General features: G+C 56.4%; 103 protein-coding genes and 5 tRNA genes (2 of these 108 only partly in view). 65 read left to right on the top strand and 43 right to left on the bottom strand.

All coding sequences use genetic code 11. From position 1 onward, the window contains the following. Positions 1–119: the 3' end of an MFS transporter gene (locus C1N56_RS12575; protein ID WP_058769542.1), read on the top strand. The gene continues 1,033 nt to the left of window position 1, outside the view; the window shows 119 of its 1,152 coding nt (coding positions 1,034–1,152); its start codon lies off the left edge, out of view; its stop codon occupies positions 117–119. A 99-nt stretch (positions 120–218) separates the two neighbouring features. On the opposite strand, the gene pflA is transcribed toward C1N56_RS12575, so the two are convergent. From pflA to ycaO, 4 genes are all read right to left on the bottom strand, one after another. After that, a complete protein-coding gene (gene pflA / locus C1N56_RS12570) occupies positions 219–959 on the bottom strand; it encodes a pyruvate formate lyase 1-activating protein (RefSeq protein ID WP_058769543.1) in 741 nt (246 codons plus the stop codon). Between the two features lie 163 nt (positions 960–1,122). Next, a complete protein-coding gene (pflB, locus tag C1N56_RS12565) occupies positions 1,123–3,405 on the bottom strand; it encodes a formate C-acetyltransferase (protein ID WP_394516726.1) in 2,283 nt (760 codons plus the stop codon). Positions 3,406–3,474: 69 nt separating this feature from the next. Further along, positions 3,475–4,335: a formate transporter FocA gene (focA, locus tag C1N56_RS12560; RefSeq protein WP_394516725.1), complete on the bottom strand. Its 861-nt coding sequence runs from the start codon at positions 4,333–4,335 to the stop codon at positions 3,475–3,477. Between the two features lie 352 nt (positions 4,336–4,687). Then, positions 4,688–6,451 carry a 30S ribosomal protein S12 methylthiotransferase accessory factor YcaO gene (ycaO, locus tag C1N56_RS12555; RefSeq protein ID WP_394516724.1) on the bottom strand — a complete coding sequence of 588 codons (1,764 nt, stop codon included), beginning with the start codon at positions 6,449–6,451 and terminating at the stop codon, positions 4,688–4,690. Between the two features lie 311 nt (positions 6,452–6,762). Between ycaO and serC the strand changes: the two genes are divergently transcribed. The 12 genes from serC (at position 6,763) to C1N56_RS12495 (ending at position 20,756) form a co-directional block, all read left to right on the top strand. Beyond that, positions 6,763–7,848: a 3-phosphoserine/phosphohydroxythreonine transaminase gene (serC, locus tag C1N56_RS12550; protein ID WP_021508348.1), complete on the top strand. Its 1,086-nt coding sequence runs from the start codon at positions 6,763–6,765 to the stop codon at positions 7,846–7,848. An 85-nt stretch (positions 7,849–7,933) separates the two neighbouring features. Continuing rightward, positions 7,934–9,220, top strand: a complete 1,287-nt coding sequence (aroA, locus tag C1N56_RS12545) for a 3-phosphoshikimate 1-carboxyvinyltransferase (protein ID WP_136546391.1) — start codon at positions 7,934–7,936, stop codon at positions 9,218–9,220. A 198-nt stretch (positions 9,221–9,418) separates the two neighbouring features. After that, entirely contained in the window at positions 9,419–10,099 is a 681-nt protein-coding gene (cmk, locus tag C1N56_RS12540; protein ID WP_021508346.1) for a (d)CMP kinase, read from the top strand. Between the two features lie 122 nt (positions 10,100–10,221). After that, complete coding sequence (gene rpsA / locus C1N56_RS12535) at positions 10,222–11,895, top strand: 30S ribosomal protein S1 (protein WP_021508345.1); 1,674 nt, start codon at positions 10,222–10,224, stop codon at positions 11,893–11,895. An 86-nt stretch (positions 11,896–11,981) separates the two neighbouring features. Beyond that, on the top strand, positions 11,982–12,266 hold the full coding sequence (gene ihfB, locus C1N56_RS12530; protein ID WP_010618275.1) for an integration host factor subunit beta: 285 nt from the start codon (positions 11,982–11,984) through the stop codon (positions 12,264–12,266). A gap of 232 nt (positions 12,267–12,498) precedes the next feature. Continuing rightward, positions 12,499–14,727 carry a DNA internalization-related competence protein ComEC/Rec2 gene (locus C1N56_RS12525; protein ID WP_394516723.1) on the top strand — a complete coding sequence of 743 codons (2,229 nt, stop codon included), beginning with the start codon at positions 12,499–12,501 and terminating at the stop codon, positions 14,725–14,727. Between the two features lie 34 nt (positions 14,728–14,761). After that, a complete protein-coding gene (msbA, locus tag C1N56_RS12520; RefSeq protein ID WP_021508343.1) occupies positions 14,762–16,510 on the top strand; it encodes a lipid A ABC transporter ATP-binding protein/permease MsbA in 1,749 nt (582 codons plus the stop codon). Continuing rightward, complete coding sequence (gene lpxK / locus C1N56_RS12515; RefSeq protein ID WP_058757761.1) at positions 16,507–17,508, top strand: tetraacyldisaccharide 4'-kinase; 1,002 nt, start codon at positions 16,507–16,509, stop codon at positions 17,506–17,508. Before msbA ends, lpxK begins: the two co-directional genes overlap by 4 nt. A gap of 20 nt (positions 17,509–17,528) precedes the next feature. After that, the gene (locus tag C1N56_RS12510) at positions 17,529–18,746 is read left to right on the top strand and encodes a winged helix-turn-helix domain-containing protein (RefSeq protein ID WP_021508341.1); all 1,218 of its coding nucleotides are present in this window, start codon (positions 17,529–17,531) and stop codon (positions 18,744–18,746) included. Positions 18,747–18,824: 78 nt separating this feature from the next. Further along, positions 18,825–19,007 (top strand): Trm112 family protein, encoded by a 183-nt coding sequence (locus C1N56_RS12505; RefSeq protein WP_010618270.1) that lies wholly within the window; start codon positions 18,825–18,827, stop codon positions 19,005–19,007. After that, complete coding sequence (gene kdsB, locus C1N56_RS12500) at positions 19,004–19,753, top strand: 3-deoxy-manno-octulosonate cytidylyltransferase (protein ID WP_021508340.1); 750 nt, start codon at positions 19,004–19,006, stop codon at positions 19,751–19,753. Before C1N56_RS12505 ends, kdsB begins: the two co-directional genes overlap by 4 nt. Before the next feature lie 109 nt (positions 19,754–19,862). Beyond that, a complete protein-coding gene (locus C1N56_RS12495) occupies positions 19,863–20,756 on the top strand; it encodes a YcbJ family phosphotransferase (RefSeq protein ID WP_394516722.1) in 894 nt (297 codons plus the stop codon). Here C1N56_RS12495 and elyC read toward each other — a convergent pair. Continuing rightward, complete coding sequence (gene elyC, locus C1N56_RS12490) at positions 20,736–21,521, bottom strand: envelope biogenesis factor ElyC (RefSeq protein ID WP_021508338.1); 786 nt, start codon at positions 21,519–21,521, stop codon at positions 20,736–20,738. The genes C1N56_RS12495 and elyC overlap by 21 nt on opposite strands. A 124-nt stretch (positions 21,522–21,645) precedes the next feature. Between elyC and cmoM the strand changes: the two genes are divergently transcribed. The 7 genes from cmoM to C1N56_RS12455 all read left to right on the top strand — a co-directional run bounded on the left by cmoM (position 21,646) and on the right by C1N56_RS12455 (position 32,287). Further along, positions 21,646–22,416, top strand: a complete 771-nt coding sequence (cmoM, locus tag C1N56_RS12485) for a tRNA uridine 5-oxyacetic acid(34) methyltransferase CmoM (protein ID WP_021508337.1) — start codon at positions 21,646–21,648, stop codon at positions 22,414–22,416. Between the two features lie 11 nt (positions 22,417–22,427). Next, positions 22,428–23,750, top strand: coding sequence for a chromosome partition protein MukF (gene mukF, locus C1N56_RS12480; protein WP_021508336.1), 1,323 nt, complete (start codon positions 22,428–22,430; stop codon positions 23,748–23,750). Continuing rightward, positions 23,731–24,459 (top strand): chromosome partition protein MukE, encoded by a 729-nt coding sequence (gene mukE, locus C1N56_RS12475; RefSeq protein WP_031279857.1) that lies wholly within the window; start codon positions 23,731–23,733, stop codon positions 24,457–24,459. Before mukF ends, mukE begins: the two co-directional genes overlap by 20 nt. Continuing rightward, positions 24,456–28,922, top strand: a complete 4,467-nt coding sequence (gene mukB, locus C1N56_RS12470; protein WP_394516721.1) for a chromosome partition protein MukB — start codon at positions 24,456–24,458, stop codon at positions 28,920–28,922. The genes mukE and mukB overlap by 4 nt, the downstream gene beginning before the upstream one ends. A gap of 156 nt (positions 28,923–29,078) precedes the next feature. Then, entirely contained in the window at positions 29,079–30,881 is a 1,803-nt protein-coding gene (gene ldtD / locus C1N56_RS12465; protein WP_394516720.1) for a L,D-transpeptidase, read from the top strand. Positions 30,882–31,069: 188 nt separating this feature from the next. Further along, positions 31,070–31,621, top strand: coding sequence for a DUF882 domain-containing protein (locus C1N56_RS12460; RefSeq protein WP_394516719.1), 552 nt, complete (start codon positions 31,070–31,072; stop codon positions 31,619–31,621). 36 nt (positions 31,622–31,657) lie between these two features. Then, entirely contained in the window at positions 31,658–32,287 is a 630-nt protein-coding gene (locus C1N56_RS12455; protein ID WP_058775376.1) for an MBL fold metallo-hydrolase, read from the top strand. Between the two features lie 32 nt (positions 32,288–32,319). Here the strand turns inward: C1N56_RS12455 and C1N56_RS12450 are convergent, their stop codons facing one another. The 4 genes from C1N56_RS12450 to pncB all read right to left on the bottom strand — a co-directional run bounded on the left by C1N56_RS12450 (position 32,320) and on the right by pncB (position 37,903). Beyond that, positions 32,320–33,510: an amino acid aminotransferase gene (locus C1N56_RS12450; protein WP_394516718.1), complete on the bottom strand. Its 1,191-nt coding sequence runs from the start codon at positions 33,508–33,510 to the stop codon at positions 32,320–32,322. A gap of 200 nt (positions 33,511–33,710) precedes the next feature. Beyond that, positions 33,711–34,841 carry a porin OmpC gene (gene ompC / locus C1N56_RS12445; RefSeq protein WP_104186977.1) on the bottom strand — a complete coding sequence of 377 codons (1,131 nt, stop codon included), beginning with the start codon at positions 34,839–34,841 and terminating at the stop codon, positions 33,711–33,713. Positions 34,842–35,141: 300 nt separating this feature from the next. Further along, on the bottom strand, positions 35,142–36,542 hold the full coding sequence (gene asnS, locus C1N56_RS12440; protein ID WP_031279853.1) for an asparagine--tRNA ligase: 1,401 nt from the start codon (positions 36,540–36,542) through the stop codon (positions 35,142–35,144). A gap of 155 nt (positions 36,543–36,697) precedes the next feature. Further along, positions 36,698–37,903, bottom strand: a complete 1,206-nt coding sequence (gene pncB / locus C1N56_RS12435; protein WP_058780857.1) for a nicotinate phosphoribosyltransferase — start codon at positions 37,901–37,903, stop codon at positions 36,698–36,700. Between the two features lie 245 nt (positions 37,904–38,148). Between pncB and pepN the strand changes: the two genes are divergently transcribed. Further along, complete coding sequence (pepN, locus tag C1N56_RS12430) at positions 38,149–40,764, top strand: aminopeptidase N (RefSeq protein ID WP_127833881.1); 2,616 nt, start codon at positions 38,149–38,151, stop codon at positions 40,762–40,764. Positions 40,765–40,843: 79 nt separating this feature from the next. Here the strand turns inward: pepN and ssuB are convergent, their stop codons facing one another. From ssuB to ssuE, 5 genes are read right to left on the bottom strand one after another with little or no spacing between them, the layout of a single operon-like run. Then, on the bottom strand, positions 40,844–41,635 hold the full coding sequence (ssuB, locus tag C1N56_RS12425) for an aliphatic sulfonates ABC transporter ATP-binding protein (RefSeq protein ID WP_021508325.1): 792 nt from the start codon (positions 41,633–41,635) through the stop codon (positions 40,844–40,846). Then, the gene (gene ssuC, locus C1N56_RS12420) at positions 41,632–42,423 is read right to left on the bottom strand and encodes an aliphatic sulfonate ABC transporter permease SsuC (protein WP_058769561.1); all 792 of its coding nucleotides are present in this window, start codon (positions 42,421–42,423) and stop codon (positions 41,632–41,634) included. The genes ssuB and ssuC overlap by 4 nt, the downstream gene beginning before the upstream one ends. Before the next feature lie 10 nt (positions 42,424–42,433). Then, positions 42,434–43,579: an FMNH2-dependent alkanesulfonate monooxygenase gene (gene ssuD / locus C1N56_RS12415; protein ID WP_058775379.1), complete on the bottom strand. Its 1,146-nt coding sequence runs from the start codon at positions 43,577–43,579 to the stop codon at positions 42,434–42,436. An 11-nt stretch (positions 43,580–43,590) separates the two neighbouring features. Next, positions 43,591–44,550 (bottom strand): sulfonate ABC transporter substrate-binding protein, encoded by a 960-nt coding sequence (locus tag C1N56_RS12410; protein ID WP_394516717.1) that lies wholly within the window; start codon positions 44,548–44,550, stop codon positions 43,591–43,593. 10 nt (positions 44,551–44,560) lie between these two features. After that, positions 44,561–45,112 carry an NADPH-dependent FMN reductase gene (gene ssuE / locus C1N56_RS12405; RefSeq protein WP_021508321.1) on the bottom strand — a complete coding sequence of 184 codons (552 nt, stop codon included), beginning with the start codon at positions 45,110–45,112 and terminating at the stop codon, positions 44,561–44,563. 731 nt (positions 45,113–45,843) lie between these two features. Between ssuE and C1N56_RS12400 the strand changes: the two genes are divergently transcribed. The 5 genes from C1N56_RS12400 to C1N56_RS12380 all read left to right on the top strand — a co-directional run bounded on the left by C1N56_RS12400 (position 45,844) and on the right by C1N56_RS12380 (position 51,083). Then, positions 45,844–46,638, top strand: a complete 795-nt coding sequence (locus C1N56_RS12400) for a hypothetical protein (protein ID WP_031279850.1) — start codon at positions 45,844–45,846, stop codon at positions 46,636–46,638. 102 nt (positions 46,639–46,740) lie between these two features. Further along, positions 46,741–48,258, top strand: a complete 1,518-nt coding sequence (locus C1N56_RS12395; protein WP_021508319.1) for a lipopolysaccharide biosynthesis protein — start codon at positions 46,741–46,743, stop codon at positions 48,256–48,258. After that, positions 48,255–49,259, top strand: a complete 1,005-nt coding sequence (locus C1N56_RS12390; RefSeq protein WP_394516716.1) for a glycosyltransferase family 2 protein — start codon at positions 48,255–48,257, stop codon at positions 49,257–49,259. The genes C1N56_RS12395 and C1N56_RS12390 overlap by 4 nt, the downstream gene beginning before the upstream one ends. A gap of 120 nt (positions 49,260–49,379) precedes the next feature. Continuing rightward, complete coding sequence (gene pyrD, locus C1N56_RS12385) at positions 49,380–50,390, top strand: quinone-dependent dihydroorotate dehydrogenase (protein ID WP_394516715.1); 1,011 nt, start codon at positions 49,380–49,382, stop codon at positions 50,388–50,390. 150 nt (positions 50,391–50,540) lie between these two features. Continuing rightward, positions 50,541–51,083, top strand: a complete 543-nt coding sequence (locus tag C1N56_RS12380) for a cell division protein ZapC (RefSeq protein WP_058759732.1) — start codon at positions 50,541–50,543, stop codon at positions 51,081–51,083. A gap of 3 nt (positions 51,084–51,086) precedes the next feature. On the opposite strand, the gene C1N56_RS12375 is transcribed toward C1N56_RS12380, so the two are convergent. After that, positions 51,087–52,196 (bottom strand): YcbX family protein, encoded by a 1,110-nt coding sequence (locus tag C1N56_RS12375; protein ID WP_394516714.1) that lies wholly within the window; start codon positions 52,194–52,196, stop codon positions 51,087–51,089. Between the two features lie 96 nt (positions 52,197–52,292). Here C1N56_RS12375 and rlmKL point away from each other — a divergent pair, with 96 nt between their 5' ends. From rlmKL to rmf, 6 genes are all read left to right on the top strand, one after another. Beyond that, positions 52,293–54,410 carry a bifunctional 23S rRNA (guanine(2069)-N(7))-methyltransferase RlmK/23S rRNA (guanine(2445)-N(2))-methyltransferase RlmL gene (gene rlmKL, locus C1N56_RS12370; RefSeq protein ID WP_394516713.1) on the top strand — a complete coding sequence of 706 codons (2,118 nt, stop codon included), beginning with the start codon at positions 52,293–52,295 and terminating at the stop codon, positions 54,408–54,410. Positions 54,411–54,415: 5 nt separating this feature from the next. Beyond that, positions 54,416–56,323, top strand: a complete 1,908-nt coding sequence (locus C1N56_RS12365; protein WP_394516712.1) for an ABC transporter ATP-binding protein — start codon at positions 54,416–54,418, stop codon at positions 56,321–56,323. A 16-nt stretch (positions 56,324–56,339) separates the two neighbouring features. Beyond that, a complete protein-coding gene (gene pqiA / locus C1N56_RS12360) occupies positions 56,340–57,623 on the top strand; it encodes a membrane integrity-associated transporter subunit PqiA (RefSeq protein ID WP_058775387.1) in 1,284 nt (427 codons plus the stop codon). Continuing rightward, positions 57,595–59,238, top strand: a complete 1,644-nt coding sequence (pqiB, locus tag C1N56_RS12355; RefSeq protein WP_021508311.1) for an intermembrane transport protein PqiB — start codon at positions 57,595–57,597, stop codon at positions 59,236–59,238. The genes pqiA and pqiB overlap by 29 nt, the downstream gene beginning before the upstream one ends. Further along, the gene (gene pqiC, locus C1N56_RS12350) at positions 59,235–59,801 is read left to right on the top strand and encodes a membrane integrity-associated transporter subunit PqiC (protein ID WP_021508310.1); all 567 of its coding nucleotides are present in this window, start codon (positions 59,235–59,237) and stop codon (positions 59,799–59,801) included. The genes pqiB and pqiC overlap by 4 nt, the downstream gene beginning before the upstream one ends. A gap of 267 nt (positions 59,802–60,068) precedes the next feature. Then, positions 60,069–60,236: a ribosome modulation factor gene (gene rmf / locus C1N56_RS12345; RefSeq protein WP_013508548.1), complete on the top strand. Its 168-nt coding sequence runs from the start codon at positions 60,069–60,071 to the stop codon at positions 60,234–60,236. A 65-nt stretch (positions 60,237–60,301) separates the two neighbouring features. On the opposite strand, the gene fabA is transcribed toward rmf, so the two are convergent. Together fabA and C1N56_RS12335 are read right to left on the bottom strand one after the other, a co-directional pair. Continuing rightward, positions 60,302–60,820: a bifunctional 3-hydroxydecanoyl-ACP dehydratase/trans-2-decenoyl-ACP isomerase gene (gene fabA, locus C1N56_RS12340; protein WP_010616565.1), complete on the bottom strand. Its 519-nt coding sequence runs from the start codon at positions 60,818–60,820 to the stop codon at positions 60,302–60,304. A gap of 67 nt (positions 60,821–60,887) precedes the next feature. Continuing rightward, on the bottom strand, positions 60,888–62,750 hold the full coding sequence (locus tag C1N56_RS12335; protein ID WP_088516437.1) for an AAA family ATPase: 1,863 nt from the start codon (positions 62,748–62,750) through the stop codon (positions 60,888–60,890). Positions 62,751–62,803: 53 nt separating this feature from the next. Between C1N56_RS12335 and matP the strand changes: the two genes are divergently transcribed. After that, a complete protein-coding gene (matP, locus tag C1N56_RS12330; RefSeq protein WP_021508308.1) occupies positions 62,804–63,271 on the top strand; it encodes a macrodomain Ter protein MatP in 468 nt (155 codons plus the stop codon). A 68-nt stretch (positions 63,272–63,339) separates the two neighbouring features. Here the strand turns inward: matP and ompA are convergent, their stop codons facing one another. Together ompA and sulA are read right to left on the bottom strand one after the other, a co-directional pair. After that, complete coding sequence (gene ompA, locus C1N56_RS12325) at positions 63,340–64,410, bottom strand: porin OmpA (RefSeq protein WP_058759727.1); 1,071 nt, start codon at positions 64,408–64,410, stop codon at positions 63,340–63,342. Positions 64,411–64,758: 348 nt separating this feature from the next. Then, positions 64,759–65,250 carry an SOS-induced cell division inhibitor SulA gene (sulA, locus tag C1N56_RS12320; protein ID WP_031279848.1) on the bottom strand — a complete coding sequence of 164 codons (492 nt, stop codon included), beginning with the start codon at positions 65,248–65,250 and terminating at the stop codon, positions 64,759–64,761. A 224-nt stretch (positions 65,251–65,474) separates the two neighbouring features. Between sulA and C1N56_RS12315 the strand changes: the two genes are divergently transcribed. After that, the gene (locus C1N56_RS12315) at positions 65,475–66,104 is read left to right on the top strand and encodes a TfoX/Sxy family DNA transformation protein (RefSeq protein ID WP_394516711.1); all 630 of its coding nucleotides are present in this window, start codon (positions 65,475–65,477) and stop codon (positions 66,102–66,104) included. Here the strand turns inward: C1N56_RS12315 and yccS are convergent. Both yccS and C1N56_RS12305 read right to left on the bottom strand, forming a co-directional pair. Continuing rightward, the gene (yccS, locus tag C1N56_RS12310; protein ID WP_394516710.1) at positions 66,101–68,239 is read right to left on the bottom strand and encodes a YccS family putative transporter; all 2,139 of its coding nucleotides are present in this window, start codon (positions 68,237–68,239) and stop codon (positions 66,101–66,103) included. The two genes, C1N56_RS12315 and yccS, sit on opposite strands and share 4 nt — an antisense overlap. A gap of 8 nt (positions 68,240–68,247) precedes the next feature. After that, positions 68,248–68,691, bottom strand: a complete 444-nt coding sequence (locus C1N56_RS12305; protein ID WP_021508303.1) for a YccF domain-containing protein — start codon at positions 68,689–68,691, stop codon at positions 68,248–68,250. Positions 68,692–68,814: 123 nt separating this feature from the next. Between C1N56_RS12305 and helD the strand changes: the two genes are divergently transcribed. Next, the gene (gene helD / locus C1N56_RS12300) at positions 68,815–70,869 is read left to right on the top strand and encodes a DNA helicase IV (protein ID WP_150360648.1); all 2,055 of its coding nucleotides are present in this window, start codon (positions 68,815–68,817) and stop codon (positions 70,867–70,869) included. Positions 70,870–70,873: 4 nt separating this feature from the next. Here the strand turns inward: helD and C1N56_RS12295 are convergent, their stop codons facing one another. Together C1N56_RS12295 and C1N56_RS12290 are read right to left on the bottom strand one after the other, a co-directional pair. Continuing rightward, positions 70,874–71,335 (bottom strand): methylglyoxal synthase, encoded by a 462-nt coding sequence (locus C1N56_RS12295; RefSeq protein ID WP_021508301.1) that lies wholly within the window; start codon positions 71,333–71,335, stop codon positions 70,874–70,876. Between the two features lie 68 nt (positions 71,336–71,403). After that, positions 71,404–72,030 (bottom strand): YccT family protein, encoded by a 627-nt coding sequence (locus C1N56_RS12290; RefSeq protein ID WP_058775392.1) that lies wholly within the window; start codon positions 72,028–72,030, stop codon positions 71,404–71,406. A 173-nt stretch (positions 72,031–72,203) separates the two neighbouring features. Here C1N56_RS12290 and C1N56_RS12285 point away from each other — a divergent pair, with 173 nt between their 5' ends. After that, entirely contained in the window at positions 72,204–72,617 is a 414-nt protein-coding gene (locus tag C1N56_RS12285; protein WP_394516709.1) for a CoA-binding protein, read from the top strand. Positions 72,618–72,648: 31 nt separating this feature from the next. Here C1N56_RS12285 and hspQ read toward each other — a convergent pair whose 3' ends face one another. Both hspQ and rlmI read right to left on the bottom strand, forming a co-directional pair. After that, positions 72,649–72,966: a heat shock protein HspQ gene (hspQ, locus tag C1N56_RS12280; protein ID WP_021508298.1), complete on the bottom strand. Its 318-nt coding sequence runs from the start codon at positions 72,964–72,966 to the stop codon at positions 72,649–72,651. Between the two features lie 59 nt (positions 72,967–73,025). Next, positions 73,026–74,216 (bottom strand): 23S rRNA (cytosine(1962)-C(5))-methyltransferase RlmI, encoded by a 1,191-nt coding sequence (gene rlmI, locus C1N56_RS12275; protein ID WP_278707041.1) that lies wholly within the window; start codon positions 74,214–74,216, stop codon positions 73,026–73,028. A gap of 82 nt (positions 74,217–74,298) precedes the next feature. Here rlmI and yccX point away from each other — a divergent pair, with 82 nt between their 5' ends. Next, a complete protein-coding gene (gene yccX / locus C1N56_RS12270; protein WP_394516708.1) occupies positions 74,299–74,577 on the top strand; it encodes an acylphosphatase in 279 nt (92 codons plus the stop codon). Here yccX and tusE read toward each other — a convergent pair whose 3' ends face one another. Together tusE and yccA are read right to left on the bottom strand one after the other, a co-directional pair. Next, the gene (gene tusE / locus C1N56_RS12265; protein WP_010616552.1) at positions 74,578–74,904 is read right to left on the bottom strand and encodes a sulfurtransferase TusE; all 327 of its coding nucleotides are present in this window, start codon (positions 74,902–74,904) and stop codon (positions 74,578–74,580) included. A gap of 100 nt (positions 74,905–75,004) precedes the next feature. Next, positions 75,005–75,661: an FtsH protease modulator YccA gene (yccA, locus tag C1N56_RS12260; RefSeq protein WP_021508295.1), complete on the bottom strand. Its 657-nt coding sequence runs from the start codon at positions 75,659–75,661 to the stop codon at positions 75,005–75,007. A 223-nt stretch (positions 75,662–75,884) separates the two neighbouring features. Here yccA and C1N56_RS12255 point away from each other — a divergent pair. The 3 genes from C1N56_RS12255 (at position 75,885) to agp (ending at position 77,978) form a co-directional block, all read left to right on the top strand. After that, positions 75,885–75,972 (top strand) — tRNA-Ser (locus tag C1N56_RS12255). 39 nt (positions 75,973–76,011) lie between these two features. Continuing rightward, positions 76,012–76,099: transfer RNA gene (locus tag C1N56_RS12250), tRNA-Ser, on the top strand. Between the two features lie 256 nt (positions 76,100–76,355). Next, entirely contained in the window at positions 76,356–77,978 is a 1,623-nt protein-coding gene (gene agp / locus C1N56_RS12245) for a bifunctional glucose-1-phosphatase/inositol phosphatase (RefSeq protein WP_394516707.1), read from the top strand. A gap of 118 nt (positions 77,979–78,096) precedes the next feature. On the opposite strand, the gene C1N56_RS12240 is transcribed toward agp, so the two are convergent. From C1N56_RS12240 to wrbA, 3 genes are read right to left on the bottom strand one after another with little or no spacing between them, the layout of a single operon-like run. Beyond that, positions 78,097–79,470, bottom strand: a complete 1,374-nt coding sequence (locus C1N56_RS12240; RefSeq protein ID WP_394516706.1) for an NAD-dependent succinate-semialdehyde dehydrogenase — start codon at positions 79,468–79,470, stop codon at positions 78,097–78,099. A gap of 52 nt (positions 79,471–79,522) precedes the next feature. After that, a complete protein-coding gene (locus C1N56_RS12235; RefSeq protein ID WP_021508292.1) occupies positions 79,523–79,753 on the bottom strand; it encodes a YccJ family protein in 231 nt (76 codons plus the stop codon). A gap of 20 nt (positions 79,754–79,773) precedes the next feature. Further along, a complete protein-coding gene (gene wrbA / locus C1N56_RS12230) occupies positions 79,774–80,394 on the bottom strand; it encodes an NAD(P)H:quinone oxidoreductase (RefSeq protein ID WP_394516705.1) in 621 nt (206 codons plus the stop codon). A 43-nt stretch (positions 80,395–80,437) separates the two neighbouring features. Here wrbA and C1N56_RS12225 point away from each other — a divergent pair, with 43 nt between their 5' ends. The 12 genes from C1N56_RS12225 to C1N56_RS12170 all read left to right on the top strand — a co-directional run bounded on the left by C1N56_RS12225 (position 80,438) and on the right by C1N56_RS12170 (position 93,715). Further along, entirely contained in the window at positions 80,438–82,138 is a 1,701-nt protein-coding gene (locus C1N56_RS12225; RefSeq protein WP_394516704.1) for a recombinase family protein, read from the top strand. Between the two features lie 1,787 nt (positions 82,139–83,925). Further along, entirely contained in the window at positions 83,926–84,690 is a 765-nt protein-coding gene (locus C1N56_RS12220) for a helix-turn-helix domain-containing protein (RefSeq protein WP_394516703.1), read from the top strand. 515 nt (positions 84,691–85,205) lie between these two features. Further along, positions 85,206–85,712: a hypothetical protein gene (locus tag C1N56_RS12215; protein ID WP_394516702.1), complete on the top strand. Its 507-nt coding sequence runs from the start codon at positions 85,206–85,208 to the stop codon at positions 85,710–85,712. A gap of 136 nt (positions 85,713–85,848) precedes the next feature. After that, the gene (locus C1N56_RS12210; protein ID WP_394516701.1) at positions 85,849–86,412 is read left to right on the top strand and encodes a recombinase family protein; all 564 of its coding nucleotides are present in this window, start codon (positions 85,849–85,851) and stop codon (positions 86,410–86,412) included. 886 nt (positions 86,413–87,298) lie between these two features. Next, positions 87,299–87,646 carry a hypothetical protein gene (locus C1N56_RS12205; protein ID WP_394516700.1) on the top strand — a complete coding sequence of 116 codons (348 nt, stop codon included), beginning with the start codon at positions 87,299–87,301 and terminating at the stop codon, positions 87,644–87,646. Beyond that, positions 87,646–87,936, top strand: a complete 291-nt coding sequence (locus tag C1N56_RS12200) for a hypothetical protein (RefSeq protein WP_394516699.1) — start codon at positions 87,646–87,648, stop codon at positions 87,934–87,936. Before C1N56_RS12205 ends, C1N56_RS12200 begins: the two co-directional genes overlap by 1 nt. Beyond that, on the top strand, positions 87,936–88,682 hold the full coding sequence (locus C1N56_RS12195; protein ID WP_394516698.1) for a hypothetical protein: 747 nt from the start codon (positions 87,936–87,938) through the stop codon (positions 88,680–88,682). The genes C1N56_RS12200 and C1N56_RS12195 overlap by 1 nt, the downstream gene beginning before the upstream one ends. 73 nt (positions 88,683–88,755) lie before the next feature. Continuing rightward, a complete protein-coding gene (locus tag C1N56_RS12190; RefSeq protein ID WP_394516697.1) occupies positions 88,756–90,999 on the top strand; it encodes a tape measure protein in 2,244 nt (747 codons plus the stop codon). 242 nt (positions 91,000–91,241) lie between these two features. Then, a complete protein-coding gene (locus C1N56_RS12185; RefSeq protein ID WP_394516696.1) occupies positions 91,242–91,409 on the top strand; it encodes a hypothetical protein in 168 nt (55 codons plus the stop codon). Continuing rightward, complete coding sequence (locus C1N56_RS12180) at positions 91,378–91,887, top strand: hypothetical protein (RefSeq protein WP_394516695.1); 510 nt, start codon at positions 91,378–91,380, stop codon at positions 91,885–91,887. The genes C1N56_RS12185 and C1N56_RS12180 overlap by 32 nt, the downstream gene beginning before the upstream one ends. Before the next feature lie 638 nt (positions 91,888–92,525). Then, a complete protein-coding gene (locus tag C1N56_RS12175; protein WP_010616548.1) occupies positions 92,526–92,690 on the top strand; it encodes a con-10 family general stress protein in 165 nt (54 codons plus the stop codon). Between the two features lie 110 nt (positions 92,691–92,800). Then, positions 92,801–93,715 carry a DMT family transporter gene (locus tag C1N56_RS12170; RefSeq protein WP_021508290.1) on the top strand — a complete coding sequence of 305 codons (915 nt, stop codon included), beginning with the start codon at positions 92,801–92,803 and terminating at the stop codon, positions 93,713–93,715. On the opposite strand, the gene rutG is transcribed toward C1N56_RS12170, so the two are convergent. From rutG to rutA, 6 genes are read right to left on the bottom strand one after another with little or no spacing between them, the layout of a single operon-like run. Beyond that, positions 93,712–95,037, bottom strand: coding sequence for a pyrimidine utilization transport protein G (gene rutG, locus C1N56_RS12165; RefSeq protein ID WP_058769582.1), 1,326 nt, complete (start codon positions 95,035–95,037; stop codon positions 93,712–93,714). The two genes, C1N56_RS12170 and rutG, sit on opposite strands and share 4 nt — an antisense overlap. Before the next feature lie 45 nt (positions 95,038–95,082). Beyond that, positions 95,083–95,604 carry an NADH-dependent FMN reductase RutF gene (rutF, locus tag C1N56_RS12160; protein ID WP_058769583.1) on the bottom strand — a complete coding sequence of 174 codons (522 nt, stop codon included), beginning with the start codon at positions 95,602–95,604 and terminating at the stop codon, positions 95,083–95,085. 14 nt (positions 95,605–95,618) lie between these two features. Next, positions 95,619–96,419: a pyrimidine utilization protein D gene (gene rutD, locus C1N56_RS12155; protein WP_021508287.1), complete on the bottom strand. Its 801-nt coding sequence runs from the start codon at positions 96,417–96,419 to the stop codon at positions 95,619–95,621. Next, a complete protein-coding gene (gene rutC, locus C1N56_RS12150) occupies positions 96,419–96,814 on the bottom strand; it encodes a pyrimidine utilization protein C (protein ID WP_021508286.1) in 396 nt (131 codons plus the stop codon). The genes rutD and rutC overlap by 1 nt, the downstream gene beginning before the upstream one ends. A gap of 42 nt (positions 96,815–96,856) precedes the next feature. Then, positions 96,857–97,567, bottom strand: coding sequence for a pyrimidine utilization protein B (gene rutB, locus C1N56_RS12145; protein WP_336698564.1), 711 nt, complete (start codon positions 97,565–97,567; stop codon positions 96,857–96,859). Beyond that, a complete protein-coding gene (rutA, locus tag C1N56_RS12140; protein WP_394516694.1) occupies positions 97,567–98,658 on the bottom strand; it encodes a pyrimidine utilization protein A in 1,092 nt (363 codons plus the stop codon). The genes rutB and rutA overlap by 1 nt, the downstream gene beginning before the upstream one ends. Positions 98,659–98,966: 308 nt before the next feature. On the opposite strand from rutA, the gene rutR reads away from it, so the two are divergent. Further along, positions 98,967–99,602: an HTH-type transcriptional regulator RutR gene (gene rutR / locus C1N56_RS12135; RefSeq protein WP_058780786.1), complete on the top strand. Its 636-nt coding sequence runs from the start codon at positions 98,967–98,969 to the stop codon at positions 99,600–99,602. A 25-nt stretch (positions 99,603–99,627) separates the two neighbouring features. After that, the gene (locus tag C1N56_RS12130) at positions 99,628–100,602 is read left to right on the top strand and encodes a metal-dependent hydrolase (protein ID WP_021508282.1); all 975 of its coding nucleotides are present in this window, start codon (positions 99,628–99,630) and stop codon (positions 100,600–100,602) included. A 41-nt stretch (positions 100,603–100,643) separates the two neighbouring features. Here the strand turns inward: C1N56_RS12130 and cycA are convergent, their stop codons facing one another. Beyond that, positions 100,644–102,035: a D-serine/D-alanine/glycine transporter gene (gene cycA, locus C1N56_RS12125; protein WP_021508281.1), complete on the bottom strand. Its 1,392-nt coding sequence runs from the start codon at positions 102,033–102,035 to the stop codon at positions 100,644–100,646. Positions 102,036–102,321: 286 nt separating this feature from the next. Between cycA and C1N56_RS12120 the strand changes: the two genes are divergently transcribed. Further along, positions 102,322–103,020 (top strand): extensin-like domain-containing protein, encoded by a 699-nt coding sequence (locus C1N56_RS12120; RefSeq protein WP_058769587.1) that lies wholly within the window; start codon positions 102,322–102,324, stop codon positions 103,018–103,020. Position 103,021: 1 nt separating this feature from the next. On the opposite strand, the gene C1N56_RS12115 is transcribed toward C1N56_RS12120, so the two are convergent. Continuing rightward, entirely contained in the window at positions 103,022–103,696 is a 675-nt protein-coding gene (locus tag C1N56_RS12115; RefSeq protein WP_059008910.1) for a DUF4396 domain-containing protein, read from the bottom strand. A 539-nt stretch (positions 103,697–104,235) separates the two neighbouring features. On the opposite strand from C1N56_RS12115, the gene sdiA reads away from it, so the two are divergent. Both sdiA and C1N56_RS12105 read left to right on the top strand, forming a co-directional pair. Continuing rightward, positions 104,236–104,958, top strand: a complete 723-nt coding sequence (gene sdiA / locus C1N56_RS12110) for a transcriptional regulator SdiA (RefSeq protein WP_021508278.1) — start codon at positions 104,236–104,238, stop codon at positions 104,956–104,958. 124 nt (positions 104,959–105,082) lie between these two features. Next, on the top strand, positions 105,083–105,694 hold the full coding sequence (locus tag C1N56_RS12105) for an acyl-homoserine-lactone synthase (protein WP_031279842.1): 612 nt from the start codon (positions 105,083–105,085) through the stop codon (positions 105,692–105,694). Positions 105,695–105,725: 31 nt separating this feature from the next. Here the strand turns inward: C1N56_RS12105 and C1N56_RS12100 are convergent, their stop codons facing one another. Continuing rightward, on the bottom strand, positions 105,726–105,953 hold the full coding sequence (locus C1N56_RS12100) for a DUF2594 family protein (protein ID WP_010616664.1): 228 nt from the start codon (positions 105,951–105,953) through the stop codon (positions 105,726–105,728). Positions 105,954–106,386: 433 nt separating this feature from the next. Here C1N56_RS12100 and uvrY point away from each other — a divergent pair, with 433 nt between their 5' ends. The 6 genes from uvrY to C1N56_RS12070 all read left to right on the top strand — a co-directional run bounded on the left by uvrY (position 106,387) and on the right by C1N56_RS12070 (position 109,929). Next, positions 106,387–107,046, top strand: coding sequence for a UvrY/SirA/GacA family response regulator transcription factor (gene uvrY, locus C1N56_RS12095; protein WP_021508277.1), 660 nt, complete (start codon positions 106,387–106,389; stop codon positions 107,044–107,046). After that, on the top strand, positions 107,039–108,871 hold the full coding sequence (gene uvrC, locus C1N56_RS12090) for an excinuclease ABC subunit UvrC (RefSeq protein WP_058769589.1): 1,833 nt from the start codon (positions 107,039–107,041) through the stop codon (positions 108,869–108,871). The genes uvrY and uvrC overlap by 8 nt, the downstream gene beginning before the upstream one ends. Positions 108,872–108,939: 68 nt before the next feature. Further along, complete coding sequence (gene pgsA / locus C1N56_RS12085) at positions 108,940–109,488, top strand: CDP-diacylglycerol--glycerol-3-phosphate 3-phosphatidyltransferase (protein WP_021508275.1); 549 nt, start codon at positions 108,940–108,942, stop codon at positions 109,486–109,488. Between the two features lie 151 nt (positions 109,489–109,639). Further along, positions 109,640–109,715: transfer RNA gene (locus tag C1N56_RS12080), tRNA-Gly, on the top strand. Between the two features lie 43 nt (positions 109,716–109,758). Next, a tRNA-Cys gene (locus C1N56_RS12075) sits at positions 109,759–109,832 on the top strand. Between the two features lie 11 nt (positions 109,833–109,843). Next, positions 109,844–109,929: transfer RNA gene (locus tag C1N56_RS12070), tRNA-Leu, on the top strand. 112 nt (positions 109,930–110,041) lie between these two features. Here C1N56_RS12070 and C1N56_RS12065 read toward each other — a convergent pair. After that, the gene (locus C1N56_RS12065) at positions 110,042–110,212 is read right to left on the bottom strand and encodes a hypothetical protein (protein WP_058769590.1); all 171 of its coding nucleotides are present in this window, start codon (positions 110,210–110,212) and stop codon (positions 110,042–110,044) included. Positions 110,213–110,322: 110 nt separating this feature from the next. After that, positions 110,323–111,186, bottom strand: a complete 864-nt coding sequence (locus tag C1N56_RS12060) for a helix-turn-helix domain-containing protein (RefSeq protein ID WP_394516693.1) — start codon at positions 111,184–111,186, stop codon at positions 110,323–110,325. 138 nt (positions 111,187–111,324) lie between these two features. Between C1N56_RS12060 and rclA the strand changes: the two genes are divergently transcribed. Beyond that, entirely contained in the window at positions 111,325–112,650 is a 1,326-nt protein-coding gene (rclA, locus tag C1N56_RS12055; protein WP_394516692.1) for a reactive chlorine resistance oxidoreductase RclA, read from the top strand. Positions 112,651–112,691: 41 nt separating this feature from the next. On the opposite strand, the gene C1N56_RS12050 is transcribed toward rclA, so the two are convergent. Together C1N56_RS12050 and C1N56_RS12045 are read right to left on the bottom strand one after the other, a co-directional pair. After that, positions 112,692–114,191, bottom strand: coding sequence for a SulP family inorganic anion transporter (locus tag C1N56_RS12050; RefSeq protein ID WP_394516691.1), 1,500 nt, complete (start codon positions 114,189–114,191; stop codon positions 112,692–112,694). 151 nt (positions 114,192–114,342) lie between these two features. Next, on the bottom strand, positions 114,343–114,600 hold the full coding sequence (locus C1N56_RS12045; RefSeq protein WP_021508271.1) for a biofilm/acid-resistance regulator YmgB/AriR: 258 nt from the start codon (positions 114,598–114,600) through the stop codon (positions 114,343–114,345). Between the two features lie 478 nt (positions 114,601–115,078). On the opposite strand from C1N56_RS12045, the gene C1N56_RS12040 reads away from it, so the two are divergent. Further along, positions 115,079–115,343 carry the 5' portion of a MarR family winged helix-turn-helix transcriptional regulator gene (locus C1N56_RS12040; protein ID WP_058769594.1) on the top strand. It continues 167 nt past the right edge of the window, so 265 of the gene's 432 nt are visible here — the first part of the coding sequence; the start codon lies at positions 115,079–115,081; its stop codon lies off the right edge, out of view.

The raw sequence follows: 115,343 nt of genomic DNA, 5'->3' as shown, positions 1-115,343 counted from the left end.
TGATGCAGAACTATTCCGATCGCCTGCTGTTTGTGATGATTGCGGTGGTGGCGCTGGTCTATCTGGTGATGCTGTTGCGTAAAGCCGATCAGCATGCAACACCGGTGGCGCATGCCTGATGGCAGTGCTTAAACGGGACATTCGCAACCTGTCGCAAATGTCCCGGCGGTAACGCCTCTGTTTCTTGCCGGCGAGGCTTTAGCTACAGTCCAACCGTCTTAATACATGACGTTATGGCCGTAACCGGTAAGAATATTCTTCACCCGCTCCATAGTCTCTTTCGTTGGCGGCTTCACGCCTTCCAGCTTGTACTCTTCACCCATCGCAATCCATTTATGCTTGCCGAGTTCGTGATAAGGCAGCAGCTCAATCTTCTCAATGTTACTCATGTCTTTAGTAAATTCACCGAGGCGATGCACCGAATCGTCATCGTCCGAATAACCCGGCACTACCACATAGCGAATCCAGGTCCTTTTACCGCGCTTTTGCAGATAGCGGGCGAAGTCCAGCGTGCGGTGGTTTGACACGCCGACCAGAATTTCATGGATATCATCATTGATTTGCTTGAGGTCGAGCATCACCAGATCGGTTGCATCGAGCAGTTCATCGATCACCGGATCGTAACGGCGCACAAAGCCGTTGGTGTCGAGGCAGGTATGGATGCCCTCGGCCTGGCAGGCGCGAAACCAGTCGCGCACAAATTCAGCCTGCAGAATGGCTTCACCGCCGGATGCTGTCACGCCGCCACCAGACGCATTCATAAAGTGGCGATACGACAGCACATCCCTCATCAGCTCATCGACGGTGATCTCCTTACCGCCGTGAGTGTCCCAGGTATCGCGGTTGTGGCAGTACAGGCAGCGCATCAGGCAGCCCTGGAAGAAGGTGATAAAACGGATGCCGGGACCGTCAACGGTGCCGCAGGATTCAAACGAGTGGATACGACCGATGGTTGACATTGCGATGTATTCTCCGGTTCAGCCTGGCGCGCAGGCGGCACAATCTGTGTTGTGCTCTGAGGATGTAAGTCGGTTTTGCCAGACTGCCTGCAAAAGCAGACTGGCAAAACTGGCTTGTGGAGAAAAGGCTCCCGCAGGAGCCTTTCGATTACAATGAGGAGGATTACAGCGACTGAGTAAAGGTACGGGTAATCACATCCTGCTGCTGCTCTTTCGTCAGCGAGTTGAAACGTACGGCATAACCGGAAACGCGGATGGTCAGCTGTGGATATTTCTCAGGGTGCTCCATGGCATCCAGCAGCATTTCACGGTTCATGACGTTAACGTTCAGGTGCTGGCCGCCCTCGATACTGGCTTCGTGGTGGAAGTAACCATCCATCAGGCCAGCAAGGTTGGTTTTACGCACGTTATCATCTTTGCCCAGCGCATTCGGTACGATAGAGAAGGTATAAGAGATACCGTCTTTGGCGTAGGCAAATGGCAGTTTGGCCACGGAAGTCAGTGAAGCGACAGCACCTTTCTGGTCACGGCCATGCATTGGGTTGGCACCTGGTCCAAATGGCGCACCGGAGCGGCGACCATCCGGGGTGTTACCGGTTTTCTTACCGTATACCACGTTGGAGGTGATGGTCAGTACCGACTGCGTTGGCACCGCATTACGGTAGGTCTGCAGTTTCTGAATTTTCTTCATGAAACGTTCGACCAGGTCACAGGCCAGGTCATCCACGCGCGGGTCGTTGTTACCGAACTGCGGATATTCACCTTCAATTTCGAAGTCAACTGCCAGACCATCGGCGTCACGGACCGGTTTCACTTTGGCATATTTAATCGCTGAAAGTGAGTCCGCGGCGACAGACAGGCCTGCGATACCACACGCCATGGTACGATAAACGTCACGGTCGTGCAGTGCCATCAGCGCGGCTTCATAACTGTACTTATCATGCATGTAGTGGATGATGTTGAGTGACGTGACGTACTGTTTTGCCAGCCAGTCCATGAAGTGGTCCAGACGCGCCATCACGGTGTCATAATCCAGCACATCATCAGTGATTGGCGCTTCTTTCGGGCCGACCTGCATTTTCAGCTTCTCGTCCACACCGCCGTTGATTGCGTACAGCAGTGTTTTAGCCAGGTTGGCACGTGCGCCGAAGAACTGCATTTGTTTACCGACAATCATCGGGCTCACGCAGCAGGCGATGGCGTAGTCATCATTGTCAAAGTCCGGACGCATCAGGTCATCGTTCTCATACTGCAGCGATGAGGTGTCGATGGAGACTTTTGCCGCATACTTTTTGAAGTTAACCGGCAGTTTCTCAGACCACAGGATGGTCATGTTTGGTTCCGGTGATGGACCCATGGTGTACAGCGTGTTCAGGAAGCGGAAGGTGCTTTTCGTCACCAGCGTACGACCGTCAACGCCCATACCAGCCAGTGATTCAGTGGCCCAGATTGGGTCGCCAGAGAACAGCTCATCGTATTCCGGCGTACGCAGGAAGCGCACCATACGCAGTTTCATCACCAGATGGTCAATCAGTTCCTGTGCCTGCTCTTCGCTCAGTTTACCGGCTTTGATATCGCGCTCGATGTAAACGTCGAGGAAGGTGGACACGCGACCAAACGACATCGCGGCACCGTTCTGTGATTTCACTGCTGCGAGGTAACCGAAGTAGGTCCACTGTATTGCTTCCTGCGCGGTGGTGGCTGGCAGGGAGATATCAAAGCCATATTTGGCGGCCATCTCTTTGATCTGGCCCAGTGCGCGGTGCTGTTCAGAAATCTCTTCACGCAGGCGAATGGTGGCTTCGAGATCAACACCATTTTCCATGTCACTCTGCAGTGAGTTGAACTGAGCCACTTTGTCTTTCATCAGGAAGTCGATGCCGTACAGCGCGACGCGACGGTAGTCACCAATAATACGACCGCGGCCGTATGCATCTGGCAGACCGGTCAGCACGCCGGATTTACGGCAGCGCAGGATATCCGGGGTGTAAACGTCAAACACGCCCTGGTTGTGGGTTTTGCGGTAATCGGTGAAAACTTTCTTCAGCGCCGGGTCCAGCTCTCGGCCGTAAACTTTACAGGAGCCTTCCACCATTTTAATGCCGCCAAACGGGATAATGGCGCGTTTCAGCGGGGCTTCAGTCTGCAGACCAACGATGGTTTCCAGCGATTTGTTAATATAGCCCGCATCGTGTGAGGTGATGGTAGACGCTAAATCAGTGTCGAAATCAACCGGTGCATGGGTACGGTTTTCAATTTTGATGCCTTCCAGCACGCTGTCCCACAGTTTGGTGGTGGCTGGCGTCGCGCCGGCGAGGAATGCTTCGTCACCTTCATACGGCGTGTAGTTTTTTTGGATGAAGTCACGGACGTTGACGCTGTTCTGCCATTCACCGGCGCTAAATCCTTCCCAGGCTGACGCCATTTTTTCATTCAGTTCGGACATGATATACCTGCCTTATTTAGGGAGACTGTAACGTATGGCGCGCTGCTCAGCACGCCCGTACTTAATGACTCAGTGCGCGGACTCACCGTCGCGCAGATAGATAACCCAATAGGTCAACCCGACTAACAGACCGCCGCCAATGATGTTGCCGATGGTCACGGGAATCAGGTTATTAACAATAAAATCGCCAATGCCCAGTGCAGGAAATTGCGCCGCGCTGGCACCGGTCATCTGCCAGAATTCCGGGCTGGCAAAATCGCGAATCATAATGGCCATCGGGATCAGGAACATATTGGCGATGCTGTGCTCAAAGCCGCTGGCTACAAACATCGCAACCGGTAAAATCATCGCTACCATTTTGTCGAGCAGGCTACGGCCGGAGTAGCTCATCCACACCGCCAGACACACCATCAGGTTAGCCAGTGTACCGAGGCTTATCGCTTCGATAAACGTATGATGCATTTTGTGGTCGGCGGTCTGTAAGACATTCAATCCCCATGCGCCATTAGCAACCATATGCTCACCGGCCAGCCAAATCAGCGCCACAAAAAACAGCGCGCCGCACAGGTTGCCAACGTAGACATTGAGCCAGTGACGACCCAGTTGCAGCCAGGTAATGCGTCCGCTGGCTTTTGCCACCACGATCAGCACCGTTGAAGTAAACAAATCAGCGCCGCAGACCACAACCAGCATCAAACCCAGTGAGAAGCAGATGCCACCGATCAATTTGGCCATGCCGTACGGCATAGTGCCGCTGCCGGTGGTGGCGGTGATATAAAACACAAAGGCAATGGAAATAAAGACGCCAGCAGTGATAGCCAGAAAGAAGGTGGTTAAGGGATGTTTCGTCGCTTTATAGACACCGGCATCTTCTGCGACTTTTGCCATCGCCGCCGGTAATAATGAATTAAAAGGGTTGTCAGCTTTCACACTAACGCTCTCCAGAAATTGTCTGTAAAGATACTAACAAAGGAGTATAGGTCAGGAGTTGATGTGGATCATATTTGCCGAAACGGCAGGGTTAAGCAAAGCGGCAAAACGAGCAAAAAATCAATTAAGGCATTGAAAGTTAATAAATAAATAATTTTTAATTTATGCAAAATAAGTTGAAGGTGCGGCTGGCTTAAGAGCTATTTTGTTAAATGCTGTTTATCAATGATAGTGAATTGTTATTTATTATTTTCTGCGCCCGATGAATTTTCAGCGGCATAAAAAAAGGCACTGGATACTGCCAGTGCCCGTTAATTTTCAGTCTAATTCGACACAGACAAAATGCGCCGATTTATTTCGCAGACCAGTAACGACGTTTTGCCGCCTGTAATTTTTCATACGCGGCCAGCAGTGCCTGATGCGCCGGGAACGCGTGCAGATCGCGGTCAACCACCTGCAGACCGTAGAACGGTGCCTCACCGCTGATGGCAGCCGAAGCGGCGTCGACGGCGGCTTCGCCATACATGCGCACAAACGCGCGATGATACTGCAGCGGATCGCGATCTTCTTCCATCGCCAGCAGCAGCAGAGTCTGCAGGCAGCGGTAGTAATTGGCACGCTCAGGGCTGAAGATCGACTGGTTGAACTCCATGGTCCATTCCGTCCAGATCAGCGCCTGATCCAGATCGCCACCGGCCAGCGCCAGCATCGCTTTCAGCTCGCCAATACGCAGCGTGAACCAGCCGTTGTCTTTGCCGGTCGCCAGCCCCAGCAGTTCACGCACGCGGGTGAAGTCATCATGACCTTCTTCATCCAGCTGTTCGATCAGAGCCAGATACTCCTCGGGTTGCCACTGGGTTGCCGGCAGGGACAACAGCGTTTCACGCAGTGATGCACCCATGTTGTTATTCGCCAGCAGCAGGTCTTCGGCTGGGTAAATATCAGACATGCCCGGTACGATAATGCGGCAGGCGTAAACGCCCAGATGTTCGTAGTCGGCGATATACACTTCTTTATCTTCCGCACGGAAGATCGCCATAAGCGTATCGAACTCTTCATGGGTGGTGCCGGCGAAGCTCCAGTCGACAAAGGGATAGTCGGCATCGTCTTTGAACATATCCCAGGAGATCAGACCGCTGGAATCAATGAAGTGGGTTTCAAGGTTAGCGTGTTCAGCCACTTCTTCATCATCGAAGGTGGGCGGGGTAAACACGTCGAGATCTTTCAGGCCGCGACCCTGCAGCAGTTCGGTGACGGTACGTTCCAGCGCGACACCAAAGTCCGGATGGGCGCCAAAAGAGGCAAAACAGGTGCCGTTAGCCGGGTTGAACAGCACCACACAGATCACCGGATAGTTGCCGCCCAGCGAAGCGTCGTAGGAGAAAATCGGGAAACCTTCTGCTTCAAGACGATTGATAGCCTCCACCACGCCAGGATAGCGCTGCATCACCGCTTCAGGAATTTCCGGCAGGCTGATGGATTCCGCAATAATGCGGTTTTTAATATGGCGCTCAAACACTTCGGATAAGCCCTGTACGCGCGCTTCATTGGCGGTGTTGCCAGCGGACATGCCGTTAGACACATACAGGTTGCCGATGATGTTCATCGGAATATAAACAGTTTGCTGATCGGACTGGCGGGTAAATGGCAGGCCGCAGATACCGCGATCGGCATTACCAGACTGCAGATCCACCAGATCGGACGCGCTCAGGCTCTGTTCCGGATCGTAAAACTTACGCAGGCGCGCATCCAGAATGCCTTCCGGCAGGCTGTCATCGTCGGTTAGCGAGAACCATTTCTCGTTCGGGTAGTGCACGAAGTCGCCGTTAGCGATGGTTTCGCCCAGCCAGAAATCGGCAAAGAAGTAGTTGGTTGAGAGGCGCTCAAAATATTCGCCCAGCGCTGAGGCCAGCGCCGCTTTTTTACTGGCGCCTTTACCGTTAGTAAAACAGAGCGGGCAGTCGCGGTCGCGAATGTGCACAGACCAGACGTGCGGCACCGGGTTCAGCCAGGAAGCTTCTTCAATGTTGAAACCCAGATCCTGCAGTTTCTGCTGGAAGCGTGCGATGGAGTCTTCCAGTGCGGCGTCTTTACCTGGAATAAACGTTTGCGTCATGGTGGCGCTCTCTCAAGTCGATGGTTGGGCGTAAAGCGCGCAATAATACGGGTTTTGCGCCTGCTTCGCTATTGCTCCGCCAAATTTCTCAACGCATTGTTACGGCTTTTTCGCGCTCTGGCAGCTGTCTGATTTTACTTCACCGCGCTGCCTCACAAAATTCCGTGGCTTATTACATTTGTGACATAAGCTGCGGTGGAGCGGGATCTGGAAATGTGATCGCTGCCGGATAAATGATTGCAGCCATCCGGAGGCAATGATAAAACCGATGGGGTATTCATAACCGTTCGATATGACAATGGTGAGGGGAAATGGCGCAGGTTTATAATTTTAGCTCCGGACCGGCAATGCTGCCGGTGGAAGTGCTTCGTCGTGCAGAACAAGAACTGACAAACTGGCATGGCTTAGGCACCTCGGTGATGGAAATCAGTCACCGCAGCAAAGAGTTTATTGAAGTCGCGGAAGCGGCGGAGCAGGATTTTCGCGATCTGCTGAAAATCCCGGCCAACTACAAAGTATTATTCTGCCATGGCGGCGCGCGTGCGCAGTTCGCGGCAATCCCGGGCAACCTGCTGGGCGATGCCAGCCGCGCGGATTACATCGACGGCGGCTACTGGGCGCACAGTGCTATTAAAGAAGCAGAAAAATTCTGCTCGCCGAACGCCATTGACATCAAAACCACCCGTGAGGGTAAACGCGCACTGTTACCGATGCGTGAATGGCAGCTCAGCGATGATGCTGCTTATGTGCATTTCTGCCCGAATGAAACCATCGACGGTATTGCCATCGATGAAGAGCCAGACTTCGGCGATAAAGTGGTGGTGGCCGATCTCTCTTCGACCATCCTGTCCCGCCCACTCGACATCAGCCGCTACGGCGTGATTTATGCCGGCGCGCAGAAAAACATCGGTCCCGCTGGCCTGACGCTGGTGGTGGTGCGTGATGACCTGCTGGGCAAAGCGCAGCGCTGGGTGCCCTCCATTCTCGACTACAAAGTGCTGGCCGAAAACGATTCGATGTTTAACACGCCGCCGACGTTTGCCTGGTATCTCTCCGGCCTGGTGTTCAAATGGCTGAAAGAGAAGGGCGGTGTAGCAGAGATGGACAAGGTTAATCAGGCGAAAGCCGATCTGCTGTACGGCGTGATTGATAGCAGCAGCTTCTACCGTAACGACGTCGCCAGTGAAAACCGTTCCCGGATGAACGTGCCTTTCCAGCTGGCCGATGCTGCGCTGGATAAGGTGTTCCTTGAAGAATCACTGAAGGCGGGCCTGCATGCGCTGAAGGGGCACCGTGTGGTTGGCGGTATGCGTGCCTCGATCTACAATGCGATGCCGCTGGAAGGCGTTAAAGCGCTGACCGAATTCATGGTCGACTTCGAACGTCGTCACGGTTAATTATCTACTTTAGTGCCAGCCTGCCCGGCTGGCATCAGACCCTGTCACTGGACAGGGTCTCGTATTTCTGGAGATTTGGTTTCACATGCAGGACTCCCTGACTTTACAGCCGATTGCCCGCGTTGACGGCACGGTAAACTTACCGGGCTCAAAAAGCGTATCAAACCGCGCCCTGTTACTGGCCGCGCTGGCGAACGGCACCACGCGCCTGACCAACCTGCTCGACAGCGATGATGTTAAACACATGCTTAATGCGCTGCAGGCGCTGGGCGTCAGCTATACCCTGTCAGCCGATCGCACCGTGTGTGAAGTGGTCGGCAATGGTGGACCGCTGCGTGCCGAACAGCCGCTGGAATTGTTCCTGGGCAATGCCGGAACCGCGATGCGTCCGCTGGCGGCAGCACTGTGCCTCGGCGAGCAGTCGGTGGTGCTGACCGGCGAACCGCGCATGAAAGAGCGTCCGATCGGCCATCTGGTCGATGCGTTACGGCAGGGCGGCGCGCGCATTGATTACCTCGAACAGACCGATTATCCGCCGCTGCGTTTGAACGGCGGATTTACCGGCGGCGAAGTCAGTGTCGATGGCAGCGTTTCCAGCCAGTTCCTGACGGCGCTGCTGATGACCGCGCCGCTGGCACAGAACGACACCACGATCACCATTAAAGGCGAGCTGGTTTCCAAACCCTACATTGATATCACTCTGCACCTGATGCGTTGCTTTGGCGTGGACGTTGATAATCAGCACTATCAGCGCTTTGTGGTGAAAGGTCAGCAGCAGTATCAGTCGCCGGGTGATTATCTGGTGGAAGGCGATGCGTCGTCAGCGTCCTATTTCCTTGCCGCTGCGGCAATTCGCGGCGGTACGGTCCGGGTTACCGGCATTGGCCGCAACAGTGTGCAGGGCGACATCCGTTTTGCCGACGTGCTGGAGAAGATGGGAGCGGTGATTGAGTGGGGCGACGATTATATTGCCTGCACGCGCGGTGCGCTGAACGCCATTGATATGGACATGAACCATATTCCGGATGCGGCAATGACAATCGCTACCACCGCGCTGTTTGCCGAAGGCACCACGCTGATGCGCAACATCTATAACTGGCGCGTAAAGGAGACCGATCGCCTGGCGGCCATGGCGACCGAGTTGCGTAAAGTCGGGGCGGAAGTGGAAGAGGGGCACGATTTTATTCGGGTCACACCGCCTGCGCAGCTACAGCACGCCGATATCGGCACGTACAACGATCATCGTATGGCGATGTGTTTCTCGCTGGTTGCGCTGTCTGACACGCCGGTAACCATTCTCGATCCCGGCTGCACGGCAAAAACCTTCCCGGATTACTTCCAGCAGCTGGCAAAAATCAGCCACACATCCTAATCCACCCGCCCGGCACCGCTGTGCCGGGCTTCTGAACCCTCTGCTGGCCTCACTGGCGGGAAATTGTTCTGAAACTGTCGAAATTTCTGGCGCTGTCTACGCTAAAGGGTAACCAAGCGGACGCGGGCAGCGTATAATGCCGCGCAATCCAGACAGCCAAGAAGGCTGATCATCAGCACGCAGCAACAGGAGAGAACAATGACGGCAATCGCCCCGGTAATTACCATTGATGGCCCAAGCGGCGCGGGTAAAGGGACTTTATGTAAAGCGATGGCGGAGTCGTTGCAGTGGCACCTGCTGGATTCAGGGGCTATTTATCGCGTACTGGCTCTGGCCGCGCTGCATCATCAGGTGGATATCGAGTCGGAAGAAGCGCTGGTGCCCATGGCGGCGCACCTTGACGTGCGTTTTCTGTCGGTAGACGGTGAAATGCAGGTAGTGCTGGAAGGTGAGGATGTCACCGGCGAAATCCGCACCCAGGAAGTGAGCAATACGGCGTCGCGCGTGGCGGCATTTCCGCGCGTGCGTGAAGCCTTGCTGCGCCGACAGCGTGCTTTCCGCGAGGAGCCGGGTTTAATCGCCGATGGACGTGATATGGGCACCGTGGTTTTCCCGGACGCGCCCGTTAAAATTTTCCTCGATGCCAGCTCCGAAGAGCGTGCGCATCGCCGTATGCTACAGTTGCAGGAAAAGGGCTTTAGTGTTAACTTTGATCGCCTTTTATCCGAGATAAAGGAACGCGACGACCGCGATCGTAACCGCGCCATCGCGCCTTTAGTGCCAGCCGCTGATGCTCTGGTGCTGGATTCAACCAGCATGACCATTGAACAAGTGATTGAAAAGGCACTAGATTATGCCCGCCAGAAGCTGGGCATTTAATCTTTTCGGCGACCGAATTGTAGTAACCCTGTGCCAGGGAAGCGGTGCAGGGCATGTGAAACAACCCCATCCGACAATGACGTCAGGTGGACGTTAAATTGAAGAATCCTAAGATTATCAATATGACTGAATCTTTTGCTCAACTCTTTGAAGAGTCCCTGAAAGAAATCGAAACCCGTCCGGGTTCCATCGTTCGTGGCGTCGTTGTTGCTATCGACAAAGACGTCGTGCTGGTTGATGCGGGTCTGAAATCTGAATCTGCTATCCCTGCAGAACAGTTCAAGAACGCAGCCGGCGAACTGGAAATCCAGGTGGGCGACGAAGTTGACGTTGCTCTGGATGCAGTAGAAGACGGCTTCGGTGAAACCCTGCTGTCCCGTGAGAAAGCTAAACGTCACGAAGCTTGGATCACGCTGGAAAAAGCTTACGAAGACGCTGAAACTGTTACCGGTGTTATCAACGGCAAAGTTAAAGGTGGCTTCACAGTTGAGCTGAACGGTATTCGTGCGTTCCTGCCAGGTTCACTGGTTGACGTTCGTCCGGTCCGCGACACTCTGCACCTGGAAGGCAAAGAGCTTGAATTCAAAGTAATCAAGCTTGATCAGAAGCGTAACAACGTCGTGGTTTCTCGCCGCGCGGTTATCGAATCTGAAAACAGCGCTGAGCGCGATCAGCTGCTGGAAAACCTGCAGGAAGGCATGGAAGTCAAAGGTATCGTTAAGAACCTCACTGACTACGGCGCATTCGTTGACCTGGGTGGCGTTGACGGTCTGCTGCACATCACCGATATGGCGTGGAAGCGCGTTAAGCATCCAAGCGAAATCGTCAACGTGGGCGACGAAATCACTGTTAAAGTGCTGAAGTTCGACCGCGAGCGTACTCGTGTATCTCTGGGCCTGAAACAGCTGGGCGAAGATCCATGGGTTGCTATCGCTAAGCGTTATCCGGAAGGTACCAAACTGACCGGTCGCGTGACCAACCTGACTGACTACGGCTGCTTCGTTGAAATCGAAGAAGGCGTTGAAGGCCTGGTACACGTGTCTGAAATGGACTGGACCAACAAAAACATCCACCCATCTAAAGTTGTCAACGTAGGTGATGTGGTTGAAGTTATGGTTCTGGACATCGACGAAGAGCGTCGTCGTATCTCCCTGGGTCTGAAGCAGTGCAAATCTAACCCATGGCAGCAGTTCGCAGAGACCCACAACAAAGGCGATCGCGTTGAAGGTAAAATCAAGTCAATCACTGACTTCGGTATCTTCATCGGCCTGGACGGTGGCATCGACGGTCTGGTTCACCTGTCTGACATCTCCTGGAACGCGACTGGCGAAGAAGCCGTTCGTGAGTACAAGAAAGGCGACGAAATCGCTGCCGTTGTACTGCAGGTTGACGCAGAGCGTGAGCGTATTTCTCTGGGCGTGAAGCAGCTGGCTGAAGATCCATTCAACAACTACATCACCCTGAACAAGAAAGGCGCAATCGTGACGGGTAAAGTCACTGCAGTTGACGCTAAAGGTGCTACAGTAGAATTAGCTGACGGCGTAGAAGGTTACCTGCGCGCTTCTGAAGCTTCTCTGGACCGCATCGAAGACGCCACTCAGGTTCTGAGCGTAGGCGACGACGTTGAAGCGAAATTCACCGGCGTTGACCGTAAGAACCGCGTTGTGAGCCTGTCTGTTCGTGCTAAAGACCAGGCTGACGAGAAAGAAGCTATCAACACTGTTAACACCAAACAGGAAGATGGCAACTTCTCTAACGCAATGGCTGAAGCGTTCAAAGCGGCTAAAGGCGAGTAATCGACCCGAAGCACCGGACGATGAAAATCGTCCGGTTTCGGTAAAAGCTGTCATACCTTTCCAAACAGGGATTAACCGGAGGTTACATGACCAAGTCAGAACTGATTGAAAGACTTGCTGGCCAGCATACTCATATCCCGGCGAAAGTCGTTGAGGATGCGGTCAAAGAGATGCTCGAGCACATGGCCACTACGCTGGCCCAGGGCGAGCGCATTGAAATCCGGGGATTCGGCAGCTTTTCTTTGCACTACCGCGCACCGCGCACTGGTCGTAACCCGAAAACGGGTGACAAAGTGGAACTGGAAGGTAAATACGTTCCCCACTTCAAGCCAGGCAAAGAATTGCGTGACCGTGCAAATATCTACGGCTAAGCCGTTACCGAACGATAAAAACGACACCTGCAGGTGTCGTTTTTTTTTGGCTCGCATTCAGGTTTGCGATCCTGCTTCCATGTTGCTGTTCATCCCCTGCAACCACCATAAATTGCGCGTAATCCCTCTCTGAAATCGACATTTAGCCGCATGCTTTTGCCTCTGCCAGCGCGCACAATCCGCGGCAATGACAGAAGAGGGCGTGCGCGTGACAATAACAGTGGTAGCCAGAATGATGCTCCTCGCGGCGCTGCCGCTGGGTATGCTGCCGCACATCCCTGCTTACAGCACCATTGTGCTGCTGTTAGTAAGCGCACTTTTGCTGGCGTGTACATCAGTAATGCTTTTGCGCTACGCCGGACTGGGCTTGCTGCTGTTGAGCTGGGCACTGATCGAGGCGCGTCAGACGGTCGATACCCTCGAGCAACTGACCGTGGCACCGGTGGCGGCCACGCTTCAGATAACTGCAGTGAATCCCGCGAAGAACCAGCTCACGGCGCAGATAATCCGGACAGGTGACCGCTACGTCTTTCCACCGTTGTTTGTCACGCTGCGTAATGTCAGCGATGAGGTCGCCTGGTGTGCGGGACAGCGCTGGCAGATGCAGCTGCGGCTACGCGCGGTGCACGCCCGGCTCAACGAGGGCGAATTTGATCTGCAGCGTTTTGCCATTGCTAACCACAGCGCGCTGCAGGGGCGTATTGTCAGCCAGCAGGCTGAGTCTCTGCGCTGCAGCTGGCGGACGCGGTTTATCGATCATCATCTGGCGCGTTTCACCGGGTTAACGCAGCCCGCAATAATACAGGCACTGGCCTTTGGAGTGCGTGACGCGATGACCCCGGCCCAGCGAGCCTTGCTGCGCGAAACCGGTACCGCGCACCTGATGGCCATCTCCGGCATGCATATCGCGCTGGCGGCCAGCGTAGGCTGGCTACTGGCGCGCGTCATCCAGTTAGTGTTACCTGCCAGGCAAATCGGCTATCTGATGCCGCTGCTGATCAGCGGGTTAACAGCGGCAGCCTATTGCTGGATCTCCGGCAGTCATCCTCCGGCACAGCGCGCGATGCTGGCGTTAACGCTGTGGCTGGCGACGCGTATAGCTGGCTGGCAGCTGAGCAACTGGCAGGTGTGGACGCTCTGCGTGGGGAGTTTGTTATGGCTTGATCCGCTGACGGTGCTGTCAGAGAGCTTCTGGCTGTCGGCGCTGGCCGTGGCGATGCTGATACTGTGGTTTCAGTGGTTTCATCTGTCGCCACGTTTCCGCCAGCCGCGCCGCTGGCTCATGCTTCGACTGCTGCACCTGCAATTGGGCATGATGATTCTGATGGCGCCGCTGCAGATCTTTCTGTTCCACGGGCTCAGCCTGAGCGCGCTAGTGGCCAACCTGCTGGCGGTGCCGGTGGTGTCGCTGATTACCGTACCGCTGATTCTGCTGGCGATGCTGTTGCCGCTGCCTGCAATCGCCGTTCCGCTATGGCAGCTGGCCGATCTGTCGGTCAGCCTGGTGATGCAGGGGCTGGCGTGGCTGCCCGCCGGCTGGTGGCGCTGGAGCGATACGCTGTCGGCGGTGCTGCTGCTCTGGGCCGGGTTGGCGCTGTGGCGCAGCGGCTTGCTCGCGAAGGCGCTGATGCCCTGCTGCGCGCTGTTGCTCTCGCTGTGGTTCTGGCGCAGCAATGCCCAGCAGGACGACTGGCAGATTGACATGATCGATGTCGGACATGGTCTGGCGGTGGCGATCAGCCAGGGAAATGAGGTGATGCTGTATGACAGCGGACCCGGCTGGGCAGAGGACAATGCAGGCGGGCGGGTTTTGTTACCCTGGCTGCACTACACCGGGCGCCAACTGCAAGGGGTGATCCTGAGCCACAAGCATCTCGATCACCGTGGTGGATTAGCCGCGCTGCAACAGGCGCAGCCTGGTCTGCGGGTACGCAGCGCGCTCGGCGAGCCCGGGCATCTGCCGTGCTATCGCGGCCAGCAGTGGCAGTGGGGGCGTTTGCACTTTCACGCGCTATGGCCGCCGCGCGCGCAGACTGCCGGGCAAAATAACGACTCCTGCGTAGTGCGTGTGGATGATGGTCAGTTCAGCCTGTTACTGACCGGGGACATCGAGCTTGAGGCGGAGCGCAAGCTGGTCGCCCTGGAAAAGGGCGGCTTACAATCTACGGTTATCCAGGTGCCCCATCATGGCAGCCGGAGCTCCTCTGGCCCTTTACTGTTACGGAGTGTTGCCGGGCAGGCGGCGCTGGCTTCGCTGGCGCGCTATAACGCCTGGCGTATGCCCGCCATCGCCGTGGTCCAGCGTTACCGCGAGCAGGGCTATCGCTGGTATGACACTGCGCAATCAGGCCAGATTCACATCGCGATACGGCAGGGTCGCTGGCAGATTAAGGGGTTAAGAGAGCAAATAATCCCCCGCTGGTATCATCAGTGGTTTGGCGTCAAACGCGATTCCAGGTAGAATGAGCGGCTATTTCAAACAGCGTGAATAAATAATGCATCAAGACAAAGACCTCTCAACGTGGCAGACATTTCGCCGACTCTGGCCGATGATTGCACCGCACAAGGCTGGCCTGATTGTGTCCGCCGTTGCGCTGATACTCAATGCGGCAGGCGACACCCTAATGCTCTCCCTGTTGAAACCTTTACTGGATGATGGTTTCGGCAAAGCCGACAAATCCGTTCTGCTGTGGATGCCGCTGGCGGTCATCGGCCTGATGCTGATCCGCGGCGTAACCAGTTATATCTCCAGTTACTGTATCTCATGGGTCTCCGGCAATGTGGTGATGAATATGCGTCGTCGCCTGTTCGGCCACATGATGGGCATGCCGGTTGCGTTCTTCGATCAGCAGTCAACCGGTACGCTGCTGTCGCGGATTACCTACGATTCTGAACAGGTGGCCTCTTCCTCCTCCAGCGCGCTGGTGACGGTGGTACGCGAAGGCGCATCGATCATTGGCCTGTTCATCATGATGTTCTACTACAGCTGGCAGCTTTCACTGATTCTGATCCTGCTGGCGCCGCTGGTCTCTTTTGCCATCCGCACCGTATCCAAGCGTTTCCGCAGCATCAGTAAAAATATGCAGAACACCATGGGGCAGGTAACCACCAGTGCTGAGCAGATGCTGAAAGGGCACAAAGAAGTACTGATTTTTGGCGGACAGGAAGTAGAAGCTGAGCGTTTCTCGCAGGTGAGCAATAAAATGCGCCAGCAGGGCATGAAACTGGTTTCGGCCTCTTCGATTTCCGATCCGGTAATCCAGCTGATCGCGTCGCTGGCGCTGGCTTTTGTGCTGTATGCGGCCAGCTTCCCGAGCGTGATGGATACCCTCACTGCCGGTACCATCACCGTGGTGTTCTCGTCGATGATCGCCCTGATGCGCCCGCTGAAATCGCTGACCAACGTCAATGCCCAGTTCCAGCGCGGCATGGCGGCCTGTCAGACGCTATTCACTATTCTGGATAGCGAGCAGGAGATCGACAACGGCAAGCGCGAAATCACGCGTGCAAAAGGGGATGTTGAATTCCGCAACGTGACCTTTACCTATCCGGGCCGCGACATTCCGGCGCTGCGTGATATTAATCTCACGCTGCCCGCGGGTAAAACCGTGGCGCTGGTGGGCCGTTCCGGCTCGGGTAAATCCACCATGGCCAGCCTGCTGACGCGTTTTTACGATATCAACGAGGGCGAGATTCTGCTGGATGGTCACGACCTGCGGGAATATACCCTGCGCTCGCTGCGTAATCAGGTGGCGCTGGTCTCGCAAAATGTCCATCTGTTCAACGACACCATCGCCAATAACATCGCTTATGCGCGCAACGGTGAATATACCCGCGAGCAAATCGAGCAGGCGGCGACCATGGCGCACGCTATGGACTTCATCAACAAGATGGATAACGGTCTTGACACGGTCATTGGTGAAAATGGCGTGCTGCTGTCTGGCGGCCAGCGTCAGCGTATCGCCATTGCTCGTGCGCTGCTGCGTGACTGCCCGATTTTGATTCTCGACGAAGCCACTTCGGCGCTGGATACCGAATCCGAGCGTGCCATCCAGTCGGCGCTGGACGAGCTGCAGAAGAACCGCACGTCGCTGGTGATTGCGCACCGTCTCTCCACCATTGAAAAGGCCGACGAAATCGTGGTGGTCGAGGATGGGCGAATCGTGGAACGCGGTACCCATGAGGTGCTGCTGGCGCAGAAAGGCGCTTACGCGCAGCTGCACAAACTGCAGTTCGGTCAATGATTGAACGTATCTGGAGCGGACGCTCGCCGCTGTGGCTGCTGTTGTGGCCGCTGAGTCTGCTGTATGGCGCTATCACCTGGCTGATTCGCCTAAGCTATCAGCGCGGCTGGCGTACCCGCTGGCGCGCGCCCTGTCCGGTCATTGTCGTTGGCAACCTGACCGCGGGCGGCAACGGTAAAACACCGCTGGTGATTTGGCTGGTGCAGGCGCTGCAACAGCAGGGGCTGCGTCCGGGTGTGGTGTCGCGCGGTTACGGTGGTAAAGCGGAACGCTATCCGCTGCTGGTCAATCAGGATAGCGCGACGGAACAGGCTGGTGATGAACCGGTGCTGATCGCCCAGCGCACTCAGGTGCCGGTGGCAGTGGCACCGCAACGCCGGCTGGCAATCGAGGCCCTGCTGGCGGCGCATCCGCTGGATGTGATTGTGACGGATGATGGCCTGCAGCACTATGCGTTAGAGCGCGATCGCGAAATCGTGGTGGTGGATGGCGTGCGCCGCTTTGGCAACGGCTGGTGGTTACCGGCCGGACCGATGCGTGAACGCGCATCGCGGCTGGAGCAGGTTGATGCCGTGGTGGTCAACGGGGGCAGCGCGCAGGCTGGCGAGATCGCCATGACGCTGCAGCCGGGTCTGGCGGTCAATTTGCTGACCGGTGAACAGGCTGCGCTGATGCAGCTGCCGCCAGTTGTCGCGATGGCCGGCATCGGTCATCCGCCGCGTTTCTTCACTACGCTGCAGCAGCAGGGCGTGCAGCCGGTGGCAGAGATCGCCTTTGCCGATCACCACGCTTACAGCGAAGAAGAGTTACGCAGCCTGACTCAGGATGCACAGTGCCTGCTGATGACGGAAAAAGACGCGGTCAAGTGCCGCCATTTTGCCCGCGCTAACTGGTGGTATCTGCCGGTGGATGCGCATCTGGCGGGCGCGCCGCTGGCCGCATTACTGGCCGATCTGACGCAACTCTGTACAGCTGCGCGCGACGCCCGGTCGCGCTAACCATCCAAAGGGACGACGTAATGACCAGCACGCATTCCCTCTCTCTGCAAACCGCCCGCAACCTGCACCTCTCTGCCCAGGGCCTGCTACGCCCGCCGCGCCGTCAGGCGCGTTTTGCCGATATTCACGCCTGTGTGCGGCAGATGTCGCTGCTGCAAATCGATACGATTAATGTGGTCGCGCGCAGTCCGTATCTGGTGCTGTTCAGCCGGCTGGGCGCTTTTCCTGCTGAGTGGCTGGAGCAAACGCTGGCGGCGGGCGCACTGTTTGAATACTGGGCGCATGAAGCCTGTTTTATCCCTTTTGAAGATTATCCGCTGCTGCGTCACCGCATGCTGGCACCGCAGCGCCTGGGCTGGAAATACAATCAGCAATGGGTGGATCAGCATCAGCAGGAGATCGCCGATCTGCTGCAACATATCGCCGCCACCGGTCCGGTTCGCGCCGCTGATTTTGCCAGCGACAAGCACACCAAACCCGGCTGGTGGGCGTGGAAGCCGCACAAGCGACATCTGGAGAACCTGTTTAGCGCCGGTGAACTGATGGTTGTCGGGCGCCGTAACTTCCAGCGCGTCTACGATCTGCGTAGCCGGGTGATGCCGCACTGGCGCGACGAGCAGCATGCGCTGAGCGAGAACGAGGCGGTGATGCAGATGCTGGAGCACAGCGCGCGCAGCCTCGGCATTTTCCGCGCCAGCTGGCTGGCCGATTACTACCGGCTGAAACGTGCGCCCATCGCACTCTGGCTGGCGCAGGCCGCTGAGCAGGGAGTGATTCAGCGCGTCGAGGTTGAGCAACTGGGTGAGATGTGGCTGCACCATACACTGCTGCCGCAACTTGCGCAGCCGCAGGCCGCCACGCACAGCGCGCTACTGTCACCGTTTGATCCGGTGGTATGGGATCGCCGCCGCGCGCTTGAGTTGTTTAATTTTGATTACCGCATCGAGTGCTATACGCCGGAGCACAAACGTAAATACGGCTACTTTGTCCTGCCGCTGCTGCACCGCGGCGTACTGAAAGGGCGCGTCGATGCCAAAATGGATCGCCAGGCGCAGCGCCTGATTCTGCGAGCCTTCTGGCTGGAGCCCGGCGTGCGGATGAGCCAGCAGTTTCTCGCCGATGTGCATAAAGCCATTAACCGCTTCGCCGCCTGGCAGGGCGCCAGCGAAGTGGTGCTGGAAAACGCGCCTGATGCGCTGCGGGCCGCCTGGTCCACGCGCTGGCACGTCAGCATATAAGCCGATGGCGGCGCGCCGTCCCTGATTGCGCTATGGTATGCTAATCCTCTGACGTATCGGTCCTGAAAGGAGAAAAGTATGGATCACCGTTTACTTGAGATTGTGGCCTGTCCGGTCTGCAACGGAAAACTGTATTACAACAAAGAGCAGCAGGAGTTGATCTGCAAACCCGACGGCCTGGCGTTTCCGGTGCGAGACGGTATTCCGGTATTGCTGGAAGTAGAAGCGCGCACCCTGTCCGTTGAAGAGATTCATCCATGAGTTTCGTGGCGATTATTCCGGCACGCTACGCCTCCACGCGCCTGCCGGGCAAACCGCTGCTGGATATTCACGGTAAACCGATGGTGGTGCACGTGATGGAGCGTGCACGCGAGTCCGGTGCTGAGCGGGTGATTGTGGCCACCGATCATCCTGACGTGGCGGCGGCGGTGACCGCTGCCGGCGGGGAAGTCTGCATTACGCGTGCCGACCACCAATCTGGTACCGAGCGTCTGGCCGAGGTGATTGAAAAGTATCAGTTTGCTGACGATACCATCATCGTGAACGTGCAGGGCGACGAGCCGATGATTCCGGCCGAGATTGTGCGTCAGGTCGCGGACAATCTGGCCCAGGCGGATGCCGGCATGGCCACGCTGGCGGTACCGATTCACGAGGCAGAAGAGGCGTTCAATCCCAACGCGGTAAAAGTGGTCACCGATGCCAGCGGTTATGCGCTCTATTTTTCACGTGCGACCATTCCGTGGGATCGCGAACGTTACGCGCAGTCGCGTGAGCAGATTGGCGATACGCTGCTGCGCCACATCGGTATCTACGCCTATCGCGCCGGTTTCATCCGTCGCTATGTGGCATGGCAACCCTGTGCGCTGGAGCAGATCGAGTTGCTGGAGCAGCTGCGCGTGCTGTGGTACGGCGAAAAGATTCACGTGGCGGTAGCGGCCACCGTGCCGAGCGTCGGTGTGGATACGCCGGACGATCTGCTGCGCGTGCGTGAAGCGATGCAGGCATAATCGTCAGCGGCCAGCGACCCGGCTGGCCGCAAAGTTTGATCTGGCGCTAAGTTTCGCGCCGTCATGACCTCCAGGATGGTGCAATGAGTTAACTCCGGAGGACTCTTCCATGGAACAACTCCGTGCAGAACTGGCGCTGGTGCTGGGCGAAGGCGTCAGCCGGCTGGAAACCATCAGCGAACAGGCACAATCGCGTCTTTACGCCCTCTATGATGACCACGGCAAGCCGATGCCGCTGGTGGCCAAATATTTTCGTCATCAGGGACGCGCCGCGCTCGAAGCGAAAAAACTCACCATGCTGGCGCATGAAGGGCTGATTACGCTGCCCACGGTGTACGGCCTGGTTTTGAGTCAGCAACCACCGGCGCATGAAATGCTGCTGCTGGCGCGCTTAAATGGCGTATCGGCCGAAGCGCCGGCGCGCACGGCAGCGCGCTGGGAGCAGCTGTGTGAACAGATTGTCGAAGGGCTGCTGGCATGGCATCGCATTGACAGCCATGGCCTGGTCGGCAGCGTTGACAGCGTGCAGGAAAATCGCTGGCCGGCATGGTATCGCCAGCGGGTGGAAGTGCTGTGGTCCACGCTGGGCTATCTGTCGCCCCCCGGATTTACCCACGCCGATCGTCAGATTCTGTTTCGCAGCCGCGAACAGCTGGCGCAGTTGTTTGCCGGCTTTGACGACCCGTGCGTGCTAATGCACGGCAATCTGCGTCTCGCCAGTATGCTGAAAGACCCGCACAGCGATCAGCTGGTGGCGATGACCCAGCCGGGCACCATTTTGTGGGCACCGCGTGAGTATGAGCTGATGCGCCTGGCGGAAAACGGTGCTGAAGCATCGCTGCTGCAGCACTATTTACAGCGTGCGCCGCTGGATGACGGTTTCGTCTGGCGCCGCTGGCTCTATCAGCTGTGGGATTGCGTTGACACGCTGGTCAGCAGCGGCCAGTTTGACCGGCCGCGCTTTGACCATGCCCGCGCGCAGCTACTCCCCTGGCTCGGCTGAAGGTTCGCCACTGCCGCGCAGCCGCTGCCAGATCAGCCCCAGCGTTTCGTACACCGCGCGCTGGCTATGGCTGAGCCACAGCGGCGAGGGCAGCGTGCGATCCCAGACGCTGATTGGTGAGGTGATCGCCAGCTGGTTAGCCGGTGCCGGTAGCGGATTCAGGCCGGCGCTCTGGAAAAAGTGCATGGCGCGTGGCAGATGGTTAGCAGACGTCACCAGCAGAAACGGATGCTGCCCGATGGTCTGCTTCACCGCCAGCGCTTCTTCGCCGGTGTCATGCGGCTGATCCAGCACGATGATGGCATCGTCGGGCACGCCAAGGCTGCGCGCCACGTCGGCGGCAACGCTGGCGTTACTGCGCGGATTGTAGCCCGCAGCGGCACCGGTGAAGATCATTTTGGCCTGAGGATAGCGTCGCCACTGGCGAACGCCTTCGGTCACGCGCGGCAGGCTGTTGTTCAGCAGGTTGGAGCTTGGTGCCCACTGCCGGTTATAGGTGTAACCCCCGCCCAGCACCACGATATAGTCCACCGGCTCGCTGCCATTCCACGTGGCATACTGGTTTTCCAGCGGGGCCAGCAGCCGATCGGCCACCGGTTGCAGACTCAGCAGTAACAGCATCAGCCAGCTCAATGAGATAAGGATTTTGCCGCTTTTTTGCCAGCGGCTGAACCAGAGCAGTAAAAGTCCTGCCGCCATAAGCGTTAACAGCAATGGCAAAGGCAGTAGCATCGCGCCAATCCATTTTTTTAAGGCAAAAAACATCGAAAACGTCTCCTTTTGTCCGAAAAAACAGCAGCCAGACAGTTACTGCGGCATGAAAGGTTCATTCTTGTCGAGCCTGTGACAAAATAGCACAAGTTGAATGCAGCAAAGCGGAGCCATCACCATGCAGGATCGTAACTTTGACGATCTGGCGGATAAATTCTCGCAAAATATTTATGGCACCCGTAAAGGCCAGGTGCGTCAGGCGATCATCTGGGATGAGCTGAACGCCATTCTGCCGACGCTGCCCGCCGGCCCGCTGAGGGTGCTGGATGCCGGTGGTGGCGTCGGTCAGATCTCCAGCGGTCTTGCCGCGCAGGGGCACCAGGTACTGCTGTGCGACCTGTCGGGCGAGATGCTTAAGCTGGCCGCCGCCCATGCGCACAGCGCAGGTGTGAGCCACAACATGCAATTCAAACAAATTAGCGCGCAGCAGGTTGGCGAACATTTGGATAAGCCGGTGGATCTGGTATTGTTTCACGCTGTGCTTGAGTGGGTGGCGGATCCGCTGGCGGTGCTGCAGGCGCTGTGGCATACGCTGAAACCCGGTGGTGTGCTGTCGCTGATGTTTTATAACGCGCACGGCCTGACGTTCCGCACTCTGACGCTCGGCAATTTCGGCTATCTGCGCGCCAACATGAACAAGCGCAAAAAACGCACGCTGTCGCCGGATTTCCCCCGCGATCCTGACGATGTACAGCGCTGGCTGACGCAGTGCGGATTTATCACCGAGCAGCGTGCCGGTATCCGCGTGTTCAGTGACTACATGAAGCCGCAGCCCGGCGCCGGGAAGAGCGTTGAGGAAATTATTGAGATGGAACGGCGCTACTGTCGTCAGGAGCCCTTTTTGAGTTTAGGGCGCTATATCCACGTGACTGCGCGCAAACCCAGGTAGAAGGATCAACTATGAGCGAATTTTCCCAGACGGTCCCCGAACTGGTGGCATGGGCGCGCAAGAATGACTTTTCCCTTGCGCTGCCGGTAGAACGTCTGGCGTTTTTGCTGGCCATCGCCACCCTCAATGGGGAGCGCATGGACGGCGAGATGAGTGAAGGTGAGCTGATTGACGCCTTTCGTCACGTCAGCAAAGCATTTGAACAAACCCACGAAACCATTCAGGTCCGTGCCAACAACGCCATCAACGACATGGTGCGTCAGCGCCTGCTTAACCGCTTTACCAGCGAGCTGACCGAAGGTCACGCCATCTATCGTCTGACGCCACTGGCGATCGGCATCACCGACTATTACATCCGCCAGCGCGAATTTTCCACGCTGCGCCTGTCGATGCAGCTGTCGATTGTTGCGCAGGAGCTGAAGCGCGCCGCCGACGCCGCCGAGGAAGATGGCGACGAATTTCACTGGCATCGCAACGTCTTTGCGCCGCTGAAATATTCGGTCGCGGAAATCTTCGACAGCATCGACATGACGCAGCGCCTGATGGACGAACAGCAGCAGGCGGTAAAAAGCGATATCGCCGATCTGCTGAATAAAGACTGGCGCGCGGCCATCTCCAGCTGTGAGCTGCTGCTGTCGGAGACCTCCGGCACGCTGCGTGAACTGCAGGATACGCTGGAAGCGGCAGGCGACAAGCTGCAGGCTAATCTGCTGCGGATTCAGGACGCCACGCTGAGCAGCCCGGATCTGGGCTTCGTCGACAAGCTGGTGTTTGACCTGCAAAACAAGCTCGATCGCATCATCAGCTGGGGCCAGCAGGCCATCGACCTGTGGATCGGTTACGACCGCCACGTGCACAAATTTATACGTACCGCCATCGACATGGATAAAAACCGCGTGTTCGCGCAGCGTTTACGCCAGTCGGTGCAGAACTATTTCGATCAGCCGTGGGCGCTGACTTACGCCAATGCCGACCGTCTGTATGACATGCGCGATGAAGAGATGACGCTGCGTAACGACGAGGTGATGGGCGAGCTGCCGCCGGAGATGGAGTACGAAGAGTTTAACGAAATCCGCGAGCAGCTGGCGGCGATGATTGAAGAAGCGCTGCAGATTTATAAGCAGCAGCAGAAGCCGCTGCATCTCGCCACGGTGATGCGTGACTATCTGGCGCAGTATCCCCGCGCGCGCCACTTCGACCTCGCACGCATCGTCATCGATCAGGCGGTGCGACTCGGCGTGGCCGAAGCCGATTTAGCCGGTCTGCCTGCGGAATGGCAGACCATCAATGATTACGGAGCCAAGGTGCAGGCACATGTCATCGACAAATATTGAACAAGTGATGCCGGTCAAACTGGCGCTGGCACTGGCAAACCCGATTTTTCCCGCGCTCGATAGCCAGTTACGCGCCGGCCGCCACATTGGTATTGAAGAGCTGGATAATCACGCTTTTCTGATGGATTACCAGCCGTTTCTGGAAGAGTTTTATGCGCGCTACAACGTCGAGCTGATCCGCGCGCCGGAAGGTTTTTTCTATCTGCGTCCGCGCTCAACCACGCTGATCCCGCGCTCGGTGCTGTCCGAGCTCGACATGATGGTGGGTAAAATTCTCTGTTATCTCTACCTGAGCCCGGAGCGGCTGGCCAATGAGGGCATTTTCACCCAGCAGGAGCTGTACGACGAGCTGCTGTCGCTGGCGGATGAAAGCAGGCTGCTGAAGCTGGTTAACCAGCGCTCCACCGGGTCGGACCTGGATCGCGCCAAACTGCAGGAGAAGATGCGTGCGTCGCTCAGCCGTCTGCGCCGTCTCGGCATGGTGTGGTTTATGGGCAACGACAGCAGCAAGTTCCGCATCATGGAGTCCGTTTTCCGCTTTGGTGCGGATGTGCGCAGCGGTGACGATGCACGTGAAGCGCAGCTGCGCCTGATTCGTGATGGTGAAGCGATGACGCTGGAGAACGCACCGGTCGCCAGTGAGAGCGACGAGGCAGAAAATGACAGCGAACACGACGCGAGCGAGCGCGCGGAGGATGAACAGGCATGATTGAACGCGGTAAATTTCGATCGCTCACGCTGATCAACTGGAACGGTTTCTTTGCCCGCACCTTTGATCTGGATGAGCTGGTCACCACGCTGTCCGGCGGTAACGGTGCCGGTAAATCGACCACCATGGCGGCGTTTGTTACGGCACTGATTCCGGACTTAACCCTGCTGCATTTTCGTAACACTACTGAAGCCGGTGCCACGTCCGGCTCGCGCGACAAGGGCCTGCACGGCAAACTGCGCGCGGGCGTCTGCTATGCGGTGCTGGACGTGGTCAACTCGCGCCATCAGCGCGTGGTGGCTGGCGTGCGCCTGCAGCAGGTGGCCGGACGCGATAAGAAAGTCGACATTAAGCCTTTCAGTATTCACGGCCTGCCGACCGATACGCTGCCAACCGATATGCTGACCGAAATTCTCGGCAGCCGTCAGGCGCGCGTGCTGCCGCTGGCAGAAGTGAAGGAGCGGGTGGAAGCGCAGGAGGGCGTGCAGTTCCGCCAGTTCAGCTCGGTCACGGACTACCACGCCATGATGTTTGAGCTCGGCGTGGTACCGCGTCGCCTGCGCACCGCCGGCGATCGCAGCAAATTCTATCGTCTGATCGAAGCCTCGCTGTATGGCGGTATCTCCAGCGCCATTACCCGCTCGCTGCGCGATTACCTGCTGCCGGAAAACGGCGGCGTGCGTAAAGCGTTCCAGGATATGGAAGCGGCGCTGCGCGAAAACCGCATGACGCTGGAAGCGATTCGCGTCACGCAGTCGGACCGCGATCTGTTTAAGCATCTGATCTCTGAAGCCACCAGCTACGTTTCTGCCGACTATATGCGCCACGCCAACGAGCGTCGCATCCATCTCGACGGTGCGCTGCAGCTGCGTAACGAGCTGTTCACCAGCCGCAATCAGCTGGCATCAGAACAGTATCGTCACATCGAAATGGCGCGCGAACTCTCTGAGCACAACGGTGCAGAGAGCGATCTGGAAACCGATTATCAGGCGGCGAGCGATCACCTTAATCTGGTCCAGACAGCGATGCGTCAGCAGGAGAAGATCGCGCGTTACGACGCCGATCTGGAAGAGCTGACTTATCGCCTCGAAGAGCAGAATGAAGTGGTGGCCGAAGCGCGTGAGGTGCAGGAAGAGAACGAAGCGCGCGCTGAAGCGGCGGAAATTGAAGTCGACGAGCTGAAAAGCCAGCTGGCCGATTTTCAGCAGGCGCTTGATGTGCAGCAAACCCGTGCCATTCAGTATCAGCAGGCGCTGCAGGCGCTGGAAAAAGCGCGGGCGCAGTGTCAGCTGCCGGACCTCACCATCGACAACGCCGCAGAGTGGCAGGAAACCTTCCAGGCGCGCGAAGAAGAGGCCACCGAACGGCTGCTGCGCCTGGAGCAGAAACTCAGCGTGGCGGAAGCGGCGCACAGCCAGTTTGAACAGGCGCTGGCGCTGGTCACCAGCATTGCCGGTGAGGTCAGCCGGCAGGATGCGTGGCAGGTCGGGCGCGAATTGCTGCGCGATGCCGCTAACCAGCGCCATCATGCCGAGCAGCTCTCTTCGCTGCGTCTGCGTCTCAACGAACTGGAAACCCGCCTGCGCGAGCAGCATGACGCCGAACGTCTGCTGGCCGACTTCTGTAAACGTCAGGGCCAGCAGTATGACGCTGACGCGCTGGAAGGCCTGCAGCGTGAACTGGAAGCGCAGATAGAGCAGCTGAACGAAAGCGTGGCCGACGCGGGTGAACGCCGCATGCTGATGCGCCAGGAGCTGGAGCAGCTGCGCGAGCGCATCACTGCGCTGACCGCGCGGGCACCGCACTGGCTGGCGGCGCAGGAGATTCTCACCCAGCTGAGCGAACAGACCGGCCAGACGCTGAGCAGCAGCCAGCAGATCACCGAATATATGCAGCAGCTGCTGGAGCGCGAGCGTGAAACCACCGTTGAGCGTGATGAAGTGGCGGCGCGCAAGCGTGAAGTCGAGCAGCAGATTGCGCGACTCAGCCAGCCGGGCGGCGCGGAAGATGCGCGCCTGACTCAGCTGGCGGAGCGGTTTGGCGGCGTGCTGCTGTCAGAAATTTACGATGACGTGACGCTGGATGATGCGCCGTACTTCTCCGCGCTGTATGGCCCGTCGCGTCACGCCATTGTGGTACCGGACCTGTCGCTGGTGCGCGAGATGCTCGACGGCCTTGAAGAGTGTCCGGAAGATCTCTATCTGATCGAAGGCGATCCGCAGTCGTTTGATGACAGCGTCTTTAGCGTCGACGAGCTGGAAAATGCGGTCGTCGTCAAAGTGGCGGAGCGCCAGTGGCGTTATTCGCGCTTCCCGAAAGTGCCGCTGTTTGGTCGCGCGGCGCGGGAAAATCAGCTGGAGCTGTTGAGCAATGAGCGCGATCAGCTGGCCGAACGTTTTGCCACGCTGTCATTTGACGTGCAGAAAACCCAGCGTCTGCATCAGTCGTTTAGCCGCTTTATCGGCAGCCACCTGGCCGTGGCCTTCGACGAAGATCCGGAAGCGCAGATGCGCCAGCTCAACAGTCGTCGTGGCGAGCTGGAGCGTGCGCTGGCGCAGCACGAGAATGACAACCAGCAGCAGCGTGCCCAGTTCGAGCAGGCAAAAGAGGGCGTGGCGCAGCTCAACCGCCTGCTGCCGCGCGTTAACCTGTTGCTTGACGACTCGCTGGCCGACCGCTGCGAAGAGATTCGTGAGCGGGTGGAAGAAGCCCAGGAAGCCGCGCGCTTCCTGCATCAGCACGGCGCGAAACTCAGCAAACTGGAGCCGCTGGTGGCGGTGCTGCAGAGCGATCCGCAGCAGCACGAACAGCTGACGCGTGACTATCAGCAGGCGCAGCAGCAGCAGCGCGAAGCGCGTCAGCAGGCATTTGCCCTGACCGAAGTGGTGCAGCGCCGCGCGCACTTCAGCTATGAAGATTCGGCTGGCATGCTGACCGGTAACAGCGATCTCAACGAAAAACTGCGCCAGCGTCTGGAGCAGGCGGAAGGCGAACGCAGCCGCGCGCGCGAACGCCTGCGCGAACATCAGGCGCAGCTGACGCAGTATTCCCAGGTGCTGGCATCGCTGAAGAGTTCGTACGACGCCAAGCGCGACATGCTGAAAGAGTTGCAGCAGGAGATGCAGGACATTGGCGTGCACGCCGATGCCAGCGCCGAGGAGCGCGCGCGCAGCCGGCGTGACGAACTCTACACGGCGCTCAGCCACAACCGTGCGCGTCGCAATCAGCTGGAGAAACAGCTCACCTTCTGCGAAGCCGAGATGGATAGCCTGCAGAAGAAACTGCGCAAGCTGGAGCGCGATTATCACCTGATGCGTGAGCAGGTTGTCAGCGCCAAAGCGGGCTGGTGCACCGTGCTGCGCCTGGTGAAAGAGAACGGCGTCGAGCGCCGTCTGCATCGCCGCGAACTGGCTTACCTGAGCGGCGACGAGCTGCGCTCAATGTCGGATAAGGCCCTCGGTGCGCTGCGCCTGGCGGTCGCGGATAATGAACACCTGCGCGATGTGCTGCGCATGTCGGAAGATCCAAAACGGCCGGAGCGCAAGATTCAGTTCTTTATCGCCGTCTATCAGCATCTGCGTGAACGTATCCGTCAGGACATTATTCGTACCGACGATCCGGTTGAAGCCATCGAGCAGATGGAGATTGAGCTGAACCGTCTGACCGAAGAGCTGACGGCGCGTGAACAGACGCTGGCGATCAGTTCGCGCAGTGCGGCCAATATCATCCGCAAAACCATTCAGCGCGAGCAGAACCGCATCCGCCAGCTGAACCAGGGCTTGCAGGCGGTGAGCTTTGGTCAGGTGCGCAGCGTGCGGCTGAACGTCAACGTACGCGAAACGCACGCCATGCTGCTGGATACGCTGTCGGAAGAGCATGAACAGCATCAGGATCTGTTTACCAGCAATCGCCTCACGTTCTCGGAAGCGCTGGCGAAGCTGTATCAGCGTCTCAATCCGCAGATTGATATGGGCCAGCGCACGGCGCAGACCATCGGTGAAGAGCTGCTCGACTACCGCAACTACCTTGAGATGGAAGTGGAAGTGAACCGCGGCTCAGACGGCTGGCTGCGCGCCGAAAGCGGGGCGCTGTCGACCGGTGAAGCGATCGGTACCGGCATGTCGATTCTGGTGATGGTGGTGCAGAGCTGGGAAGAGGAGTCACGGCGTCTGCGCGGTAAAGATATTTCACCGTGCCGCCTGCTGTTCCTCGATGAAGCCGCGCGTCTTGATGCGCGCTCCATCGCCACGCTGTTCGAACTGTGCGAGCGTCTGGAAATGCAGCTGGTGATTGCCGCGCCGGAGAATATCAGTCCGGAAAAAGGCACCACTTATAAGCTGGTACGTAAAGTCTTTAACAATACGGAGCATGTGCACGTGGTCGGACTGCGCGGTTTTTCCGCCGATCCGACGCCGGTGAAACAGGAAAATCCCGGCGCAGGCGTGGCCACTGAAAATAGCTAGCAGCAAATCTGGTTAAAAATTCAGGCTGCGGTTAATCTGTAAACGGCATCGGCCCTGCGAGGCGGATGCCGTTTTTTATTTTATACTCAACCATAAGAGTACAGGCGGTACACGGCGTTTTCAGGATGCTGTGTCTTTGGTAAGAAGGGGGCAGGGATGTTGCTGAACAAGAAGAGCAGAGTTAATCGTGCTGCAATAGCACTCAGTTTGTCACTGATGGCGGCACCGCTGGCTATCAGCCAGGCGGCAGACGTCGGCGCGCTGCCGCACAGCACGCTGTCAGTGGCTGCCAGCCAGCAGCAAATTCAGCAGGCATTTAGCCCCAGCGAACGACCCTTTTATCTGCCCGGCCTCGCCGGCATCTATGCGGCACGCAACATGGCGCCGCTGTGGCAGGATCGCGACGCCGTGCAGGCTTTCCAGCAGCAGCTGGCAGAAGTGGCGCTCTCCGGCGTACAGCCGCAGTTTACCCGCTGGGTAGAGTTGCTCACCAATCCGGATATTAAAGGCTTCGCGCGGGACGTGGTGCTGAGCGACGCTATGCTTGGCTATCTGCAGTTTGTCGCTAACGTACCGACCCAGGGCGAAACCTGGCTGTACAGCAATGTGCCGTACAAGCTGACCATGCCGTCACTCTCCGCCATTAATCAGTGGCAGAACGCGGTGAACGGCGGCGGCAGCCGCGCCTTTGTGGTGTCGCTGCAGCCGCAGCATCCGCAGTACGCACCGATGCACAGCGCGCTGAAAGCGCTGCTGACCGATAACCGGCCGTGGCCGCAGTTGCGTGACAAGGCCACGCTGCGTCCGGGGCAAATCAGCGATGATGTGCCGGCGCTGCGTGAGATTCTGCAGCGCACCGGCATGCTGACCGGCACGCACAGCACTACGCCTACGCCAGCCGAGGATGCCGTCCCGACCGCCCCGCAGCCGGTAAGCCAGAGCGATCAGCCGGTGGCCGTCAGCCCGTCGGCCACCAGCGTCAGCGATCTGCCGGCGCAGGCACCGCAGGCCAGCGGCAACATCAGTGCCGTCACACCGCCAGCCAGCGATAACGTGTACGACAGCGCGCTGGTGGAAGGGGTTAAACGCTTCCAGCACTGGCAGGGACTGGCGGACGATGGCGCCATTGGCCCGCGCACCCGCGAGTGGCTGAATGTTTCCCCGCAGATGCGTGCGGCGCTGCTGGCGCTGAATATCCAGCGTCTGCGTCTGCTGCCGGATGATATGCATAACGGCATCATGGTGAATATCCCCAACTATTCACTCACATATTACAACAACGGCAACACCATTCTGTCATCGCGGGTGATTGTCGGTCGTCCGGACCGCAAAACGCCGCTGATGCGCAGCGCGCTCAATAATGTGGTGCTCAATCCACCGTGGAACGTGCCCACCACGCTGGTGCGCCAGGATATCGTGCCGAAGGTGAAGCAGGATCCGAGCTATCTGTATAAGCACGGCTACACGCTGCTGTCGGGCTGGAGCGCTGATGCGGAAGTGATCGACCCGTCGATGATTGACTGGCACATGGTGTCCGCCGCCAGTTTCCCGTATCGCATTCGTCAGGCGCCGGGAGCCAGCAACTCGCTGGGCCGCTATAAATTCAACATGCCGAGTTCAGACGCGATTTATCTGCATGACACGCCGAATCATGGCCTGTTCCAGCGTGATATCCGCGCGCTCAGCTCCGGCTGCGTGCGCGTTAACAAAGCTTCTGAACTGGCCGATCTGCTATTGCAGGATGCGGGCTGGAACGACAGCCGTATCTCTGACACGCTGAAGCAGGGCGATACGCGCTACGTGCCGATTCGCCATCGCATTCCGGTCAATCTCTACTACCTTACGGCCTGGGTGGCGGACGACGGCCAGCCGCAGTATCGTACAGATATTTACAATTATGATAACCCGGCGCGCTCCGGCAGCCAGGTGCTGACCAAAGCGGGGCAGCTGCTGCTCTAAGCGTTGATTTCCCTGTTATCCTTCCTTTAAAGAAAATGGCAAGACCGGTCTGGAAAATTGATTTCAGACCGGTTTTGCGCATTCTGTGACAGATTGCGGGTTGACTGCTCACCAGGCTGCGGTTACTGTTCGGCCTTGTGTACTTTTTGCACATATTTTTATCGTTTTAGATTAGGTAACCCCGCTTCATGGCTAATTTTGATTCTCAACGTCGTCGTTTATTGCTGCTGGGTGGCGCAGCGGCTGGATTGTCACTGCTGCCGGGTGCAGCGCTGGCGTCAGTTTCCACCTCCCGCGCCCGGGTATTAACGCTCAGTAACATGCATACCGGTGAAACCCTCAAAACTGAGTTTTTTAACGGTAAGAGTTATGACAAGGATGAGTTAGCTCGCTTAAACCACTTCTTCCGCGATTACCGCGCCAATCAGGTTAAACACATCGATCCGCATCTGTTTGACCAGCTGTATCGTTTGCAGACGCTGCTCAACACGCGCAAACCGGTGCAGCTGATCTCCGGCTACCGTACGCTGGCGACCAATAATATGCTGCGTGAATCGGGCCCTGGCGTGGCTAAACACAGCTATCACACCAAAGGGCAGGCGATGGATTTCCACATTGAGGGCATTTCTCTGAGCAATGTTCGCAAAGCGGCGTTATCTATGCGCGCCGGTGGTGTAGGATATTACCCGCGCAGCAACTTCGTACACATTGATACCGGGCCTGCAAGGCACTGGTCCTGATACCGGCAGCGCTGCGTGTGTCGGTCATGGAGCGCTATGAATTACCTGATTATTCCGGTCACCGCCTTTTCACAGAACTGTTCCGTTATCTGGGATGACGAGACGCAACAGGCTGCGCTGGTTGATCCCGGCGGCGATGCCGAAACCATTATTGCCGTGCTGGCGGAGCGAGGCTTAACGCCGTCGCAAATCCTGCTGACCCACGGCCATCTCGATCACGTCGGTGCTGCTGCCGAACTGGCGCAGCACTATCAGGTGCCGATCGTCGGGCCGCAGCCAGCCGATGCCTTCTGGCTGGACAACCTGCCCACTCAAAGCCGGATGTTTGGTTTGCCGGAGTGCGCGCCGCTGACGCCAGATCGCTGGCTGGAAGAGGGCGAGACGGTCCAGCTGGGCAACGTGACGCTGGAAGTGCTGCACTGTCCAGGGCATACGCCTGGTCATATCGTGTTCTTTGATCGTGCTGGCCGTCTGTTGCTCTCAGGTGATGTGATTTTTAACGGTGGCGTCGGACGCACCGATTTCCCGCAGGGCAGCCACAGCGATCTAATCGCGGCAATCCGGGATAAACTTCTGCCGCTGGGTGATGATGTGACGTTTGTCCCCGGCCATGGCCCGATTTCCACCCTCGGCCACGAGCGCGTCAGTAATCCTTTCCTGCAATAAAAAAATGGGCCATCAGGCCCATTTTTCGTTGGTCACAGCACGGCGACTATCGCTTCGCACAGTGCCGACATATTATCCGGCGTCATGCCTGCCACGTTAACGCGACCAGAATTCACCGCATACACGCCAAACTCTTCACGCAGACGCACCACCTGATCTTTGGTCAGCCCGCTGAACGAGAACATGCCGTTCTGTTTGATGATGAAGCTGAAATCGCGCTGTGCGCCTTTCTCCGCCAGGGTATTCACAAACAGCTGGCGCATGCGCTGAATGCGCTGGCGCATGTCGGTCAGCTCCTGCACCCAGATGGTACGCAGCGCGTCGTTACCGAGAATGGTGGCGACCACGGCAGCACCGTGCGACGGCGGGTTAGAGTAGTTGGCGCGGATGCTGTATTTCACCTGGCTGAATGCTGTCTTCGCCACGTCGGCCGTTGCCGCCACCAGCGTCAGCGCACCGACACGCTCGTTGTACAGACCAAAGTTTTTCGAGTAGGAGCTGGCGACGATCAGTTCCTGATGGGATGCAGCGAAAATGCGCAGGCCTTCAGCATCCTCATCCAGACCGCGTGCGAAGCCCTGATAGGCGAAATCGAACAGTGGCAGCCAGCCTTTCTCCAGCGACAGCTGCGCCAGCTGTTGCCACTGGTCAGCGGTAGGATCGATACCGGTCGGGTTATGGCAGCAGCCGTGGAACAGCACCACGTCGCCCGCCTGCGCTTCCTGCAGCGAGGCCAGCATGCCGTCGAAGTCGAGGCTGTGGGTCGCCGCATCGTAATACTGGTAATCACACACTTCCAGACCGGCGGCGTTGAACACGTTTTTGTGGTTCGGCCAGCTGGGATTGCTCACCCAGACGCGTTTGACGTTGGTTTGCGTAGCGAGGAAATCCGCGGCGACGCGCAGCGCACCGGTGCCGCCCGGCGTCTGCGCAGTGCAGGCGCGGCCAGCGCTATTCAGCGCATTCTCTTTGCCAAACAGCAGTTCCTGCGTGCAGCGCGCGAAATCAGCCAGACCATCAATACTGAGGTAGTTTTTGGTGGTCTCGTTCTCCAGCAGATACTGCTCAGCTTTTTTCACACTGGTCAGCACCGGCGTTTTGCCGGTTTCATCTTTATAAACACCAATGCCAAGATTGATTTTATTCGGGCGGTCGTCGGCGCGAAACAGGTCAGCCAGTCCCAGAATAGGATCGGCTGGTGCGGCAGAGATTGATTCAAACATGAGTCAGTTCCGTTAGGGTGAACTTTAGCAAAATGAGCTATCAGGTTAACGTCAGACGCAACGCTTGCCAACCGCTGACATAAAAAAGAAATAACTGTGGCGTATAAAGTAATGGCGCTAATCGGGAGCCCGATCACTGAAATGCAAAACGGAGCCCGAAGGCTCCGTTTCTGAGGTGTTACGCAGTTCGAATCGGCAGATTAGAACTGGTAAACCAGGCCAACGCCAACCACGTCGTCGGTAGAAGTACCGGTAGCGCGGGTGAAGTCGTTGTCGTCCAGCAGGTTGATTTTGTAGTCAACGTAGGTGGACATGTTTTTGTTGAAGTAGTAGTAGGTACCGATTTCGATATATTTAACCAGGTCAGCATCGCCGCCAGCGAAGGTTGAACCGTGGCCAGTCGCGCCGTTCAGGTCCTTGCCTTTAGACTGCAGGTAAGCGATGGATGGACGCAGACCGAAGTCGAACTGGTACTGAGCAACCACTTCGAAAGCCTGCGCTTTGTTGGCAGCGAAGTTGAAGTCAGGGCCGGTAGCGCCAGTGCCGTCGTTGTTATTGCCATATTGAGTCAGGTTACGAGACTCACCATAGAAGGCAGCCAGGTAGACGTTGTTGGCGTCGTATTTCAGACCGAAACCGTATGCATCTGCTTTCTCACCGTTGCCATCCAGCTGCTGCTGATTGGTACGATCTGAAGAGAAGTATGCACCCACTGCGCTGATGCCCATACCAGTGTCATAGGACAGAGAGGTACCCCAGCCGTCACCGTTGTCATAACGTGGACCGCGACCTTCGTTTTTGCCCTGATACTGAACAGCGAATGCCAGACCGTCAACCAGACCGAAGAAGTTGCTGTTACGGTAAGTCGCCAGGCCGTTAGAACGACCGGCCATGAAGTTGTCGTTGTCCTGATACAGGGTATCGTCACCGAATACTGGCAGCTGGTCAGTGTAGGACATTGCGTCGTACAGAACGCCGTAGTTACGGCCGTAGTCGAAGGAGCCTGCATCAGCAAATTTCAGACCGGCGAAGCCAACACGAGTTTTAGAACCAGAAGTGCCCTGTGATTCAGCAACGTTAGCCTGTACGTTGTATTCCCACTGGCCGTAACCGGTCAGCTGGTCGGTAATCTGAGTTTCACCCTTGAAGCCGAAACGAACGTAAGATTTGTCGCCGTCTGAGCTTGAGTCATCAGAGAACTGATGGCGCGCATCAACTTTACCGTAGAGGTCCAGTTTGTTGCCGTCTTTGTTATAGATTTCTGCTGCGTTTGCTGCGCCGGCAGCTAACAGAGCAGGGATAACCACTGCAAGAATGTTGCGCTTCATCATTATTTATTACCCTCATTGGAGTTATTTGGACATCTGCCACTGCCGTCAAGAAACCTTTACGGGAACCTTGAAAGAAGTTTGATGTCTCCTGTGTCTGCACGCATCTTTCCATCACGGGGTTGCTAATTCTAGCCCGAAAATGATTCAATTCTCGTAATTACGTATCAAAAAGCAAAATTGTATTACAATTTGTAAAATATCGGGAACTTTGTGAGAGAACTCAAAATTTACAAAAATAAAAAAAGGCCGGCAGGGCCGACCTCAATATATATATGAATTTCTTATATTTAATCTTAAATCTTAGAAATTCGCGTTACGTGGCGTGCGTGGGAACGGGATAACGTCTCTTACATTTTGTACACCGGTGACATAGGCGATCAAACGTTCGAAACCTAAACCGAAGCCGGCATGCGGTACGGTGCCATAGCGACGCAGGTCACGATACCACCAGTAATCTTCTTTATTCAGGCCCATTTCAGCGAGACGCGCATCCAGCACATCAAGACGCTCTTCACGCTGGGAACCGCCGATGATTTCACCGATGCCCGGTGCCAGCACGTCCATCGCCGCCACGGTTTTACCGTCGTCGTTCATACGCATGTAAAACGCTTTGATATCTTTCGGGTAGTTCTTCACCACCACCGGCGCTTTGAAGTGTTTCTCCGCCAGATAACGCTCGTGTTCGGAAGAGAGATCGACGCCCCATGACACCGGGTTCTCGAAGCTCTGACCGCTTTTCAGCAGAATGTCGACGGCGTCGGTATAGTCTACCTGGGCGAAATCCGTGGTGATGAAGCGCTCCAGACGGGCGATGGCCTCTTTATCCACGCGCTCGGCGAAGAACGCCATATCGTCAGCGCGCTCTTCCAGCACCGCTTTAAACACATACTTCAGCATCGCTTCCGCCAGGGCAGCCGCATCATCCAGCGTGGCGAACGCCACTTCCGGCTCCAGCATCCAGAATTCCGCTAAGTGACGGCTGGTATTCGAGTTCTCGGCACGGAACGTCGGGCCAAAGGTATACACTTTGGACAGCGCACAGGCGTAGGTCTCGGCGTTCAGCTGGCCGGAAACGGTCAGGAAAGCCTCTTTACCAAAGAAGTCTTTATCGAAATCGACTTTGCCCTGCGGGTCGCGCGGCAGGTTTTCCAGATCCAGCGTTGAGACGCGGAACATCTCGCCAGCACCTTCAGTGTCAGAGGCGGTGATCAGCGGCGTGGAGACCCAGAAATAGCCGTTTTCATGGAAGAAGCGATGCAGCGCCTGCGCCAGCGTATGACGTACGCGCGCCACGGCACCGACAATATTAGTGCGCGGACGCAGGTGCGCCACTTCTCGCAGGTATTCAATGCTGTGACGTTTAGCCGCCATCGGATAGGTATCCGGGTCGTCCACCCAGCCGGTGACTTCAACCTGGGTCGCCTGCAGTTCGAATGCCTGGCCTTCACCCGGTGACTCCACCACTTTACCGGTGACGATCACCGAACAGCCGGTGGTCAGACGCAGCACTTCATCCTGATAATTATTCAGAGAATTATTGACGACGGCCTGAACGGGATTAAAGCAGGAACCGTCATAAACGGCGATGAAGGAAAGACCGGCTTTGGAATCTCTTCGGGTACGTACCCAACCACGTACGGTGACTTCACTGTCAACCGCGACACGGCCGTGCAGTACATCCGCTACAGGCACTACGCTCATAAAAATCTCTCTATATAAATGAAGATGGAGTGAAATAAGCCCCATTCCGGGGTTTAGCTATGTTACTTGCGAGCCACCAGGAAACAAGCAAAATTGCCGGAGAATAAAGAGATTTTCTGGCGCAGAGCAGGGCGCAGGCACCCTGCTCAGGCCGATTAGCTGGCGCGTTTGACCAGCGGCAGGTCGAAGGCTTTGCGCAGGGCGCGCACGAAGGCTTTATCCTGGCAGATGGTTTTACCGGGACTGTCGGAGAGTTTGGCCACCGGTTTACCGTTGCAGCTCACCAGTTTGATCACGATATTCAAAGGCGTGACGCCGGGAATATCGCAGGTGAGGCGGGTGCCGATGCCAAATACCACGTTCGCGCGCTGACCGAAATGACGATACAGCGCCAGTGCTTTATCGAGGTTGAGATTGTCGGAGAACACCAGCGTTTTGCTGAGCGGATCAATATTCAGCCGCTGATAATGCGCAATGGCTTTTTCTCCCCACTCCACCGGATCGCCCGAATCATGGCGCAGGCCCTGATAGCGATGGGCAAAACCGGGGCCGAAATCACGCAGGAAGGCGTCCATCGTGATGCAGTCGGTCAGGGCAATGCCGAGCTGGTTATCGTACTCATCCAGCCACGACTGCAATGCCGCGCGCTGGCTGTTGGCCAGTACCGGGCTGATCTGCTGATGCGCCTGGAACCATTCATGTGCCTGGGTTCCGACCGGGTTAAGCTGCAACCGGCGCGCCAGATCGTAGTTACTGGTGCCCAGCAGCCACGGGAATTCGTTTTTCAGCGTGCTGACAATTGCTTCCTGCACCGCGCGCGAATAACGACGGCGTGTGCCAAAGTCCATCAGCTGGAAGCGCGACATATCGAGATCGCCTACCTGCTCACGGAAGTGCACCAGCTTCTGCTGCAGATGCGCCACCGCCTGTTCCGCGCCGCTTTCCGGCGTCCGGTGACGGTGTACCACTTCGCTGATCAGCGCCAGCAGCGGCACTTCCCACAGAATCACTTCACGCCACGGGCCGCGAATCTGAATGCGCAGATGTCCGTGATCGTCGCGCACCTCAACCTGCGAGGCATCGAAGCGGAACTGGCGCAGCCAGTCGAGATAATCCTGCTGGAAAAACGGTAAGCTGCTGAGGTAACGATATTCGTCATCGCTCAGCGCCAGAGATTGCATGGCAGTAATGTGCGTGCGGATGGCGTCGGCATACTGGCCGAGCTGCTCATCGCTGCGGCAGCGAAATTCTGCCGTTACCGGGACATCGTAGTAACGATGATAAACGGCCTGCTGCATGTGAAGCTTATAGGCATCGGTATCAAGCAGCGTGGTCAAAATCGGGGAAGCGTGTCCAGTCATGGTGCGTTTCAGCATCCTCTTCCGCGGAGCAGAGCCCGGTATTCAACAAAGTCATAAAGACGCAGGAGTATAAAACAGTAATCACCGCGATCACACCATAATTGCAGGTGACAGGTCGAGGGTCATTTGTGCCATTGTTAATGAATTGTAGACTTTTGGCGCAACGCACGCTTTGTGCGTGGCAACCCGGGCGCAACCCGCTTAGACTCTGAGGGTTGAATATATTAACGATGCGAGAAGGATTTATGACGCAACAGCCGCAAATTAAATATCGCCACGACTACCGGGCGCCGGACTACACCATCACCGATATCGACCTGACGTTTGATCTTGATGCGGCGACCACGCGCGTCACCGCCGTCAGTCAGGTAAAACGCCTTGGCGCGCAGCAGGCTGAACTGCGTCTGGACGGTGAGGCGCTGACGCTGCTGTCGCTGGCGGTGGATGGCAATCCGTGGCCGCACTACCGCGAAGAGCAGGGCGCACTGATCATCAGCCAGCTGCCGGACAACTTTACCCTGACCATCATTAATGAAATCCATCCGGATAAAAACACCGCGCTGGAAGGGCTGTATAAATCCGGCGAGGCGCTCTGCACCCAGTGTGAAGCCGAAGGCTTCCGGCATATCACCTGGTATCTCGATCGCCCGGACGTGCTGGCGCGCTTCACCACCACCCTGATCGCCGACGCGGCTAGCTATCCGTACCTGCTGTCCAACGGTAACAAGCTGGAGAGCGGTCAGCACGAGGATGGTCGTCACTGGGTGAAATGGCAGGATCCGTTCCCGAAACCCTGCTACCTGTTTGCGCTGGTCGCCGGCGATTTCGATGTGCTGCGTGACAGCTTTACCACCCGTTCCGGCCGTAACGTGGCGCTGGAAATTTTTGTCGATCGCGGCAACCTCGACCGTGCGGACTGGGCGATGACCTCGCTCAAAGCCAGCATGAAGTGGGACGAAGAGCGGTTCGGCCTCGAATATGACCTCGATATCTTTATGATCGTCGCGGTGGATTTCTTCAACATGGGCGCGATGGAGAATAAAGGCCTCAACGTCTTCAACTCCAAATACGTGCTGGCCAAAGCGGAAACCGCCACCGACAAAGATTATCTCGGCATTGAAGCCGTGATTGGTCACGAATATTTCCACAACTGGACCGGCAACCGCGTGACCTGCCGCGACTGGTTCCAGCTCAGCCTGAAAGAGGGTCTGACGGTCTTCCGCGATCAGGAGTTCAGCTCCGATCTCGGCTCGCGCGCGGTCAACCGTATTGATAATGTGCGCGTGATGCGCGGCGCGCAGTTCGCCGAGGATGCCAGCCCGATGGCCCATCCGATCCGTCCGGATCAGGTGATCGAAATGAACAACTTCTACACCCTGACGGTGTATGAGAAGGGTTCTGAAGTGATTCGCATGCTGCACACGCTGCTGGGTGAAGAGCAGTTCCAGCAGGGGATGCAGCTCTATTTCGAGCGTCACGATGGCAGCGCCGCCACCTGTGATGATTTCGTGCAGGCGATGGAAGATGCCTCCAACGTCGATTTGTCACAGTTCCGCCGCTGGTACAGTCAGTCGGGCACGCCGGTGCTGACGGTGCGTGATGACTACAACCCGGAGCTGGAGCAGTACACGCTGCACGTCACGCAGCACACGCCCCCGACCGCCGATCAAAAGGAGAAGCTGCCGCTGCACATTCCGCTGGATATCGAACTGTATGACGGCGAAGGCAAGGTCATTCCGTTGCAGCACAACGGTCATCCGGTTCATCACGTGCTGAACGTCACCGACGAGTTCCAGACCTTCATTTTCGACAACGTCTATTTCCAGCCGGTGCCGTCGCTGCTGCGGGAATTCTCCGCACCGGTGAAGCTCGACTATAAATGGAGCGATGCGCAGCTGACTTTCCTGATGCGCCACGCGCGCAACGACTTCTCGCGCTGGGATGCGGCGCAAAGCCTGCTGGCGACGTATATCCGCCTCAACGTGGCGCGCCATCAGCAGGGCCAGCCGCTGTCGCTGCCGCTGCACGTCGCTGATGCTTTCCGCGCGGTGCTGCTGGATGAGCAGGGCGATCCGGCGCTGATGGCGCTGATCCTGTCGCTGCCGTCAGAGAATGAGATCGCCGAGCTGTTCGAGGTGATCGACCCGCTGGCGATTGCCGCAGTGCGCGCGGCGCTGGTGCGCACGCTGGCGAAGGAGCTGAGCGATGAATTCTATGCGGTGTATCTCGCCAACCAGAGCAGCGACTACAAAGTCGAGCATGCCGAAATCGGCAAGCGTGCACTGAAGAATGTCTGCCTGAGCTATCTGGCGTTTGCGGACGCGGAGCAGGCCAGCAAACTGGTGCAGGCGCAGTACGACAAAGCCAGCAACATGACCGACGCGCTGGCCGCGCTGTCTGCGGCGGTGGCGGCGCAGTTGCCGTGCCGTGATGCGTTGCTGGCGGCGTACGACGAGCGCTGGCATCAGGATGGTCTGGTGATGGATAAGTGGTTTATGTTGCAGGCCACCAGCCCGGCGGCTGACGTGCTGAGCAAGGTACGTAGCTTGCTGACGCATCGCTCGTTCACCATGGGTAACCCGAACCGCATCCGTTCGCTGATTGGCGCGTTTGCCTCGGCCAACCCGGCAGCTTTCCACGCCAAAGATGGCAGCGGCTACCAGTTCCTGGTGGAGATGCTGACCGATCTCAACCGCCGCAACCCGCAGGTGGCAGCGCGCATGATTGAGCCGCTGATTCGTCTGAAGCGTTATGATGCCGAACGTCAGGCGCTGATGCGTCAGGCGCTGGAGACGCTGAAAGGGCTGGAGAATCTGTCCGGCGATCTGTACGAGAAGATCACCAAAGCGCTGAACGCGTAAGAAAACAATGCGCAATAAATTGCGCCGCTACAAAGAGTTGCAATCCTCTGTAGCGGCGCGATTTATCGCGCGTCCTGAATTAACGCTGCTGCGCGAACTGCAGGGGCTGCTCTGAGGTTCCCCGCTTCATCACCCGATCCAGCACCTCGGCCTCCAGCTCGGCGAGGCGCGCCGATCCTTTGCGGCGCGGACGCGGTAAATCCACCGCCAAATCCAGCCCGATTTGACCCTCTTCAATCAGCAGCACGCGATCGGCCATCGCCACCGCTTCGCTGACATCGTGCGTCACCAGCAACACGGTAAAATTATGCTGCTGCCACAGCGACTCAATCAGGCCCTGCATTTCAATGCGCGTCAGTGCATCAAGTGCGCCGAGCGGTTCATCGAGCAGCAGCAGGCCGGGGCGATGAATCAGCGCCCGCGCCAGTGCCACCCGCTGTTTCTGTCCGCCGGAGAGCGCTGCCGGCCACTCATGTGCACGATCGGCCAGACCGACCGCCGCCAGCGCCTCAAGCGCGGCGCTGCGCCACTCGCGGCCTTTCAGACCGAGGCCGACGTTATCGATCACTTTCTTCCACGGCAACAGACGCGCATCCTGAAACATCAGGCGGGTATCTTCGCGCGCCTCGGCCAGCGGCGCGTTGCCCGCCAGCAGTTCACCGTGCGTGGTGGATTCCAGCCCGGCCAGCAGGCGCAGCAGGGTACTTTTACCGCAGCCGCTGCGGCCGACCACCGCGACAAACTGGCCGGCCGGAATATGTAAATCGATATGATTCAGGATGGTGCGATTGCCATACTGCTTGGTGACGCCATTGACGCCCACCGGGGTACCGCGGTTCAGGCGCGCCGGGCTTAGCGTTGCGTTGCTCATGCGTTCTCCTCCTTCAATTGGTAAGCCGGATGCCAGCGCAGCCAGACACGCTCCAGCAGCTGTGCCGTCACGTCGGCCAGTTTGCCCAGCAGGGCATAGAGAATGATGGCGACCACCACCACATCGGTTTGCAGAAACTCACGGGCGTTCATTGCCAGATAGCCAATACCGGAGTTGGCCGAGATGGTTTCGGCCACGATCAGCGTCAGCCACATCAGACCGAGGGCAAAGCGCACGCCAACCATGATTGACGGCAGCGCGCCCGGCAAAATCACCTGAATAAACAGGCTCCAGCCGGAGAGACCATAGCTGCGCGCCATCTCCACCAGGCCGCGGTCAATATTCCGTATGCCGTGATAGGTATTGAGGTAGATAGGGAACAGCGTGCCGAGCGCCACAAGAAAAATTTTGGCTGACTCGTCGATGCCGAACCACAGAATCACCAGCGGGATCAGCGCCAGGTGCGGCACGTTACGCAGCATCTGTACCGAGGTATCCAGCAACCGTTCGCCGGTGCGCGACGTGCCGGTAATCAGCCCGAGAATCAGGCCAATCGAACCGCCAATGGCAAAGCCGATTGCTGCTCGCCAGCCGCTGATGGCGAGGTGTTGCCACAACTCACCGCTGGCCGCGAGATGCCAGAAGGTGATGACAATATTCTCCGGCGAGGGCAGGATGCGCGTCGACAGCCAGCCGGCCTGTGAGGCAACCTGCCACACCACCACCAGCAGCACCGGCAGCGCCCACGGCAGCAGGGCATTGCTCAGCTGTTTATTGACCTTTGCCATATGCGACTCCTTAACTCTGCGCGACTTTTTGCGGGGTGAAATCATTGGCGACCGCTTCACCGTGCGCCTGCACTACGCGGGGTTGCGGGATTTCCGGCACGGCCAGGTCGAGATGAGGGAACAGCAGCTCGCCCACGCGATAGGCCTCTTCCAGATGCGGATAGCCAGACAGAATAAAGGTCTCGATGCCGAGATCCTGATACTCCTGCATACGCGCCGCGACCGTCGGACCGTCGCCCACCAGTGCAGTCCCGGCACCGCCGCGTACCAGACCGACGCCAGCCCACAGGTTCGGGCTGATCTCCAGCCGATCGCGCCGTCCGCCGTGCAGCGCGGCCATGCGCTGCTGACCGACTGAATCGGTGCGGGCAAAAGCCGCCTGCGCTTTAGCAATGGTGGCATCGTCAAGATGGGCGATGAGCCGGTCTGCCGCCTGCCATGCTTCTTCATTGGTTTCACGCACAATCACGTGCAGACGGATGCCGAAGCGCACCGTGCGCCCCTGCGCCGCCGCTTTGGCGCGCACCTGTTCAATCTTCTCTTTGACCAGCGCGGGTGGTTCGCCCCAGGTCAGATAGACATCCACCTGCTCCGCGGCCAGATCCTGCGCGGCATCCGATGAGCCGCCGAACCACAGCGGTGGACGTGGCTGCTGCACCGCTTTAAACATCAATCGTGCACCGCGCACTTTGACGTACTTGCCTTCGTAATCGACCGTTTCACCCTCGCTGACCCGGCGCCAGACCCGGGTGAACTCCGCGGATTCGGCATAACGCTCGCGGTGATCGAGGAAAACGCCGTCGCCCGCCAGCTCTTCCGGATCGCCGCCGGTGACCAGGTTAAACAGTGCGCGACCGTTGGAGAGACGATCGAGCGTGGCGGCCTGCCGTGCGGCCTGCGTCGGGGAAATCACCCCCGGGCGCAGCGCCACCAGAAAACGCAGGCGCTGCGTCACCGGAATCAGGGATGCGGCCACCAGCCATGCATCTTCACACGACCGGCCGGTGGGGATCAGCACGCCACCAAAACCGAGGCGATCGGCGGCCTGCGCCACCTGTTGCAGATAACCGTGGTCCACCGGGCGCGCGCCTTCGGCGGTACCGAGATAGTGGCCGTCGCCGTGGGTGGGAAGAAACCAGAATACGGATACGCTCATGATAAATTTCCTTATGGCCGGGCCGGCTGTGGCTGCCAGATGCGATCGGCAATGGTGACTTTGACCGGCATTAAATGGTTGGCATAAAACAGATCGGCAGTTTGCTGTTGGGCCTGCGCCGTGTGGGCGCTGACCGGCGTAATGGCGGTCGGAGGACGATGGTCAAGGTAGCTGGCGATCACTGACTTCGGCAGGCCCATCGCCTGTGCCAGCAGATCGATACTTTGCTGGCGCTGGCTACGCGTCAGCGCGTCGGCTTCGCTAAAGGTGTGCAGCACCTGCTGCACGAAGTCACCGTGCTCGGTAGCAAAGCTGCGCGTGGCGAGGTAGAACGAACCGGTCTGGTTCAGCTTACTGCCGTCCACCAGCACACGGACGTTGCCCTGCAGCAGCGCAGCGGAATAGTAGGGGTCCCAGATCGCCCAGGCGTCAACATCGCCCTGCTGAAACGCGGCGCGCGCATCGGCTGGCGTCAGATAAATCGGCTGAATATCGTTAAAGCTCAGGCCGGCCTGTTCCAGCGCGCGCAGCAGCAGATTGTGTGAACTGGAGCCTTTCTGGAACGCCACTTTATGACCTTTCAGTTGCGCCACGCTGTGGATGGGACTGTCCTTCGGCACCAGAATCACTTCAGCCTGCGGCTTCGGTGGCTCCGAGCCGACATACAGCAAATCCGCCCCGGCGGCCTGAGCAAACAGCGGCGGGATATCACCGGTGCTGCCCAGGTCAATGCTGCCCACGTTCAGCGCCTCAAGCATTTGCGGACCGGCCGGAAACTCGATCCACTGAATGTTGGTGGTCGGGAAGCGCTGCTCCAGCAGCCGATGCGATTTGGCCAGCACCATGCTGACCGATCCTTTCTGATAGCCGATACGGAATTGTGCTGGCGCTTCGGCAGCCTGAGCCGTGAGGGTCAGGGCAAACAGCGCGGTAACGGTCGGCAGCAGCCAGCGGGTTAACATCCTTTTCATCGCAGTTCCTTTATACAGCCTGAGCATAGGGTTGATGACGACGGTGCAGCGCCTGCCAGAAGGTTTCCAGCGCCTCATCAATGCGCTCGCTCAGCAGCGCATCCAGCTCAGGCTGGCGGTCGTAATGGGTGATCTGCGTATCACTGGCGAACACGCCGTGCAGAACTTCCTGCGCTTTCAGCGCGTTCAGCACCGGTTTCAGCGCGTAGTCAACGGCCAGCATGTGCGCCACGCTGCCGCCGCTCGCCAGCGGCAACACCACTTTATGTTCCAGCGCCCGCTCTGGCAGCAGGTCGAGCAGGGTTTTCAGCGCACCTGAGAAAGAGGCTTTATAAATCGGTGTGGCGACGATCAGCCCCTCCGCGAGCGCTAAATCTGCTTTCAGCGCGGTCAGTGCCGGTGAGTCAAAGCGCGCATACAGCAAATCTTCCGGCTGAAAGTTGTGAATATTCCACGGAATCACCTCAACGCCACGCGCTTCCAGCGCCCGCTGGCACACACTCAGCAGCGCCGTAGAACGTGAAGGAAAACGCGGACTCCCCGCCAGCGTAATAACCCGCATGGTCACTCCTTATAACTGAAAGTTATTGATTAGCAATTATTGAGAACTGATGCATTCAATCCTGACAGAGCAGGCGGCGAGGCGTAAATGATTTATCCGGCAATGGATAGCCGTCAGGCGGGAATAGCGCCCTCTTATAAAGGAAGGGAAAAGCGCCTCTAAGGTTAATCTGAATTGCACCCGCAGATTGCCGGGTTTTCATTAGCGGCTTCCGTCACGGGCAAGGTGAGAATGATTAAATGCGCTGTTGCCTGGTTAAATCAGAGGTGTAACCGTCGACACATATCGCCGGGCGCGCCATTGTCGTCAGGCTTAAGAAGAAATAGATGAGGTAATTTAAGGAGTAGCAAACAAACGCTGACGTAAGTTTAAAGCGGGCACCAGGATTTTTCGTAGTGGCTGTTTAGAATGTTCCATTTTAAGCTGGTCTCAAATTAGCGAGTAAGTGTGTCAAAGCGTGGCGTTTTATTAAAATCGCACCGTTTAACGCGTTTCCTGTTACCGATATTACGTATTACTTCAGCACTCTGGCCGGGATTGCTTCAGTTGCGCTTAACAATAAACGGTAAATTATCAGCCAGTCTGGCAAGGGCCAATAGTCATGCCGTCGGCGGGCTGTTTATAATTGATTGAGTTTTCTTACGCTAAAAAAAAGTCACTGCCTTATTTGCGCCTTAATTGGGCGGATTTTTGTCTGGCCATTATTCAGTATTATTTTTAGGGAGAGGAATATGGGAAGGTCTGCTCTGTTAGTGCACCCGGCTGAGCCGGTTGCCGCTCAGCCCGCGCGCGTCGCGGCTGATAACGTTAATCCACTATTGTGTTATCTGCTGCAGCCGGATGCCGCGCACAGCCAGTTTACCGCTGTGCCACAGCCAGCGGCGGAGAGCGTCAGCGACGACGCGTTCTTACTGTTTGCCGCCGACGGCTTTGCGCCCTCTGCTGCACTGTTGCAGGAAGTGGCAACGCTCAGCCATCAGCGCCCGGAGCTCAACTGCATGCTGGTTTCACTGGCACCACGCGCACTGAGCAGCGGCCTGCAGTCGTCGCTGCAGCTGTTCCAGCAGCTGCAGGCGCAGCGCCTGTGGCAGCAGAATAACTATGCGGTCATCCTGCGCGCCGCGCTGGTGAAAAATGCCGCTCCGCTGGTACGCATTCAGGATGTGATGCTGGCCGGCCTGTTAAATACGCAAACGGTATGGCTGCTGGATGCCCGCGCGGAGCATGAGGTCACCACGGTTAATCCGCCACCCAGCTATCAGCAATTTATGACGGAGTATGAAAAGGTCACCCGTTTGTCACACTTTATTCCGGAGCGAAACCGTTATCGCCAGAGTTATTTACGCAGCGGGTTATTACAGCTGGTACAGCAGGAATTAAACGCTGAAACGCAGTTCTCTAATAATGTGCGGCACGCGGTGCGCTACTTTGCCGATCAGTTTTCACCGCAGAGCACAATGGAAAAACTGTTACTGAAACAGCCCGACCTCTATTTCTCACTGATGAAAATGAGAAAAAGCCGCTGAGATAGCGCCAGCGTTAATTTTAAGAATTACTCCCGTGGGCGCTGAGGTATTTTTGTGTCACGCTGTTAACACTGAGAAAAATACCCAGACGCCAGAGTTTTTATGTCTATCAAACGTAACGCGATTGCCAACTATGTTGGCCAGATCTATCTGACGCTGTCAGGTATTTTAGTAGTTCCCCTGTATATTCAGCATTTAGGTATGGAAGCTTACGGTCTTGTGGGCTTCTTTTCTATATTGCTGACCTGGCTGCAGCTGCTCGACGCGGGCGTTTCAACCACGCTGATGCGCGAGGCGGCACGCTACCGGGCGAATCAGGCAGAATTTGTCTGGTTTCCGGCGCTGTTTGCCACGCTGACCCGCTTCTTTCTGTTCTCCACCCTGGTGCTGGTGGTGCTCGGCTGGCTGGCGACGCCATGGATCGCCACGCACTGGCTGGATGCGCAGCACTTGCCCGCCAGCGATGTGGTGGTGGCCGTGGCGATCATGGTGATCACCGCCGCGATTCGCTGGCGTACCAGCCCGTATCGCAGCGTGATTGTCGGTTTTGAGCATCAGGTCTGGCTCAACGGCGTGAACCTGATCATTACCACGCTGCGTACTTTTGGCGCGGTACTGGTGATCCAGCTGTTCCCGAATCCGCTGCTGACCTTCTTTATCTGGCAATTGCTGGTCTCGATTGCCGAAGCCGCCTGCTGTATCTGGAAATCCTGTCAGCTGGTGCCCCGCGCAGCGCGCAAAGAGAAGCGCGACGATCTGAAAGGCGTGCTCAAACCCTTTATTCGCTTTGCGCTGAGCGCCGCTTTCTCCAGCGCCGTGTGGACCTTTATTTCGCAGATTGACCGGCTGGTTCTGTCAAAAACCCTGCCGCTGAGCGAGTACGGCTCGTTCACCGTGGTCGCCACGGCTGCGACCGGGATCCTGCTGCTGAGCAGTCCGATTATGCAGGCGATTGTGCCGCGCATGACCGGCATGAAAACCCGTCAGCAGGGCGATGCCGAATCGCTGAAGCTCTACCGCTATACCACCCAGGCGGTAGCAATTTTTATGGCCCCGCTCAGCATCACCATTGCCTGCTATGCCGGACCGCTACTGTGGGCGTGGACGCAGAAACCGCAAATTGTCGAAGAGATGGCGTTCGTGCTTAGCCTGTATGCGCTCGGCAGCGGTATCCAGGCGATCTGCGGCCTGCTGTATCACCTGCAATACGTTAACGGCAATCTGAAACTGCACATGCAGGGATTCACCTGTTTTGCCGTCGTGCTGGTGCCGCTCAACATCTGGTGTGCCGTCCATTACGGGGCGCTGGGCACCGGCTGGCTGTGGCTGGGGCAGAATATCTTCTATTTAGTTGGCTGGGCGTGGCTGGTGCATCGCCGCTTTGCGCCGGGCATCCATTTCAGCTGGCTGACGCGCGACGTAGCGCTGATTTGGGCAGTGTCGGCGCTGATTGCCTGGCTCAGCACGCTGCTGCCCATCGAGTGGAACCAGAATCGCTGGATCAACCTGCTGTGGCTGGGGCTGATCGGGGCCTTTAACCTTGGCGTGTGCTGTCTGTTACATAGCCTGGTGCTAAAACGCCTGCGCGCGCCGCTTGTTAACGCAGAGGAAAGAGGATGAGCATGACATCACGCCGCACGCCGACGGTTTCGGTAATTATCCCTAACTGGAACTGCGCGCCCTGGCTGCCGGAAACCCTGGGATCGCTGCTTCGCCAGTCATCGCCGCCGGAAGAGATCATCATTATTGATGATGGCTCGAGCGATGACAGCGTGGCCTGGCTGAAGGCGTTTGCTGCGCAGCATCCGCAGGTGACGCTGCTGAGTGGCGGACGCGGAGGCGTCAGTGCCGCGCGCATGAAGGGGCTGGCCGCAGCCAGCGGCGATTTCGTCTATTTTATGGATGCCGACGACTTCGTCTCGACCGAACTGTTCGCCGATTTCCGCCGCGTGCAGGCGCGTCACCCGGAGATTGATCTGTTCTGCTTTGGCGCGAAGATGTTTTTCGACCTGCCAGCGCCGCAGCGCCATTATCAGACCATCCATCAGCGCCACGTCAGCGGCCTGCTGCCGGGCGGCAGCACCACGCTGCGCACGCTGATTCAGCATCAGTCGGCGCATCGGGTGATCTGGAGCAGCATCATCTCGCGTCGGCTGATTGACCAGCTCGATCTGCAGTTTCTGCCGATCCAGAACCATGAAGACGCGCCCTTTATGTTTGCCCTTTATCTGCAGGCGCGCGCGCTGTACTGCACCAGCCAGAGCTACTACTACAAACGGTTTATGCTGAGTTCACTGTCGCAGAGCACGCGCGACTTCTCATGGGTGAAAAATTACTTTATCGCCCGCGCCGGCAGTGAGCAGTTCCTGCAGCAGCAGCAACTGCCGCACGATGAGGCGCTGCTGGACGATTATTACCAGACGGTGATGCACGGCTGCCTGACGCAAATCCGCAAAAATCACATGACGGTGCCCGCCGAGTGGCAGCCGCAGGTGAATCAGCTGGTGCGTAAAGTGTTACAGCACAACGCGCGACTGAAACTGCTGTGGTATTGCCCGGCGATTTACAGCGGCTTACAGGCCTGCCGCGATCGTCTGGGACGCTATTCCGCCCGACGCTGATACCGATCAAATTGTTGCATCCCAGAGTAATTTACTTTTGCGCCAGAGCACCTTACCATTCTGGCGCACAAATTCCCGTGCACCCGACTTTCACGAAGCTTCCGCCATTCAGGAGAGTGCATGCTATATCCTATCGTCCGGCCGGCGCTGTTTAAGCTCGATCCAGAGCGCGCGCACGAACTCACCTTTCAACAGTTACGCTTCATCAGCGGCACGCCGCTGGAAGGGCTGATTCGTCAGTCGCTGCCGTCACGCCCGGTGACCTGTATGGGGCTGACCTTTCCGAACGCGCTGGGTCTGGCTGCGGGTCTGGATAAGAACGCGGAGTGCATTGATGCCTTTGGCGCCATGGGCTTTGGCTTTGTCGAAGTGGGCACGGTGACGCCACGCGCGCAGCCGGGCAATGACAAACCCCGCATGTTCCGGCTGGTGGCGGCGGAAGGTATCATCAACCGCATGGGGTTTAATAATCTCGGCGTCGATCACCTGGTAGAGAATGTGAAAAAGGCGCGCTTTAAAGGCGTGCTCGGCATCAATATTGGTAAAAATAAAGACACGCCGGTAGAGCAGGGCAAAGACGATTATCTCACCTGCATGGAAAAGGTGTATGCGCACGCCGGTTATATTGCCATCAATATTTCCTCACCGAATACCCCCGGATTACGTTCGCTGCAATATGGCGAAGCGCTGGACGATCTGCTGTCGGCGATTAAATTAAAACAGCGGGCGCTGCAGGAAAGCCATCTGAAATATGTGCCGGTGGCGGTGAAGATCGCGCCGGATCTTTCTGAAGAAGAATTGATCCAGGTTGCCGACAGTTTAGTGCGCCACGAAATAGACGGCGTGATCGCCACCAATACCACGCTCGATCGTTCGCTGGTGAGCGGGCTGAAATATGCCGACGAAGCGGGGGGATTAAGTGGTCGTCCGGTACAGTCGCGCAGCACCGAGGTGATTCGCCGTCTGGCGCAGGAGCTGCAGGGACGTCTGCCTATTATTGGCGTCGGTGGCATTGATTCGCTGGTCGCGGCACGGGAAAAAATGGCGGCTGGCGCAACGCTGGTGCAGATATACTCTGGCTTTATTTATAAAGGTCCGGCTTTAATTAAAGATATCGTGACCCATCTCTAAGACATTTCTCACTTTCCCTGGCCGGGGGGTTTATTTCTCCCTCCGGCTCGTTTATATTTTGTCCTGTTCGTACAATTTTCAGCTTTTTCCTTAAAGCAATATTTTAAATTTCAGCGCCGTTTAGCGCAGCGTAAATCCACAGGGCACCCCATGAAAATCAAACCCGATGACAACTGGCGTTGGTATTTTGACGCAGAGCATGACCGGATGATGCTGGATCTGGCCGATGGAATGTTATTTCGCTCGCGCTTCTCGCGCAAAATGCTGACGCCCGATGCCTTTAATGACAGCGGTTTTTGCGTTGATGACGCTGCGCTTTATTTTACTTTTGAAGAGCGCTGTCGCCAGAGCGGTTTAAAAAGCGATCAGCGCGCCGAGCTGGTGCTGAATGCGCTGGTGGCCAGCCGTTTCCTTAAGCCGCTGATGCCGAAAAGCTGGCACTTCACCAGCCATGCGCACAGCTGGCAGCCCGTCGCGGGCGATATGGTGGCGGTAACGCTGGCCGACAGCGGCGAACAGGCACAGCTGCTGGTGGTCGAGAGCGGCGAGAATGCCGCGCTCTGTCTGCTGGCGCAGAGTGCGCTGACGGTGGCGGGCAAAGGGATGCAGCTCGGCGATGCCATCAAGATCATGAACGATCGCCTGCAGCCACAGTTGCAGGAGAGCAGCGCGCCCTTCGCCCGCGCGGTGTAGCGCTTACGCCAGTTCGATATCTCCGTTCGGAATACAGCTGCAGCTGAGAATGGTGCCGTCACCGCGTACCGCGCTCTGCTTCAGCGCCTTCACGTCACCCGACACCAGCGTCATTTTGCAGCTGCCGCAGATTCCGGCACGACACGAATAGGGAATGCGAAAGCCCTGCATCTCCAGCTGTTCCAGTAATACCTGCTGATTATCGCCGGCAAACTGCTGACCCTGATAGCCAATGGTCACGGCGGCCGGCGCGCTGCTGGCGGCCTGCAGCGTTTCCACCACCTCACCGGCACCGTAAGCGCGCGGCGTTTGCCGTTCCAGCACTTCAACCGTATCGCCGACGCGCACGATGCCGCTGTTAAGCGCAATCAGATTGAGGCCGAAATCGATATCACCGCTGCCGTCCTGCGCGCTGCGAAAGCGCTGCAGCGTGGCGAGCGGTTCGCCCTGCGGATGCTTGCGGCCGCTTTCGGTGCCGATGGTGGTAAACACGCAGCGGCTGCACGGCTTCGGCATCTCGAAGGTGATCTCGCCGATCTTAATACGTTTCCAGCTGTCCTCATCCCAGGCGCTGGCGCCGCTGACGATCAGATTGGGGCGGAACTGTTCCAGCCGCACGCTGGCCGGACAGCGCTGCTGCAGATCCTGCAGCGACGCCATGTTGACCAGCAGGTAAGGGAAGCCGTCAGCGAACCCCAGCGGGACATGGTCGAAGCGTTTTACCCGGCGTGACGGCTCAGTGCCAACCCAGCGCAGCTGCACCGGGCGCGGGAAAAAGCCGCTCAGCCACTGGTTGATGGTGTCAGGCGCAATACGCGCAGTGAACTGATTGCCCCACACTTCGGTCGGTGCCGGCTGGGCGCTGAAATCTCTGAAGCGGATCAGCGCCTGGCTGCCGTCCGGCGCGGTGATGAATAGCCCGTCGGGCAGCAGGGCGGGCGTGAAACGCACCATCTCCGGAAACTGGCGGGCGGTAATAAAGGTCCCGTCCGCTTCGGTCACCATAAAGATGCGATCGAAGGCCAGACCGCTTTCCAGCACCTGCGCGTGTGACAGCTGCAAACCACGCATCGATTTAACCGGGTGAATATACAGGCGAGACAGGGTAATCATCACAACTCCGTACAGACAAAAAGAAGCTAACTTTATGACATAGGACGCTGATTCGCTATAATGCGCAACAATTTTAGCAAGAGTAAAAGTGACGATATGAATTCTCTGTTTGCCAGTACGGCGCGTGGGCTCGAAGAGCTGTTGAAAACTGAGCTGGACGCGCTGGGTGCGCAGGATTTGCAGGTGGTGCAGGGCGGCGTCCACTTCCGAGCCGACGACCGCGTAATGTACCAAAGCCTGCTGTGGAGCCGTCTGGCTTCACGTATTTTGCTGCCGCTGGGAGAATTCGGCGTCTGGAGCGATCTCGATCTCTACGTCGGCGCGCAAAGCATCCCGTGGAGCGAGCTGTTTGACAGCAACACCACGTTCGCCATCCACTTCAGCGGCACCAATGAGGTGATCCGCAACAGCCAGTTTGGTGCGCTGCGCATCAAAGATGCGATTGTCGATAGCTTTACCCGGCAGAATCTGGAGCGTCCGAGTGTAGATCGCGAGCAGCCGGGCATCCGCATTAACGCGTGGCTGAACAAAGATCGCGTTAGCATCGCGTTGGATCTGAGCGGCACCGCACTGCATCAGCGCGGCTATCGCCAGCAAACCGGCCAGGCACCGCTGAAAGAGAACCTGGCGGCGGCGATTGTGATGCGCTCCGGCTGGCAGAGCGGCACGCCGCTGGTCGATCCGATGTGCGGCTCCGGCACGCTGCTGATTGAAGCGGCGCTGATCGCCTGCGATCGCGCGCCGGGCCTGCTGCGTTCGCACTGGGGCTTCAGCCGCTGGAAACGCCATAACAGCGCGCTGTGGCAGGAGGTGCGCAGCGACGCGCTGCAGCGTGCGCGCGCCGGCACGGCCGCCACCACGTCACGCTTCTTTGGCTATGATAATGATGGTCGCGTGCTGGAGTGGGCACGTGCCAACGCGCGCCGCGCCGGCGTGTTTGATCTGTTCACCTTTGCGCAGCAGGATGTGCTGCAGCTGAAAAATCCACTGGCGGGCGAAGCGATGCGCGGTACGGTGCTGAGTAACCCGCCGTACGGTGAGCGTCTGGAGAGCGAGCCGGCGCTGATTGCGCTGCACAGCCAGCTGGGCCGCATCATGAAACAGCAGTTTGGTGGCTGGAATTTGTCGCTGTTCAGCGCCTCACCAGAGCTGCTCAGCTGCCTGCAGCTGCGCGCCGATCGCCAGTTTAAAGCGAAAAACGGTCCGCTGGAGTGCGTACAGAAGAACTACCAGCTGGCGGAGAACAGCGCCGAAGGCGGCGCACAGATTGCCGAAGATTTTGCTAACCGCCTGCGTAAGAACAGCAAAAAACTGGACAAGTGGGCGCGCCAGTCGAATATTGACTGCTACCGCCTGTATGACGCCGATCTGCCGGAGTATAACGTGGCGGTCGATCGCTACGCCGACTGGGTAGTGATTCAGGAGTACGCGCCGCCGAAAACCGTGGACGCGACCAAAGCGCGTCAGCGCCTGTTTGACGTGATCGGTGCCACGCTGAGCGTACTGGAGATACCGGCCAATCGCCTGGTGTTGAAAACCCGCGAACGGCAGAAGGGCAAAAATCAGTACCAGAAGCTGAGCGAGAAGGGCGAATTCTTTGAAGTGCAGGAGTTTAACGCGCGGCTGCTGGTGAACCTGACGGATTATCTCGATACCGGCCTGTTCCTCGACCACCGTATCGCGCGCCAGATGCTGGGCCAGATGAGCCAGGGGAAAGATTTCCTTAACCTGTTCTCCTATACCGGTAGCGCCAGCGTGCATGCCGGGCTGGGCGGCGCCAAATCCACCACCACGGTCGATATGTCGCGCACCTATCTGGAGTGGGCCGAACGTAACCTGCGCCTGAACGGATTAACCGGGCGCCAGCATCGCCTGATGCAGGCGGACTGCCTGAGCTGGCTGCGCGAAAGCGATGAGCAGTTCGATCTAATCTTTATCGATCCGCCGACCTTCTCCAACTCCAAACGCATGGAAGATGACTTCGATGTGCAGCGCGACCACCTGATGCTGCTGCAGAACCTGAAGCGCATGCTGCGTCGCGGCGGCACCATTATGTTCTCCAATAACAAGCGCGGCTTCAAAATGGATCTGGACGGCTTGCAGCGTCTGGGTCTGCAGGCGCAGGAAATTACGCAAAAAACGCTGTCGCAGGACTTTGCGCGCAACCGTCAAATTCACAACTGCTGGCTGGTAAGCCACGCCGGTAAGGAATAAGTTTTATGTCACTGATCAGTATCCATGGCGCTTACCTGTCGTTCAGCGATGCGCCGCTGTTGGATAACACCGAACTGCATATCGAAGAGGGCGAGCGCGTCTGTCTGGTTGGGCGCAACGGCGCCGGTAAATCGACGCTGATGAAAATCATCAACGGCGAACAGCCGCTGGATGACGGCCGCATTATTTATGAGCAGGATTTGGTGGTCGCGCGGCTGCAACAGGATCCGCCACGCAATATCACCGGTTCGGTGTACGACTTCGTCGCCGAAGGCGTGGCCGAACAGGCTGAACACCTCAAGGCCTACCACGCCATATCGCATTTAGTGATGGAAGATCCGAGCGAGAAAAACCTCAACGAAATGGGGCGACTGCAGACGATTCTCGACCATCACAACCTGTGGCAGCTCGACAGCCGCATCAACGATGTGCTGCAGCAAATCGGGCTGCAGCCGGACACCGAACTGTCGTCACTCTCCGGTGGCTGGCTGCGTAAAGCCGCGCTGGGCCGAGCGCTGGTCAGCAACCCGCGCGTGCTGATGCTCGACGAACCGACTAACCACCTCGATATTGAAACCATCGACTGGCTGGAAAGCTTCCTGAAAACCTTCAACGGCAGCATCGTGTTTATTTCGCACGACCGCTCCTTTATCCGCAATATGGCGACGCGCATTGTCGACCTCGATCGCGGCAAGCTGGTGTCATGGCCGGGCGATTACGATCAGTTCCTGCTGGGCAAAGAGGAAGCGCTGCGCGTTGAAGAGATGCAAAACGCCGAATTCGACCGCAAGCTGGCGCAGGAAGAAGTGTGGATTCGCCAGGGCATCAAAGCGCGTCGCACCCGTAACGAAGGCCGCGTGCGCGCGCTGAAAGCGCTGCGTCGTGAACGCTCCGAACGACGTGACGTGATGGGCAAAGCTAATATGCAGGTCGGTGAAGCGGCGCGTTCCGGCAAAATCGTCTTTGAGCTGGAAAACGTGGATTACGGCGTTCACGGCAAAACGCTGGTGAAGGATTTCTCCACCCAGGTGCAGCGCGGCGACAAAATCGCCCTGATTGGCCCGAACGGCTGCGGTAAAACCACGCTGCTGCGCCTGATGCTCGGCCAGCTGAAGGCGGATGCCGGTCGCGTGCACTGCGGCACCAAACTGGAAATCGCCTACTTCGATCAGCACCGCGCGGAGCTCGATCCGGATAAAACCGTGATGGATAACCTGGCGGAAGGCAAACAGGAAGTGATGGTCAACGGCAAGCCGCGTCACGTGCTCGGCTATCTGCAGGACTTCCTGTTCCACCCGAAACGCGCCATGACGCCGGTGCGTGCGCTGTCCGGCGGCGAGCGTAACCGCCTGCTGCTGGCGCGCCTCTTCCTCAAGCCCAGCAACCTGCTGATCCTTGACGAACCGACCAACGACCTCGACGTCGAAACACTCGAGCTGCTGGAAGAGCTGGTGGATGGCTATCAGGGCACCGTGCTGCTGGTGAGCCACGATCGTCAGTTTGTGGATAACACCGTGACCGAATGCTGGATCTTTGAAGGCAACGGCGAGATCGGTACCTTCGTCGGTGGCTACCATGATGCGCAGCAGCAGCGCGCCGCTTACAAGCAGACCAAAGCTGCACCGGTCAAAAGCGCAGCGACTAAACCGGCAGAAAAAGCCGACGCCCCCAAACGCAGCGCAGGCAAGCTAAGCTATAACCTGACGCGTGAACTGGAACAGCTGCCGCAAAAGCTGGAGCAGCTGGAGACGCGTATCGGTGAGCTGCAGGCGCGGATGAGTCATCCGGACTTCTTCAGCCAGCCGCACGACAAAACGCAGCCGGTGCTGGATGCGCTGGCGCAGGCGGAGCAGGAGCTGGAAACCACCTTTGAACGGTGGGAAGAGCTGGAAGCGCTGAAAAACGGCGCATAACGCAGAGGGAGTCAGCATGTGTGCCACGCATCAGACGCAGCACTGGATGCTCTGTCCGCAGTGTGATTTAACCGTAAAACTGCCCGCCGTACCGGTGGGCAGCCGTGCGCGCTGTCCGCGCTGTCACACCACGCTGGTGGCTAACTGGCACGAACCGCGTAAACGTCCCACCGGCTATGCGCTGGCGGCGCTGTTTATGCTGTTGCTGGCCAATCTGTTTCCGTTTATCAGCATGCATGTGGCCGGTCTCAGCAGCCAGATCTCGCTGATGGCCATTCCGCAGGTGATGGATCGCGAGGATTATCGCAGCCTCGCCACGCTGTTCCTGCTGTTTGTGCAGGGCATTCCGGCTTTCTGCATGATCGCCATTCTGCTGCTGGTCAATCCGGTGCGCCTGCCGCACAGCCTGCGACTCGGGCTGGCACGCATTCTGTTTCAATTGCGCAGCTGGGGTATGGCGGAAATTTTCATGGCCGGCGTGCTGGTCAGCTTCGTCAAACTGATGGCCTATGGTGAAATTGGCCTTGGCAGCAGCTTCTGGCCGTGGTGCCTGTTTTGTCTGCTGCAGCTGCGTGCGTTTCAGTGCGTCGATCGCCGCTGGGTCTGGCAGCGCATCGATCCGCTGCCGCCGCTGGCGCAAACGCCGCAGGCGGGCATCAGCGGACTGAAGCAGGGGCTGCGCAGCTGTCCGTGCTGCACCGCGATTCTGCCAGTCGCGCAGAGAACCTGTCCGCGCTGCGGCGTAAGCGCCGCGCCACGCAGGCAGCACAGCCTGCAGTGGACGCTGGCGCTGCTGATCACCTCGGTGATGCTGTATATCCCGTCGAATATTATGCCGATCATGGTGACCGAAACGCTCGGCTCGCAGTATCCGTCCAACATTATGGCCGGCGTGATTTTGCTGTGGAGCGATGGCTCCTGGCCGGTGGCGCTGGTGATTTTTATCGCCAGTATTATGGTGCCTTCGCTGAAGATGGTGGCGATTGGCTGGCTGTGCTGGCACGCCAGCGGTCGCGGCCGGCGCGACAGCGAGAAGATGCACCTGATTTATGAGGTGGTGGAGTTTGTTGGCCGCTGGTCAATGATTGATGTGTTTGTGATCGCTGTGCTTTCTGCGCTGGTGCGCATGGGCCAGCTGATGAGTGTTTACCCTGCGCCAGGCGCGCTATTGTTTGCGCTGGTGGTGATTCTGACTATGTTCGCCGCCATGACGTTTGATCCGCGCCTGATTTGGGATCGCCTACAGGAAACTGAACGTAAGGAGCCGCGTCTTGACGGACAACCAACACGGCATTGCTAACGTCGACCAGATTAAACGCTGGTCGCCGGTGTGGATCGTACCTATCGTCACGCTGTTAATCGGCGGATGGATTCTGTTTTATCACTTCAGCCATCAGGGACCGCAGGTCACGCTGATCACCGAAAACGCCGAAGGTATTGTTGCCGGTAAAACCACCATTAAAAGCCGCAGCGTCGACGTGGGCACCGTCGAAAGCGCGGTGCTGACGGACGATCTGCACCATGTGGAGATCACCGCGCGCCTGAATGCCGGCATGGAAAAACTGCTGCATAAAGACAGCGTGTTTTGGGTGGTGAAGCCGCAGATTGGCCGGGAAGGGGTGACGGGCCTCGGTACGCTGCTTTCCGGCGCCTACATTGAACTGCAGCCCGGCGCCAAAGGGGATAAGCCAGAGCACTATCAGCTGCTCGATGCGCCGCCGCTGGCACCGCCGGATGCCAAAGGTATTCGCGTCATCCTCGACAGCAAAAAAGCCGGCCAGCTTAATCCGGGCGATCCGGTGCTGTTCCGCGGCTATCGCGTCGGCACGGTGGAAACCAGCACCTTTGATACCGACAAGCGCATGATGACCTATCAGCTGTTCATCGCCGCGCCTTACGATCGGCTGATTACCACCAACGTGCGCTTCTGGAAAGACAGCGGTATTGCGGTGGATATGTCCGCTTCCGGTATGCGCGTCGAAATGGGCTCGCTGACGACCCTGTTTAGCGGTGGTGTGAGCTTTGACGTGCCGGACGGCTGGGAACTCGGCGAGCTGGCCAAAAACCAGGACGATTACCATCTGTATGATGACCAGCGCAGCATTCAGGATTCGCTGTACACCAAACACACTGATTTCCTGATGTTCTTCAGCGACTCGATTCGTGGTCTGCAGGTTGGTGCGCCAGTCGAGTTCCGCGGCATTCGTCTCGGTACTGTGGCTCAGGTGCCTTACATGATCCCGGGCGTGAATCAGGCGCTGAACACCGATTACCGCGTGCCGGTACTGATCCGCATCGAGCCGGACCGCTTTATCAGCCGTCTGGGGGGCGACTTCAATCTTGAACAGCATCTGCAGGATGGTAAGAAACGCGGCCTGCGCGCCACGCTGAAAACCGGCAACCTGCTGTCCGGTGCGCTGTTTGTCGATCTCGACTTCTATGACAATGCACCGGCTTACAAAGGACCGAACGAAGTGGCGGGGCTGGAAGTGATTCCGACCGTGAGCGGCGGCCTGAGCCAGATTCAGCAGAAACTGATGGCGGCGCTGGATAAGATCAACGCGCTGCCGCTCAACCCGATGATCAACCAGGCCACCGGCACGCTGAAAGAGAGCCAGCGCACCCTGCAGCAGCTGCAGAAAACGCTGGATAACCTCAATCAGATCACCGCCAACCCGGCGATGAAAACGCTGCCGGCCGATATGCAGCAAACCCTGCGCGAGCTTAATCGCAGCATGAAGGGGCTGCAGCCGGGATCGCCAGCCTATAACAAACTGGTGGGCGATATGCAGCGCCTTGACCAGGTGCTGCGCGAATTGCAGCCGGTGCTGAAAACGCTCAACAGTAAGAGCAACGCGCTGGTATTTGAAGCCAAACCGGGTCAGGATCCGCAGCCAAAGAGGGCGAAACAGTGAAAAAAGGGCTGATTATCGGTGCTGTGCTGCTGCTGGCGGGCTGCAGCAGCACCATCGACACCACTTATTACCAGCTGCCTGCGGGCAGCAATATGGCGCGCGTCAGCAGTGACGCCTCCGCCAGCCAGCCGATGATTTGGGTTGAACAGGTGAGCGTGCCGGATTATCTCGCCGGCAACGGACTGGTTTATCAAACCAGCGACGTGAAGTACGTGATTGCCGCCAATAATCTGTGGGCCAGTCCGCTCGACCAGCAGCTGCAGCAGACACTGGTGAGTAACCTCGGCCAGGCGTTGCCCGGCCGGCTGGTGGCCAGTCAGCCGCTGGGTGACACGCACGATACGCTCAGCGTGCACGTCACCGGCTTCCATGGTCGCTATGACGGCAAGGTGGTAGTAAGCGGTGAATGGCTGTTACAACATCAAGGCCGGCTTATCAAACATGGCTTTAATCTGACGCTGCCGCAGACCGAAGATGGCTACGATGCGCTGGTGCGCACGCTGGCGCTCGGCTGGCAGCAAACGGCACAGCAGATCGCTAACAGCGTGGTGACGCTAAATTAGGATTTGTTCGATGCTTATGCTAAGTCCCTGATTTGCCGTTATGTGACGGCGCGCAAATCAGGGACTTTTTTATTGCGGAATCAGCCAGATATGGCGGCGGCACTGAGGGATTTGTGTCGATTTCACGGCAAATTGATGACATTGGCGTGAATTTTGCGCATTGACCTTTCACCCACCACAGGTTAGAACATTACTGTGGTTGAACATTAATTCACCACTCTTTCTTTCCACCAGATTCCACCAGACCTGAAATGAGGGAAACGAGGTATGAAGAGACAGAAGAGAGACCGCCTGGAACGAGCACATTCACGAGGCTATCAGGCAGGCATTACTGGCCGCTCAAAAGAGATATGCCCTTATCAAATGATCGATGCCCGGTCTCACTGGTTGGGAGGTTGGCGACAAGCCATGGAGGACAGGTCGGCGGTGGCTTAGGCACTGTCGGATGTCTGTAAACAGGAAAAAAACCTCCGCTGCGTGCGGAGGTTTTTGTTGGCGGGTCAGAACGCTGAAGTGTCTTTAAACAGGCCCACTTTCAGGTCAGTCGCGGTGTAAATCAGGTTACCGTCGACGAACACTTCGCCATCGGCCACGCCCATCACCAGCTTGCGGTTGATGACGCGTTTGAAGTGAATTTTGTAAGTAACCAGCTTCGCCGTCGGCAGAACCTGGCCGGTGAATTTCACTTCACCCACACCCAGCGCACGGCCTTTACCTTCCGCACCCAGCCAGCCGAGATAGAAGCCAACCAGCTGCCACATAGCATCCAGACCCAGACAGCCTGGCATAACCGGATCGCCTTTAAAGTGACAATCAAAGAACCACAGGTCAGGGCGGATATCCAGTTCGGCTTCCACATAACCTTTATCGAATTTGCCGCCGTCTTCGGTCATTTTGACCACGCGGTCCATCATCAACATGTTGTCAGACGGAAGCGGTGGGCCATTCTCGCCAAACAGTTCGCCGCGACCAGAGGCAATCAGGTCTTCTTTGCTATAGGATTCGCGTTTATCTACCATGTTCTCAATATGCCTTCTTTTAGTGAAGCCCGAATATTAGCGAACAGTTGTACGCTGGGCAATGTAATCAGCTGTGGTTGAACCAGTTGAGCCAGCGTAATGGCCAGGGCCGCGGTCGGTTTTCCTGCTGATTGAGCTGAGTAATGCGCTCCTGAATGGTGCTCAGCAGCGAGTCGCCGCTTTCGCTCTGCCAGGCAATACCGGTTAACAGCGGCAGCGCTTCGTCAACGCGCTCAATCGCCCAGATATGGAACTGGCCCTGCTGCACCGCTTCTACCACGTCGTCGCTGAGGCTGAGATGGCGCACGTTGCTGGCAGGCAGAATGACGCCCTGTTTTCCGGTCAGTTCACGCGACTGGCAGATATGGAAGAAGCCTTCGATTTTCTCATTCAGACCACCCACCGGCTGCACGTTACCAAACTGGTCCACCGAACCGGTAACGGCAATCTGCTGGTTCAGCGGCTGGTTTGCCAGCGCGCTGATCAGCACACACAGCTCGGCCAGCGAGGCGCTGTCACCGTCGACTTCGGAGTAGGACTGCTCAAACACCAGCGATGCCGAGAAGGGCAGCTGCTGTTCCAGCTCCAGCTCGGAAATCAGATACGCCTGCATGATCATCATGCCTTTGGCGTGGATGTTGCCGCCAAGCTCCGCTTTGCGCTCCACGTCGGTAAACTCGCCATCGCCCGGATGCACAACACAGGTGATGCGTGACGGCTCGCCCCACGGACGTGGATGGCCAGGGAATTCAATCACCGACAGGCCGTTGATCTGACCGACCACTTCGCCTTCCGTTTCGATCATGATCTGATTCAGCAGGATCTCATCGCGCATCCGGTCGGCGAGGAAACTTTCGCGCCACTGGCGTGCTTCCAGCGCCTCTTTCAGCGCCTCGCCATTCAGCGTCTCACCGTGCAGCGCGGCTTCCTGCAACTGACGGCGTAGCCAGCGCGGGCACAGCGGCAGCGTGTCCTGATCGCCGGTCAGACGCACCGCTTCCTGGATCAGCAGCGGCCAGAAATCAGCTTCGGGTGGCGTAAGACCGGCCCGTTCCGCCTGGCATAGCGTCCAGCGGCACCAGTTGGCCATGTCATCCTCATCGACCAGCTGCAGATTCTCTTCGAACTCGCTGTAGAGCGCCATTTCGTGCACTTCAACGTCCAGCTCCTGGAAGCTGGCCAGCGCCTCGCGATCGCCACATAAAATCAGACGCAGCTGCAGCGGCAGCGGGGGAATGGTCACCGGCAGGGGACGACGCTCGTCCGGTGAATACCAGTCAAAGCGGCCCAACTCGATCACTTTGCGCAGGCGCAGCCACAGCAGCGGCTGTGCCAGCAGGGTGTTGATCGACAAGATCAGCGTGCCACCGTTAGCCTGATGCAGCAGACCGGGCTCCAGCTGTACGCGATCTTTATACTGACGCACGCAGCCAAACAGCTGCTCGGACTCAATCCAGTCGGCGTAATGCACGCCGCCGGTGCTGGTGAAGGGACGGCTGGCATCGACAGGCGGTTGCAGGCTGACGTTGTCGCCCATCACATGGTAATCACCGCCGTACAGCGCGTCCTCGTCAGGCTGAAAGCGCTGCGCCGCCTCGGCAATCCACGCCAGATAATCACTGTTTTCCTGGCTGCGTAACAGCAGCAACGGAAAGCCCAGCGTTTGATGATGTAAATGCGCCAGCGCATTCAGCAGACGCGGCTGAACCGCGGCAAGCGTATCGCTATCTTCCAGAGAGACGGTTGAGAAAAGTGATTGGTAGCGTGAGCTATCCGGCTGCAGGGCTTGCCACGTAAGTTGAGTGCTGGTCAAAATATTCGCATTAGTCTGGTTCAGGAAAAGCGCGATTATACAGGATTCAACCCGGTTAAGCACGGCGCACTTCCGGCCTGAACTGTGATGGCCGCAACATGTTTTTCCTTGCTGCATCCGGGAAAAAAGCTGTTATTCTTAGTTTGTTACGTGATCACGATGAGATTCCGATGAAATACCAGCAACTCGAAAATCTTGAAAGTGGATGGAAGTGGAAATACCTGGTGAAAAAGCATCGGGAAGGTGAGCTGATCACCCGGCATATTGAGCTGAGCGCTGCGCAGGCGGCGGTAGAGACGTTGCTGGCGATGGAGAATAACCCGGTTGAGGTCGGTGACTGGATCGCAAAGCATATCCATCCGGAGCTGGAAAACCGTCTGAAGCAGACCATACGCGCGCGGCGTAAACGTCATTTCAACGCAGAGCATCAGCACACGCGGAAAAAATCGATCGATCTGGAGTATCTGGTGTGGCAGCGTCTGGCCGGTCTGGCGCAGCGTCGTAACAGCACCTTATCAGAGACCATCGTTCAGCTGATCGAAGATGCAGAACGCAAAGAGAAGTATGCCAGTCAGATGTCAACGCTGAAGCAGGATCTGCAGGCGATTCTGGGTAAAGGTGGCGCGGATAACGAATAGCAAAAAATGCGTGTGATAAAAAGCCAAAAAAAACCCCGCCGAAGCGGGGTTTTTTATTGCGCGATAACTTAAGCCTGTGGCTGAGTTACAACGTCTTTGATACCTTTCACGTCGATTTCAACGCGACGGTCTGGCGCCAGGCAGTCGATCAGGGCATTGCGGCCTTTCACGCTGTCACAGGTGTTGCCAGTAACTGGGTTAGATTCACCCATGCCACGTGCAGAGATCTTGTTAGCCGGGATACCTTTAGATACCAGGTAGTCGACAACAGACTGAGCACGTTTCTCAGACAGTTTCTGGTTGTACTGGTCTGAACCGATGCGGTCGGTGAAGCCCAGAACCACAACAGAACCGTCTTTCGGATCCATTGAGCTCAGCTGGCTGTACAGCTGATCCAGAGCCTGCTGGCCTTCTGGCTTCAGGGTAGATTTGTTGAAGGTGAACAGCACGTCAGACTTCAGAGTGAAACGCTTGGTTTCAACAACCGGAGCCGGAGCTGGAGCTGGAGCAACAACTGGTGCAGCAGCTTCGTCCTGACCGAAACGGTAAGAAACGCCGACGCTCAGCATGCTGTTGTCTGGACGCGCACCAACGGTACCTGCGTCACCGATGTTGTTAACCCACTGGTAGTCCAGGCGAGTCGCCCAGTTTTTGGTCAGTGCGTATTCAACACCAACAGCAGCCAGCGGAGAAACGCCGGTGTCGTGGTTGCTGATGCGGCCGTTGTCTGGGTTGGTCTGAGTTGAATCAGCACGCCATACCATGCCGCCCAGACGGGTGTACACGTCCAGATCGTCAGCAATTGGGTAGCTCAGTTTAGCTGCCAGCTGAACGCCCTGTGCTTTGAATGCGCCATTGGTCACGTTGCCTTTGTTCGGCATACGGCCCAGCCAGTCGTAGCCCAGCTCGAAGCCCAGGTATGGGTTAGCCTGGTAGCCCAGGAAAGCACCTGCGCCCAGCTGAGATTCGTGAGTTGGACCGTCGTTGTTTTCGTAACCGTTACCGTAGTAACCAGTATCGTGATACTGAGACCAGCCCAGTTTAGCACCGGTATACCAAGTGTCATCTTTAGGAGCGGCCTGCGCTACGGTAGCGAAGCCAGCCAGTGCCACTGCAATTGCGATAGCTGTCTTTTTCATTTTGCGCCTCGTTATCATCCAAATAGGCAATGAGCAAAAAGGTTGCTCTTGGTTGTAATCCTTCGCCGGGTCTAAACGCTCGCTTATGACTCTACCGAAAAAACGGAGGTTATTGAGCACCCTGGCGAGGTAAAGTCTACAACGAGATTGGAAACTTACAAGTATGATGTGACGTCAGCGGATAAAAAAACAGGGATTTATACACACATTTTAACAAATGACATGGCAAAATTTTCGCTACCAGAAAAGAAAAATGCGGCTAAGCCATTGTCATAGCTGGCGGGAAAAGAATCAGTGGCTTAGCCGCAACTTTGTGAAAAAATAGCGTGAGAAAAATCTTAGTTTTACTTAATGAAACAAATCAGAGGGAATTTTTGCGCTGTTTGGCTGTCTGGACAGAGCAAGATCCCGCCCCTGAGGACGCATAATCAATCCCAGCGCTTCGCCTTCGGCGGCTGCCTGCTCAAGTTCCAGGCGCTCTTCATTGCTCAATTCATAAGGAATCCAGGCGAGTACCACGCTGTAGTTGCCGGTGCGCAACGCTTTCACCATGCTCTCAACCGTGCTTAAACGCTCGGATTCCGTAATATGCATACTCTTTTCCAGCGGTAATCCTGACTGCTGCATCCAGCTGCGGTTCAGTTTGTGCGCTGGCGTCAGCCACAGCTGCCAGCGTGACTGAGTGCTCAGCTGCTTGAGGACCGGCAGTAACAGCAGCGGCATGATGCCGGGCTGCTCGCTATAACGCAGTTCAGTAATACCACCCAGAGAAGGTTGCGTTAAGCCCGTCGCAGCGAAACGGTGAGCACGATCAGCAGGGCCAGAGTATTGAGTACGCATATTTTAATCACTCAGTAATGAACTGTATGAATATACAGTAATGAGTTCCTGGATAAAGATCAACCTCAATTTCTGAAAATGCCTCGCAAATTCCGCACAAGATCCGCGCGTTGCCGCTTTTATTCATTGAACAGCTAAATCGTTTTTTCTATCTTCTAACCAGATGAATCTCTGAGCTTTTTATAGGAAATTTCCCGCGCAAGGAATGAGGAAAAGGGGACGTTATGAAGATAAATAATCCGGTGGTTGAGCAGTCCAAAGCCCAGTTAGCGGCATTGGGAAAAATTGAATCGCGCACCCAGTTTGGTGGTTACGCGCTGGCGGTCGAAAAGGTGGTGTTTGCTTACATCAATGAGGATGCGCTCTATCTGCGCGCCAGCGAGGCGCTACAGCACTATGCCGCACAGCGCCCGCTGGAACCGTTGATATACCGCAAGCGCGGCATGCCGGTGACGCTCAGCTACTACAAAGTGGATAAACAGCTCTGGCAGGACGCCGATCAGCTGCTGCGCTTATCGGCCAGTTCGCTGTCTGCGGCGCGCGCCGAGGCGGCGAACAGACTTGTCTTGCTCAGGCTGAAAGATCTGCCCAATCTCAGCCTGCGCATGGAGCTGATGCTGCACAAAGTCGGGATCAATTCTGTTCGCTTGCTGTATGAAATGGGCTCGCGTCAGAGCTGGCTGAAGCTGCGGGCGGTGAATAAAGATATCGGCCTGAAAACGCTGCTGGCGCTGGAAGGCGCCATTTCCGGGCATCACCAGGCCGCTTTGCCGGCGGCGGTACGTGAAGAGTTGAGCGCCTGGTATCAGGAAACGCTCCGCCAGCACGCCGCGGCGGAGCGCCTGTTGCCTTAAGCGGCAGCGAGGGTGCGGCGCAGACGGGCAATTTCCGGCAGCAGCGCAATCAGCAGCCCCAGCTGCTGCAACACCAGCGGTGCCTGCGCCTCCTCACTGGTTTTCAGCGCGCTCAGGCGCTGCATCAGTGCCTGCTGCATCGTTTCCGCCTGCGCTTCGCTGACGCGATCGATCTGCAGCACATCCTCGACGAAGCATACCGCGTCATCTAAAAGTGTCAGCAGTTCGCCCTGCGTCAGCTGCTCCCGGTGCGCGCCCAGCGCTGAGATGTAGCTGAGAAACGAGTGGTTAAGGCACATCAGACGGAACGCATTCTCGCGCAGCGGCGGCTGTTGCTTCAGTTCGCCGCTGATATTGGACACCACGGACGCCAGTTCCGCATCGGCGTTGTGCGCGTCACGGCGCGCCACGCGGTAGGCGAGACGGTTATCTTTACCCTGATGATACTGTTCCAGGATGGCATCAAGATAACGACAGTTGGCATTCAGCGTGCGATCGGCAACCGTCGTCAGCTGACGGAAACGCCAGTCAGGCCAGACAAACGCCACCGCCAGCCAGGCCAGGCCACAGCCGAGCAAGGTATCCACCACGCGCGGCAGGGCGACATCAAAGCCTTCACCCAGCAGATTGAAGCACAGCAACACCAGCAGGGTGATGAACAGCGTCGCCTGCGCGTACTGAATCTGGCGGAAGGCGAAAAACAGCACGCCGCTCAGCACAATCAAAACCAACTGGCCCTCGATAGAGGGCACCAGCCACAGCACCGGCAGGCCAATCGCAATACCGGCCAGGGTTCCGCCAATGCGCAGCGCCAGCCGCCGCCGTGTGGCGTTGTAGTTAGGCTGGCAGACAAACAGGCTGGTCAGCAGGATCCAGTAGCCGCGATGCAGGCCGGTAAGCTGAATGAAGGCGTACCCCACGCACAGCACCAGCGACATGCGCACCGCGTGGCGGAACAACGCCGAGGTCGGACTCAGATGTCGACTGAGGCGCAGCCGGATATCCGCCCAGCCACTCAAGCCTTCACGCGACAGATGGTGATCGCTCTGCGTCAGCGGTTCTGCCAGCCGCTGCTCTGATTCGATCGACGCCAGCTGCGCGTCAATGGCGCGTAAGTTGCGCAGCAACCAGAACAGCGGACGAATGTGCGTCGCCTGCGGATCGTTATGTTGCAGGCGCTGCAGGGCGGTCTCCAGCCGTTCAAAGCTGCGCGCAAAATGGCTATCGTGGTGCCACGGCTGGCGCAGCACGATATTCTCTGCCAGCTGGCGACAGGCCTGCGCCTGCATGTTCAGCAGTCGCTGAAAGCGAAACAGCACCTCGTTGTAGCGCCAGTCATCGCGCAGCAGGTGATATTGCAGATGCGACGAGCTGGCGCGCTCGTGAATATCCTGCGCCACAAAATAGTAATGCAGACTGCGCCGCGTGCTGCGCGAGCCGCGGTCGCCGCGTAAACGGCTCTGAATGGTGGTTTTCGTCAGGTTGAGCTGCGCCACCAGCTGACTATTGACCATCGCGGTGGCGATCAGCGCCGCGTCATCCTGCTCACCGCCGTCGGGATCAAACAGATTGGCCTTGGCTTCCAGATAGCGCGCCAGCTGGGAAAAGCTGGCGGCCAGCTGCTCCTGCACCGGGCGCACCGGAAACATCAGGTGGCCGATAAAGGTCAGCAGGTTGTACCACAGCGCGCCAATCAGCAGCAGCGCCGGCTGCATCCACCACTGCGGAAACAGGCCAATGCCCAGCATGGTGTACACCGCGATCAGCAGGGCACCAAACGCAATGGTGGCGTAGCGCTGCCCCAGCGCGCCCAGCAGAATAAATCCCCAGCTGGAGAGCGCCAGACCGATAGCAAACAGCCACGGGTGCGGAAACAGCAGCTCAACCGAAACCGAGGCAATGCAGAAGCACACCAGCGTGATGAGCAGGTTGCGCACGCGGCCGGTCCAGCGATCGTCAAGATCGGCCAGCGCCGCCGCCACGACGCCGAGCGTTAGCGGAATGGTCCACTCAATCTGCTGCAGCCACCAGGGAACGGCGGCACAGCCGGCTAGCGCGAAGAAGATGCGCAGCAGGTAGCGCAGGCTGCTGTTGAACAGATAACGGCGCCAGCCGGGCAAAGCGTCAGGCATCATCTTCAGCCTCAGTAGCGGCGCCGCGCGTTGGCTTCACGCGCCGCCTGCGCTTCTTCCACTGACACCACGCGACGACCTACCGGCCACAGCGCGATAGCGGCGATTTTAAAGTGGGCAATGCCGGTCGGGATACCGATGATGCTCAGACACTGCAGGATGCCGGTCGAGATGTGCATCAGGCACAGCCACCAGCCAAAGAAAATCAGCCAGAACAGGTTGAGGAAGGTGCCGCCGGCGTTCAGCACGTGGCTTTTGCTCTCCGGGCGCAGCACGTCAACGTGAACCGCTTCGTTGCCAAACGGCAGCAGGGACAGTTTGGTGATCTCCCAGCAGGAGCGGGTCAGCGGCAGGGTAAAGATCAGCACGATGCTGATCAGCGTGGCCAGCAGCCAGCCGAGGGTGGTGATAAAGCCGCCAAGAACAAAATTCAGAATATTAAGCACGGTGCGCATAACGCGATTTTCCTTTTGCAATCCGCAATATGTGTCGCCCAGTTTAGCGTGTTTTAAGGCTGGAGCGCTAAGGGTCTGACAGGTAAACTGCGCGATAATTGAATTCCACATGACGGTGCGGAGATGGAACTAAAAGCAACATCCATGGGCAAACGGCTGGCACAGCATCCCTATAACCGGGTGCGACTGCTGGCTGCCGGTGTGGAAGTCAGCGGCGATCGTCACGAATACCTGATCCCGTTTAATCAGCTGATCGGTATCACCTGTAAACGCGGCCTGGTGTGGGGCGAGCTGGAGTTCTTATTACCGGAAGAGAAAGTGGTGCGGTTACACGGCACCGAGTGGCAGGAAACCCAGCGTTTTTATCATTACCTGCAGCAGGCGTGGCAGCAGTGGAGCCTCGAAATGAGCGAAATCAGCGCGCAGGTGCTGAGCGCGCTGCAGCAGGAGATCGTCGCATTTACAAGCCAGGATCGCTGGCTGAAGCGCAGCGAGCTGGCTGCGGTAAAAGAGACCATCACGCGCCAGTTTTCCGCCTTACCGCTGCCGCTGGCACGGCTGGAGGAGTTTGATAACTGCCGCACGCTGTGGCGCTTTTGCCAGCAGTGGCTCGAGCAGGGCGAGAGCGCGATTCGGCAGCGCAACCGTGAATGGAGCGCGCGGGTGATCAGCGATAATCACGCCTTCTTCTCCACCGTTGAAACCACGCCGCTCAATCCATCGCAGTGTGAGGCGGTGGTCAACGGTGAAGACGCGCTGCTGGTGCTGGCCGGCGCGGGCAGCGGTAAAACCTCGGTGCTGGTGGCGCGCGCCGGCTGGCTGTTACAGCGCAAACTGGCGCAGCCGGAGCAAATCCTGCTGCTGGCTTTTGGTCGCCAGGCGGCGGAAGAGATGAACGATCGGATCCAGACGCGGCTGGGTGAGAGCGCGATTCAGGCGCGTACGTTCCACGCGCTGGCGCTGCACATCATTCGTGAAGGCAGCAATAAGCAGCCGGTCATTAGCCGGCTGGAAAGTGACAGCAGCGCGCGACGTCAGTTGCTGATCGAAAACTGGCGCGAGCAGTGCAACAGCAAAAAGGCGCAGGCCAGCGGCTGGCGACAGTGGTTGCAGGAAGAGCTGGCGTGGGACGTGCCGGAAGGTCCGTTCTGGCAGGATGACAAACTGGCGCAGCGTCTTGCCGTGCGGCTGGAGCGCTGGCTCGGCCTGATGCGCATGCACGGCGGCGCGCAGGCGGCGATGATTGCCGATGTGCCGGAACCGCTGCGCGACAATTTCACGAAGCGCGTCAGGCTGATGGCACCGCTGCTGAAAGCATGGAAAAGCGCACTGAAAGCCGAGGGCGCGGTGGATTTCTCCGGGCTGATCCACCAGGCAATCGCTGTGCTGGAGAAGGGCCGCTTTATCAGCCCGTGGAAGCACATTCTGGTGGATGAATTCCAGGATATTTCCCCGCAGCGGGCGGCGCTGCTCAGCGCGCTGCGTCAGCAAAATAAGCGCACCAGTTTATTTGCGGTCGGCGATGACTGGCAGGCGATCTATCGCTTTAGCGGCGCGGAGATGAGCCTGACCACCGCGTTTCATCACTATTTTGGCGAAGGCGACCGCTGCGTGCTGGATACCACCTACCGCTTCAACGATCGCATCGGTGACATTGCCAACCGCTTTGTGCAGCAGAATCCGCATCAGCTGCGCAAGCCGCTCAACAGCCTGAGCAAAGGGAACAAGAAATCCATTACGCTGCTGCCGCAGGAGCAACTGGAAGCGCTGCTCGACAAGCTGAGCGGTTACGCGAAGCCTGACGAGCGCGTACTGCTGCTGGCGCGTTACCATCATCTGCGTCCGGCCATGCTGGATAAAGCCAAAACCCGCTGGCCGAAACTGCGTATCGACTTCATGACCATCCACGCCAGTAAAGGTCAGCAGGCGGATTTTGTCATCGTGCTGGGGCTGCACGAAGGGCGTGACGGCTTCCCGGCGCAGGCGCGCGAGTCGATCATGGAAGAGGGACTGCTACCGCAGCCGGAGGATTTTCCGCATGCTGAAGAGCGGCGCCTGGCCTACGTGGCCATCACGCGCGCGCGTCAGCAGGTATGGCTGATGTTTGATAAAGAGCGGCCTTCCGTGTTTGTCGAACACCTGCGCGAACTGGGCGTTGCGCAGAGCCGGAAGGCCTGAGCCATCAGGCTTTCAGGCGTTCCGTCAGGTAGCGCTGATAATCGGGGATCTGGATGGTCACTTCGCTGGCAAACATCGGCGAATGGATAATGAAATCCGCGGTGGCGCGGTTGGTCGCTACCGGGATATTCCATACGGTAGCCAGGCGCAGCAGCGCTTTGACGTCCGGATCGTGGGGTACTGCATTGAGCGGATCCCAGAAGAAGAACAGCACATCAATTTTACCTTCAGCAATCAGCGCGCCGACCTGCTGATCGCCGCCCATCGGCCCGCTGAGCATGGCATTCACATCCAGTCCGGTGTGACGATTGATCAGGTTGCCGGTGGTGCCGGTGGCGTATAGCACGTGAGGTTGCAGCGCATTTTGATTGATTTTCACCCAGTCCAGCAGCGAGGCTTTGCAGTGGTCGTGGGCAACGAGGGCGATGTGTTTCTGAACTTTCAGGGTACGAACGGTCTGCTCCATGGGGCTTCCTGTTTCGGCGCGTGCAAACGTAGTGAAGGCACGAGTTTACCCCTGGCGTTCAGCTGCTATCAACTTGCGCGTAGGGTTTTCACCCAACTGATAAAACGCTGCCGCGTGGCGGCATCAACACGCTGCAGCCAGCGTTGCAGCGCGGGCAAATTACTGGCGTCCTGCCATACCATATCCAGACTATGACTGGCGTCCGGTACGCTGGCCGCCTGCAGCGCAAAGCGCGGCACGCTGGCCGCCTGCGCCGTACGGTTGTAATTGATCATCGCCTGTTCAACATTGCCGCTGCTCTCACCCGGCAACCGATCGCGAATGCTGGCTATCTCATTACCCCGCTCGTCAATCAGCTGAAAATTTAACGATTTATCAAACAGGCTGCGTTCGCGGCGGTTATTCAGCGCCGGCAGGCGAATCGCTACGGAATGGCCGTCGGCAGTGAAGGTGACGATCATCAGTTCTGAGCGGAAGTGGGTGGCATCGGCGCAGGGTTTATCCACGCGAAACAGAAACTGATGCTGACCGCGCTCCAGCTCAAGGCTGTCCGCGCCTTTCAGCAGCGAACCTGAGATTTTGCGCCCATCCAGCACCAGCAGGTCGATCTGCGGATCGAGCTTCAGGGTGATGGCATGGCAGGTTGCCGATACGAGCAGCAACAGCAAACCCGTAACAGCCAGAGACAGCTTCATTTCAACTCCCGGAACAGGGGAAAAAGGGCGATGTGTAGCAAATTATTACATTATGGCAGTTAATTTACATTTTAACATATTTATTCGTGTCGCCGCGCAAACTTTTCGTGCGCTGCGCTTGCACTTTAGCGCGCAATGGCATCTACACTCAGGCGAGTGAACAAGGAGAAAACATGAACGATCAAACGATTCGCGATGTCCTGACGCAAACCCAACGCATTGCGCTGGTCGGTGCCAGCGATCGCACTGAGCGTGCCAGCTATGGCGTAATGAAATACCTGCTCGATCAGGGTTATGACGTGGTGCCGGTGAGCCCGAAGCTGGCGGGACAGCAGCTGCTGGGCCAGACCGTGTATGGCACGCTGGCGGAGATCCCGGGCAAGATCGACATGGTGGATGTGTTCCGCAATTCCGAAGCGGCATGGGGCGTGGCGCAGGAAGCAATTGCTATCGGCGCCAAAACCCTGTGGCTGCAGCTGGGCGTGATCAATGAGCAGGCGGCAGTGCTGGCGCGTGATGCCGGGCTGACGGTAGTGATGGATCGCTGCCCGAAGATAGAAATCCCGCGGCTGGGCGTGATGCGGTAAAGACAAACGGCGACGCGGCGTCGCCGTACCCTTAATGCCGCAGGCTGGGTGCCTGCAGCTGCTGGCGGATCGAGGCGGCCAGCTCATCCATGGATGGCTGTTCCGGATGTTCGAACGAGGTTTCGCCGGCCAGCTGAATCTCAGCGATATAGGTATGCACCTGTTCGCCTTCCTCATCTTCCATCACCACGTGATACCAGGGGGCCGCACGCAGCGATTCCGTCGCGCCAACCTCATCCAGCTGTGGATCGTCCAGCGAATACTCCGGGTCGACATCCACAATCACGCCGAGCACCCCGGAGAGACGGTGCCGGACCTGCTGTCCAATTCCAAATTTACTGGCAATCATTGTGACCTCCCAAAACTTTGCCCTGCCACCGATATGGGGGCAGGGACAGCGTTTTCAAGTCACAGCACGCGACAGGCAAAGCCTTTCAGATAAAGCCCTTCAGGATAGCTGGCGATCACCGGATGGTCGGCTGCCTGACGGAACTGCTCTATAAATTGTACATCACGACCGGCATCAACAGCGGCATCGGCGATAATTTTCTGGAACAGCTCGGTGGCCATCAGCCCGGAACAGGAGAAGGTCAGCAGAATGCCGCCCGGATTCAACAGCTGCATTGCCAGCATGTTGATGTCTTTATAGCCGCGGCAGGCACCCATCAGCTGGTTTTTATTCTCAACGAATTTCGGCGGATCCATGACGATCATGTCGAACTTCTCGCCGCTGTCGCGGTAGCGACGCAGCAGTTTGAACACATCGTCACGCAGGAACTGCGCGCGTGAGACATCCAGCCCGTTAAGCGCCACGTTCTGTTTTGCTACGTCAAGGGCGTCCTGCGAGGTATCCACGCTGATCACTTCCCGGCAGCCGCCGAGCAGAGCAGAGACCGCAAAGCCGCCGGTGTAGGAGAAGCAGTTAAGCACCCGGGCATTTTCCGCGTAACGACGGGTGGCAAAACGGCTGTCGCGCTGATCGAGGTAATAACCGGTCTTGTGACCGCCCTGAATATCCACCAGCAGCTGCATACCGTGCTCAGTAATCGGCAGCAGCGCAGGCGGCAGTTCACCGCTTACCGGACCCTGCGCCAGCTCCAGGCCCTCTTTCTTGCGCACTGCCACGTCAGAGCGGTCGTAGATGGCGCAGTCGGGATAGCACTGCTGCAGCGCCGAGACGAGAGCCGGGCGCTGATACTCCGCCCCGGCCGACAGCAGTTGCAGAACGAGGAAGTTACTGAAGCGATCAATCGTGACGCCCGGCAGTCCATCGGACTCGCCGGCAATCAAACGATAGCTGTCCAGCCCGTCGCGCTGTGCCAGCCAGTCGCGCCACTGCTGGGCTTTCTGCAGCGTGCGCACAAAGAAGGCGATGTCGATTGACTCATCCTGCTGCCAGCTCCAGACGCGCGCGCGAATTTGTGACTGAGGAGAGTAGGCGGCGCGGGCCAGCCATTTGCCGTTGCTGTCACAGATATCAATGGTTTCACCCGACTGGGCTTTACCTTCCATACGGGCAACGGCCCCGGAGAACACCCACGGATGGCGGCGGAGCAGGGATTTTTCACGTCCCTTAGCGAGAATCAATCGAACGGTCATGTTTGCTATGCTTACCTGAAAAAATGAGGCGCCATTTTCCGGTGGATGGCGGCAAAATGCAACGCACAAAGGGGAGATCGCCATGGCGACGACAGGTTATAAAATCTGGGTTCACGGCAGGGTGCAGGGCGTGGGCTTCCGTTATTACACCCAGGCGCAGGCGAACGTGCTGGGCGTAACCGGCTATGCGCATAATCTGGCCGATGGCAGCGTGGAGGTACTGGCGGCGGGAGAACCGCAGCAGGTGGAGTCACTGATTGCGTGGCTGAAGGCGGGCGGACCGCCCAGTGCCCGGGTCGATAAGGTGCTGGTGGAGCCGCATCAGCTGGCGGAGCGGCCGACGCGGTTTACTACCGGATGATCACAGACACTTTGCCGGTTTTGGCAGGCCAGCGATTTTAGTGGCCTGTTTGGCCGGACCTTCCGGAAACAGGCGAAACAGATAGCGGCTGTTGCCTTTCTCTTCGCCATATTTTTGCGCCATGGCTTTGACCAGCATGCGCACCGCCGGCGAGGTATTAAACTGCTGATAAAAATCACGCACAAAGTGCACCACTTCCCAGTGCGCTTCACTCATCTCAATCGCTTCCTGCTGGGCGATGGCCTGCGCCAGCGCTTCACTCCAGTCAGCGCTATTTTTCAGATAGCCTTCTGCGTCAGTGGCAATCTCTTTACCGGCAAAAATCACATTATTTCCTCATATCGTCAGCGCGCCCATTGTAAAGGCGGCGGCGGATAAAAAGCAAAAACCCCGCCGGAGCGGGGTTTAACGGTGCGTGCTTTACGTCTTAGTCACGGTTGGCGAAGCCCAGCAGGCTCAGCAGGCTGACAAAGATGTTGTACAGCGAGACATACAGGCTGACGGTGGCGCGAATGTAGTTGGTTTCACCGCCCTGAATGATGTTGCTGGTTTCCCACAAAATGGCACCGGCAGAGAACAGAATAAACAGGGCGCTGATCGCCAGGTGCAGCGCAGGCAGCTGCAGGAAGATATTGGCAACCACAGCCACCAGCAGCACCACAAAGCCGGCCATCATCATGCCGCCAAGGAAAGACATGTCGCGACGCGTGGTCAGGACATAGGCGGAACAGCAGAAGAACACCAGCGCGGTGCCGCCCAGCGCCATGGCGATAACATCACCCATACCGGCGGTGAGGAACGAGCTGAGAATCGGACCGAGGCAGTAACCGAGGAAGCCGGTGAAGGCAAACGCGGCCAGAATACCCGCCGGGCTGTTCGCCAGACGATAGGTCAGGAACATCAGCCCGTAAAAGCCCACCAGCATCAGAATCAGTCCCGGCGAGGGCAGGGCGTAAACGGTGCTGAGCGTGGCGGTTACGGCGGAAAACGCCAGCGTCAGGCCAAGTAAGAAATAAGTGTTGCGCAGCACTTTATGGGTGCTGAGTAGCGACTGCTGCTGTGACGAGCTAATTATTCTGTCCATCATGCGCTCCTGTTAGAGAGAGAACACCAAATATGGCCTGAGAATACGCAACGGTCAGAGGACAGAAAAGGCGTTTTACCCATCTTTACGCGATAAATTGCTGTTTCACTGAGCAGAATGACGATTAAGACGGCAAAAAAATCATTTTTGACTGTTTTTCAGGCGAACGAATCATTGGATGCTTTACATCGTTCGGGGGGATGTTTATAGTGCGCCTCATTGCGGAGGGGTGGCCGAGCGGCTTAAGGCAGCGGTCTTGAAAACCGCCGATGGGAAACCATCCGAGAGTTCGAATCTCTCCTCCTCCGCCACTTCACACTCTCGCAGTGTGAGGTGACAAAAAGATTTCAGGAGGGATGGCCGAGTGGCTTAAGGCAGCGGTCTTGAAAACCGCCGATGGGAAACCATCCCAGAGTTCGAATCTCTGTTCCTCCGCCATATAAGAGAAGCCCGCAGCGATGCGGGCTTTTCGCTTTTCTGCTTTCCATCCTTCTGAAAAACATCCTGAAGCTTTTCAATCTGCTGCCGTAACCCGACGGCCAGCGCGTTTACTGCTATAGTCGATGCACGGTTTTTGCAAACATCTGGCGATTTTCTCAGGCAAGCTGGGTTACACTGTGCGGTAATTCGCTCTTTGGCGAGCTAATCGCTTGAATGCCAGAGTGTTTCCCTGATGAATTATGGAATAGGCACAATGATCAAGAAACTGAGTCTTTGCGCGCTGTCAGTGATCGCGGCGCTGCCGATGGGTATGAGCGCTTACGCCGCGGATGGCGACATGCAACTGCAGCAGGTCCTGATGCTGAGTCGTCACAACCTGCGTGCCCCGCTGGCCAACAACGGCAGCGTGCTGGAGCAGGCGACGAAAAAAAGCTGGCCGCAGTGGGATGTGCCCGGCGGTGAGCTGACCACCAAAGGCGGCGTGCTGGAAGTCTACATGGGTAACTACACCCGTCAGTGGCTGGCCCAGCAGGGGCTGGTACAGAACGGCACCTGTCCGGACAGCAGCAACATCTTTGTCTATGCCAACAGCCTGCAGCGTACCGTCGCGACGGCGCAGTATTTCGTCACCGGTGCTTTCCCGGGCTGCGATATTGCTGTCACCCATCAGGATGCGATGGGCACCATGGACCCGATCTTCAATCCGGTAATCACCGATGGCAGCGAAGCGTTTAACAAGAAAGCGCTGGCGGCGATGACCGCAGCCAATGAGAAGCTGGCGCTGAAGCCGGCCTTCCAGCGGCTGGAAAAAATCGTGGATTACAAATCAGCTCCGGCCTGTAACGGCAAGAAACAGTGCGACCTGAGCAGCGGCGACAACACCTTTAGCGCGGAAAACGGCAAAGAGCCCGGCGTCAATGGCCCGCTGAAAGTGGGTAACTCGCTGGTCGACGCCTTCACGCTGCAATATTACGAAGGTTTCCCGGCGGATCAGGTTGCCTGGGGACAAATCAAAACGCCTGAACAGTGGAAAGAGCTGGCGGCGATTAAGAATGGCTATCAGGATGCGCTGTTTACCGCGCCGGAAGTGGCGCGTGACGTTGCCGCACCGCTGGTGGATTACATCCGCAGCCAGCTGGTCGATCAGGACAAAGCCACCGCGCCAAAAGTCACGCTGATGGTCGGACACGATTCGAATATCGCGTCATTGCTGAGCGCGCTGCAGGTTAAGCCATACGAGCTGCCGGGTAACGACGAGAAAACCCCGATTGGCGGCCAGGTGGTGTTTGAACGCTGGCACGATGCGAAGAACAATAAAGATCTGCTGAAAGTGGAGTATGTCTATCAGACGGCGGATCAGCTGCGGAATGCCGATGTGCTGAGCCTGAAGAACCCACCGAAGCGCGTTACGCTGCAGCTGGCGGGGTGTGACACCGACGCCAACGGCTACTGCAGCTGGAATCAGTTCACCAGTGCGCTGAACAACGCGCTGCAGGGTACACCGCTGCAGCCAGCCGCACCGGCATCGGCCGCACAGCCTGCTGCCGCACCGGCAGCCAGCGATGACGCACAGGCCAAAGCGGATCAGGCCAGCGCGGATAAAGCGGCGGCTGACAAAGCCGCGGCTGATAAAGCTGCAGCGCAGAAAGCTGCTGACGCCAAAGCCGCTGAGGAAAAAGTGAAGGCGGACAAGGCCGCGGCGCAAAAAGCGGCGGACGACAAAGCCAAAGCTGAGAAGGCCAGCGCTCAGAAGGCCGCAGAGGAGAAGGCGAAAGCCGATGCCGCAGCGGCGCAGAAAGCGCAGGCTGAGGCAGCGCCGGCGAAGCCGGAGGCGGACGCTAAACCCGCGCAACAGCCGGCAGCGGCCAGCAACTAAAACGCCAGCAGGGTCGCCATGCACGGCGACCCTGCTGTGTTGTTACCGGCTGCGCATTGACGCACACCGCAGTGAATCGAAAAAACCACCGTTCAGTTCAACGGTGGTTTTATGCCGCTTAACCGGCTACCACGACCAGTTTCTGGTTAGCAAACTCCTTCAGCCCGAGATCCGATAGTTCACGGCCATAGCCGGAACGCTTCACGCCGCCGAACGGCAGCTCAGCCGCGGTATCGCTCTGCGAATTGATAAACACCATGCCGGTCTCAATCTGCGAAGCCATGTTGCGTCCGCGCGCAATGTCCCGCGTCCACACGGAACCGCCCAAACCGTAGTGTGAGTCGTTGGCCAGTGCCACGGCAGCACGATCGTCCGCCACCACATATACCTGCGCCACCGGGCCGAAAAACTCCTGATAGTAAGCCGGGTTATCCGGCGTCAGGCCGGTCAGGATGGTTGGCTGGTAGTAGCAGCCGACGCCGTCGATTACGCGTCCGCCGCATTCCACGCGTGCGCCATGCGCCACCGCCTCGTCCACCTGTTTCACCAGTCGGTCACGTGCATCCTGTGACGACAGCGGCCCCAGCGTGGTTTTTTCATCTAATGGATCGCCAGGCGTCGCGGATTGCAGCGCCGCGCTAAACTTAGCCATAAAGCGATCGGCAATCTTTTCATGCAGAATAAAGCGCTTGGCCGCGGTACACACCTGACCGCAGTTGCTGAGCCGCGCCTGCGCCCCCTGGCGCACCGCTTCATCAATGTCGGCATCGTCCAGCACCACAAACACATCGTTACCACCCAGTTCGAGCGTGGATTTTTTCAGGTGCTTACCGGCCTGCTCAGCCACCGCGCTGCCGGCGCGCTCTGAACCGGTGAGCGCCACACCCTGCACGCGCGGATCGGCAATCAGATCGGCCACCTGCTGGTTAGAGATAAACAGATTGGTCCACGCGCCCTGCGGCGCACCGGCTTCCAGCACCAGCTTTTCAAACACGTCGGCGCAGTGCGGCACAATGTTGGCATGTTTCGCCAGCACCGGGTTGCCCAGTGCCAGGTTCGGTGCCAGCACGCGCATCAGCTGATAATACGGGAAATTCCACGGCTCGACGGCCACTACCACGCCAATCGGATGGTATTCGAGCCAGGCATCACCGACATCGCTGGGATAGGGCTGTGCCTGCAACAGCCTTGCCGCGTGTTCGGCATAATAGCGCGCGATGCTGGCGCAGATTTTCACTTCGCCGCGGCTCTGGCCAATCAGCTTACCCATCTCTTTGCTGGCAATGGTGGCCAGCTCTTCGCTGTGCTGGTCGATCAACTCTGCCAGACGATGCAGCACCTGCAGACGCGGCTGAATATCGCCTTTGCTCCACGGCGAATGGTAGAGCGCATCGGCGGTGTGCAGCGCCTGCTGCGCGTAGCTGTCATCGTGTGATGGCCAGGTTTTCAGCAGCTGATTATTGGCCGGATTAATGCTTTGATAGGCTGACATAAAGGCTCCCTGACGGCTAAAAATGAGAAGGCGGGACATGCCCGCCTGTGCTTCAGATGTTTTTACGTTCGACCGGCTTATCGTCCCACGTCAGGACGTCCTGGTCGGTTTTCTCAAACGCGCGGAATAACACCTCATCGCTGCCTTGCTGGCGCCAGATCTCTTCGGCAAGCCGTTCGTCATAATTCGCCACTTCGAAAATTGCTTCAGCGATTTCCGGTGAGGTGTGACGTAAGGTCGCCCATTCGCCCACGTGGTGAGCTTTAAACTGTTCTGTTGCCATAACTCTCTCCTGTTGGGAATTTATCCTTTCAGTTTTACCGCCAGACCGGCGACGTATTGGCCCTGATAACGGGCAATTTCCAGTTCTTCCGCCGAGGGCTGGCGCGATCCATCACCGCCCGCCAGCGTGGTTGCGCCATACGGCGTACCGCCACGCACCTGCGAAATATCAAACAACTCTTTGGTGCCGTAGCCGATGGGCACAATCACCATGCCGTGATGTGCCAGGGTGGTCCACACCGAGGTGATAGTCTGCTCCTGACCGCCGCCGGTGCCGGTAGACGCAAACACGCTGGCAATCTTGCCGTACAGCGCGCCAGAGGCCCACAGGCCGCCGGTGCGGTCCCAGAAATTACGCATCTGACCGGACATGTTGCCGAAGCGCGTCGGGGTGCCGACGATGATGGCATCGTACTGCGGCAGGTCGTCCGGTTTGGCTTCCGCCGCCGGCTGATTAACCTTCCCGCCGACCTGAGCAAACCGTTCGGCATCCATACTTTCCGGCACGCGCAGAATGGTGACTTCTGCACCGCTCACGCTCTTCGCACCGTCCGCCACCGCGTTAGCCATGGTTTCGATATGTCCGTACATGGAGTAATAAAGCACCAGAATTCTTGTCTTAGCACGTTGTTCGTCTTGCATGTTAGTATCCCTCAGCAAAAGAAACTAAAGGAAAGCGTAGCACATGAAATTGCTTGTCTCTTATGTCAGGTGGAGTACCAAAGCTCAGGACTCTGGTGACAGTCTGCGTCGTCAGAACGATATGATCGATGCGTTTTATCGTAAGCACAGCGACGAATATTTCATGCAAGCAACGCACCGCTATGTTGATAAAGGGAAGTCTGGCTTTCACCAGAAACACAAGGCTGACGGGGGGGAATTCAAACGAATGCTTGATAACGTGCTCTCTGGTGACATTCCTGCTGGCAGTCTTATTGTCATGGAAAACTTTGATCGTGCATCCCGTGCTGACATCGACAGCGCGATCGATGACATCCGTCAAATCCTCAGAAAAAACGTCGAAATTTTGACCTTATCTGACAATGAAAGATACGATAAATCATCCCTTTCTGATCCAATCAGACTCATCAAACATATTCTGATTGCTGAGCGTGCTCATCAAGAGTCAGTAGTGAAACAAGAGCGCACTATAGCTGTCTGGAAAGGGAAGACTGCTAAGGCAATCGAGACAGGCTTACCGATGGGCAGACAAACCCCCGGCTGGATTGAACTCAGTCCCGACAGAAAATCGTTCGTCGTTATCGAGCCTAAAGCTGACATCGTCAGGCTGATCTTCAAATTGCGCTTAGCTGGTCATAGCATGTTCGCTATCTGTAAGCATCTTAATAAAAACGGTATCGAAACCATCAATGACCGCAAGGCTCGTATATCAAAAACGTTCAAACCTGGTGGCGGTGGTTGGTCTGCTGTTTCTGTTAAATGCCTTCTAACCTCACGCAGCGTGCTTGGGTATCTTCCTGCAAAGATCAGCACTGAAGATCGCAAGACAATCCTTCGTGATGAGATAGCTGATTACTATCCACGCATCATCGACGATCAGACTTTTAATGCTGTTCAGACACTTCTTGAACAGGGAGGAAAGGGAAGGCTGGCAACAGGTGATCACTGGCTGTACGTGAATATCTTCAGGACAATGCTTCGTTGTAAATGTGGTCTGACTATGTCGCCTTCAGGCATCCGTAAACCTGTCTATCAGGGCACTTACCGCTGCAATGGTATGCAAGAAGGACGCTGCGAATATGGTTCAGTGTCTCGTAAAAAGCTGGATACCGAACTGTGTACCCGTCTATTCAGTAAACTGTCACAGCTTTATGACAGCAACACTGACCAGAGCAAGATAATCGAACTCCAACGCAGACTTCAGACGGTAGATAAAGAACTTCAGACACTTACTGAGACGTTATTACAGTTACCCACTATCACCCAGATACGTGATGCACTTGCTGAAAAGCAGAAAGAAAAGGAATTGCTTCAGGCTGAACTCAGACGCGAAACGATGCGTATTCAGTCAGTGTCTGACCTCGACCTGTCAAAACTTGATCTTGAAACAACTCAGGGTAGGACAGAAGCTCATGTGATCATTAAAAAGATGGTGCGTGAGATTGTGGTAGATGGTCGTTCCAAACTCGTTGACGTATATCTTCACAATGGGAATATGATCCGAGGATTTTCTCTGGAAGGTGAACGAGACCTTACTCTGACCTTCGAACAAGCTACTGACGATACACCTGACCATGATTTCATTGCAGTGATGGGGAAGGACTTTCCTAAAGTGTTCCCAAGTGAAGAAACTAAAAATCAGGAAGTACAGGACTACACCGATTGGCCTGATGTAGAGCCAGGCTACCCTAACACGCCTGACTAATTTTCATTGCTTAAAAGTATTACATGGGGCATCCAAGCCCCTCATAGTTATTTCTGTTGCTCTCTCTCGTGCATCCTTTTGACAGCCTCTTTCCAGCGCTTGTGGCATTCGTCACACATCCACATTTCCATATCCGGTTGATAGTCACCACACTTTGCAGTGGTGATACCGCCGATGATCTTTCCACATCCATCCTGTAACCGTAACTCTGCTTTGCTGTACGAACTATCATGACCCATAAGTAACCACCTTTATTATTAGCTATTTATATAATTTCAGGTATAAATTAAAAAAAGTGATACTGTTTGACGGATGCTTGACACCATGTGATGATCATTACAGTTTACCTCTTAACAGTATTCTTCACAGATCACTGTACAGACAGAGCGAACTGGTGAGCGTCAATCAACGGATCGACGTGAAGGCTGTTCCAGTCTATATAAACTCACTCCAAAAGATGATCAGAAAGTACAACGCACTCCACATACCTTAAAGACAAACTTCAGCAGTTCTTCCTTTCCTGTCTCAACATCATCGAAAAGAACCGAGTGATAGATCTCGTTCTTGCCTGTAAACAGGTTGCGATACTCAGGTTTAACCTCAACCGATGTAGCTCGTTTAATCGTGTCAGGTGAACATCTAATCCTGAAACTCTCACCGTACTTCTGAAGCATATGTATGCCCGTCGATGTATTTCCTTTCCTCACTAAGCTAACCATGTTTCTCTCCAGAAAGGGGGGCAACAAGCCCCCACAGTGATTAGTGCATGTAGCGGTCGAACATCCACTTGAACAAACTACTCAACGCTACCTTGCATACCCAAATAAGAGGGATCAGGTAGGGTTTAGGCTTGCCGTTTCGGTCATAGAAGACTGATTTTGATCGCATAGGTTTTCCTTTGAGCGACTTTACAGTGAACCGAAACTGCCTCACAATGATGGTGTCAAATCGTCAGTAGGGCAGTTCGGCAACGAGACTTCTTTACTGCTAAACACCTTTTGGTGTGGGGAAAAGGCTGGGAGCATTGGCGTGCTTTCCAGCTTTTTTTCTTTCCATATTTACCCTCTCTTCTATGCGTAATTTACCTTTAGCCAGGCTCTAACTTCTCATCACATAAATCTCCTAAGTTATACACAAGTCATTCCTTGTGAGTAACTCTGTGGATAAACACTATATGTTCAGGGGTGATGGGAGCTTGGGACTTCTTATACGGGATATGATAGCCAGCATTTTAATCATCACAAGCATTGATTTTCACAAAAAATTCGGTCAGGGGGGATGCAAAAATCCTGGAGCGTTATTCCATAAGGCCTGACACTGGTGTCAACTCTTAGCAGCTTTTTTTTCAACTATTGATCGAGCGCGTATTTATTGCTCATTCAGGCCTATTCGAAATTTTCTGAATATGATTGATATGAAAAAAACTCTGAAATTTTGGTCGAAACCTTAGTTAATCTTGAAGAGGTATTTGATGATCCTGCATATTATTATTTACAGAAACTATAACTAAGGGTACTATTAAGTATAGCCGATGACTATCCCGCACTCATCGCGTATCCATCATGTATGAATACCTCCCTAACAAACTCTTCAATGTCACCTGACAGATTACTTTGATTGTCCCTGCAAGTTGATGCGGGTCGTAAAACCAGTGTTAGCTCTCATACATGGCTGACGGTTTCTCGCAGGGGCAATTCTTTTTAATAAGGTGATATTGAAGAGTTTTTTATTGTCTGTTTGACAGTGGCTCTACTATCCCGCAACCACTAATCACACTTGAGGTTTTAATGTATGTAACTGATAAAAATCGTACTTTCGTAAAAGCGTATCATGATGTCCTGAAGTCACCCGATTTGAATCCCACCGATAAACTTGTCTACCTGACTTTACTGTCTTACCAGGAAGCAGGCCTTCAGGTGTTCCCTTCGAATGAGCATGTAGCGGACTCTCTCTCCGTATCAAAGGATTCGGTTATCAGGGCGACCAGCAAACTGGTCAAACTTGGGGCTATCGAGAAGACACGCAGGTTCAACAAGTCCAATCTTATTACTGTGCATTCGCTGGAGGTTGCAGATTGCAATGTCCAGAGGTCGCAAAATGCAACCTCCAGAGGTAGCAAAGTGCAACTCTATAAGAATACAGATAATAATAAGAATAAGATTAGTAAAGAAGAAGAAGGTCAAAACCAAGACGCTTCGCTATCACAGGTAAACATGGGATTGGAGGAAACCAGAATCCATTGTGATAAGAGCGTTAGCGATCTTAATCTTGATGAAGAAATCGCTGAAGCTAAATCTGTAAAGAGAGAAGAACTGGTGACACAGACATACGCCAGTATGCCTCTTGCTCAGGAAGACGATGAACCACTCGATCATGACGATGACTACTCAGGTGATTCATTTACTGCGTCTCAAGACGATGACGATGATTTGCCTTACAACGATGAAGAAGAAGAACCCATTCAGAATATCTTCTCAACCGGTAACCGTATCAAAATGGCTCCACATCAGGTAAAGCGTCAGAACCAGTTCAACCGCAATAACCCCGCCTAATAATTCTGCTGCTCAGTCCTGAACTATGTTGAGGCTGGGCGCTCAGTTATAACGTCAGCAAAGACCCACCTCCTACGCAAGGTATCCCATCCAATGTACGAACTCTTACCCACACCAGAAGTGCAACACTTCTTAGCACTGATCCACTCTGGACAGACACCTTCTCAGGCTGCTAAACAGTCTGGCCTCAACCCACATGAATCAATCCTGATTCGTAAACTTGCTGGACTACCAGTAAGCAGCCATCAACAGAACATCCCTGAGAAGGTCATTAATCTACGATCTCAGGGACTCTCTCATAAGCAGATTGCCCAGCAACTTGGTATCTCCCAGAGCTATGTGAACCTCTGCTTATGTCGTCATTGCAAACAATCACGGTAACTAACCATGCAACATTTCATTTTTCATTTTCTATACGACATCGTCCCCTGCGGTGTCTTTACTACGTTTCTGCTCAAGCTCGTTAACGATCTCACCAGCAAAGACGACTGAACAGAAACTCGCTCAATTGAACTTTGATTAAATTATTGATTATTAAATATTTATTTGGGCGTGTTCTTTCGGTTTTCTGTTCAGTATTTGTCGCTATCGCTGCCCAGCTATCCACCTCATTTGGAAAAATCTGCATAATGTCCGAAAACAAACAACTCACACCCGCTGATAACGCAGCCACTGCACCAGCCTTGCTTCGTACCTGCATCAATCCAGCAGACGTCGATCTGTTCCAAGCTGCTGTGTTCTATCGTGACCCGACGCTATTAGCTCTGTTCAGCTTGAAGCCTGACGATGTTCAGCTTAAAGATCAGCTTGCAGTGATGGGTAAATTCACCGCTGACCGTAATGCACAACGCAGACACGAACAGTCTAAGGTCAACAAACAGCTTAAGGGCTTAACTGACCAGCCAGACACAGAAGTTACAACATCCAGTGTGACCCCCTCTAAACCACCAGCATCGGCTACACCAACCTTTCAACGTCACGCAGGACTAACCAGTCAATTCGCCCCTGAAGTAGTCGCATAACAAGTCTCAAAACCATCTCCTTTCAAGACAACTAAAAACATGTCCCGAAGGCACTGAAAACGAGTCTCAAAAGGTTGTTTTCATCTTTTGATACATGTATATTTATGAGACTATCTTTTGAGACAGGATCTATCACATGTCAGTAATCGGATACGCTCGTGTATCAACAAACGAACAGACCATCGCAAACCAGCAACAGCAAATTTCTGAATCTGGTTACCAGGTAACAAAGTGGTTCAGTGATTCCGCTGTATCGGGTGGTGTTAAGGCGTCAGAGCGTCAGGGGTTCAGTGACCTTCTGAAATATGTTCGTGAAGGGGATACACTTATCGTTGTCGCCATTGACCGTCTTGGACGTAACACAATCGACGTGCTGTCCACAGTTGAACTTCTACAGGCTAAGGGCGTTAAGGTCATCAGTCTTCGTGAAGGCTTCGACCTGTCTACCCCGGTCGGGAAAGCCATGCTGACCATGATGGCTGGACTTGCATCACTGGAAAAGGATCTGATTGCAGAGCGTAGGACAGCAGGCATTAAGCGTGCTCAGTCAGAAGGTGTTCACTGTGGCAGGCCAATTAAAGCCACTGGAGAGCAGGTTGAACAGTTGGTTAAGGCTGGCATGTCACCAAAAAACATCATGTCTCGACTGAACATAAGCAAGGCAACTTTTTACCGCCTCAGGCAACAGGCGACATCGTGACAGGTTAATCCACAGCGGGTCTGTAGAGCCCACGCTGTTCAGAACCCTTCTCAGAAGCTCTCACAGCGCATCTGTGCAGATATTTTACTTCCTTTTGCAAAGTACCTGCCCGTGCCTTTGTGACGAGTCTAAGTACCCCGATTCAGACGCTACAGATATTTTCCAGTCACCCCCCCTATACCCTTTTCAAAAACACCCTCTCTGATTTTCAAAAATGAAAAAAGGCCCACCAGCAAATGTCTACCACTCCCAAAATCTCCCAAGCAGAAATTGAGTACAACCGTCGATTGTCAGAAGAAGACCGCCAGCGCGAAATTCTACGTCAAAAGGCTTACCGTGATGTGCGTGCGCAAGCTCACCTGTTCAGAGTGCTCCCGACAGAACCTGCTCACTGCTATCAGAACAGTGCTGGTTATCGTGTGACCTGTGACAGTCTGCCCATATCACTTTGTTAACAATATTGCAACAATTATATTTACAAAATGGTCACATTCTGTTACTATATAAGAGTGGTCAGTAGTTCTTGAGTCACTCCCTGATGCCCTATAGCGCGGTGTAAATCTCCTTCACCGCCTATCTCAGAATATCCCCAGCCAGATTCGCAAAGATGCCTTTCAGCGGTCATCTCAACTAAATCCTGTTCAGCTCCCGTTCCTCCAGCGGCCTCGTAGCGATAGGTGCAAAACTGTTTTCCCGTACCTTTGCGGGGATGCGGCGACAAGCAGTCTTTGCGAATAATGGTTCTCTAAGTCGTTAACCTGATCATCGGGTTAGCGATAATTTTTTATCTAACCCTATAAGGTATCCCCGCAATGATCCCTGCACTCGTACTCACTATTACCGTTATCGCTGCCTGTAGACTCGAAACATTCTGGAGGGAACGTTAATGCTTGAAGTAAACGACCTACTGAAATTGATGGAATCACAGCAAGAGTCCACCAGCGTTAAAACCATCGACCAGTATACCCAGCACACAGAACATCTCGCCGAGCTTGAATCTGAACTCGTCTCAGTAAACCGCCAGCTCAGCGTGACCCGTAAAAACATCGCTCACTACCAGCAATTGGCTGCACAAATGCTCAGAACTAACCCTGAGAGATTCGGGCCTGAAGTGGTGAATCTGCTGGAAAACATCATCACTGCAAAGGTGATGCATGATCACCCGGAGTTATTCGATCAACTTCACCAGCTTGAGCAGCGTGCTGGACAGATTTCTAAAGAGGTGAGCGCTTAATGAATGGCAACATCATCAAATGGCGAGATGAATCTGACCTCAGTCGTGGCTTCGTGATTGACCTCGACACTGTATCAACAGGTCAGCTCTTCAAATGCATTTATGCCGAACCTCATTTACTCATGAATGCTTTCAGCGATGCTTTCCTCTTAATGCGCTTCCCCCCGGAAGAAGCCGAAGAACACGCCAACGAACTCTACGCAACAACACGTGACCAGATGGATCAGTTTATTGACCGTCTCCGCGCAAAACCTTACTTACAAATCCCTGCAACTATGAGCAAACACTAATGATCACCCTAAAACACATGCAAACTGAGTCACACCATATCAAGCAAGACCAGACCGACACTTTCGTTGACGTTGATGAGGCACTAACAGAACGCATCCAACAGGAAGCCATCGCCCATCAATCTTCTGCACAGAATAAATCTGAACAGGCTGAACTTGATCGACAGGCTGACTTTGACGATCTCTTCCCCTCGGAGAAACGTCTGGCAATTGAGCGCCACTACACGCCAATCATCCAGAAACTCGCCAAACAGCATGAAGAACTATGTGACCAGGTAGCAGAATTTGAAGACAACCAGCTCCGTTACCGTGCTGAATTTCAAGCTCGGTTTGCCTATGATCTCCAACACAGAGATGTAAAGACCGTGGACTGTGCTGGTGAACATCATTTCAATGAGATGATCAAGACTGGCGGCCTGCACATTGAAGGCTACAAACTGGTTGAGAAACGTTCACTTGGTGGACATATTCAAATGGTTAACGGTGCTGCTGTCAGCACACCCGGATCATCAAAGCTGGTCTATATCCCTGTTGATGTCGAAAGTCTGATGTCATACGCACACAGCTCAGAGGCTCATAATTACTCACAAGAACTTTACGATGCAGAGCTACAACGCCTTATCAGCCGCCGCAAGAAAGCCGCTGTAGGACTCACTGAAGCGAAGCGGGCAGCTCGGACAGCCCTGGATTCAATTCCCACATTTGAGCAGCTCATCTCAGACGTGGTCAAGCGTGCGAAAAAGTAACCAACCCACAATTAAGACCCCTCTATAAAGCTCTGGTTATCGCCAGGGCTTTTCTTTTATCTAAGGTAAAGCAATGGCTAATCAGGCAGTTGTAGACGAATTTATTATTGAACTTGGCTTTTCAGAGAAGGTGCTGGCTGGCCTTACAAAACTCGAAAAGCAGATCCTCCCAATCGCTACGAGAATGGAGAAGAGACTGGACAAAGTCTTCTCAAAAGACCGCAGCAAACTCATGAACCCGACTTTTAAGGCTATTGAGAAACGAGCACAGACAGCATCACGTAACATCAACCGTTCTCTGACGGATGCCTTTCGCATTGGCAATGCTGGTAATGGTCTCTTCCGTTCTTATGAACAGGAGGGTAGAGCAGCATCAAGAAACGTTGCCCGTATGATGCGTGATGCATACCGGACACAGCCTCGTGTGACCATTCCTCCTGTAACAACAGCCCCTAGAAACCGACCACCAGCTAACATGCGTGACCGCATTAACGCTGCCGCTGAACGTGCCCGCACAAGCTCTCTGTACGGGCGTTTACAGCTACGTGATGATGGCTCAGCCCAACGCTATAGCTCGCGTTTACAGCTTCTCCAGATGCAGCATACAGCGTCTGAGAACCTGCGCGGATTCCAATCGAATCTACGTCGTCTGAACTATGAATTCAGCCAGCAGCTTCGAGTAGCTTCACAGGCCCGTGCTTCACAACGTCTTGCAGCGATGGAATCAAGCAACCTCGGATCAGCGTTTGGCGGTATCTCATCAGCAGCAATTCCCCTTGTAGGCGCTCTGATGTCTGTACAGAAAGCTGTTCAGTTCTTTTCAGACAGCATTGAAGAAGGGGCGAAGCGCCAGCAGGCTGCAACTATGGCTCAGGTAGCATACGGTTCGAAGCAGGAAGCTCTACGCATGACGACCAAAGCTGATGAAGTCGCTAATCAGTATGGATTGGATACGGTGACCGTACGTCAGCAAATGGCTCAGATGCGCCTGACGATGCCTAAAGGATTTGATAACGACAAACTTGCTAAGTTCTTCGCAGATGAGTCCGTGTTTGCGCACACAACAGGCATGAACAACGACGCTGTTTACCGTCTTAACTACGCTATCCAACAGATCGCGGCATCTCCAAAATTAAATGGTCAGGACTGGTTACAGGTAGTCAACGCGAGTCCAGCATTAGTATCAAAACTGGCTGACACACTCGGTGTAAAAGATTCTTCTGATGTGAAAGCGAAGCTGAAAACCATGAAGGGGTCAGATATCGCTGAACTAATGATGAAAGCGATGCAACCAACTCCCGAACAGGTGAAGATGGCTCAGCATAATATCCTTGCTGCTCGTGGTCGCATGTACAACGCTGAAAAATACGCGATGGATAAAAATTTCCGTGGTTTCAGCTCACACCTTTCAACTCTGTATGACTCCCTCGCCAGTTCACTGAACAACTCTGGTGGACTGTTTGAACGTGGCGGTCAGGCTATCGGCTGGTTTATCGAACGCCTAAACGATATCACCAAAACGCTCGATAACATCGGGATGAACGTTGACGGGTATCTGACCCTGTTCGAAGAGATGTGGGACAAGTTCTACAGCACACTGTCACCATCTACACAAAAAGCCCTTGATACTGTTAAAGACCAGTTCAACACCTTCTTTGACTGGCTAATTGTGACCGCTACCGCAGCTCTTGGCCTCGGGGGTCTGAAACTTGGTGGACGTCTGCTCGGTGTTGGTCGTGCTGCTGGTGGCACTGCTGAGGCTGCTGCTGAAGGTGGCGCAACTTCTGTGATGGGTAGTACCGCAGGTAAGTTTTTTGGTATTGCTGCCGCTGCTGAGATTGGCATGACGCTTGGTAACCTGATCTTTGACAAATGGATTCCAGAGTTCCAGAAGTTCGCTCAGAAAGAGTGGGGTTGGGGCGGTGCATCTGGTACTGAAACCACACACGGTGGCAACACACTCAAAGACAGCCCTGTTGATTGGTTATTCACTAAAATCGGTGATGTGTGGGATGATCTCGGCAAAGGTGGTCTGAAAGACCCTGCTTTGGCAGGTTACAACCCATACGCACAGCAGAATCAGGCTGCATTGTCAGCACAGAAGCCTATCCAGTTTGCACCTCTTCGCATTGAGGTTGTTTCTAATGGGCAGCTTAACGTTGCTCTTCCAGACGGTACAATCCAGCGTGTAGCACTCGACACAATCAACCAACAGCATGAGATGCAAATGATGTCTGCAACTGGCCTTGCTGGTTCATGGCAGAGTCTTGGTCAGAATGCTGGCTGGAACCCTTCACTTCTAAAGAAAACTGACTAACTTTGTTGTATCTAAAGGCCGTAACTTATCGTTTAAAGGTAACATAAGTTAGCGGCTACAAATAAGGTTTCAATACGGTAATCCGTTGACGACTTCGTCAGCAATAGAATACTATTACTACTGGAGTAGTAGATTAACGCTACGTCGAGCACTACTACTTGATACTGAAGTTATTGAAGTTCTGTATGTGACAAATTGGAATGTACAGAACACTCCCATCGCTTTGCGAAGGAGCCTATACTATGAGAAATGACGAAAAAACTAACAAAAACATCATCCGCGCTCAGGCTTTTCTGTCTAAAGGTAACAGCGGTAAAGATTTTGCCATTGAAGGTAAAACGTCTGGTGAGCGTCGGGCAAGTCTTGCAAGGATTCTGAATGCTCAAAAGCGTACCCATAGCGTTTGTTAAGATTAATCAGTTCTTCACCGAGTTTAGTGGAGAGTATGGTTATGACACCGAAAAGTACATCGACGACCTCTCTATTTTAATCGACAAGTGGATTGATGCAGGGTGTGTAGAGGTCTATCAATTTGATGACGACAAACTTTTCGGAAGAGCTAAAGAAAGTGACAGTGACGGTCAGGGGCGTTTAGTAGTTGAGTATATTGGTATTTATCATGCCAGACTCAGACCTAACTTTAATGATCCGCTTGTGGTGATCAAGTTTAGTGAAGACGCTGAAGGTAAGAAATACGTTTCAGTGCGATTCATTAGCGACCACAAGCAATTGTTCGGTGATCTGGACATCAAGCATAATGCTGTGGCATTGAAATCTTTAAGACAGTCCGTTGATGCAAAAATCCGTCACGGAAACGATAAAGACTTTGAAGACGAAGAAGACGCTGACGCTGAAGTTGAAGACCAAAAAGACGTTGACGTTGATTAATAACAAATATTTAAAACCCCGTTTGAAAGCCTCGCGGGGTTTTTTTATTTGTCAAAGCTCATCATCCGGTACGCTGAAACTACAATGACCTGAAAAGCCAGCGTTAACGTGCACTTTGTGACCGTGACTAACATACACAGATCAGTTCGTTGTTTTCATCCCTATACTTTTCCTTTAACTGTGCAGCTTCTGCAACATTGCTCAAACCCCAAGCAGTAAACCAGCCAATAAAATTTCATCCTATGAACCTCTAAAATAGATGATATACATCATATACTTACCTTTATTCGCGTTTAGGTAAGTAAGATGACCAGAATTTTTGCCATCGTGTTTTCATCCTGTGGTGTAAGGAACAGAAAGAAGTATAGAAGAGGCTGCGCGCTATGCTGGTCAGCCATTGAACAGTCATGGATATCGCGCTGCGACTTCTGCCGCTAACCGCTTGTTTTTCAGCTGAATATCTCGCCATAAAAACGATGCTAAGCGGTTTATCTGTTGCAAAGTATGAATGTGTGCCTGATTGTGCGCATCCATTGGCTATGCTTTAAGCGGGTGTGGCGAGATATTACGCACCTGACCTGACACTGTTAGCGCAGTGAAATGTCTTCACCACCTATGCTCAATACCTGGAGGAAATGATGGCTCAACATCGTGGAGGATCAGGCAACTTCGCGGAAGATCGCGAAAGGGCCGCGGAAGCGGGTCGTAAAGGCGGTAAAAACAGCGGCGGGAATTTCAGAAATGATCCGCAGCGTGCTGCCGAAGCAGGTGAAAAGGGGGGACGCAGCCGCGCGAAAAAATAGTGCGTCTGTGACGGTATCCCCGGCCGCCGGGTACGCCCGGCGGTTACAATGATTGCAATTTGCCCGGCTAATCAGCAAAAATGTGCGCCAGTCCTCTATTCTGGTACGTTATGTCTGCTTCCACTTCCCGCCTCAGCCTGCGTATTACGCGTCAGGAGCTGGTACTTATTTTTATCACGATGGTCTGGGGTGGCACCTTTCTGGTGGTGCATCGCGCCATGGCGCACTCGGGGCCGTTCTTTTTTGTCGGACTGCGTTTCGCTACCGCCTCGCTGCTGCTGGCCTTTTTCTTTCGCCGCTATTTGCGTCACATTACCTGGCTGGAAATCAAAGCGGGTGCGCTGATTGGCGTGGCAATTGCCGGTGGTTACGGATTGCAAACCTGGGGTATGCAAACCATTTCCAGCAGCCAGTCGGCGTTTCTGACGGCGCTTTACGTGCCGGTGGTGCCGCTGTTGCAGTGGCTGTTTCTGCGCCGGCCGCCGGGCCTGATGGCGTGGCTGGGCATTTTGCTGGCGTTCACCGGTCTGGTGTTGGTGGCGGGTCCGCAGGATGGCAGCCTGACGCTGAATGCCGGTGAGATCGCCACGCTGCTCAGCACCCTCGCCATTGCCGCCGAGATCATTCTTATCAGCCGCTACGCCGGACAGGTCGATGTGCGCCGCGTGACGCTGGTACAGCTGCTGGTGGCCTCGGCCTGCGCCTTCGTGCTGATGCTGCCCAACGGCGAATCTTTACCCACGTTATCGGCGCCGCTGCTGTTCAGCGCGCTGGGCCTCGGCGCGGCCAGCGCGCTGATTCAGGTCACCATGAACTGGGCGCAGCGCAGCGTCTCGCCGACGCGCGCCACGGTGATTTATGCCGGCGAGCCGGTGTGGGCCGGTGTGGTCGGACGCATTGCCGGCGAACGGTTACCGGCCGCGGCGCTGCTGGGCGGCGCACTGATTGTCTGCGGGGTGATTGTCAGTGAACTGCGCCTGCGGCGCAAAAAAGCGGTGCCGGAGCAGGCACCGCAGAAGCCTTAAGGCTGCGGGCGCGCCGCCGGCTGGGTCAGCGCGGCACCGCGTCGCTGCAGAATTGCGTTGAGGATGATGGCACCGAAGGTGGCCGTGCCGATGCCGCCGAGGGTAAAGCTGCCAATCTTCAGCGCAAAATCCCCGGCGCCGAGCACCAGCGTGGTGGCCACCATAATCAGATTGCTGTTCTGGCTAAAATCGACGTGGTTCTGCACCCAGATGCGCGCGCCCGCCACAGCGATTAAGCCAAACACCACAATTGAAGCGCCGCCAATCACCGGGCCGGGAATGGTGTGGATCAGCGCGCCAAACTTGGGCGAAAAGCCCAGCACCAGCGCAATCAGCGCCGCAGCGACAAACGCCAGCGTGGAGTAGACTTTGGTCACCGCCATCACGCCAATGTTTTCGGCATAGGTGGTGACGCCGCTGCCGCCGATGGAACCGGACAGCATGGTTGCCAGGCCGTCGCCGACGAACGCGCGTCCCATCCACGGATCGAGATTGCGCCCGGTCATGCCCGCCACCGCTTTAATGTGGCCGAGGTTCTCCGCCACCAGAATAATCGCCACCGGTGCGATCATCACGATTGCCTGCATATCAAATACCGGCGCGGTGGTGTGCGGCAGACCAAACCACGCGGCGCTGGCCACGCGGCTGAAATCCACCGGCTTGCCGAAGCCCATCACATTGGTCAGCAGAGCGTACAGCGCCCAGGCGACAATCAGCCCGACCAGAATCAGCAGCCGCTGCACCATACCGCGGGTGAACACCGCCACCAGCCCGATGCACAGCACCGTCATCACCGCCATCCAGCTATCAAACATCGAGGCGGAGACGCTGTGCACCGCAATCGGTGCCAGATTAAGGCCGATGGCCATCACTACCGCACCGGTGACCACCGGTGGCATCAGGCGTTCAATCCAGCCGGTACCCACTTTCATCACCACCAGGCCAATCAGCGTGTAGAGCGCGCCGCAGGCAATAACGCCGCCCAGCGCCAGCGCCAGGTTGGGATTGAGCCCCTGACCGTTGAAGCCGGTAATGGCGATCACCACGCCGACAAACGCGGCGCTCGATCCGAGATAACTCGGCACGCGACCACCGGTAATGATAAAGAACAGCAGGGTGCCGATACCGGAAACCAGAATCGCCAGGTTGGGGTCCAGCCCCATCAGCAGCGGCATCAGCACCGTTGCGCCAAACATTGCTACCGCATGCTGCAGGCCCAGCACGAACGTCTGCCCAAGCGGCAGAGTCTCGTCGGGGGCAATCAGCCCGTTATCGCTCATGGCTGACTTTTTCTGCCAGCGGGGGAACCAGGAACTCGCCATCGTCTTCTCCAGGGTAGTGGTCGAACCGGGCCGCACGGTGCGGCGTTAGCGGGCGTCCTGCCGTGAAAGGGCATGGTAGCGACGGTCAAACCACATCAGACCGGGCTGGGCATCATGGCGCTCCAGCGCCATCACGTTGCAAAACAGAATGTCGTGTGTCGCCACGCTGACGACCTGCGTGATAGTGCAGTCGAACGCCATCAGTGCCCCCTGCAGCAGCGGTGCGCCGCTGCGCTGCGTGTGCCAGCGGGCGGCGGCGAAACGTTCGGTCATCGGGGTTTTGCCGCCAAACAGCGTCGACAATGACTCCTGCCCGGCGGCCAGCGTGTTCACGCACAGCACGCCATTATCGCGGAAGAGGGGCCACACCGACGCGTTGCGATTGAGGCAAACCAGCAGCGTCGGCGGCGTATCACTGACGCTGCACACCGCGGTGGCGGTAAAACCGGCGCGTCCGGCGGGACCGTCGGTGGTGATGATATTGACCGCCGCGCCCAGGCCAGACATGGCATCGCGGAAAGCCTGCTGGCTCACCTCAGGCAACAGAGGCAGTTCATGTACGCTCATCATCGGCTCCGTGATTAGCTGGCGCGGCGAGCCGGCGTGGCGGTGTCCGCCAGCCAGCGCAGCAGCAGCGCATTAAAGTTGTCGGCATCGGTCACGCTCATGGCATGGCCGCCCCACGGCATCTCAATCAGGCTGCCGTTGGGCAGCGCCTGCGCCAGCTGCGGCGAGCAGCTCCATGGCACCAGCAGGTCATCCTGACTGCATATCGCCAGCACCGGCTGGGTGATTCGCGAGGCGTGCGGACGGAAATCGGCCGATTTCAGCGCGTGCAGACGCCGCAGCAGGTTCTCCATGCCCTGGAAATGCGCCACGTGATGCACATCCTCCGCGCTGATGCGCGACTGATGGCGTGCCAGCCATTCGGCCGGATAAAGAAACAGCGGCTGCGCGCGCACAAACGCTTCCACACCAACGTTGAGCAGCAGATCCTGGCGCACCTGGAAGCAGCGCTCGGTGTGGGCATCCAGCGCCAGCCAGCCGTTAATCACCACCACGCGTCCCACGCGCTGCGGATAATCGAGCGCCAGCTGCAGGCCAATCAGCCCGCCAAGCGCATGGCCCACGATGTCATACTGTTCGATGCCGTGCTCCGCCAGCGCGTCGGCCAGTTCCGCTGCCATCATCGCCATGCTGTAACCTTCCGGCAGCGTATCGGGGCTGCGACCGGTGCCGCGCTGATCGTAGGTCACCACGCGATAATGTGGCGTCAGTGCCGCCAGCTGCGGTTGCCAGAACGCGGCCACGCCGCCCAGCCCGGACGACAGCACCAGCGTCGGCGCGTCGGGCGCGCTTAATCCCTGAATGTCCAGATGCATTACGCCTCCTGCCGGCCAATGTGTGCCACGCTGGCGATTTCAATCAGCGCATCGGGTTTCACCAGACCGCACTGAATACAGAAGCGCGCCGGTTTGTCGCCGGGAAAATAGTCGGCATACACCTGGTTCACCGCCGCGTAGTTGCTCCAGTCGGTGATGAAAATCGAGTTGAAAGTGACGTCCTGCAGGCTGCCACCGGCGGTCTCGATCACTTTTTTGATGGTTTCCAGCACGTGGCGGGTTTGCGCCGCCGCATCCCCAACGTGTACCACGTTGTTGTCGGCATCGAACGGCAGCGTACCGGAAACATACACCACGCCATCGGCTAAAGTGCCGGGCACAAACGGAGCGATCGGCGTCGTGGTGCCGGGAGGAATAATCACTGTTTTAGGCATGACTCAGAGTCCTTATTATTAAGCGTGCAGGTGAAACGGCGGTTACGACTTCAGCGCCTCGCAGAAGGTGTCGGTATCGCTGACCCAGCCAAAAAAGGTTTCAATGTTGAACAGCGCCGCCTGCTGAGCAAACGACGGTCCGGCCTGATGGGTGGCATCGGCCAGCACCACGCCGAAATACTCGAGGAAAAAGCCGTCGCGCAGCGTCGATTCCACACAGACGTTGGTGGCAATGCCGGTAAACACCAGATGACGAATACCGCGGCTGCGCAGCATGCTGTCGAGCGGCGTGTTGAAAAAGCCGCTGTAGCGCGGTTTGGGCAGCACGATATCGCCGGCTTGCGGTACCAGTTCATCCACCAGCGCATAATCCCAACCGCCTTTTGCCAGCAGCGTGCCTTGCAGCTCCGGCCGCTGACGCATGGTTTTCAGCGCGTTGGATTTATGGAAATTAGGCGAACCGGCGTCACCGGCTTCGACATACTGATTATCCCAGCCGTTCTGGAACCAGATGATCTGCATTCCCGCCGCGCGGGCGGCGGTAACCGCCTGATGAATCCGGGCGATAACCGGCTGCGTGGTGGAGACATCAAACCCGGCCAGATCGAGATAACCGCCCTGGCTGGCGTAGGCGTTCTGCATATCCACCACAATCAGCGCGCTTTGCGCCGGCGGCAGGGCGATGGCTTCCGGGCGCGCCGGCAGAGTCACAGCAGGCTGGCTGCTGCTGTGGGCACAAACGACGGTATTCATTATGCAACCTCCTTGTGGGCGTCAATCAGCGCGCGGCGGCACGCCATCAGCGGCTGGATACGTTCACCAAAATCTTCAATGCCCTGCAGGAAATCATCAAAGGTCAGCAGCACGCCTTCGGTGCCTTCCACCAGCGCCACTTCATCCAGCATGCGTGCCACGCTGGCATAAGAACCGACCAGCGTGCCCATATTGATGTTGACGGCAGAGGTCGGATCGGCCATCTGGCGCACATTGGTGTCGCTGCCGGATTTGGTGTCCTGCTGGCTCTGCGTGGTGAGCCAGGCGAGGGCTTCCTCGTCAGCACCGGCTTTGTAGTGTTCCCATTTGGCGCGCGCGGCTTCGTCGCTTTCGGCGGCGATAATCATAAACAGCACGTAGGAACCGACGTCGCGCCCGGTTTTGTCCGCGGCCTGTTTCATGCGTGCGGCAGTGGGTGCAAAGGCGGTCGGGGTATTGACGCCCTTGCCGAAGCAGAAGTTGTAATCAGCGTATTGCGCCGAAAAGGCCATGCCGGCATCACTTTGACCGGCGCAAATCACCTTCATCGGCTTCTGCGGCTGCGGACTGACGCGACAGTCGTTCATAGTGAAGAATTCACCTTTGAAGTCGCTCTGGCCAGTGCCCCACAGATCGCGCAGCACCGTGACGTACTCGGTCAGGTAGTTGTAGCGGCTGACGAAGTACTCATCGCCCGGCCACAGCCCCATCTGTTCATACTCCGGCTTCTGCCAGCCGGTCACCAGATTGACGCCAAAGCGGCCGCCGGAGATCGAGTCGATGGTGGCGGCCATGCGCGCCACAATCGCAGGCGGCAGCGTCAGGGTGGCGGCGGTGGCGTAGATTTCAATGCGTGAGGTCACCGCGGCCAGTCCGGCCATCAGGGTGAACGACTCGAGGTTGTGGTCCCAGAATTCGGTTTTGCCGCCGAAGCCGCGCAGCTTAATCATCGACAGGGCAAAGTCGAAATGATAATGCTCGGCCTTAAGCACGATCGCTTTGTTGAGCTCAAAGGTCGGCTTATATTGCGGGGCATGCGTGGAGATCAGCCAGCCGTTGTTACCAATCGGGACGAAGACGCCAATTTTCATGTGAAACCTCTCTGCAATGAACATGGATTGCTTCACGCGCTGCGCTGCTTCCTGCACGCATCCTGCGGGCGGCGCTCGATCACAAAATTGCAAAGCCTGTGCCACAATTTTAAAAGTGATACATAACAATCAGTTAAAATCAGCGACGTAATGAATCCTGAGTGACTGGTCCAAAACAGACCATGTGGTCAAAACAAATTGCACGTTTTTCATGCGTTGCCTGAACGAAAAAGGTGCAGGGCACAGCATTAGGCAGGAAACAGGGCGTTTGTTATGATGCGATTTCGCAGGATGGACGAGGTAACAGTGTGAAAAGCGATGAAAAAAAACCAGGACGTCGATCGCGGGCCGTTGCGGCGAAGCGGGCCGCTATTCTGGAAGCGGCCTTAACCTTCTTCTCTCAGTTTGGGATTCATGGCACCAGCCTCGATAAAGTGGCCGAGCGCGCCGACGTGTCGAAAACCAACCTGCTTTACTACTATCCGTCAAAAGAAGTGCTGTATGTGGCGGTACTGAAAGAGATTCTTGATGTGTGGCTGGCGCCGCTGCGTGCGCTGCGTCATGACCAGGATCCGCTGGTGGCCATCCGCAACTATATTCGTCTCAAGCTGGAAGTGTCGCGTGACCACCCGCAGGCATCGCGCCTGTTCTGTCTGGAGATGCTGCAGGGCGCGCCGCTGCTGAAGGGCGAGCTGGCGGGGGATTTAAAAGCGCTGGTGGATGACAAAGCGGCGATTATCGAACAGTGGATCGCCGAAGGGCGTATTGCCGGCGTGCAGCCGCAGCATCTGTTCTTTCTGCTGTGGGCGACCACGCAGCACTACGCTGATTTCGCGTCCCAGGTGGAAGCCATCACCGGCCAGACGCTAAACGATGCGGAATTTTTTGCCCAGACGCTGGATAACGTTCAGCGCATGATCATTGAAGGGATCCGCGTGCGCTGATCCCCGTGGCTGACCAGGAGAGTGCATGGATTCGCTATCACAACTAACGCTGGGCGCGGCGGTGACCGTGGCCGTAATGGGCAAACGCGTGCCGCTGTGGCAGGCGGCGCTGGCGGGGGCGGTCGCGGGCACGCTGCCGGACCTCGACGTGTTTATCGACCACGGCGATGCCATCCGCAACATGACGCTGCACCGCACCGAGAGCCACGCGCTGCTGTGGCTGACGCTGGTGACGCCGTTTATTGGCTGGCTGGTGGCTGGCGCGACGCGCAGCCGGCAGCACTGGCGCGCCTGGTGCCTCGCCATCTGGCTGGCATTGATCACGCATCCGCTGCTGGACCTGACCACGGTGTACGGCACGCAGCTCGGGCTGCCGCTGACCGATTACCCGTTCGCCATCGGCAGCATGTTCATCATCGATCCGCTCTACACGCTGCCGCTGCTGATCGCCCTGATCGTCGCACTGTGGCGGCGGGATGCGTGCGGGCTGCGCTGGAATCAGGCCGGATTGCTCATCAGTACGCTGTACCTGGGCTGGAGCATGGTGGCGCAGAGTGTCGCTACCCGGCATATTGAGCACCAGCTGACGCAGCAGGCCGTGCAGCCGCAGCAACTGCTGGTGACGCCCACCGCGTTCAACACGCTGGTGTGGCGCACGGTAATTATCACGCCGCAGCGTTACGGGGAAGCCTGGTGGTCGCTGCTGTCGCCCGATCGTCCCTTACAGATCCGCTGGTACGATCGCCATCCCGCGCTTTTTGCCCCGTTTAAAGGCCAGTGGCACGCCGAACGCGTTGCGTGGTTCAGCCATGGATTTTATGCCATGCGCCAGCAGGGCAATGACACGCTGATCGTGGATTTGCGCATGGGGGAAGAGCCGGATTACACCTTTACCTTTAATCTCGGTCCCGCCGCAGCGCCGGCAGCAGCACCACAGCGGGAAGATTCGCTGCGGCCGTCGCTGGCGCAGGCGTGGCACAAATTCACAGAACGCTTATAACGAAAAAGGCCCGGATAACCGGGCCTTTTAGTTTACGTGAATCAGGCTTTACGCCGGCGTAGCAGCCAGCCCATGGTCAGCACCACAAACCACAGTGGCGTCACCATCAGCGCCTGGCGGGTATCTTCCTGCAGCGTCAGCAGCACCAGCACAAAGGCAAAGAAAGCCATGCACACCCAGCACATCAGCTTGCCGAGTGGCATTTTGAAGCGTGACGCCGCATGACGCTGCGGATGCTGTTTGCGGTAGGCAAGGTAGCTGCACAGGATAATGGTCCAGACAAACATAAACAGAATCGCCGAGACCGTGGTCACCATGGTGAAGACCGTCATCACATCCGGAATCAGGTAGATCAACGCCACGCCCGCCAGCAGACACAGGCAGGAAAAGAACAGGCCGGTGGTCGGCACCGCGCGCGCTGAAAGGCGGCCAAACGCTTTATGCGCCACGCCCTGTTCCGCGAGGCCATACAGCATGCGACTGGTGGAGAAGATGCCGCTGTTGGCTGAGGAGGCCGCGGAGGTCAGCACCACAAAGTTAACGATGCTGGCAGCGGCCGGCAGGCCAATCAGCACAAACATTTCAACGAACGGACTGCGATCCGGCATGACCTGGTTCCACGGCGTCACCGCCATGATCACCAGCAGCGCCAGCACGTAAAACATGATGATGCGCAGCGGGATCGCGTTGATGGCGCGCGGCAGAACTTTATGCGGATCTTTGGTCTCCGCCGCCGCCGTACCCACCAGTTCAATGCCGACAAAGGCAAACACCGCAATCTGGAAGCCGGCAAAGAAACCGCTCAGCCCTTTCGGGAACATGCCGCCGTGATCCCAGATATTGCTCAGCGCCGCGTGACTCCCGTTCGGCGAAGGGTAGTGCAGGCTGACCAGCACAATCCCGGTGATGATTAACGCCACAATGGCGACAATTTTGATAATGGCGAACCAGAACTCCATCTCGCCAAACAGTTTCACCGTGGCAATGTTCAGAGCAAGGAAAACAAACACGCACAGCAGCGCGCTCATCCAGATTGAGAAGTCCGGGAACCACAGCTGGAAATAGGCGCTGATCGCCACCACGTCGGCGATGCCGGTCACCACCCAGCAGAACCAGTAAGTCCAGCCGGTGAAATAACCGGCCCACGGACCGAGCAGATCGGCGGCAAAGTCGCTGAAGGATTTGTACTCAAGGTTGGAGAGCAGCAGCTCACCCATGGCGCGCATCACAAAGAACAGCATAAAACCGATGATCATGTAGACGAAGATGATCGACGGACCCGCCAGGCTGATGGTTTTACCGGAGCCCATGAACAGACCGGTGCCAATGGCACCGCCGATAGCGATAAGCTGGATGTGACGGTTATGCAGGTTGCGCCGGAGTTTTTCCGGCTGTTCGGCCTCAATGGGCGCCGCTTTAGATTGATCAACCATAAAAATATCTTTCCTGTCTTGATGTTGTGTCAGCTCTGCTGGCTGTTGAATAACGTGCTGTTGCACAGGGCAAGAGGGCATAAGATAGAGGAAAGGCGGCCACTCTCGGTAATGGTTTTTAAACCTTTGTGCCCTTTTGCGTGCTTTACCGTGTCAGTAAATATTTACATGGCGCGCCGTGCCGTCATTTTGCGTAAATGTTCTGCAAATGAGCCGCTTGCACCACGCAGCGCTGCGCAGGGTTCTACACTTGTCATTTCGATGAACCCGGAAAAAGTGAGGCAGCGTGCGCGCTTTGCTCGCGATAGTGCTGCTGGCCCTGTGCGGCTGGTGGAGTTTACCCTGGCTGAAAACGCATCTGCCGCCACAGTGGAATCCGTTTATACCGCTCCAGGTTACCGATCCGCCGGGCTGGATGACGCGCTATAAGCTGCAGCGGCTGAGCAGCGATCCGGCCGCGTGTCTGGCGGTGATGCGCGCGGCCAGCGCGCAGGGCAGAGTCAGTTTCCGTGAGGTGCCGCCGCTGCAGGGCGATTGTCCGATTGATCAACCTCTGCGCATCAGCCGCTTCGGTGAGGTCACGCTGAGCAGCAGTTTTCTTGCCAGCTGTCCGATGGCGGTGGCCAGCACGCTGTATGTTACGCGCAGCAATGCGGCGCTGCAGCAGGCCGGCATTACCTCGCCGCTGCGCCGCATCGCGCATGTTGGCAGTTACGCCTGCCGCAATATTTATCACCGCCAGGAAGGACGCCGCAGTGAACACGCGACGGCGGAGGCGTGGGACATCACGGGGTTTCAGCTGGCGGATGGGCGCTGGCTACAGGTAGGCAAAAACTGGCAGCAACCGCCGCAGGCCGCTGCCGGTTTGCACGCGTTATGGCGCAACGGCTGTGCCAGCTTCGGTAATGCGCTGGGGCCGGATTACAATGCGGCGCATGCCAGCCATTTCCACCTTGGCATGCGCGGCGCAGGCTTTTGTCGCTAAACTACACCGCCGGGTTTAATCCGCGTTTGATGAGGAAATGATTTGCCGGCCAGGAGAAAATAAATCCGGTGAGCATCGCCAGCTGTAACATAAACCAGAAGGCGCTGAGCAGGGGATTGAGCTGTTGATTAAGCACATATTTTAGGGCCAGCGTCATAAAGATAAAGATTCCCGTTTGATAAATCAGCAGCGGAAAGGTTTCTGTTTTCAGCGCTAATAATAACGTACGGACAATAGAAAGTTGTTCCCGCTGGCGAATGGCCAGAAACTGAAAAAATAATCCCGCCAGTAACGAAATCATCACGCAAATAACCGCCTGTAACCACAGCGCGGGGCTAATTGCAAAATGCTTGAGCAGAGTGACTATTGGCAGGGTGATGATGTCGCCGAATATACAGGCGGCGGCAGAGAGCGAGGTGGAAATAAAAATGGTTTGCCAGCTGGCATAACCGGTTAATCCGGATGGCAGCAGCAGCGCCAGTTTTCGCTGACGTGACGGTTTACGCCCGAGATACCACCATGCCAGCCAGCCGAAAAACGGCATGTACAGCCCGGTGAGCGGCCAGATGATATTCATGACCGCCAGCGGATGCGGGTGACGCAACAGATCTTTAGCGATCATCAGGGCGGTACACATGCCCACGACCAGAAAGGGTAATGCCAGCTGGTTTAACATAGTCAGTCCCACTCAGTTTGCTGAAATCGCGCCAGCCTGCGGAGCTATGCTGGTGCCTGCCACCTTGCGCCTCTGCTAAAGCGTAGCTGGAAAAGACGGTGCCGGAAATGTCTGCCACAGGTGCAAAGCAGGGAAACACTGCAGAAATAACTGGAATTAAGCCGCGCTGCGGACTTAATCAGCAGGAAGATTATGACGGGCGGTATAAAAAAGGGGAATGGCAAAGATAATAGCGATTAATGATGAGGCGAATGTTTTAGCTGCGAAGTCTGGCGTTTAATCAACAGGACGATTGAAAATTCTTCAGAAAAATCTTATTCTGATTCGCACGACTTATCATCCTGATGGTGCCGCTGGCATACGCACCATAGTTTAATTTCTCATTTGGGTAACATATTGACAACAAGGTGGTTATCACTTTTTGCCCGCAATGCCGCTCTGGTTTCAATCAATATTTTTTCTCTGGTTAATTTATTTTTTACATTAATCGGCACAGATATCCTGTTATGAATAAGGCGTGAAACAGCGCCAGGGCAATAATGACCATCGATAATTATTTCGTCTGGCGAGGCGAAACTGAAAAAGAATTTCAGGCGCTTTCCGAAGTGCTGCAATTGAAATCGCTGCTGCAAAAACATGTTGAGGCCCTTGGATTTGATGCTTTTGCCTTTTTGGTACAGCATCCGGTGCCTTTTACCCGACCGCGTATTTTTCTCTTTAGCACCTATCCGCAGAGCTGGGTGAAACGCTACGAGAGTGAAAATTACTATGCGGTGGATCCGGTGTTAATGCTCTGCCAGCAGCCCGGTCGCGGCGTGGAGTGGACGCGTGATTTATTTACCGGCGCAGGCAATTTATGGGCAGAAGCCAATGCAGCAGGGCTGGTAAGTGGCTTTTCATGCTCGGCAATGGCGCTAAATCGTGCCATTGGTATATTATCTATAGCATCGCAACAACCCAGCCAGACCCAGCACAGACGCGTTGAGCTGGAGGTGCAACTGCACTTCCTGGCGGAACTGAGTTTGCGTGTGCTGGACCGTCTGAATGACGGCTCAATGGTGGTGTTATCGAATGATTTTAGTCAGCGCGAGCTGGAAATATTGAAATGGACAGCGGAGGGAAAAACCTCAGCCGAAATTTCCCTCATTCTGGCTATTTCTGAACACACGGTAAATTTTCACCAAAAGAATATGCAAAAGCGTTTTAATGTTTCCAATAAAACGCAGATTGCCTGTTATGCCGCAGCCATCGGCCTGATATAGCGAAAAGGCAACTACTAATTTTAGTAGTTCCTAAGCCGCAGTCAGTTGTCTACCCTGCGCCGGAAACTCCGCCAGGCTGGCGCTTAATAAATCATTGCAAACATGGGGATGTCAGGGGCGCATGATGAAAATAATTCAAACACAGCTAAAGGATATGCCGTCCTCTTTGCTGGCCGAGTTGGGCACCTATCGTTACAGCGTATTTGCGCGTGGCGAGGGCTGGTCAATTCCGCCGCGACTCAGCACGCCGGGACAGGAGTACGATCGCTTCGATCGTTCCGATGTCACCTGGCTGATTGCCTGGACTGCGCGTCAGGGCATTTGTGGCTGCGCACGTCTGTTACCGTGGCACGAGCCGGAAGTGCCGGAGGGCATGGTGCTGCCTTTTGACCAGCAAAAAGTGTGGGAAATGTCGCGCTATTCGGCCCGCCTTGAAGTGGATGCCGAGCTGCCGCTGAACATCTTATGGCATTCGGTACAGCTGGCAGAGCTGAGCGGGATGGAGTATTTGATCAGTTCGGCCACGCCGATGCTGGAGAAGATGTTTGAGCAGCATCAGGTGGTGTACGAGCCGCTCTCGCCGGGACTGATCCAGTCAGAAGACAATCTGTTTGCCATTCGTATTCCGGTGCAGCAGCCGGCGCTGGCGGAGAAGTATCGCGGCACGCGTCGCTTCAGTCCGGAAGAAGTGCTGCCCTCGCTGGGCGTGTCGGTCAACTGGCAGTCACACAGCTAACGCCCCGCGCAGGATGCGCAGGGCACGCCGCTTACTGACGGTAGGCGGTTTTAATCTGGCGGATGGTGTTGCTGAACACCTCGGCCTGCGGTTTATCGGCCAGCGCGGACTGAACGTAGCGCTCCATGTTGATGATCACCTTACCGGCATCAGCCTGGCCCATACCTTTCAGGATCAGCGTCACCATCATTTTCAGGCAGGCGACTTCATCCGCCAGCGCCTGGGTATCGCGCGATGTTACGAAATCTTCATCACTCATCATTATCTCCTTTGTGGAATGACCTTGTGCGCACACATTCTTCCCGTGCATAAAAAACAGAGTATATCATACGCTTGATGGAAGAATTTAGGCCACATCATCGACCCGCGCGCAGACGGTTAATTAATTGCGCCGTTCGTTATTTTTTGTGCGCAAAAAACTTCCAGGGAAAGATTATTTTTAGGTGCTGCTGGCGGGAAGAAGCGAAGGCGGGTTATAAATTATAACTTAATGATATTAGTCACATTTTAACAATTTTATTCTAGTGTGGTATTGCATCAGCTAAAAAAAACAATCACCGCTGCCTGCTATTTGACATGGGTCATTGGTTTTGAGATTTATCTGGCGCCCCTGATGTTCTTTCCACGCGAAACCCGGTAAGATAACGCCCCTGAAATATATTTTCCCCCACTAACCTGCGGAGTACGTCCCGTTGATCAGCCTGCTTCTTGTTGATGACCATGAACTGGTACGCGCCGGTATTCGTCGCATACTGGAAGATATGAAGGGACTGGTGATTGCCGGGGAAGTGGCCTGTGGTGAGGATGCGGTAAAATGGTGCCGCACTCATCCTGTGGATGTGGTGCTGATGGACATGAACATGCCCGGTATTGGCGGACTGGAGGCGACGCGCAAAATCGTGCGCTTCAATCCGGATATCCGCATCATCATGCTGACTATCCACACCGAAAATCCCCTGCCAGCGAAAGTCATGCAGGCCGGTGCGGCAGGTTATCTCAGCAAAGGGGCGGCGCCGCAGGAAGTGGTCAGCGCCATTCGCTCGGTGCACGCCGGTCAGCGTTACATCGCCTCTGATATCGCTCAGCAGATGGCGCTGAGCCAGATTGAGCCGCAGCGCGCCGAATCACCGTTCAGCTGTTTGTCGGAAAGGGAATTGCAGATTATGCTGATGATTACCCGAGGGCAAAAGGTGACGGAGATTTCCGAGCAGCTTAACCTGAGCCCGAAAACCGTTAATAGCTATCGCTATCGCATGTTCAGCAAGTTGAACATCAGTGGTGACGTAGAGTTAACGCATCTGGCCATACGCCATGGCCTGTTCAATGCGGAGCCGTTAATCAGTAGTGAGTGACGTTTTCAATCCTAAAGCCTTTCTCAGCACCGTGACCAGTCAGCCCGGCGTCTACCGCATGTATGACGCGACAGGCACGGTGATCTATGTTGGTAAAGCCAAAGACCTTAAAAAACGCCTGAGCAGCTATTTCCGCACGCAGGTGGGGAGCCGTAAGACCGAAGTGCTGGTCAGCAACATCCATAATATTGATGTCACGGTCACCCATACGGAGACCGAAGCGCTGCTGCTGGAGCACAACTACATCAAGTTGTATCAGCCGCGCTACAACGTGCTGCTGCGCGATGATAAGTCGTACCCCTATATTTTCCTTAGCGGCGATCCGCATCCGCGCCTGGCGATGCACCGCGGTGCCAAACACGCCAAAGGCGAATACTTTGGTCCGTTTCCCAACGGCTATGCGGTGCGTGAAACCCTGGCGCTGCTGCAAAAGGTGTTTCCGATTCGCCAGTGCGAGAACAGCGTCTACCGCAACCGCTCGCGTCCGTGCCTGCAGTATCAGATTGGCCGTTGCCTCGGCCCCTGCGTCGCCGGCCTGGTGAGCGAAGAGGAATATGCGCAGCAAACCGACTATGTGCGGCTGTTTCTGGCCGGTAAAGACGATCAGGTAATTAATCAGCTGGTGCAGCGTATGGAGCAGGCCAGCGTGGGCCTGCGCTTCGAAGAGGCGGCGCGCCTGCGGGACCAGATTCAGGCGGTGCGGCGGATTACGGAGAAACAGTTCGTCTCCAATCAGGGCGATGATCTCGATGTGATGGGTGTGGCCTATGACGCCGGCATGGCCTGTCTGCACGTGCTGTTTATCCGGCAGGGCAAAGTGCTGGGCAGCCGCAGCTATTTCCCGAAGGTGCCCGCAGACACGGAACTTACCGAAGTGGTGCAGACGTTTGTCGGACAGTTTTATCTGCAGGGCAGCGAAGCGCGTACCTTACCGGCGGACATCCTGCTGGACTTCACTCTGCCTGAGCGGGAACTGCTGGCCGCATCGCTGAGCGAACTGGCTGGGCGCAAAGTCAGCATTCAGAGCAAACCGCGCGGCGACCGTGCACGCTACCTGAAGCTGGCGCGCACCAATGCCGCCACGGCGCTGACAACGCGGCTGGCGCAGCACTCGACCATCCAGCAGCGTCTGGCGGCGCTGGCGGCGTTCCTCAAACTGGAGCAGATTAACCGCATGGAGTGTTTCGACATCAGCCACACCATGGGCGAACAGACCATCGCGTCCTGCGTGGTGTTCAATCGTGACGGCCCGTTGCGCGCTGACTATCGTCGCTACAACATTGAAGGAATTACCCCCGGTGATGACTACGCGGCGATGAATCAGGTGCTGCGCCGTCGTTACGGCAAGGCGCTGGAACCGGAAAAGATCCCGGATGTGATCCTGATCGATGGCGGTAAAGGTCAGCTGGCGCAGGCGCAGCAGGTGTTTGCGGAACTGGATGTGCCATGGGATAAAAACCGGCCGATTCTGCTCGGCGTGGCAAAAGGCAGCGACCGTAAAGCCGGCCTGGAAACGCTGTTCTTTGCGGCGGAAGGCGAGGGCGTTTCCCTGCCGCCGGACTCGCCGGCGCTGCATGTTATCCAGCACATTCGTGACGACGCTCACAATCACGCAATTTCGGGCCACCGGAAAAAACGCGCCAAAGTGAAGAACACCAGCGCGCTGGAGAGCATAGAAGGCGTCGGACCCAAACGGCGTCAGCAGCTGCTGAAGTACATGGGCGGCCTGCAACCGCTGATGAATGCCAGCGTCGATGAGATCGCTAAAGTACCGGGTATCTCCTTCGCCCTGGCGGAAAAAATCTACTACTCGCTGAAACACTAACATTGAAACAGGGTGGGCAATGTAGGAACATACGTTAAATCCTACTCACACCAGACAGTTACTGGCATATGCAATTTAACATTCCGACGTGTCTTACCCTGTTTCGAGTTGTTCTGATCCCGTTCTTCGTGCTGGCGTTCTATCTGCCATTTCACTGGGCTCCCTTCGCGACGGCGCTGCTGTTTGTCATTGCTGCGGTCACTGACTGGTTTGATGGCTTCCTCGCGCGTCGCTGGAAGCAGACAACACGTTTTGGTGCCTTTCTCGATCCGGTCGCTGACAAAGTGATGGTGGCGATGGCGCTGGTGCTGGTCGCCGAGTATTTCCACGCCTGGTGGATCACGCTGCCGGCCGCCACCATGATCGCGCGTGAAATCATTATCTCGGCCTTACGTGAGTGGATGGCGGAGATTGGCAAGCGCAGTAGCGTGGCGGTGTCGTGGATTGGCAAAGTGAAGACCACGGCGCAGATGCTGTCGCTGGTGGCGCTGCTGTGGCGTCCGGACGCGACCGTAGTAGGCGTTGGCGTGGTGGCGTTGTACATCGCAGCGGTGCTGACTTTCTGGTCAATGTTCCAGTATTTAAGCGCGGCACGCGGCGATTTGCTCGATAGCTGATCGATGCGATTTAAAAAGCAGCAAACGGACGCAGTGTGTGGATAATTCTATTGACTCGTTGCGTCAGATAAGTAGAATGCATCGCATCGAACGGCAGCAAGGCTGCAAGAAGCTGAATAAAATCAGCAAGTTCGGTGAAGCATAAGTAAATGCGGGAATAGCTCAGTTGGTAGAGCACGACCTTGCCAAGGTCGGGGTCGCGAGTTCGAGTCTCGTTTCCCGCTCCAGATATTGCAATACGTCGCAGACGGCTTGCACCTCAGATTAAAAGGCGCGTTGGCAGAGTGGCCATGCAGCGGATTGCAAATCCGTCCACCTCGGTTCGACTCCGGGACGCGCCTCCAGTTTACACCCTGCCCGGGTGGTGAAATCGGTAGACACAAGGGATTTAAAATCCCTCGGCTTATGGTCGTGCGGGTTCAAGTCCCGCCCCGGGCACCATATTTAATACCGAATAAAATCAAAGCAATAAGTAGCAATGTCGTGACCGCCCAAGGGCGGTTTTTTTGTGCCTGAAAAATAAAACCGGGACATAACGTCTGTCCCGCTAATCTCAATCCTGTGGCTGGCCGACCGGGCCTTCGCCTTCGCTGGCGCCAGGTACTGACTGCTTGCTGGGCGCATGTGGACGTCCGTCACTGCCCACCGCATCGCTGTGTTGCATACAGCCGGCCAGGGTAACCAATGTCAGTGCCGCTAAGGCTGCCTTCATCAAACCACTCATCTTGCTCTCCTCCTGTTATGAACCGCGTAATCGTTAACGCACTGAGAAATAAGCAAAGCCACGAATCCGCCTTTACGCAAGCGAAGCGCGTACAGTTTTCTTCTTTACTCTTAGCGGTCCTGCGCCAGCGTTTCAACACGACGTCGGTATTCTCCCGGTGTGCAGCCAAACTCACGGACAAACGCTTTGTGAAAGGATGATTCGCTGGCGTAGCCGACGGCCAGAGCGATGTTGATTAACGGGGCTGTTTCGCGCGCCAGTCGCTGAGCGGCCAGCTGCAGACGAAGGGCGGTGAGCACGGCCAGCGGCGTGGTAGCGCTGAGCTGGCGGAACAGCAGCGCGAAGGAAGCGCGGGACATAAACACTTGCTGAGCCATGGCTTCTACCGTCCACGGCCTTTCCGGCGCGGCGCACAGTTGGGTGATTAAAGGGCCAAGACGTGGATGCAGAGCCACGGAGAGTAAGCCAGGGTGCGCTGCGTGAGTTGAGAGCCCATGACGCACCGCCAGTGTGAACAGGCTGCCAATCTGCTGGCTGCGAAGTGCGGCATCACCAGCAGCTGGCAGTGCGTCAGCACTCTGGGTGATGAACGGCAGCACCGCAGCCAGCCAGCGCCCATCGCTGCTTGTGGGTTCGGGGGCCAGCATTAGCACTTCGGGCAGGGCGGTGAGGAAAGCATGCGCCGACGCGGGCAGTTCCAGCAGGCCGCATACCAGTTGGGTTGGCTGCGTATGGCGCTGATAAATACGATGCGCGGCGTTTTGCGGCAGAAATATGACGCTGCCAGCAGGGAGTTCGACACCCGCAGTGACGGGCATATCCAGCATGACCGGGCCACCTGTGACCGTATGCCAGCGCACTGCGCACAGGTGCCCGGCGCTGTGCGGCAGTTGCCACTCACCACTCAGCACGCAGTTCTTATCTATGCTGCCCTGCGGGTTATGCAGCAGCAGCAGTTGACTCAATGGATCCATTTGTTTTTTCCCTTTTACCTGAACTGCCCGCTTGATTCAGACGCAAAGACAAAAATACCAGCGTTGCGGCGAAATACGGCGCGGCAGCAAACCGTAAGCTTTGGGTGATGACTATTTTTGACGCTTATGGAGAACATCATGAACCATTATCAGGCAGCAATCATCGGATTTGGTAAAGCAGGTAAAACGCTGGCGGCGGCACTGGGGCGCGCCGGATGGCGTGTCGCGATCATCGAAAAATCCCGCGTAATGTATGGTGGCACCTGCATTAATGTTGGCTGTATCCCAACGAAAGCACTGGTACACGATGTGCAACATCATGCCAGTTTCAGCGATGCCATGCAGCGCAAAGCGGCAGTAGTAGAATTGTTGCGTGAGAAGAATTACCTCAATCTGGCCGCTATTGCGCAGGTCGATGTTATTGATGGCGAGGCGGAATTTGTGGATGCCCACACGCTGAAAATCACTTCCTCGCAGCAGGTCAGCCAGATTCATGCTGAGCGTATTTTTATCAATAGCGGTGCCGAAGCGGTGTTTCCCGCACTGGAAGGCTTAGTTGCCGGACCGCGCGTGGTTGACAGCAGCGGTATCCTGAATTTAACGCAACTGCCGCAGCGGCTGGGGATCCTCGGCGGCGGTTATATTGGCGTTGAGTTTGCTTCCATGTTTGCCGGTTTTGGCAGCGAAGTGACGTTGTTTGAAAGTGCACCGCAATTTCTGGCGCGTGAAGATGATGATATCAGTGCGGCGATAGCCGGGATCCTGCAGGAGCAGGGCGTTAAGCTCGAGCTCAACACTGCATTACAGCGTGTAACCAGCGGTCGCGACAGCGTGACGCTGCATACCGCACAGGGCGATCGTGAAGTCGATGTGCTGCTGGTTGCCACGGGCCGTCGCCCGGCGACGAAGGCACTGAAACTGGAAAACGCGGGAGTGGTGACCGATGCGCGCGGCGCGGTGCGCGTCGATAAACAGCTTAAAACTTCCGTGGATCATATCTGGGCGCTGGGCGATGTTACCGGTGGGCCACAGTTTACCTATATTTCGCTTGATGATTTCCGCATCGTTTACGATCAGTTGCTGGGTAAGGGCACGCGCACCACCGAAGACCGCATTAACATCCCGTATTCCGTGTTTATGACGCCTGTGTTATCACGCATTGGTTTGACTGAAGCGCAGGCGCGCGCGCAGGGGAGGGATATTCAGGTGGTGACACTGCCGGTTGCCGCGATTCCGCGTGCGCGCGTTGTTGACGACACCCGTGGCATGCTCAAAGCCGTGGTTGATAATGGCAGCCAGCAGATTCTCGGCGTGGCGCTGCTGGCAGCGGACTCGCATGAAGTCATTAACATCGTGAAAACGGTAATGGATGTCGGGCTGCCGTATAGCGTGTTGCGTGACCAGATTTTTACCCACCCAACCATGAGCGAATCGCTCAATGATCTGTTTGCCCTGGTAAAATAATGACGAACAGGACGCCTGCACCGGGCGTCCCGATCGCACATCTAGCCAAGATTGCCGCTTAGGCGATCGCGGAAATCGCTGCTGCGGTTATCCAGGCCGGTGAAGGTGACGCTGGCGCCGTGCCGCTGGTAGCGGTACTCAATAGCGTCGAGCGCCGCCACGCTGGAAGCATCCCAAATCTGCGCGTGGGTCAAATCGATGGTGACGCGCTGCGGATCGTGGCCGTAGTCAAAATGCTCAAACAGATCGTTGCTGCTGGCGAAAAACAGCGGGCCACGCACCGTGTAGTGCACCTGCTGGCCATCGTCACTCAGCTGACGTTCGGCGTGGATCACGTGAGCGATGCGGCGGGCAAACAGCATCATGGCCAGCATCACGCCCACCAGCACGCCAAGCGCAAGGTTACCGGTCCACACCGTGACGGCGACGGTCAGCACCATCACCAGCGTTTCCGACCACGGCATGCGTTTCAGCGTGGCCGGCTGCAGGCTGTGCCAGTTCACGGTTTTCACCGCGACCACCATCATAATGCCCGCCAGCACCACCATCGGAATCTGCGCCATGATCTGGCTCAGACCGGTGACCAGCAACAGCAGCACCAGCGCTGTGGCCACGGTGGACACCCTGGTACGCGCCTTGCCCAGCTCAACGTTAACAATGGTCTGGCCGATCATCGCGCAGCCGGCGATACCGCCATAAAAGCCTGCCAGAATATTGCCGACGCCCAGCGCCCAGGATTCACGCCGCTTGCCGGAAGGCGTATCGGTCATGTCATCCACCAGTTTGGCGGTCAGCAGGGATTCCATCAGGCCGACGAAGGCGACCGACAGCGCGGTGGGCCAGACAATCTGCAGCGTCTGCAGATTAAGCGGCACCAGCAGGGTATTGAAATCCGGCAGGCCGGCGCGCATTGGCCCTTCATCGCCGACGTTGGGCACGCGATAGCCCAGCAGCAGCGCGACTGCGGTGACAGCCACGATAGCCACCAGCGGCGAAGGCACGCTTTTAAGCACTTTGGGCAGCAGTAGCACGATGGCCAGCGTGGCGGCGAACAGCAGCCACACCAGGCCCGACTGGCCCCAGACGTGCGGCACCTGCGCAAAGAAAATCAGTATACCCAGCGCGTTAACGAAGCCGATCATCACCGAGCGCGGAATATAGCGCATCATGCGCGACAGCCCGGCAAGGCCGAAAATGATTTGAATAACACCGCCGAGGATCACTGCCGGCAGAATGTACTCCACGCCATGTGCGTGCACCATTGGTCCGATCACCAGCGCGACGGAACCGGCCGCCGCGGTGACCATCGCAGGCCGTCCTCCCAGAAGCGACAGCGTCAGGCACAGCACCACCGAAGCGACAAGGCTGACTTTAGGGTCGACGCCGGCAATCACGGAAAACGAAATCACTTCCGGTATCAGCGCCAGGGCGGTAATCACCCCGGCCAGGCACTCGCGGGTGAAAAGAGAGGGTGAACGCAGCACACGTGCGACCGTGATGTCGCTCGCTGTGGCAGCGGGGCGATCGGCAGTTTGACTCATCTGTTGCAGGCTCTTTTATTGGATGCGCATGCCGTCACGGCATAGCAATATTTAGTGGAAAAGTTAACGCGGGCGATGTTACCGGGGGATGACGCGAGGCGCCAGTAAAACAGGGCGATAAGGTTGATTCCATCCCTGGAATCCGCTGCGGCTACAGCGAAAAATCATCCGGAGTCTGATGAACCACCAGTTCCAGCAGGTGACGGTAGACATCCAGCTGGACGACATCGGCTTCCTGCTCCAGGCGGCCAATCAGGGCGGCAATAATCGCCTTATTGGTCACCGGCATACCGCTGTGCAGGATTTCAGCAATCAGATGTCCTAAGACTTCCATCTCATTGGTTTCACTGTTAACGGCCTGTTTAAAATTGTCAGCGATGGCATCGCTGCTGTTGACGGCATTTTGCATGTGTAAGCCCTTAAGATTGGCTGATGGCCCAGCGGCCAGCACAACCAGGAAGAAATATTTCCGCGCGGACAGGCGCGAAAAACCTGACTCACCACCCAACACAAAAAGACACCTCTGAAGGTGGAAATCCACAACACCTTCAGAGGCGACGCAACTGCATCATTCGTTACCGAATCGTTAACCGATTCATGGCGGCTAAAGTTATACAGTAACCCATAATCTGTACAAGCGGCGGCTTGTGCATTTCGTGCTTATCAGGCTAATTTACTCAATATTATAGGGTATTTTGCCGAAAAAAGTTATACAGGCAAGCTGTACACACGACCTGATCGGGCCTTTCCGCGACTTAAGTGAAACTGGTAATCTGCGCGCAGCACGACTAAATTTGCTGATGTAAGCAAACTTTTCATTCCCACGTCGCTTAGCTTATAATAACCCTCCCATTTAGTTAGAACTCTAACCATTAGGCCGCTACGCTTTGACTGACCATCCACAACCGTTTTCCCGTCTGTTGCATCTTACTGCCCATGCGTGGCGGCTGGCGGTTGATCGTCGCCTGAAAGAGAGCGGTTTGAGTATGAGTAGCTGGCTGGCAATTGCCAGCGTGGCGACCGCCAGTGAACCGCCGACGCAAAAGGCGCTGGCACAGCTATTGGGGCTGGAGGAAGCCAGTGTAGTGCCGCTGGTCGATCGGCTGGTGAAACAGCAGCTGCTGGCACGGGTGCAGCCAAAGGAAGATCGTC

The organism is Pantoea sp. SGAir0175 (assembly GCF_043547855.1).
This window is presented reverse-complemented; position numbering and strand designations above follow the sequence as displayed.

What these genes read in the sequence shown, in the direction of transcription:
- pflA (WP_058769543.1), bottom strand. Translation starts at nt 959, where the DNA reads ATGTCAACCATCGGTCGTATCCACTCGTTTGAATCCTGCGGCACCGTT.
- pflB (WP_394516726.1), bottom strand. Translation starts at nt 3,405, where the DNA reads ATGTCCGAACTGAATGAAAAAATGGCGTCAGCCTGGGAAGGATTTAGC.
- ycaO (WP_394516724.1), bottom strand. Translation starts at nt 6,451, where the DNA reads ATGACGCAAACGTTTATTCCAGGTAAAGACGCCGCACTGGAAGACTCC.
- serC (WP_021508348.1), top strand. Translation starts at nt 6,763, where the DNA reads ATGGCGCAGGTTTATAATTTTAGCTCCGGACCGGCAATGCTGCCGGTG.
- aroA (WP_136546391.1), top strand. Translation starts at nt 7,934, where the DNA reads ATGCAGGACTCCCTGACTTTACAGCCGATTGCCCGCGTTGACGGCACG.
- cmk (WP_021508346.1), top strand. Translation starts at nt 9,419, where the DNA reads ATGACGGCAATCGCCCCGGTAATTACCATTGATGGCCCAAGCGGCGCG.
- rpsA (WP_021508345.1), top strand. Translation starts at nt 10,222, where the DNA reads ATGACTGAATCTTTTGCTCAACTCTTTGAAGAGTCCCTGAAAGAAATC.
- ihfB (WP_010618275.1), top strand. Translation starts at nt 11,982, where the DNA reads ATGACCAAGTCAGAACTGATTGAAAGACTTGCTGGCCAGCATACTCAT.
- C1N56_RS12525 (WP_394516723.1), top strand. Translation starts at nt 12,499, where the DNA reads ATGATGCTCCTCGCGGCGCTGCCGCTGGGTATGCTGCCGCACATCCCT.
- msbA (WP_021508343.1), top strand. Translation starts at nt 14,762, where the DNA reads ATGCATCAAGACAAAGACCTCTCAACGTGGCAGACATTTCGCCGACTC.
- lpxK (WP_058757761.1), top strand. Translation starts at nt 16,507, where the DNA reads ATGATTGAACGTATCTGGAGCGGACGCTCGCCGCTGTGGCTGCTGTTG.
- C1N56_RS12510 (WP_021508341.1), top strand. Translation starts at nt 17,529, where the DNA reads ATGACCAGCACGCATTCCCTCTCTCTGCAAACCGCCCGCAACCTGCAC.
- C1N56_RS12505 (WP_010618270.1), top strand. Translation starts at nt 18,825, where the DNA reads ATGGATCACCGTTTACTTGAGATTGTGGCCTGTCCGGTCTGCAACGGA.
- kdsB (WP_021508340.1), top strand. Translation starts at nt 19,004, where the DNA reads ATGAGTTTCGTGGCGATTATTCCGGCACGCTACGCCTCCACGCGCCTG.
- C1N56_RS12495 (WP_394516722.1), top strand. Translation starts at nt 19,863, where the DNA reads ATGGAACAACTCCGTGCAGAACTGGCGCTGGTGCTGGGCGAAGGCGTC.
- elyC (WP_021508338.1), bottom strand. Translation starts at nt 21,521, where the DNA reads ATGTTTTTTGCCTTAAAAAAATGGATTGGCGCGATGCTACTGCCTTTG.
- cmoM (WP_021508337.1), top strand. Translation starts at nt 21,646, where the DNA reads ATGCAGGATCGTAACTTTGACGATCTGGCGGATAAATTCTCGCAAAAT.
- mukF (WP_021508336.1), top strand. Translation starts at nt 22,428, where the DNA reads ATGAGCGAATTTTCCCAGACGGTCCCCGAACTGGTGGCATGGGCGCGC.
- mukE (WP_031279857.1), top strand. Translation starts at nt 23,731, where the DNA reads ATGTCATCGACAAATATTGAACAAGTGATGCCGGTCAAACTGGCGCTG.
- mukB (WP_394516721.1), top strand. Translation starts at nt 24,456, where the DNA reads ATGATTGAACGCGGTAAATTTCGATCGCTCACGCTGATCAACTGGAAC.
- ldtD (WP_394516720.1), top strand. Translation starts at nt 29,079, where the DNA reads ATGTTGCTGAACAAGAAGAGCAGAGTTAATCGTGCTGCAATAGCACTC.
- C1N56_RS12460 (WP_394516719.1), top strand. Translation starts at nt 31,070, where the DNA reads ATGGCTAATTTTGATTCTCAACGTCGTCGTTTATTGCTGCTGGGTGGC.
- C1N56_RS12455 (WP_058775376.1), top strand. Translation starts at nt 31,658, where the DNA reads ATGAATTACCTGATTATTCCGGTCACCGCCTTTTCACAGAACTGTTCC.
- C1N56_RS12450 (WP_394516718.1), bottom strand. Translation starts at nt 33,510, where the DNA reads ATGTTTGAATCAATCTCTGCCGCACCAGCCGATCCTATTCTGGGACTG.
- ompC (WP_104186977.1), bottom strand. Translation starts at nt 34,841, where the DNA reads ATGATGAAGCGCAACATTCTTGCAGTGGTTATCCCTGCTCTGTTAGCT.
- asnS (WP_031279853.1), bottom strand. Translation starts at nt 36,542, where the DNA reads ATGAGCGTAGTGCCTGTAGCGGATGTACTGCACGGCCGTGTCGCGGTT.
- pncB (WP_058780857.1), bottom strand. Translation starts at nt 37,903, where the DNA reads ATGACTGGACACGCTTCCCCGATTTTGACCACGCTGCTTGATACCGAT.
- pepN (WP_127833881.1), top strand. Translation starts at nt 38,149, where the DNA reads ATGACGCAACAGCCGCAAATTAAATATCGCCACGACTACCGGGCGCCG.
- ssuB (WP_021508325.1), bottom strand. Translation starts at nt 41,635, where the DNA reads ATGAGCAACGCAACGCTAAGCCCGGCGCGCCTGAACCGCGGTACCCCG.
- ssuC (WP_058769561.1), bottom strand. Translation starts at nt 42,423, where the DNA reads ATGGCAAAGGTCAATAAACAGCTGAGCAATGCCCTGCTGCCGTGGGCG.
- ssuD (WP_058775379.1), bottom strand. Translation starts at nt 43,579, where the DNA reads ATGAGCGTATCCGTATTCTGGTTTCTTCCCACCCACGGCGACGGCCAC.
- C1N56_RS12410 (WP_394516717.1), bottom strand. Translation starts at nt 44,550, where the DNA reads ATGAAAAGGATGTTAACCCGCTGGCTGCTGCCGACCGTTACCGCGCTG.
- ssuE (WP_021508321.1), bottom strand. Translation starts at nt 45,112, where the DNA reads ATGCGGGTTATTACGCTGGCGGGGAGTCCGCGTTTTCCTTCACGTTCT.
- C1N56_RS12400 (WP_031279850.1), top strand. Translation starts at nt 45,844, where the DNA reads ATGGGAAGGTCTGCTCTGTTAGTGCACCCGGCTGAGCCGGTTGCCGCT.
- C1N56_RS12395 (WP_021508319.1), top strand. Translation starts at nt 46,741, where the DNA reads ATGTCTATCAAACGTAACGCGATTGCCAACTATGTTGGCCAGATCTAT.
- C1N56_RS12390 (WP_394516716.1), top strand. Translation starts at nt 48,255, where the DNA reads ATGAGCATGACATCACGCCGCACGCCGACGGTTTCGGTAATTATCCCT.
- pyrD (WP_394516715.1), top strand. Translation starts at nt 49,380, where the DNA reads ATGCTATATCCTATCGTCCGGCCGGCGCTGTTTAAGCTCGATCCAGAG.
- C1N56_RS12380 (WP_058759732.1), top strand. Translation starts at nt 50,541, where the DNA reads ATGAAAATCAAACCCGATGACAACTGGCGTTGGTATTTTGACGCAGAG.
- C1N56_RS12375 (WP_394516714.1), bottom strand. Translation starts at nt 52,196, where the DNA reads ATGATTACCCTGTCTCGCCTGTATATTCACCCGGTTAAATCGATGCGT.
- rlmKL (WP_394516713.1), top strand. Translation starts at nt 52,293, where the DNA reads ATGAATTCTCTGTTTGCCAGTACGGCGCGTGGGCTCGAAGAGCTGTTG.
- C1N56_RS12365 (WP_394516712.1), top strand. Translation starts at nt 54,416, where the DNA reads ATGTCACTGATCAGTATCCATGGCGCTTACCTGTCGTTCAGCGATGCG.
- pqiA (WP_058775387.1), top strand. Translation starts at nt 56,340, where the DNA reads ATGTGTGCCACGCATCAGACGCAGCACTGGATGCTCTGTCCGCAGTGT.
- rmf (WP_013508548.1), top strand. Translation starts at nt 60,069, where the DNA reads ATGAAGAGACAGAAGAGAGACCGCCTGGAACGAGCACATTCACGAGGC.
- fabA (WP_010616565.1), bottom strand. Translation starts at nt 60,820, where the DNA reads ATGGTAGATAAACGCGAATCCTATAGCAAAGAAGACCTGATTGCCTCT.
- C1N56_RS12335 (WP_088516437.1), bottom strand. Translation starts at nt 62,750, where the DNA reads ATGCAGCAAGGAAAAACATGTTGCGGCCATCACAGTTCAGGCCGGAAG.
- matP (WP_021508308.1), top strand. Translation starts at nt 62,804, where the DNA reads ATGAAATACCAGCAACTCGAAAATCTTGAAAGTGGATGGAAGTGGAAA.
- ompA (WP_058759727.1), bottom strand. Translation starts at nt 64,410, where the DNA reads ATGAAAAAGACAGCTATCGCAATTGCAGTGGCACTGGCTGGCTTCGCT.
- sulA (WP_031279848.1), bottom strand. Translation starts at nt 65,250, where the DNA reads ATGCGTACTCAATACTCTGGCCCTGCTGATCGTGCTCACCGTTTCGCT.
- C1N56_RS12315 (WP_394516711.1), top strand. Translation starts at nt 65,475, where the DNA reads ATGAAGATAAATAATCCGGTGGTTGAGCAGTCCAAAGCCCAGTTAGCG.
- yccS (WP_394516710.1), bottom strand. Translation starts at nt 68,239, where the DNA reads ATGATGCCTGACGCTTTGCCCGGCTGGCGCCGTTATCTGTTCAACAGC.
- C1N56_RS12305 (WP_021508303.1), bottom strand. Translation starts at nt 68,691, where the DNA reads ATGCGCACCGTGCTTAATATTCTGAATTTTGTTCTTGGCGGCTTTATC.
- helD (WP_150360648.1), top strand. Translation starts at nt 68,815, where the DNA reads ATGGAACTAAAAGCAACATCCATGGGCAAACGGCTGGCACAGCATCCC.
- C1N56_RS12295 (WP_021508301.1), bottom strand. Translation starts at nt 71,335, where the DNA reads ATGGAGCAGACCGTTCGTACCCTGAAAGTTCAGAAACACATCGCCCTC.
- C1N56_RS12290 (WP_058775392.1), bottom strand. Translation starts at nt 72,030, where the DNA reads ATGAAGCTGTCTCTGGCTGTTACGGGTTTGCTGTTGCTGCTCGTATCG.
- C1N56_RS12285 (WP_394516709.1), top strand. Translation starts at nt 72,204, where the DNA reads ATGAACGATCAAACGATTCGCGATGTCCTGACGCAAACCCAACGCATT.
- hspQ (WP_021508298.1), bottom strand. Translation starts at nt 72,966, where the DNA reads ATGATTGCCAGTAAATTTGGAATTGGACAGCAGGTCCGGCACCGTCTC.
- rlmI (WP_278707041.1), bottom strand. Translation starts at nt 74,216, where the DNA reads ATGACCGTTCGATTGATTCTCGCTAAGGGACGTGAAAAATCCCTGCTC.
- yccX (WP_394516708.1), top strand. Translation starts at nt 74,299, where the DNA reads ATGGCGACGACAGGTTATAAAATCTGGGTTCACGGCAGGGTGCAGGGC.
- yccA (WP_021508295.1), bottom strand. Translation starts at nt 75,661, where the DNA reads ATGGACAGAATAATTAGCTCGTCACAGCAGCAGTCGCTACTCAGCACC.
- agp (WP_394516707.1), top strand. Translation starts at nt 76,356, where the DNA reads ATGATCAAGAAACTGAGTCTTTGCGCGCTGTCAGTGATCGCGGCGCTG.
- C1N56_RS12240 (WP_394516706.1), bottom strand. Translation starts at nt 79,470, where the DNA reads ATGTCAGCCTATCAAAGCATTAATCCGGCCAATAATCAGCTGCTGAAA.
- C1N56_RS12235 (WP_021508292.1), bottom strand. Translation starts at nt 79,753, where the DNA reads ATGGCAACAGAACAGTTTAAAGCTCACCACGTGGGCGAATGGGCGACC.
- wrbA (WP_394516705.1), bottom strand. Translation starts at nt 80,394, where the DNA reads ATGCAAGACGAACAACGTGCTAAGACAAGAATTCTGGTGCTTTATTAC.
- C1N56_RS12225 (WP_394516704.1), top strand. Translation starts at nt 80,438, where the DNA reads ATGAAATTGCTTGTCTCTTATGTCAGGTGGAGTACCAAAGCTCAGGAC.
- C1N56_RS12220 (WP_394516703.1), top strand. Translation starts at nt 83,926, where the DNA reads ATGTATGTAACTGATAAAAATCGTACTTTCGTAAAAGCGTATCATGAT.
- C1N56_RS12210 (WP_394516701.1), top strand. Translation starts at nt 85,849, where the DNA reads ATGTCAGTAATCGGATACGCTCGTGTATCAACAAACGAACAGACCATC.
- C1N56_RS12205 (WP_394516700.1), top strand. Translation starts at nt 87,299, where the DNA reads ATGCTTGAAGTAAACGACCTACTGAAATTGATGGAATCACAGCAAGAG.
- C1N56_RS12200 (WP_394516699.1), top strand. Translation starts at nt 87,646, where the DNA reads ATGAATGGCAACATCATCAAATGGCGAGATGAATCTGACCTCAGTCGT.
- C1N56_RS12195 (WP_394516698.1), top strand. Translation starts at nt 87,936, where the DNA reads ATGATCACCCTAAAACACATGCAAACTGAGTCACACCATATCAAGCAA.
- C1N56_RS12190 (WP_394516697.1), top strand. Translation starts at nt 88,756, where the DNA reads ATGGCTAATCAGGCAGTTGTAGACGAATTTATTATTGAACTTGGCTTT.
- C1N56_RS12185 (WP_394516696.1), top strand. Translation starts at nt 91,242, where the DNA reads ATGAGAAATGACGAAAAAACTAACAAAAACATCATCCGCGCTCAGGCT.
- C1N56_RS12180 (WP_394516695.1), top strand. Translation starts at nt 91,378, where the DNA reads ATGCTCAAAAGCGTACCCATAGCGTTTGTTAAGATTAATCAGTTCTTC.
- C1N56_RS12175 (WP_010616548.1), top strand. Translation starts at nt 92,526, where the DNA reads ATGGCTCAACATCGTGGAGGATCAGGCAACTTCGCGGAAGATCGCGAA.
- C1N56_RS12170 (WP_021508290.1), top strand. Translation starts at nt 92,801, where the DNA reads ATGTCTGCTTCCACTTCCCGCCTCAGCCTGCGTATTACGCGTCAGGAG.
- rutG (WP_058769582.1), bottom strand. Translation starts at nt 95,037, where the DNA reads ATGGCGAGTTCCTGGTTCCCCCGCTGGCAGAAAAAGTCAGCCATGAGC.
- rutF (WP_058769583.1), bottom strand. Translation starts at nt 95,604, where the DNA reads ATGAGCGTACATGAACTGCCTCTGTTGCCTGAGGTGAGCCAGCAGGCT.
- rutD (WP_021508287.1), bottom strand. Translation starts at nt 96,419, where the DNA reads ATGCATCTGGACATTCAGGGATTAAGCGCGCCCGACGCGCCGACGCTG.
- rutC (WP_021508286.1), bottom strand. Translation starts at nt 96,814, where the DNA reads ATGCCTAAAACAGTGATTATTCCTCCCGGCACCACGACGCCGATCGCT.
- rutB (WP_336698564.1), bottom strand. Translation starts at nt 97,567, where the DNA reads ATGAATACCGTCGTTTGTGCCCACAGCAGCAGCCAGCCTGCTGTGACT.
- rutA (WP_394516694.1), bottom strand. Translation starts at nt 98,658, where the DNA reads ATGAAAATTGGCGTCTTCGTCCCGATTGGTAACAACGGCTGGCTGATC.
- C1N56_RS12130 (WP_021508282.1), top strand. Translation starts at nt 99,628, where the DNA reads ATGGATTCGCTATCACAACTAACGCTGGGCGCGGCGGTGACCGTGGCC.
- cycA (WP_021508281.1), bottom strand. Translation starts at nt 102,035, where the DNA reads ATGGTTGATCAATCTAAAGCGGCGCCCATTGAGGCCGAACAGCCGGAA.
- C1N56_RS12115 (WP_059008910.1), bottom strand. Translation starts at nt 103,696, where the DNA reads ATGTTAAACCAGCTGGCATTACCCTTTCTGGTCGTGGGCATGTGTACC.
- sdiA (WP_021508278.1), top strand. Translation starts at nt 104,236, where the DNA reads ATGACCATCGATAATTATTTCGTCTGGCGAGGCGAAACTGAAAAAGAA.
- C1N56_RS12105 (WP_031279842.1), top strand. Translation starts at nt 105,083, where the DNA reads ATGAAAATAATTCAAACACAGCTAAAGGATATGCCGTCCTCTTTGCTG.
- C1N56_RS12100 (WP_010616664.1), bottom strand. Translation starts at nt 105,953, where the DNA reads ATGAGTGATGAAGATTTCGTAACATCGCGCGATACCCAGGCGCTGGCG.
- pgsA (WP_021508275.1), top strand. Translation starts at nt 108,940, where the DNA reads ATGCAATTTAACATTCCGACGTGTCTTACCCTGTTTCGAGTTGTTCTG.
- C1N56_RS12065 (WP_058769590.1), bottom strand. Translation starts at nt 110,212, where the DNA reads ATGAGTGGTTTGATGAAGGCAGCCTTAGCGGCACTGACATTGGTTACC.
- C1N56_RS12060 (WP_394516693.1), bottom strand. Translation starts at nt 111,186, where the DNA reads ATGGATCCATTGAGTCAACTGCTGCTGCTGCATAACCCGCAGGGCAGC.
- rclA (WP_394516692.1), top strand. Translation starts at nt 111,325, where the DNA reads ATGAACCATTATCAGGCAGCAATCATCGGATTTGGTAAAGCAGGTAAA.
- C1N56_RS12050 (WP_394516691.1), bottom strand. Translation starts at nt 114,191, where the DNA reads ATGAGTCAAACTGCCGATCGCCCCGCTGCCACAGCGAGCGACATCACG.
- C1N56_RS12045 (WP_021508271.1), bottom strand. Translation starts at nt 114,600, where the DNA reads ATGCAAAATGCCGTCAACAGCAGCGATGCCATCGCTGACAATTTTAAA.